The sequence below is a fragment of the Paraburkholderia sp. SIMBA_053 genome (assembly GCF_046534895.1).
Taxonomy (GTDB): domain Bacteria; phylum Pseudomonadota; class Gammaproteobacteria; order Burkholderiales; family Burkholderiaceae; genus Paraburkholderia; species Paraburkholderia caledonica.
On sequence record NZ_JAWRXU010000010.1, the window covers coordinates 114718 to 228050 of the forward strand.

The 113333-nt window shown below is 62.8% G+C and carries 99 protein-coding genes and 3 pseudogenes (1 of these 102 running past the window's edge); 55 read left to right on the plus strand and 47 right to left on the minus strand.

Annotation, left to right across the window (positions count from 1 at the left end):
- Both tssK and icmH read left to right on the plus strand, forming a co-directional pair.
- Positions 1-273, plus strand: the final stretch of a protein-coding gene (gene tssK, locus SB753_RS25465) for a type VI secretion system baseplate subunit TssK (RefSeq protein WP_020070376.1). 1074 nt of this gene lie to the left of the window's left edge; only the last 273 of its 1347 coding nucleotides appear in the window; the start codon falls outside the window, past its left edge; its stop codon occupies positions 271-273.
- Positions 270-1049 (plus strand): type IVB secretion system protein IcmH/DotU, encoded by a 780-nt coding sequence (gene icmH / locus SB753_RS25470; RefSeq protein ID WP_020070375.1) that lies wholly within the window; start codon positions 270-272, stop codon positions 1047-1049. Before tssK ends, icmH begins: the two co-directional genes overlap by 4 nt.
- Before the next feature lie 75 nt (positions 1050-1124).
- Here the strand turns inward: icmH and zwf are convergent, their stop codons facing one another.
- The 5 genes from zwf to SB753_RS25495 form a co-directional block, all read right to left on the minus strand.
- A complete protein-coding gene (gene zwf / locus SB753_RS25475; protein ID WP_020070374.1) occupies positions 1125-2606 on the minus strand; it encodes a glucose-6-phosphate dehydrogenase in 1482 nt (493 codons plus the stop codon).
- Between the two features lie 436 nt (positions 2607-3042).
- Positions 3043-3978 carry a bifunctional Delta(1)-pyrroline-2-carboxylate/Delta(1)-piperideine-2-carboxylate reductase gene (gene lhpI / locus SB753_RS25480; protein ID WP_410802464.1) on the minus strand — a complete coding sequence of 312 codons (936 nt, stop codon included), beginning with the start codon at positions 3976-3978 and terminating at the stop codon, positions 3043-3045.
- Between the two features lie 193 nt (positions 3979-4171).
- A complete protein-coding gene (locus SB753_RS25485) occupies positions 4172-4435 on the minus strand; it encodes a hypothetical protein (protein ID WP_087754470.1) in 264 nt (87 codons plus the stop codon).
- Positions 4436-4588: 153 nt separating this feature from the next.
- Complete coding sequence (locus SB753_RS25490; protein WP_410802466.1) at positions 4589-5221, minus strand: C39 family peptidase; 633 nt, start codon at positions 5219-5221, stop codon at positions 4589-4591.
- A gap of 48 nt (positions 5222-5269) precedes the next feature.
- Positions 5270-6610 (minus strand): NAD(P)/FAD-dependent oxidoreductase, encoded by a 1341-nt coding sequence (locus SB753_RS25495; protein WP_087754472.1) that lies wholly within the window; start codon positions 6608-6610, stop codon positions 5270-5272.
- Positions 6611-6870: 260 nt separating this feature from the next.
- On the opposite strand from SB753_RS25495, the gene SB753_RS25500 reads away from it, so the two are divergent.
- The 3 genes from SB753_RS25500 (at position 6871) to SB753_RS25510 (ending at position 9605) form a co-directional block, all read left to right on the plus strand.
- The gene (locus SB753_RS25500; RefSeq protein WP_087754473.1) at positions 6871-7125 is read left to right on the plus strand and encodes a helix-turn-helix domain-containing protein; all 255 of its coding nucleotides are present in this window, start codon (positions 6871-6873) and stop codon (positions 7123-7125) included.
- A 2-nt stretch (positions 7126-7127) separates the two neighbouring features.
- The gene (locus SB753_RS25505; RefSeq protein WP_410802468.1) at positions 7128-8468 is read left to right on the plus strand and encodes a type II toxin-antitoxin system HipA family toxin; all 1341 of its coding nucleotides are present in this window, start codon (positions 7128-7130) and stop codon (positions 8466-8468) included.
- Positions 8469-8750: 282 nt separating this feature from the next.
- On the plus strand, positions 8751-9605 hold the full coding sequence (locus SB753_RS25510; RefSeq protein ID WP_020070367.1) for a helix-turn-helix domain-containing protein: 855 nt from the start codon (positions 8751-8753) through the stop codon (positions 9603-9605).
- 27 nt (positions 9606-9632) lie between these two features.
- On the opposite strand, the gene SB753_RS25515 is transcribed toward SB753_RS25510, so the two are convergent.
- Positions 9633-11483: a hybrid sensor histidine kinase/response regulator gene (locus tag SB753_RS25515; RefSeq protein WP_087754475.1), complete on the minus strand. Its 1851-nt coding sequence runs from the start codon at positions 11481-11483 to the stop codon at positions 9633-9635.
- Positions 11453-11995 (minus strand): molybdopterin-dependent oxidoreductase, encoded by a 543-nt coding sequence (locus tag SB753_RS25520; RefSeq protein WP_087754476.1) that lies wholly within the window; start codon positions 11993-11995, stop codon positions 11453-11455. The genes SB753_RS25515 and SB753_RS25520 overlap by 31 nt, the downstream gene beginning before the upstream one ends.
- Positions 11996-12214: 219 nt before the next feature.
- Here SB753_RS25520 and SB753_RS25525 point away from each other — a divergent pair, with 219 nt between their 5' ends.
- Positions 12215-13168 carry a phosphoribosyltransferase gene (locus SB753_RS25525; RefSeq protein WP_087754477.1) on the plus strand — a complete coding sequence of 318 codons (954 nt, stop codon included), beginning with the start codon at positions 12215-12217 and terminating at the stop codon, positions 13166-13168.
- Positions 13169-13181: 13 nt separating this feature from the next.
- Here SB753_RS25525 and SB753_RS25530 read toward each other — a convergent pair whose 3' ends face one another.
- Entirely contained in the window at positions 13182-14876 is a 1695-nt protein-coding gene (locus SB753_RS25530) for an ATP-binding domain-containing protein (RefSeq protein ID WP_087754478.1), read from the minus strand.
- 191 nt (positions 14877-15067) lie between these two features.
- Here SB753_RS25530 and SB753_RS25535 point away from each other — a divergent pair, with 191 nt between their 5' ends.
- Positions 15068-15694: a glutathione S-transferase family protein gene (locus SB753_RS25535; protein WP_087754479.1), complete on the plus strand. Its 627-nt coding sequence runs from the start codon at positions 15068-15070 to the stop codon at positions 15692-15694.
- 129 nt (positions 15695-15823) lie between these two features.
- Positions 15824-16432, plus strand: coding sequence for a Fur family transcriptional regulator (locus SB753_RS25540; protein ID WP_087754537.1), 609 nt, complete (start codon positions 15824-15826; stop codon positions 16430-16432).
- Positions 16433-16506: 74 nt separating this feature from the next.
- Here SB753_RS25540 and SB753_RS25545 read toward each other — a convergent pair whose 3' ends face one another.
- Both SB753_RS25545 and SB753_RS25550 read right to left on the minus strand, forming a co-directional pair.
- A complete protein-coding gene (locus SB753_RS25545; protein WP_020070360.1) occupies positions 16507-17028 on the minus strand; it encodes a response regulator in 522 nt (173 codons plus the stop codon).
- A 315-nt stretch (positions 17029-17343) separates the two neighbouring features.
- Positions 17344-18147, minus strand: coding sequence for a TetR/AcrR family transcriptional regulator (locus SB753_RS25550; protein WP_410802471.1), 804 nt, complete (start codon positions 18145-18147; stop codon positions 17344-17346).
- A 74-nt stretch (positions 18148-18221) separates the two neighbouring features.
- On the opposite strand from SB753_RS25550, the gene SB753_RS25555 reads away from it, so the two are divergent.
- The 3 genes from SB753_RS25555 (at position 18222) to SB753_RS25565 (ending at position 22337) form a co-directional block, all read left to right on the plus strand.
- Positions 18222-19805, plus strand: a complete 1584-nt coding sequence (locus SB753_RS25555) for an MDR family MFS transporter (protein ID WP_410802473.1) — start codon at positions 18222-18224, stop codon at positions 19803-19805.
- A 350-nt stretch (positions 19806-20155) separates the two neighbouring features.
- Positions 20156-21205 (plus strand): hypothetical protein, encoded by a 1050-nt coding sequence (locus tag SB753_RS25560; protein ID WP_410802475.1) that lies wholly within the window; start codon positions 20156-20158, stop codon positions 21203-21205.
- Between the two features lie 58 nt (positions 21206-21263).
- Entirely contained in the window at positions 21264-22337 is a 1074-nt protein-coding gene (locus tag SB753_RS25565; protein WP_020070356.1) for a TAXI family TRAP transporter solute-binding subunit, read from the plus strand.
- A gap of 52 nt (positions 22338-22389) precedes the next feature.
- Here SB753_RS25565 and SB753_RS25570 read toward each other — a convergent pair whose 3' ends face one another.
- Positions 22390-23832, minus strand: coding sequence for a PLP-dependent aminotransferase family protein (locus SB753_RS25570; protein WP_179214279.1), 1443 nt, complete (start codon positions 23830-23832; stop codon positions 22390-22392).
- Between the two features lie 113 nt (positions 23833-23945).
- Here SB753_RS25570 and SB753_RS25575 point away from each other — a divergent pair, with 113 nt between their 5' ends.
- The 7 genes from SB753_RS25575 to SB753_RS25605 all read left to right on the plus strand — a co-directional run bounded on the left by SB753_RS25575 (position 23946) and on the right by SB753_RS25605 (position 31092).
- The gene (locus SB753_RS25575; RefSeq protein WP_410802477.1) at positions 23946-24833 is read left to right on the plus strand and encodes a DMT family transporter; all 888 of its coding nucleotides are present in this window, start codon (positions 23946-23948) and stop codon (positions 24831-24833) included.
- Positions 24834-24960: 127 nt separating this feature from the next.
- The gene (locus SB753_RS25580) at positions 24961-25569 is read left to right on the plus strand and encodes a GNAT family N-acetyltransferase (RefSeq protein WP_410802479.1); all 609 of its coding nucleotides are present in this window, start codon (positions 24961-24963) and stop codon (positions 25567-25569) included.
- Positions 25570-25628: 59 nt separating this feature from the next.
- Positions 25629-26486: a MerR family transcriptional regulator gene (locus SB753_RS25585; RefSeq protein ID WP_410802481.1), complete on the plus strand. Its 858-nt coding sequence runs from the start codon at positions 25629-25631 to the stop codon at positions 26484-26486.
- A gap of 159 nt (positions 26487-26645) precedes the next feature.
- The gene (locus tag SB753_RS25590) at positions 26646-28241 is read left to right on the plus strand and encodes a flavin-containing monooxygenase (RefSeq protein WP_410802483.1); all 1596 of its coding nucleotides are present in this window, start codon (positions 26646-26648) and stop codon (positions 28239-28241) included.
- Between the two features lie 49 nt (positions 28242-28290).
- The gene (locus SB753_RS25595) at positions 28291-29199 is read left to right on the plus strand and encodes an SDR family NAD(P)-dependent oxidoreductase (protein WP_204523450.1); all 909 of its coding nucleotides are present in this window, start codon (positions 28291-28293) and stop codon (positions 29197-29199) included.
- 70 nt (positions 29200-29269) lie between these two features.
- Positions 29270-30151, plus strand: coding sequence for a metal-dependent hydrolase (locus SB753_RS25600; protein WP_410802485.1), 882 nt, complete (start codon positions 29270-29272; stop codon positions 30149-30151).
- Positions 30148-31092: an alpha/beta fold hydrolase gene (locus SB753_RS25605; RefSeq protein ID WP_410802487.1), complete on the plus strand. Its 945-nt coding sequence runs from the start codon at positions 30148-30150 to the stop codon at positions 31090-31092. Before SB753_RS25600 ends, SB753_RS25605 begins: the two co-directional genes overlap by 4 nt.
- On the opposite strand, the gene SB753_RS25610 is transcribed toward SB753_RS25605, so the two are convergent.
- A complete protein-coding gene (locus SB753_RS25610; RefSeq protein WP_027804992.1) occupies positions 31067-31621 on the minus strand; it encodes a putative glycolipid-binding domain-containing protein in 555 nt (184 codons plus the stop codon). The two genes, SB753_RS25605 and SB753_RS25610, sit on opposite strands and share 26 nt — an antisense overlap.
- Before the next feature lie 214 nt (positions 31622-31835).
- Here SB753_RS25610 and SB753_RS25615 point away from each other — a divergent pair, with 214 nt between their 5' ends.
- The 3 genes and pseudogenes from SB753_RS25615 to SB753_RS25625 all read left to right on the plus strand — a co-directional run.
- Positions 31836-32732 (plus strand): urea transporter, encoded by an 897-nt coding sequence (locus SB753_RS25615; protein ID WP_410802489.1) that lies wholly within the window; start codon positions 31836-31838, stop codon positions 32730-32732.
- Between the two features lie 54 nt (positions 32733-32786).
- Positions 32787-33563, plus strand: coding sequence for a class II aldolase/adducin family protein (locus SB753_RS25620; RefSeq protein ID WP_410802491.1), 777 nt, complete (start codon positions 32787-32789; stop codon positions 33561-33563).
- 115 nt (positions 33564-33678) lie between these two features.
- A pseudogene (locus SB753_RS25625) lies at positions 33679-33879 on the plus strand (4-oxalocrotonate tautomerase); the annotation flags it as partial.
- Positions 33880-33989: 110 nt separating this feature from the next.
- Here SB753_RS25625 and SB753_RS25630 read toward each other — a convergent pair.
- The 7 genes from SB753_RS25630 to garD all read right to left on the minus strand — a co-directional run bounded on the left by SB753_RS25630 (position 33990) and on the right by garD (position 42407).
- Positions 33990-35195: a porin gene (locus tag SB753_RS25630; protein ID WP_020070343.1), complete on the minus strand. Its 1206-nt coding sequence runs from the start codon at positions 35193-35195 to the stop codon at positions 33990-33992.
- 79 nt (positions 35196-35274) lie between these two features.
- On the minus strand, positions 35275-36627 hold the full coding sequence (locus SB753_RS25635) for a TRAP transporter large permease (protein ID WP_020070342.1): 1353 nt from the start codon (positions 36625-36627) through the stop codon (positions 35275-35277).
- A gap of 7 nt (positions 36628-36634) precedes the next feature.
- A complete protein-coding gene (locus tag SB753_RS25640; protein ID WP_020070341.1) occupies positions 36635-37105 on the minus strand; it encodes a TRAP transporter small permease in 471 nt (156 codons plus the stop codon).
- A gap of 153 nt (positions 37106-37258) precedes the next feature.
- On the minus strand, positions 37259-38251 hold the full coding sequence (locus SB753_RS25645) for a TRAP transporter substrate-binding protein (protein ID WP_131317591.1): 993 nt from the start codon (positions 38249-38251) through the stop codon (positions 37259-37261).
- A gap of 648 nt (positions 38252-38899) precedes the next feature.
- Positions 38900-39853: an SMP-30/gluconolactonase/LRE family protein gene (locus SB753_RS25650; protein WP_410802493.1), complete on the minus strand. Its 954-nt coding sequence runs from the start codon at positions 39851-39853 to the stop codon at positions 38900-38902.
- Complete coding sequence (locus SB753_RS25655) at positions 39850-40692, minus strand: NAD-dependent epimerase/dehydratase family protein (RefSeq protein ID WP_410802494.1); 843 nt, start codon at positions 40690-40692, stop codon at positions 39850-39852. The genes SB753_RS25650 and SB753_RS25655 overlap by 4 nt, the downstream gene beginning before the upstream one ends.
- A gap of 125 nt (positions 40693-40817) precedes the next feature.
- Positions 40818-42407 carry a galactarate dehydratase gene (garD, locus tag SB753_RS25660; RefSeq protein WP_087754490.1) on the minus strand — a complete coding sequence of 530 codons (1590 nt, stop codon included), beginning with the start codon at positions 42405-42407 and terminating at the stop codon, positions 40818-40820.
- Positions 42408-42640: 233 nt separating this feature from the next.
- On the opposite strand from garD, the gene kdgD reads away from it, so the two are divergent.
- The 3 genes from kdgD to SB753_RS25675 all read left to right on the plus strand — a co-directional run bounded on the left by kdgD (position 42641) and on the right by SB753_RS25675 (position 45998).
- The gene (kdgD, locus tag SB753_RS25665) at positions 42641-43558 is read left to right on the plus strand and encodes a 5-dehydro-4-deoxyglucarate dehydratase (RefSeq protein ID WP_410802496.1); all 918 of its coding nucleotides are present in this window, start codon (positions 42641-42643) and stop codon (positions 43556-43558) included.
- Positions 43559-43741: 183 nt separating this feature from the next.
- Positions 43742-45091: an MFS transporter gene (locus SB753_RS25670; protein WP_131317600.1), complete on the plus strand. Its 1350-nt coding sequence runs from the start codon at positions 43742-43744 to the stop codon at positions 45089-45091.
- A 163-nt stretch (positions 45092-45254) separates the two neighbouring features.
- On the plus strand, positions 45255-45998 hold the full coding sequence (locus SB753_RS25675; protein ID WP_020070333.1) for a FadR/GntR family transcriptional regulator: 744 nt from the start codon (positions 45255-45257) through the stop codon (positions 45996-45998).
- Between the two features lie 128 nt (positions 45999-46126).
- Here SB753_RS25675 and SB753_RS25680 read toward each other — a convergent pair whose 3' ends face one another.
- Complete coding sequence (locus SB753_RS25680; protein WP_410802498.1) at positions 46127-47734, minus strand: aldehyde dehydrogenase (NADP(+)); 1608 nt, start codon at positions 47732-47734, stop codon at positions 46127-46129.
- Positions 47735-47956: 222 nt separating this feature from the next.
- Between SB753_RS25680 and garL the strand changes: the two genes are divergently transcribed.
- From garL to SB753_RS25695, 3 genes are all read left to right on the plus strand, one after another.
- Complete coding sequence (gene garL / locus SB753_RS25685; RefSeq protein WP_204523440.1) at positions 47957-48763, plus strand: 2-dehydro-3-deoxyglucarate aldolase; 807 nt, start codon at positions 47957-47959, stop codon at positions 48761-48763.
- A gap of 46 nt (positions 48764-48809) precedes the next feature.
- Entirely contained in the window at positions 48810-49721 is a 912-nt protein-coding gene (locus tag SB753_RS25690; protein ID WP_410802552.1) for a 2-hydroxy-3-oxopropionate reductase, read from the plus strand.
- Positions 49722-50027: 306 nt separating this feature from the next.
- Positions 50028-51941 carry a glycoside hydrolase family 28 protein gene (locus SB753_RS25695; RefSeq protein ID WP_410802554.1) on the plus strand — a complete coding sequence of 638 codons (1914 nt, stop codon included), beginning with the start codon at positions 50028-50030 and terminating at the stop codon, positions 51939-51941.
- A gap of 85 nt (positions 51942-52026) precedes the next feature.
- On the opposite strand, the gene ilvD is transcribed toward SB753_RS25695, so the two are convergent.
- From ilvD to SB753_RS25710, 3 genes are all read right to left on the minus strand, one after another.
- Positions 52027-53886 carry a dihydroxy-acid dehydratase gene (gene ilvD, locus SB753_RS25700; protein WP_410802500.1) on the minus strand — a complete coding sequence of 620 codons (1860 nt, stop codon included), beginning with the start codon at positions 53884-53886 and terminating at the stop codon, positions 52027-52029.
- A 342-nt stretch (positions 53887-54228) separates the two neighbouring features.
- Positions 54229-55527: an MFS transporter gene (locus SB753_RS25705; RefSeq protein ID WP_410802502.1), complete on the minus strand. Its 1299-nt coding sequence runs from the start codon at positions 55525-55527 to the stop codon at positions 54229-54231.
- Between the two features lie 26 nt (positions 55528-55553).
- Positions 55554-56396 carry an NAD-dependent epimerase/dehydratase family protein gene (locus SB753_RS25710; protein WP_392395204.1) on the minus strand — a complete coding sequence of 281 codons (843 nt, stop codon included), beginning with the start codon at positions 56394-56396 and terminating at the stop codon, positions 55554-55556.
- Between the two features lie 588 nt (positions 56397-56984).
- Here SB753_RS25710 and SB753_RS25715 point away from each other — a divergent pair.
- The 4 genes from SB753_RS25715 (at position 56985) to SB753_RS25730 (ending at position 60657) form a co-directional block, all read left to right on the plus strand.
- The gene (locus SB753_RS25715) at positions 56985-58397 is read left to right on the plus strand and encodes a cytochrome ubiquinol oxidase subunit I (protein WP_087754500.1); all 1413 of its coding nucleotides are present in this window, start codon (positions 56985-56987) and stop codon (positions 58395-58397) included.
- Positions 58398-58421: 24 nt separating this feature from the next.
- Positions 58422-59426 (plus strand): cytochrome d ubiquinol oxidase subunit II, encoded by a 1005-nt coding sequence (gene cydB, locus SB753_RS25720; RefSeq protein ID WP_020070324.1) that lies wholly within the window; start codon positions 58422-58424, stop codon positions 59424-59426.
- Positions 59401-59553, plus strand: coding sequence for a hypothetical protein (locus tag SB753_RS25725; RefSeq protein WP_020070323.1), 153 nt, complete (start codon positions 59401-59403; stop codon positions 59551-59553). Before cydB ends, SB753_RS25725 begins: the two co-directional genes overlap by 26 nt.
- Before the next feature lie 342 nt (positions 59554-59895).
- Positions 59896-60657, plus strand: coding sequence for a response regulator transcription factor (locus SB753_RS25730; protein ID WP_020070322.1), 762 nt, complete (start codon positions 59896-59898; stop codon positions 60655-60657).
- Positions 60658-60819: 162 nt separating this feature from the next.
- Here SB753_RS25730 and SB753_RS25735 read toward each other — a convergent pair whose 3' ends face one another.
- Positions 60820-62757: a hybrid sensor histidine kinase/response regulator gene (locus SB753_RS25735; protein WP_410802505.1), complete on the minus strand. Its 1938-nt coding sequence runs from the start codon at positions 62755-62757 to the stop codon at positions 60820-60822.
- A 340-nt stretch (positions 62758-63097) separates the two neighbouring features.
- Here SB753_RS25735 and SB753_RS25740 point away from each other — a divergent pair, with 340 nt between their 5' ends.
- Both SB753_RS25740 and SB753_RS25745 read left to right on the plus strand, forming a co-directional pair.
- Positions 63098-63889 carry a hypothetical protein gene (locus SB753_RS25740; RefSeq protein WP_087754502.1) on the plus strand — a complete coding sequence of 264 codons (792 nt, stop codon included), beginning with the start codon at positions 63098-63100 and terminating at the stop codon, positions 63887-63889.
- Between the two features lie 193 nt (positions 63890-64082).
- Positions 64083-67493 carry an alpha/beta fold hydrolase gene (locus SB753_RS25745; RefSeq protein ID WP_410802507.1) on the plus strand — a complete coding sequence of 1137 codons (3411 nt, stop codon included), beginning with the start codon at positions 64083-64085 and terminating at the stop codon, positions 67491-67493.
- A gap of 9 nt (positions 67494-67502) precedes the next feature.
- Here SB753_RS25745 and SB753_RS25750 read toward each other — a convergent pair whose 3' ends face one another.
- Both SB753_RS25750 and SB753_RS25755 read right to left on the minus strand, forming a co-directional pair.
- On the minus strand, positions 67503-68936 hold the full coding sequence (locus tag SB753_RS25750; protein WP_410802509.1) for an FAD-binding oxidoreductase: 1434 nt from the start codon (positions 68934-68936) through the stop codon (positions 67503-67505).
- Positions 68937-68964: 28 nt separating this feature from the next.
- On the minus strand, positions 68965-69939 hold the full coding sequence (locus tag SB753_RS25755) for an isopenicillin N synthase family dioxygenase (RefSeq protein ID WP_408166143.1): 975 nt from the start codon (positions 69937-69939) through the stop codon (positions 68965-68967).
- Between the two features lie 226 nt (positions 69940-70165).
- On the opposite strand from SB753_RS25755, the gene SB753_RS25760 reads away from it, so the two are divergent.
- The 5 genes from SB753_RS25760 to hutC (SB753_RS25780) all read left to right on the plus strand — a co-directional run bounded on the left by SB753_RS25760 (position 70166) and on the right by hutC (SB753_RS25780) (position 74180).
- On the plus strand, positions 70166-70993 hold the full coding sequence (locus SB753_RS25760) for a transporter substrate-binding domain-containing protein (RefSeq protein WP_410802511.1): 828 nt from the start codon (positions 70166-70168) through the stop codon (positions 70991-70993).
- A gap of 90 nt (positions 70994-71083) precedes the next feature.
- A complete protein-coding gene (locus SB753_RS25765; protein WP_020070315.1) occupies positions 71084-71734 on the plus strand; it encodes an amino acid ABC transporter permease in 651 nt (216 codons plus the stop codon).
- A 19-nt stretch (positions 71735-71753) separates the two neighbouring features.
- The gene (locus SB753_RS25770) at positions 71754-72416 is read left to right on the plus strand and encodes an amino acid ABC transporter permease (RefSeq protein ID WP_410802513.1); all 663 of its coding nucleotides are present in this window, start codon (positions 71754-71756) and stop codon (positions 72414-72416) included.
- A gap of 18 nt (positions 72417-72434) precedes the next feature.
- Positions 72435-73298 (plus strand): amino acid ABC transporter ATP-binding protein, encoded by an 864-nt coding sequence (locus tag SB753_RS25775; RefSeq protein ID WP_020070313.1) that lies wholly within the window; start codon positions 72435-72437, stop codon positions 73296-73298.
- Between the two features lie 51 nt (positions 73299-73349).
- Positions 73350-74180: a histidine utilization repressor gene (hutC, locus tag SB753_RS25780; protein ID WP_410802515.1), complete on the plus strand. Its 831-nt coding sequence runs from the start codon at positions 73350-73352 to the stop codon at positions 74178-74180.
- A gap of 57 nt (positions 74181-74237) precedes the next feature.
- On the opposite strand, the gene hutC (SB753_RS25785) is transcribed toward hutC (SB753_RS25780), so the two are convergent.
- The 8 genes and pseudogenes from hutC (SB753_RS25785) to SB753_RS25820 all read right to left on the minus strand — a co-directional run.
- A complete protein-coding gene (gene hutC / locus SB753_RS25785; RefSeq protein ID WP_256972221.1) occupies positions 74238-74948 on the minus strand; it encodes a histidine utilization repressor in 711 nt (236 codons plus the stop codon).
- A gap of 279 nt (positions 74949-75227) precedes the next feature.
- Positions 75228-76904: a histidine ammonia-lyase gene (gene hutH, locus SB753_RS25790; RefSeq protein WP_087754510.1), complete on the minus strand. Its 1677-nt coding sequence runs from the start codon at positions 76902-76904 to the stop codon at positions 75228-75230.
- A gap of 38 nt (positions 76905-76942) precedes the next feature.
- Positions 76943-77734 carry an ABC transporter ATP-binding protein gene (locus tag SB753_RS25795; protein ID WP_020070309.1) on the minus strand — a complete coding sequence of 264 codons (792 nt, stop codon included), beginning with the start codon at positions 77732-77734 and terminating at the stop codon, positions 76943-76945.
- Between the two features lie 35 nt (positions 77735-77769).
- Positions 77770-78527: pseudogene (locus SB753_RS25800) on the minus strand (ABC transporter permease).
- Positions 78528-78540: 13 nt separating this feature from the next.
- A complete protein-coding gene (locus SB753_RS25805; RefSeq protein ID WP_027780247.1) occupies positions 78541-79263 on the minus strand; it encodes an ABC transporter permease in 723 nt (240 codons plus the stop codon).
- An 88-nt stretch (positions 79264-79351) separates the two neighbouring features.
- Positions 79352-80212: a transporter substrate-binding domain-containing protein gene (locus SB753_RS25810; protein WP_020070306.1), complete on the minus strand. Its 861-nt coding sequence runs from the start codon at positions 80210-80212 to the stop codon at positions 79352-79354.
- A gap of 331 nt (positions 80213-80543) precedes the next feature.
- Positions 80544-81380 carry an arylamine N-acetyltransferase family protein gene (locus SB753_RS25815; RefSeq protein WP_410802518.1) on the minus strand — a complete coding sequence of 279 codons (837 nt, stop codon included), beginning with the start codon at positions 81378-81380 and terminating at the stop codon, positions 80544-80546.
- A 28-nt stretch (positions 81381-81408) separates the two neighbouring features.
- A pseudogene (locus SB753_RS25820) lies at positions 81409-81948 on the minus strand (hypothetical protein); the annotation flags it as partial.
- A 60-nt stretch (positions 81949-82008) separates the two neighbouring features.
- On the opposite strand from SB753_RS25820, the gene SB753_RS25825 reads away from it, so the two are divergent.
- Together SB753_RS25825 and SB753_RS25830 are read left to right on the plus strand one after the other, a co-directional pair.
- Positions 82009-82173, plus strand: a complete 165-nt coding sequence (locus SB753_RS25825) for a hypothetical protein (protein ID WP_410802556.1) — start codon at positions 82009-82011, stop codon at positions 82171-82173.
- Positions 82174-82349: 176 nt separating this feature from the next.
- Entirely contained in the window at positions 82350-83918 is a 1569-nt protein-coding gene (locus tag SB753_RS25830) for a carbohydrate porin (RefSeq protein WP_410802520.1), read from the plus strand.
- 45 nt (positions 83919-83963) lie between these two features.
- Here SB753_RS25830 and SB753_RS25835 read toward each other — a convergent pair whose 3' ends face one another.
- Positions 83964-84851, minus strand: coding sequence for a LysR substrate-binding domain-containing protein (locus SB753_RS25835; protein ID WP_087754514.1), 888 nt, complete (start codon positions 84849-84851; stop codon positions 83964-83966).
- Positions 84852-84953: 102 nt separating this feature from the next.
- Here SB753_RS25835 and SB753_RS25840 point away from each other — a divergent pair, with 102 nt between their 5' ends.
- The gene (locus SB753_RS25840) at positions 84954-85886 is read left to right on the plus strand and encodes a DMT family transporter (RefSeq protein ID WP_410802522.1); all 933 of its coding nucleotides are present in this window, start codon (positions 84954-84956) and stop codon (positions 85884-85886) included.
- A 72-nt stretch (positions 85887-85958) separates the two neighbouring features.
- On the opposite strand, the gene SB753_RS25845 is transcribed toward SB753_RS25840, so the two are convergent.
- Positions 85959-87257, minus strand: coding sequence for an MFS transporter (locus SB753_RS25845; RefSeq protein WP_027780254.1), 1299 nt, complete (start codon positions 87255-87257; stop codon positions 85959-85961).
- Positions 87258-87426: 169 nt separating this feature from the next.
- Here SB753_RS25845 and SB753_RS25850 point away from each other — a divergent pair, with 169 nt between their 5' ends.
- Genes SB753_RS25850 through mdcH form a run of 8 tightly spaced genes read left to right on the plus strand, consistent with a single transcriptional unit; the run spans position 87427 to position 94487 of the window.
- Positions 87427-88200 (plus strand): GntR family transcriptional regulator, encoded by a 774-nt coding sequence (locus SB753_RS25850; protein WP_410802524.1) that lies wholly within the window; start codon positions 87427-87429, stop codon positions 88198-88200.
- 8 nt (positions 88201-88208) lie between these two features.
- Positions 88209-89870 (plus strand): malonate decarboxylase subunit alpha, encoded by a 1662-nt coding sequence (gene mdcA / locus SB753_RS25855; RefSeq protein ID WP_410802526.1) that lies wholly within the window; start codon positions 88209-88211, stop codon positions 89868-89870.
- On the plus strand, positions 89870-90832 hold the full coding sequence (locus SB753_RS25860; protein ID WP_410802528.1) for a triphosphoribosyl-dephospho-CoA synthase: 963 nt from the start codon (positions 89870-89872) through the stop codon (positions 90830-90832). The genes mdcA and SB753_RS25860 overlap by 1 nt, the downstream gene beginning before the upstream one ends.
- A gap of 5 nt (positions 90833-90837) precedes the next feature.
- On the plus strand, positions 90838-91152 hold the full coding sequence (locus tag SB753_RS25865; RefSeq protein WP_027780258.1) for a malonate decarboxylase subunit delta: 315 nt from the start codon (positions 90838-90840) through the stop codon (positions 91150-91152).
- The gene (locus tag SB753_RS25870) at positions 91149-92036 is read left to right on the plus strand and encodes a biotin-independent malonate decarboxylase subunit beta (protein ID WP_087754519.1); all 888 of its coding nucleotides are present in this window, start codon (positions 91149-91151) and stop codon (positions 92034-92036) included. The genes SB753_RS25865 and SB753_RS25870 overlap by 4 nt, the downstream gene beginning before the upstream one ends.
- Positions 92033-92848, plus strand: coding sequence for a biotin-independent malonate decarboxylase subunit gamma (gene mdcE / locus SB753_RS25875; protein ID WP_410802530.1), 816 nt, complete (start codon positions 92033-92035; stop codon positions 92846-92848). Before SB753_RS25870 ends, mdcE begins: the two co-directional genes overlap by 4 nt.
- Positions 92848-93555, plus strand: coding sequence for a malonate decarboxylase holo-ACP synthase (locus tag SB753_RS25880; RefSeq protein ID WP_410802532.1), 708 nt, complete (start codon positions 92848-92850; stop codon positions 93553-93555). Before mdcE ends, SB753_RS25880 begins: the two co-directional genes overlap by 1 nt.
- Positions 93555-94487: a malonate decarboxylase subunit epsilon gene (gene mdcH / locus SB753_RS25885; protein WP_410802534.1), complete on the plus strand. Its 933-nt coding sequence runs from the start codon at positions 93555-93557 to the stop codon at positions 94485-94487. Before SB753_RS25880 ends, mdcH begins: the two co-directional genes overlap by 1 nt.
- A 33-nt stretch (positions 94488-94520) precedes the next feature.
- Here the strand turns inward: mdcH and SB753_RS25890 are convergent, their stop codons facing one another.
- Positions 94521-95462, minus strand: coding sequence for a LysR family transcriptional regulator (locus SB753_RS25890; RefSeq protein ID WP_204523414.1), 942 nt, complete (start codon positions 95460-95462; stop codon positions 94521-94523).
- Positions 95463-95640: 178 nt separating this feature from the next.
- On the opposite strand from SB753_RS25890, the gene SB753_RS25895 reads away from it, so the two are divergent.
- Positions 95641-96420, plus strand: a complete 780-nt coding sequence (locus SB753_RS25895; protein WP_392395185.1) for a putative hydro-lyase — start codon at positions 95641-95643, stop codon at positions 96418-96420.
- A gap of 66 nt (positions 96421-96486) precedes the next feature.
- Positions 96487-97788 carry an MFS transporter gene (locus tag SB753_RS25900; protein ID WP_020070289.1) on the plus strand — a complete coding sequence of 434 codons (1302 nt, stop codon included), beginning with the start codon at positions 96487-96489 and terminating at the stop codon, positions 97786-97788.
- Between the two features lie 95 nt (positions 97789-97883).
- Here the strand turns inward: SB753_RS25900 and yjfF are convergent, their stop codons facing one another.
- From yjfF to SB753_RS25925, 5 genes are all read right to left on the minus strand, one after another.
- The gene (gene yjfF / locus SB753_RS25905; protein ID WP_020070288.1) at positions 97884-98981 is read right to left on the minus strand and encodes a galactofuranose ABC transporter, permease protein YjfF; all 1098 of its coding nucleotides are present in this window, start codon (positions 98979-98981) and stop codon (positions 97884-97886) included.
- A complete protein-coding gene (locus SB753_RS25910) occupies positions 98978-100021 on the minus strand; it encodes an ABC transporter permease (RefSeq protein WP_410802537.1) in 1044 nt (347 codons plus the stop codon). Before SB753_RS25910 ends, yjfF begins: the two co-directional genes overlap by 4 nt.
- Positions 100018-101637, minus strand: a complete 1620-nt coding sequence (locus SB753_RS25915) for a sugar ABC transporter ATP-binding protein (RefSeq protein WP_020070286.1) — start codon at positions 101635-101637, stop codon at positions 100018-100020. The genes SB753_RS25910 and SB753_RS25915 overlap by 4 nt, the downstream gene beginning before the upstream one ends.
- A gap of 243 nt (positions 101638-101880) precedes the next feature.
- Positions 101881-102867, minus strand: coding sequence for an ABC transporter substrate-binding protein (locus SB753_RS25920; RefSeq protein WP_020070285.1), 987 nt, complete (start codon positions 102865-102867; stop codon positions 101881-101883).
- Positions 102868-103177: 310 nt separating this feature from the next.
- On the minus strand, positions 103178-103792 hold the full coding sequence (locus SB753_RS25925) for an alpha-ketoglutarate-dependent dioxygenase AlkB family protein (protein WP_410802539.1): 615 nt from the start codon (positions 103790-103792) through the stop codon (positions 103178-103180).
- Positions 103793-103963: 171 nt separating this feature from the next.
- Here SB753_RS25925 and SB753_RS25930 point away from each other — a divergent pair, with 171 nt between their 5' ends.
- The gene (locus SB753_RS25930) at positions 103964-104548 is read left to right on the plus strand and encodes a malonic semialdehyde reductase (RefSeq protein WP_392395281.1); all 585 of its coding nucleotides are present in this window, start codon (positions 103964-103966) and stop codon (positions 104546-104548) included.
- A gap of 11 nt (positions 104549-104559) precedes the next feature.
- Here the strand turns inward: SB753_RS25930 and SB753_RS25935 are convergent, their stop codons facing one another.
- The gene (locus tag SB753_RS25935; protein WP_027804984.1) at positions 104560-104898 is read right to left on the minus strand and encodes a hypothetical protein; all 339 of its coding nucleotides are present in this window, start codon (positions 104896-104898) and stop codon (positions 104560-104562) included.
- Positions 104899-105298: 400 nt separating this feature from the next.
- Between SB753_RS25935 and SB753_RS25940 the strand changes: the two genes are divergently transcribed.
- Positions 105299-106462, plus strand: a complete 1164-nt coding sequence (locus SB753_RS25940) for a metallophosphoesterase (protein WP_408166176.1) — start codon at positions 105299-105301, stop codon at positions 106460-106462.
- Positions 106463-106537: 75 nt separating this feature from the next.
- Here SB753_RS25940 and SB753_RS25945 read toward each other — a convergent pair whose 3' ends face one another.
- Complete coding sequence (locus SB753_RS25945; protein ID WP_408201543.1) at positions 106538-107074, minus strand: hypothetical protein; 537 nt, start codon at positions 107072-107074, stop codon at positions 106538-106540.
- 370 nt (positions 107075-107444) lie between these two features.
- Between SB753_RS25945 and SB753_RS25950 the strand changes: the two genes are divergently transcribed.
- The gene (locus SB753_RS25950) at positions 107445-107699 is read left to right on the plus strand and encodes a GlsB/YeaQ/YmgE family stress response membrane protein (protein ID WP_020070279.1); all 255 of its coding nucleotides are present in this window, start codon (positions 107445-107447) and stop codon (positions 107697-107699) included.
- A gap of 64 nt (positions 107700-107763) precedes the next feature.
- On the opposite strand, the gene SB753_RS25955 is transcribed toward SB753_RS25950, so the two are convergent.
- The 3 genes from SB753_RS25955 to SB753_RS25965 all read right to left on the minus strand — a co-directional run bounded on the left by SB753_RS25955 (position 107764) and on the right by SB753_RS25965 (position 111948).
- Positions 107764-109278, minus strand: a complete 1515-nt coding sequence (locus tag SB753_RS25955; protein WP_131317651.1) for an acetyl-CoA hydrolase/transferase family protein — start codon at positions 109276-109278, stop codon at positions 107764-107766.
- 152 nt (positions 109279-109430) lie between these two features.
- Complete coding sequence (locus SB753_RS25960) at positions 109431-109643, minus strand: hypothetical protein (protein ID WP_410802541.1); 213 nt, start codon at positions 109641-109643, stop codon at positions 109431-109433.
- A 139-nt stretch (positions 109644-109782) separates the two neighbouring features.
- A complete protein-coding gene (locus tag SB753_RS25965; RefSeq protein WP_410802543.1) occupies positions 109783-111948 on the minus strand; it encodes an FUSC family protein in 2166 nt (721 codons plus the stop codon).
- A 196-nt stretch (positions 111949-112144) separates the two neighbouring features.
- Between SB753_RS25965 and SB753_RS25970 the strand changes: the two genes are divergently transcribed.
- Positions 112145-113140 carry a LysR family transcriptional regulator gene (locus SB753_RS25970; RefSeq protein ID WP_410802545.1) on the plus strand — a complete coding sequence of 332 codons (996 nt, stop codon included), beginning with the start codon at positions 112145-112147 and terminating at the stop codon, positions 113138-113140.
- The last annotated feature ends 193 nt before the right edge of the window (positions 113141-113333 follow it).

Consider the following 113333-nt stretch of genomic DNA (forward strand, 5'->3'; position numbering starts at 1 on the left):
ACCGCCGAACTGGTCGAAGCGGTACCGGCACGCTTCAAGGTCGGCGCGCCAGACGACGTCGACAAGCTCGTGCTCTCGGCCATGCCGGGCGTGCGGCTCGTCTATACGCCACAGGTGCCCCCTGCCATTCCGGTGCGGCCGGGCGCGTGCTATTTTTCCTTCGAGCCGCGCGGCGCACTGTATGAGCGCATGTTGCAGGCGCAATCCGCAATGATCTATGCGCCGTCGGGCATCAACGATCTTCAACTTGAACTGATCGCGGTTACATCATGAGCTACGCGCCTTCACTCTTCGGCGGCAGCACGCCTGCCGCGACGCCCGCCCCGGCGACCGAGCCGAGCTATCAGGTCCGTTCGCTACTCGACCTGCTGTACGACGGCTTCTTCATGCTGTTCCTGTTGAAGAACGGCCGCGAGCCTGGCGAAGCACACGAATTCAGCCAGCGCATTCAGCAGTTTCTCGGCGACTTCGAGCGCGGCGCGAAAAAGCTCAATGCCTCCGCCGAAGACGTCTACGCGTCGAAGTTTGCGTTCTGTGCGGCGATAGACGAGTCGGTGTTGTCGTCCACGTTCAAGATTCGCACGGAATGGGAGCGGCGGCCGCTTCAACTGGTGCTGTTCGGCGAGCAGCTCGCGGGCGAAAAATTCTTCCAGTATCTCGAGGAATGCCGCGCGCAAGGCGCGGCTCGTTTGCAATCGCTCGAAGTGTTCCACATGTGCCTGCTGCTCGGCTTTCAAGGCAAGTACTTGCTGGAAGGGCCGGAGAAGCTTGCGTATCTGACCGCGCGTATCGGTGACGAAATCGCGCACATGAAGGGTAAGCGTGCGCCGTTCGCACCGCATTGGCCGTTGCCCGATCAGGTCGCGCACCGTCTGAAGCGCGAAGTGCCGTTGTGGTCGATCGGCGCGGTGTTCGCGCTGGTCGGACTGCTCGCCTATCTCGGCCTGAACACGTATTTGCGCGATCAGACGTTGCGCACATTGGCGCCCTATTCGCAGGTGGTCAAGCTGGGGCCGCAATCGGCCACGCTGACGATTTCGTTGCCCTGAAGTCAGTTCGCTATTAGTAAAACGGCCCGCATTGGTTCAGCGGGCCGTTTTTCATCTTGCGACAGAAAAGACCGCTTACTGCGACTCCTCCGCCCACACCGCATTCTCGCGCGCCATCAGTGCCGTCGACGCAGCCGGCCCGAACGTACCCGCAGTGTAGTTACGCGGCCGCTCGCCCGACTTGGCCCAGCCTTCGAGAATCGGCTCGGCCCACGCCCACGCAGCTTCCAGTTCGTCGCGGCGCATGAAGTGCGTGAGGCGTCCGCGAATCACGTCGATCAGCAGACGCTCGTAGGCTTCCGCGCGACGCTCGGTGAATGCCTGCTGCAAGTCGAGGTTCAAATTTACCGGCAGCATGTGCATGCCGCTGCCCGGTTCCTTCGCGAGCATTTGCAGCTGGATCGACTCTTCGGGCTGCAACTGGATCACGAGACGGTTGCCGTAGTTGCGTCCGCCGCTCGGAATGATCGAGAACGGCAGTTCGGAGAATTCAATGACGATCTCCGATACCTTTTTCTGCATGCGTTTGCCGGTACGCAGGAAGAACGGCACGTTGGCCCAGCGCCAGTTGTTGATATGCGCGCGCAAAGCGACGAACGTCTCCGCGCGGCTTCCGGCCGGCACGTTGTCTTCCTGCAGATAGCCCTTGACCGCCTCGCCGTCTACCGCACCCGCCGTGTACTGGCCGCGCACGGTATCGCGGGCGATGTCCTCGGGCGTCATGGGCCGCAACGAGCGCAGCACCTTCAGCTTTTCGTCGCGGACCGCGTCCGGGTCGAGCGACACGGGCGGCTCCATTGCGACGATGCACAACAGTTGCAGCAGGTGGTTCTGCACCATGTCGCGCAGCGCGCCGGTTTTGTCGTAGAAACCCGCGCGGCTGCCCACGCCGACTGTTTCGGCCACCGTAATTTGCACGCGTTTGATATACGGCGCCTGCCACAGCGGGCCGAAAATCGGATTGCCGAAGCGCAGCACCATCAGGTTCTGCACGGTTTCTTTGCCGAGGTAGTGGTCGATCCGGTAGATCTGCGCTTCGCTGAAATGCTTGCCGACCGCCGTGTTGATTTCCTGCGCGGACGCCAGATCATGGCCGAGCGGCTTTTCGAGCACGACGCGTGAGTTGCCGTCTACGAGGCCCGCGCCCGAGAGGTTCTCGCAAATGTTCATGAACAGATCGGGCGACGTCGCGAGATAGAACACGCGGCGTACGCCTTCGCGCGACGCTTCCTTCAGCCGTTGATAGTCTTCGGGCGAGTCCACGTCCATGCGCACGTATTCGAATAGCGCGAGAAATTTGTCCCATGCGGCGGCATCGAATGCCTTCTTTTCGATGAAGGGCTTGGCCTTCTGCTCCATGAACTCGTTGATGTACTCATCGCGCGACCACGGCTTGCGCCCGATCGTCAGGATGCGCGTTTCCGGCGGCAGGTTGCAGTGCAGATGCGCCATGTAAAGCGCGGGGAGCAGCTTGCGAAACGACAGGTCGCCAGTGCCGCCGAAGATGATCATGTCGAGCGGAAGGTCGGGAGTCGCAGAAGCGTGTTGGGTCGTCATAGCGCGGTCGCAGCGTCGTGAGAAAGAAAGCGTTGCCAGGAGCCAACGGGCCGTTTGGGTCGTTCGAACCGTTCGAACCGTTCGAGCCGTTCGAACCGTTCGAGCCGTTCGAGCCGTTCGAGCCGAGGCCTGGGGCAAAGGCAGAAAAAGTGGACAGGCGGCCTCGCGGCGCGCTGACCGGCACAATTTTCTGGCAGACGCCTATGGTGCAACGTTTTGGGATTGTTTGCACGGCAACATGCGCCGCACATTGGCGCAATATGCCAACGGGGCCCGGCAAGCCACTGTTTTGATGGGATTTCTTATTGAGCGGGATGCGACTAGCGTTGCCGGGCCTAAGTAGGTTGCCTCGGCAGCTGGTCCACCTGGGCTACCAGGCAACTGCCGGTCGCGTCCTCTGCGCAGGATGCGCGGCGCCCTCCTCGCCGTGCCTGGCTCAGCCGCCGCCCAAAGCCTCGCGCGCGACCCGGCACGCCGCCAGATCCCACGCGGCACAGCCGACGCTTTTGAAAACGATCGGCGTTCGAGCCGGCAGCGGCATTGAGTTATCCAGCACGGCCGCGATGCCCCGAACGTCGCTCCAATCCACGCCTGCCTGGATGAAATCGCCGGCTTCGTGTTTTGCTCCGGCTTCGTCGTCGACAAAAAGTGCGCTGTCCGCGATCGTCCGGGCGCCGATTTCGACCATCTCGGGCGTAAAGGCGCCGACGCCGATCACGAGGCGACTCACGCGCGGCGCTTCCTGATAAACGGGTTGCCGGCTCGTGGTCAGAGCAATGACCGTGTCGACCGACTCGGGCAGCGCTGCGTCCGGATCCGCAAGCGGCAGGACTTCGAATGCCTTGCTGCGATGCGCGGCGCAAAACGCTTCGGCGCGCGCCGGCGCGCTGCCCTTCACCCACACGCGCGCGTCAGGGTACAGCTCGCCTATCGCTTCCAGATGATTCAGCGCCTGCGTGCCGGTGCCGATCAGCACGAATTCGCGGGGCGCGGCCGCGGCAAATGTCCGGACACCAAGCATCGACATCGCCGCGGTACGGCGGCCCGTGACCGTGGGGCCGTCGAGAATAAACAGCGTCTCGCCAGTGTCGGCGTCGAATGCCATCACCTGGCCGTGGATCGTGGGCAAGCCGCGCGACCCGTTCCCGGGACACACGTTGACGAGCTTGTGGATTGCGAGATCCGGCGAGGTTGCCGGCATCGACAGCAAAATGCCGCCTTGATTCAGCGGCACGACAAGCCGCTCGGGACTCGCTATGCGCTGCTGCGCGTACTCGATGCTCGCGCTCTTCAATGCGTCGACGAGTGCGGCATACGGTGTGAGCCGCGCTGTCGCGGCGGCGTCGAAAATCTGCGTGGTCGGACGGGTCATGAGCGGATGTCTGGTCGCAGTGGAGACAGGCGATTCTACGACGCCGCGCCGCCTTCAGAGCGCGCAATGAGTTCTCTCACGAAGACTATGGCGATGACGGCGGTCACGATGGTAGCCGTGACCGCGCTGCAACTCCGCCCGCGGCCTTCCCTTCGCGCGTGTCCCGCTCGCTCACAGCGGACTCACCGCCGACTCACTGAGCAGCGCCCGAATTCCCGCTGCTGTCGCCGGACTTTTTGCCGCCTTTGAACATCGCGCGGCACGGCGGGCTCAGTTCGTCGATGTGCTGCTTCATGCAGGCCGTAATTTTCGCTTTGTTAGGAATGTCCGCGGCGCAAAAGTGCATCGCGTCGCCGCGACAAGCCTTGGCCTGTTCGTCCTGTGTCGCGGCATTTGCGGCGGTAACGGCGCTGATGGCGAAAAGGCTGGCGGCGAGCAAGGCGTGGATTCTGGTCATATTGGGTCCTGTATCGCAATGTCGATACAACGCGTGACAGCAGAAAACGGGCCCGATCAACTGCGGGCTGTGCGGTTGCGCCGGTTGTGCTCGCTGCGCGTGCCGTTTTGCCTTGCCGCGCTCGCTGTACAGCCTTTGCCTCAAGCCTTCGCCTTAGCCCTCGCTCACACTAAGCACCATCCCGCGGCCGGCGTAAAAGCGCGTCATTGTCGCGAACGGCAGATAAACGTCGGCCTGTTGCGGCCCGATCCCCGAAGGATTGTGGAACCATACGCCGTTCGCGTCGCGTCCGTGCAGCAGAATCAGATGCCCGCCCCGGCGCTCGTTGGGCCGTTCCGGATAGCGGATCTCAGGGCTAACGGAGACAACGGCGAGCGTCCGCGAATTCAGACGCGAGGCGATTTCTTCGAGCGTCGCCTCTGACAGTACGTCGACGCGCACCCCGAACGCCTGCTGCACCCACGCCGCGAACGGGTGATAAATAAGACCGTCGACGCCGCCGTCGTCCCGGAGTCGATACACGCCGCGCGCGAGCGCTTCGTCGAGCAGCGCGGCGCGCGGCGGATGTTCGATACGCCAGTAGTCGAGTGCGGATTCGAGGCACGTCAGACCGCACAGGCGTTTGGCCCAGAAGCGGTAGCGCTCCGGGTCCGAGAAGCCGCTCTTCTGCCAGCCAGGGTCGTCGCAAGGATCGCCGTTCTGCTCGACGATATGGCGGACCCATTCGGGGCTGCCCCATTGCGTGTGATACGGCACGGCGGCGTGGCGCAGAGTCGGTTCGTTCATGCTGACGCGATCAATGAAAAGTGTGGGACGCGAAGACGGCAGACCCGCTTACAACATGCTGCGGGGCCGCTGCATGGTGCCGTCGAAAAAACGCTGCAGGCGAAACGCCGACAGATCCAGCGACGCCTGCCCGCCGTCGTTTATCTCCGCAAGCAGCTTGCCGACGATAGGTCCCATCGCGAAACCATGGCCGCAAAAGCCGGTGGCAATCGTAAGACCGCTGACCTGCGGCGGGGCGTCGATCACCGGAATCCCGTCGGGCAGGACGTCGATCAGACCCGCCCACGACTCGACCACCTGCGCGTCCTTCAACGCGGGAAACAGCGCGCGCAGTTTGGCAAGCGCGCGAGGCGCGTGGCTCACGTTAGGCTGCGGATGCGGGTCGCGCGGATGCAGCACGCGCTCGCTCTGCGGCACGCTGCCTGGCAGCCGGTCGCGCAAGTCCCGCAAGCAGGCGCCGTTCAGATGAAAGCTGAACTTCTCGCGCTGACTCCACAGTTCGGGCAGAAACCATTTCAGCGCGCGGAAATGGCCGAGCGTCATGTCGACGTCGACCTGCATGTCGTCGGCGAGATTGATCGCGCCGTTCGCGCGTTGCCGCACGCCCAGACCATGTCCCCAGAACGTGGACGCGGTGACGGGCGGCAACGGATTCGTGCGCATGCAAGTGCCGCGCACCGCCTGCTGCGGCAATTCCAGGCCCAGTGTTTTCAGAAGACGCCAGCTGCTCGCGCCGGCCGCGCAAATGAAACGCGACGTGCGGATGGTTCCGCGCTCTGTGACGACGCCGGCGATCGCGCCGCCCGCGCGCTCCACGCCGAGCACGCCGCAGCCTTCGAAAAATAGCGCGCCCGCTTCCCGCGCCCGCGCCGCGAATGCGGCAGCGGCGCGGCGCGGCTCGGCCTGACCGTCGCTCGGCGTATAGAGGCCGCCGAGCACCGGGCCTTGCATGCCGGTCACCACCGAATCGATCTGCTTCCGATCGAGCGTACGCGTGTCGAGCCCGTGTTCCCGCGCGACGTCCATCCATTGCTGGAAGGAGGTCCAGTCCTCCTCGCTACTCGCCACATAAAGGCAGCCGCCCTGACGCCATTCGAGGTCGAAGTTCAACTCGCGCTCGAGCGTTTCCCACAACGGTATGCTCGCCATCATCAGCGGGACTTCGGCGGATTCGCGACCCTGCTGGCGCACGAAACCCCAGGCTCGGGACGACTGCTGGCCGGCGATGCGCGACTTGTCGAGTACGACTACGGACAACCCGCGCCGCGCAAGGTAGTAGGCCGCTGCGCAACCCATGATGCCGGCACCGGCAATGACTACGTCGGCGTGCTTGGGAAACGGTTGGTCGGCGACGCTGAAGCCGGCGTGCAGCGGATAAGTCGTGGTCATCGGGCAAGTGGTTTTAAGTGCGAGCGTAATCTTCGCAGGCGAACCGGTTGTCCGCAATGGCGACGGCGCCCGGAGCCCTGCGGGACCCGCTCGTCAATCGCGTGATCCGCGCAGTTCAGTGAGGATGCGGTTTATCTGCGAGACGAATAATTTGCAAATATCCGTCTCACAGATATTTTGCGTTTATTCGCCACACGAATATTTGCCAGATATTCGCATGGCGAATAAAATGCATTTATTCGTTCGACGGATATTTTGCCATGCTCCATCTCATCGCCACACCAGACCAGATTGCCCAAATGCTGGCTGCAAGCCGCCGGCAAGCGGGTCTCACGCAGGCCGAAGCCGCCGCACGAGTGGGCGTGAGTCAAAGCCGCATTTCGGCGTGGGAGACCGACGCGGCCGCGCTGACCGTCGCCCAGCTGCTATCGCTGTGCGGTGCTTATGGGCTGCAGCTACAGCTGCGCGACAAAAACCAGCCGGCCTCCGCGCCGACGCTTTCCACCGAATGGTAAGCATGGCCCGCCCTACTCACTCACGCGCGCTTTCCGTCTGGGCGAACGGCGAACGCGTGGGCGTGTGGCGCCTTCCGACCCGCGGTCCGATGGAATTTTCTTACGACGCCACCTGGATCGACTCGCCCGCCGGCCGGCCGCTGTCGCTCTCGCTGCCTTTCATGCCCGGCAACATCGCGCACAAAGGGCCGCGGGTGCTCAACTACTTCGACAACCTGCTGCCGGACAGCGACATCATCAGAAAGCGTATCGCTCAGCGCTACCGGACCGAAACGCTGGACGCGTTCGATCTGCTGCAAGCTATCGGCCGCGACTGCGTGGGCGCCGTCCAGTTGCTGCCCGAAGACGATGCGCCGGTGGGCGTAGACCGCATCGAGGGCACGCCGCTGACCGACGCCGAGATCGAGACCATGCTGACGCGCACCGTCAGCGCACCCGCGCTCGGCGCGACAGACGAAATCGACGATTTCCGCATTTCGCTTGCCGGCGCACAGGAGAAAACTGCGCTGCTGTGGCACGACGAACAATGGAAACGGCCGCACGGCGCCACGCCCACCACCCATATCTTCAAGCTGCCGCTCGGACTCGTCGGCAACAAGCTGGCGGATCTAAGCACGTCGGTCGAAAACGAATGGTTGTGCCTGCGCATACTGCGCGCTTACGGCTTGCCCGTAGCGAACACGGAAATCGTGACGTTCGGCAAACAACGTGTGCTGAGCGTCGAGCGTTTCGACCGGCAACTGCATTCGAGCGGACAATGGCTGCTGCGCCTGCCTCAGGAGGACTTTTGCCAGGTCTACGGCGTGCCTTCGCACCTCAAGTACGAGAACGAAGGCGGTCCGGGCGTGCTGGATCTGGCGCGCGTGCTGCAGCAGTCGGTCACGGCCGCGCAAGACATCGAGACGCTGCTCGCGAGCCAGATTCTCTTCTGGATGCTCGCCGCGCCGGACGGCCACGCGAAAAACTTCAGTATTCGCCTGCTGGCGGGCGGCCAATACCGGCTGACGCCGCTCTACGACGTCATGTCCATCTGGCCGGTGGAGGGCAACGGACCTAACCAATGGTCGTGCTTCAAGGCTCGCCTCGCAATGGGCATGTGGTCGCGCAGCAAGCACGACGCTTTTCGCGACGTGCAGCGGCGCCACTTCAACACGATGGCACTCAAGTGCTCGTATGGCGCGAGCGCGGAACCGCTGATCGAGCGCCTGATCGGGCAGACGCCGAACGTGATAGAACAGGTTTCTGCGGAATTGCCCGAACGATTCCCGGGCAAGGTCGCCGAGCGGATCTTCAAAGGCCTGCGGAATTCCGCTACGAAACTTGCGAAGATGCCGGCGGCATGACGTCGCCCCCGGGCGCTTGGTGGATACGGTCCGGTTTCGCCGGTAAAATGCATTTTATGCGCTATGCATAGCGGGTGCGCGCGTATGACCGTTAAATCTGTCGCATTTCGGGCTTTCCCTGACAGAAACAGCGGCGCCTTTACAAAAACCCTGACCGCGGTGTTTTTACGGTACATTTGCTGTCCCCTGCGTACTGCTTTGCCTTGTGTCCATGATGCACGGCCGCGCTACGCCTGCCGTATCGCCCCCACAGCCCTTTAAGACGGCGGATTTTCACGCAGTATGACCAACGAAACACACTCACCAGACTCCATCGCAGTCGCCGAGCGCGTGCGCGAGTTGATGAGCCGGCATGGAATCGGCAAGCGACAGCAAACCACAGAACTTTGCCGCATCCTCGATCTGAGTTTTTCGCAGGGGCACCGCAAGCTGCGCGGCAATAGCCCGTGGACCCTGTCGCAAATCAAGAAGGTCGCCGAGGTGTACGGCGAGCCCGCCGCGCAACTGTTCGGCGCCCAATCGCTCGACCCGGGCATGGTCGGCGCGATCGCGCAGGAGGCCGTGTTCTGCATCGGCGCAATCGAGTTGCCCTGCACCGCCTGGGTCGGCGCCGCGCTCGAACCGGGCAGCCGGCCGGAATTCGTCGCGTACTCCAAGCTCGGCCAGTGGCGCGTTGCGCGTCACGACGGCACGCTCTACCAGAGCGCGTATGAAGTCCACAAGATCGAGATTTATCCGCGCCGTGCGGAAACGGACAAGCCGACCATCGCCGTTGTCGACGACGATCAGGCGAGCGCCGACAATCTGCGAGATTATCTGGAGCGCAGCGGTTTCACCGCAGTGGCGATCTACGGCCTTTCGGCTTTTGCCGAACAGTTGCAAACGCAGGTGTTCGACGGCATCGTGATCGACTGGCTGTTCGGCTCGCAGACATCGGCGGCCGCGATTCGCGCGGTGCGTGCGTCGGAAAATCCCGATGCGCCGATTTTCGTGCTGACGGGCGAATTGCTGACCGGCAAGGCGAGCGAGTCGGAGATCAGCCAGGTGATCCGCAACTACGACGTCGCCTGCTACGAAAAGCCGGCGCGCATGGCGATTCTGGTGGCCGATCTGTCGAAGCGGCTGAACCGGCCTTGAGCGGGTCGTGAAACGCGCAGCGCTGTCCTAGACGGTATGCCGGGAAGCCAGCGCGCGCTGCAATGCGTTGCGCAGATCACCGTAATGTATCGGCTTTAACAACGCCTCGAAGAACGGCAGCGCGCCGTTCTCTGTCTCACCGCCGTGCTTCGCGCCGGCCTCCGGCGCATAAGCGCTGACCACGATCACCGGCACTTCCGACGACGGCCCGCCGCGCGCGGCCAGATCCGCGAGAAACGCGTAGCCGTCGCGTTCGGGCATGTGCAGATCGAGCAGCACGACATCGCAACGATGCGCATCGAGCCACGCGAGAGCATCGTCCGCATTGGCGACCGCGTGCACGTCGAACTCCATATGCGCGACCATTTCACCGAGCGACTCCCGCATCAGCCGGTTATCGTCGACGATCAGCACGCTGGGCCGCGCGCCGCCAGGCTCGGCCCGCGCGGTGACGCCGGGCGCCTGAGCAGACGCGACCGGCGTAACAGGAATGGTCACGGTGAACGTGGTGCCCACGCCCACCATGCTCGACACTTCAACGCTGCCGCCGAACAGCCTCACGAGACCCTGAACGATTGCGAGTCCCATGCCCGCGCCTTCAAAGCGGCGCGTGCGCGAACTGTCCAGCTGCGTGAACTCTTCGAAGATCAGTGGAATCTGTGCCTGCGGCACGCCCGGCCCAGTGTCGCTCACTATGAAGCTCAGCAGCGCCGGCCGCTGCATCAGCTTCACGCGCACCGTGCCGGTTTCCGTATAACGGATGGCGTTGGTAACGAGGTTATTGACGATCTGGCGAATCCGGTGCGGGTCCGAATCGACGAGCCCGCTCACGCCGCTCGCCTCGCTCTCGAGCGTGAGGCCGCGCGCGGCGGCGGACATGGCATGCTCGTCGACAATCGACGCCAGCAGCTCGCGCGGCTCGAAATGCTCGTGACGCAGTTCGAGCTTGCCCGCGCCGAGGCGCGCGTAATCGGTCAGGTCCTTCATCTGCGCTTCGAGATGCCGCGCTGCGGTCTCGAGCCGCTGAATCACCTTGCGGTCGGCTTCCGAGTGATAGTTGAAACCAAGCAACTCGATCGACGACACAATCGCGTGCAACGGCGTGCGCAGCTCGTGACTGATCATGCCGAGAAACGCGTCTTTCGCGAGGCTCGCCTCGCGCGCCGCACGGCTCGCCTGATGCTCGGCTTCGAGCGCCGCGTGCTGCTGATGCATGAGGCGCGTGCGGCGCCGGCCGTTCACCACGAGCAGCAGCGTCGCCGCGGCGGACAGCAGCAGCAGGATCATGCCGCCCGCAAAAAGCAGCCGGCGCTTGTCGATGTAATCGCGGTTCATCGCTTCGCGGTCGGCGACATCGGCGAAACGGCGGCTCAGCGCGAGATCGTTCACTTCGTTCCAGTGCTGGCGCAATTGGGCGACGATCCGGTTGACTCCGCTGCGATCGTTGGGCAGTGACGCGACTTGAGGCGCCAGGTCGGTCAGCATGCGATCGAGCGCATGGATTTCGTCGAGTTGCCGTTGCACCAGTGCGACTTGCGTCGTGAGCCTCAGCGTGGAGCCTTCCATGACGTGCAGTTTCGATTGCAGCAACTGGTAGCGCAACGTGAGCCGCTGATAGTCGTCATCGACGCCCGCCTGGTAGAGCAACAGCTGGTTCTCGAAGCGTGCGTAGGCGATTTGCAGTTGCGCCGCGTCCCAATAGAAGCCGTCGTACGAGCCTGTGAGGGACTCGGTCGTGCCCGGATTGAGCAGGTTCGCGTAGAGCAGATAGCCGATCGCGCCGGCCGGCGCGGCGAGCGCGGTGAGCCAGATCAGCACATATAAAACCCGGCGCCACGGACGGCGCGTTACTTGACTATGAGTGCCTTGATCTGCCATACGAATTTGGAATCGCCCGAGGCGCCCGCGAGTTCATCGGGGAACGCGTCGCGCGGATAGATGAGGAACAGGGGCCCGAAGTCGCTGATCTTCAGGCGCCGGCCGTTCATGCTGTACGCCACAACCACGCCGTAGCGGTCGCAATCCGACACTGGGACCGTGTAGGTGTAGTCGTCGAGCGTGCGGATTTCAACCTGCGTGCCGTACGCACCAACCGTCTTCAGAATATCCGCGAGCAGCGGTCCTGTGAAGGTGGAGCGCGGCGTCCACGTCGTGGCGGTGGTGATCGAGTGGGCCGGCAGCGCAAGCAGCTGCGCCTCGGCGAAGCGATACGAACGGTGCGCCGCGTCGTTCGTCTTGCCGATTTTGCCGGACACGTCGAGCGAGAGCGCCGCCGCGTCGGTCTGTGCCTGCACGCTCCAGGCGGTCAGCGCGAATATCAACCCCATCGCCCACCGCGCGCGTGCGTGCGCGCCAAACCTGCGTTGCAGTCTTGCAGTTACTTTGGTCATCTGCTCTTTTATTCCGTGGTCTGTTGTTTTTCTTGCGGCGCATCGCCCGCGTTTGCCGTCACACGCGCCACCCCGACGCGCGATCGCTGAACGGCATGCATAATATCGTCAAAATTCTTTGCAGGAAAAAACGAAGGCCCACCGCCGCGCTATCTGCCAACGCGCGTCGCGCTTCAGGCGGCGGTTTTCCCACACGCGTTGCGCGACCTCACGAGCGTTATGAACAAGCCGGTTTTGCCCCTCACCTATGAGCAACTCGACCACTGGATCGAATCGCTGCAACCCGCGTTGCTCGCCGAAGGTTTTGCGATGGCAATCGGCATTCTGCGAGGCGGCGCTCCACTCGCACTGATGGTTTCGCATTCGGCCGGCGCGCCGGTTGCGTTTCTGCGCTATGACCGCGCGTCGCGCACTGTGGCATGGGACTCGACGCTGTCCATCCCGCCGGCCGGCTCGAAGGTCCTGCTGTGCGAAGACATTGCGGGCCGCGGCTTTACGCTGGTGGATTGCGTTGCGTTCCTCAAACAGCATGGCCTCGATGTGAAGACGCTGACGGGCGCCGTCGACGACCTGAGCCGCACGCAGCCGGACTATGCAATCGACGCCCGCGGCTACTTCGCGCTATTCCCGTGGGAACGCCAGGCCTACACCGAGCGCTATCGCGACGACTGGGCACGCGTCGAAGCGGGCGATGCGCCGGCAATGGCAGACGATCACCACTACGCGACTTATGCGATCGACCTCGACGGCATTCTGCTGCCCGACGTGCCGCTTGCGCGTTACGACGAAGATCTCGCGGCGGCACTGCTCGAACGCGATGCACTGCTGCCGTTCGAAGTGCTTCCGGGCATCGACCTCAAACGCGTTCGCACGATCATTACGGGCCGGCCTGAAATGGACCGCGCGCGCACGCAGGCGTGGCTGGAGCGGCACGGCTTCGGCCATATGCAACTGGTGATGCGCACGCCCGGCACGCACGACGAGAGCCCGGCCGGTGCGGCCGCTCACAAAGCGGCTGCGGCGCTCGCGGGCGGCGTCACGCATTTCGTGGAAAGCGATCCGGTGCAGGCTTTGCTGATTGCGCAGCAGGCGCCGCTATTGCGCGTGATCTGGTGGGACGCCCACACCCACACCGGTATGCTGGTCGGCGCGCGCGCGTGGGCGTCGGAGTGAGGGTGAGCGCGCGTCAGACTTCGCGCGCTTCCTTGTTCTCCTTTCTCTCCTTGCCGTCGCGCAAATGCAGATACTGGGCTGCGCGCTGCGAAGCGACGATGATGAGCTTCATTGTTGCCCGCGTGGCGCCGACAAACAGTTTGCGTGCGATACGTTCGTCGAATGCATTGAAGTCGACTTCAGTGAGAATCACGCAGGGCGCCGCCTGCCCCTTGAAACGATAGATCGATTCGAACAGAACGTCGCCGTCGCGATATTCTGGATTGCCAAACAAATCGTATTTCCCGGTAAAACTGCGCAGCCGATGCGGGCCGAGATGATCCTGCGCGGTCATCGCCGAGCCTTCGCGTCCGCGAAACGACAGCACCGCGATGTCCTGTTTGCGAAAGCCAAGCGACAGCGCCTGGGTGATCGCGCGCTTGGTCGCTTCGATGCTGCCTTCGGCGGCGTTCGCTTCGTCGTAGACCGACAGCGAAATGTCGGAGCCGTCGAATGGACTACCCGACGCAAGCGCCGCCGCAACAGGCACCGCTGCGCCGACCACGTCGCGCACGTAGTCAAGAATGTCGCGCGGGCTGCGATAGTTGGTGGTCTCTTTCAGCGTGGTCCAGCCTGGCAGCGACACCGGTTCACGCATATAGAGATTCTGCAGCGGATCTTCGAGCCACCACCACGCGCCGCCCGGGCTTAGCAGGCGTTCGAGTGCGGCGACCCACGGCTCCTGAAAATCCTGGCCTTCGTCGACGATCAGCACGTCGAATTGCCAGCGCGCGTCGATCGGCGTTTCCGCAAACATCGCTTCGAGTTGATCGAACACCTGGCCTGACTCGAAATCGGGCTCGCGGCCCGCATCACGCGCAATCCAGTCGCACAGTTGATGATAGTTCGCGACCTTCGCCTCGGGCGGCGCCACGCGCGAGATATGGTCGGCCAACGGCCGGTTGAAGCACACATATAGCGGACGCTGGCCGCGCGCGACGGCGTCTTTCATTACCTGCACCGCCAGTTGCGTCTTGCCGGAGCCGGCCGTGCCGATCACGCGCAGGCGAAACGGCGAGAATTCGAGTCGCCGCGCCCACGTCGCAAGACCGCCCGCGAGCCGCGTGACGAGCGTGCCCGCCTGGCCGACGAGAGCACTTGCGTCCGGGGTGAGCGCGAGTTCATCGGCGAGAAAGTGGTGGATTTTCGACGCGCACGGCAGGCGCGGCTCGTCGGCCGGCAGCGCTTCGCGAATCACTGCGGCGAGCCGGTCGCGGCGCGTCGCATCGACGATCCGGGCGGGATTCACGCCTGCAATCGCGGCGTCCTTCACGATATGGTCGGGGCAATATAGCAATTCTTCGATGAAATAGGTGCCCGCGCCGAACGCGGCGGTAAAGCGCCGGTGCAACCCTTCGATGGTATGCGCGAGCGCGATCGCCACGTTGCGCTCGGTCTGCAGATAAACCTTGACGAGCCCCTTCGGTGTTTCGCGCAGAAAGCCCGTTTTCTGTTCGACGATCATTACGCGCCCGGCCGGACTGACGATCACAAAATCGGCCTCGCCGAAGACGGAAAAGTTCTGGTTGAGCCGCGTCCAGTGCACGCCGTGATAGACCGTGTAATCGTCGGGGAGCGCCTGCTCCAGCAATGCGAGCGTTTCCCGCTCGCGCGACGCCGCGCCGGTGGCGGCGAGGCTCTTCCAGTCGTCGGGGACAATGCGGGCCATGCGGTGCCTCGTCGTATTTCGGTGCGCTCATTGTACGCAACGCATCGAGCAGCCGGCGCTCCGGCGTTCCGTTGAGAGATGGCCGCATCGCCGCGCACGCATCCAAACGTATGCGCATCGTGTATCGTTACTGGTTGAACGCCGAGCGCGATGCACGGCTTGCCAACTGTCGACAAAAAAGGATTAACCGGATGATTACGATCTGGGGACGCACGAATTCAGTCAACGTGCAAAAAGTCTTGTGGTGCTGCGATGAACTGGTGCTGCCGTACGAGCGCATCGACGCGGGCATGCAATTCGGCCGCAACAACGAACCGGCCTACCTTTCAATGAACCCGACCGGCAAGATTCCCACGCTGGTCGACGACGACTTCGAACTGTGGGAATCGAATTCGATACTGCGTTACCTGGCGCTGCAGTACGGCGCGGGCAGTCCGCTGTATCCCGCCGAACCGCGGCTACGTGCAAGCATCGACCGCTGGCTGGACTGGTCGCTGTCCACGCTGCAACCGGCCGAGCGGCCGGTGTTCTGGGCGCTGGTGCGCACGCCGCCCGAACAGCGCGACGCGGCCAGACTCGCCGAAGACATCCGCAATGTCACCGCGCTGTGGCAAATGCTCGACACGCATCTGCAGGGACGCTTCTTCCTTGAAAGCGACAAGTTTACGCTGGCCGATATCGTGATCGGCGCGTACGCGAAACGCTGGTTCGGTCTGGACGGCGTGGAGCGTCCGCCGTTGCCCAACCTGGAGCGCTGGTATTCGCGCATTGCGACCCGCCCGGGCTTCAAGAAATACGTCGACTTCCCGCTCACGTGAACCAGGGCGGCCAGCGGTGCGCAATCCGTGGAGCCGGGTCGCCGTCGCCTGCTGTGAGCGTGTCCGGCGCGGCGACTGACGCCGACGCGGCAACAGGCGCTGGCCATGGTTGACCTTTATAATCGACGCATGAAGAACGCCAAGTCCGCCGCTACCGCCGCAAACCCAGCCAGTCCCGCGCGCACGGAGAAAGCCGCAGCTTCCGCGGATGCCGTTGCGCAAGCGCCGGGGCACACGCACGGCGACTCGCCCGAAGCCGCGCTGGCTCTCGCGGAAGAATATTGCCGTGAACGCGGCGAGAAGCTCACGCCGATTCGCCGCAAAGTGCTCGAATTGCTGCTGAACTCGGGACGCGCGACCAAGGCGTACTCGCTGCTCGACGACATGCGCCAGATTCATCCGGGATCTGCGCCGCCCACGGTTTATCGTGCGCTCGACTTTCTGCTGTCGGCGGGTCTCGTGCATCGGATCGAATCGATTAATGCATTTACGGTGTGCCACGATCTGACGCAATGCCAGCACGGCATTCTGGTGGTTTGTCAGCAGTGCGGCAACGTCACCGAACTGCATCAGCCGAAGCTGCGTCAGGCGCTCGTCGCGCAAATCGAAGATGCGGGTTACCGGATCGCAAGCGACGAAATCGAATTGAAGGGATTGTGCTCCGCATGTCAGGCGGCGGAGGCGGCCGCAGCGGCTGCGCCAAAGACGGGATCGACGGCGCCCGTTGCGGCTAAATAGCGGCAATGTGTTGCGCTTGCGGCGCAAAGCCTTTCACACTTCGCGCCGCGTTGTGACCTGCTCAGCGGACCTGCTCAGCGGGCCCCGCGTGCACCGATGGCGTCGTGCAGCAGAGTCACCAGTTCTTCCGGTAACGCCGGTTTGGTCATGAAGTGCTGGAAGCCTTCGCCGATACTTCGCAAACGGTAGGCGTCGTCGGTATGTCCCGTCAGCGCCACCGCTACCGAAGGCGCGTGATCGCCGCGAATCTCGTGATCACGCAGCCGCTGGATCAGATAGAAGCCGTCCATGGCGGGCAATTCGAGGTCGCATACCACCGCATCCGGCAGCAGCCGGACGGCCGCTTCGACGCCCTCTTCCGCATCCGCCACGGCAACGACGTTTGCCCCTTCCGCTTCCAGCAACAAGGTCAGCGATTCCCGGCTGTCCGGGTCGTCTTCTACGAGCACGATCGTGGCCTGATCGAGTCTCAATGCACCGTTCATTTTATGTTGTTGCTCTAAAAATCCGGTCAGGCCGTCAGGCTTGGCCAATGTGTCGCCCTGCTGGGAGGGTTGCTTGCCGCCGATTTGCGCGGCCGCGAAATTACTGTTCATGGTTCCGACTCGAATTCATGTGCCGAGTTGCAAAAAAGGCCCACGATTGTAGACATGGCCCCTGCAACGCGCGCACAGTAACGCGCCAAAATTGCACGCCAATGAAAAAACGGCTCCCGGCGTCCGGGGCCGACACCCGATTCGCCGCGACGGCATTGGCGATTGATTGCTTTATTGCCGCCGCGGCGTCTTTTCGTCATTCCTGCCGATTTCTTCTGCGACGCCCGCAGCCCCGTTGCCCGGCGTTCGCATTTACCCCACTGGTAGCACGTTATGTGCCGCGCATCGCAAGGCATGCAGCAAGTAGTTGCATGGTTAACCAATTTTCTTCGGACTAATGCCCTGCACGAGAAGCGCCACCGCGTGGCGGGCGATCTCGTCGCCGCCAATCAGGCGACGTTTGGGATCGCGGCGCCACAGCTTCGACGTCGCCAGCGGCAATAGCGTCAGCCCGAGCAGCGTGACGAACATCAGCGATGGCTCGAGCGCCGGATTCAATCGCCCTTCCTTCTGCCATCGCTCAATAGTGGCAAGCGACGTCTTCTGATTTGCGTCGCCGGAACGCTCCTGCATGCGCTGACGCAGCAGGCCGCTGTCGCTGATGACTTCGCGCACCCACAGCGACGGAAACCACGGCCGCTCGACCGCAGCCTGCACCATGCGTTGTGCGAGCTGCGTGATCGCCGCGACGGGATCGTCGGCATGCTCCTGGAACGGCACGCCGAGACTCGCGCGCAACGGGCCGAAGCGCTCTTCGATGAGCACGTCGAGCAGCTGCTCACGCGTCTTGAAGTAGTAATGCATCATGGCCGGCGTAAAGCCCGCCTCGCGGGCAATCTCGCCGAGCGTCGTATCGACGATGCCTTGCCGCGCGAAAAGCTCGAGCGCCGCGTCGAGCAGACGAGTGCGCTGCTCCGCTCCGCGCGAAGCGCCCGGCGGTCTGCCAGGCCGTCTTGAAGATGCGCCCTCTGACGCGGTTTTTGCCGGGGCGCCTGTCGCGGGATCTGCGCCAACCGCCGCCGTTTGCGCCGCACGCTTGCGCGGTTTCGCCGCAGAGCCGCTGCCACCGGAAGCCTTCGCGCCGCTCGTCTTCTTACCAACTGATGGAGTTCTTGCCATTGCACTCGTTTGACGGGCGATAGAATGTCGCATATATTAATCTTCGAGTTAATTAATTTCAAGGCGCTAATGCCATGCAACAGCCCACAAAACAAGCCGTGCTCGCCCGGCCGCAGCGATTGCTGAACGACGGCCCGCAGGCCGCTGTGACGCGACAGGAGCCGGCTTCGGACCATTCGGTTGAACGAGCAGCCGACCACCCGCCGATTCGCCTTCTGTTCCCCGCGCTGTTGCTGGTCATGCTGCTCGCCGCGCTTGATCAGACGATAGTGTCGACTGCCCTCCCGACGATCGTCGGCGAACTGGGTGGACTCAATAACCTGTCGTGGGTCGTCACAGCCTATCTGCTCAGCTCGACGATCGTCGTGCCGCTGTACGGCAAGTTCGGCGATCAGTTCGGCCGCAAGATCGTGCTCCAGACGGCGATCGTGCTCTTTCTCGTCGGTTCCGCGCTGTGCGGCATAGCGCAAGACATGACCCAGTTGATCGTGCTGCGGGCATTGCAAGGGCTCGGCGGCGGCGGTCTGCTCGTCGTGACAATGGCCGCAATCGCCGACGTCATTCCACCCGCGCAGCGTGGCCGCTATCAAGGCGTGTTCGGCGGCGTATTCGGTCTCGCGACGGTAGTCGGTCCGCTGCTCGGCGGCTTTCTTGTCGAGCACCTTACGTGGCGCTGGATTTTCTATATCAACCTGCCGCTCGGCATCGTCTCGCTGGCTGTGATCGGCGCGGTCTTCAAGCCGCGTCTCCATCACGTCAAGCACACCATCGACTATATGGGCGCTGCGTTTCTTGCAGGCGCACTCACTTGCATCATTCTGTTCACGAGCCAGGGCGGCACGATCTTGCCGTGGTCGTCGCCGCAATTGTGGATCACGCTCGGCATGGGGCTCGTCGCGATCTGGGGTTTCATCCACGAAGAACGCAGCGCAGCTGAACCGATCATGCCGCTCGAACTTTTCAGGCAGCGCACGTTTTTACTGAGCAGTCTGATCGGCTTCATCGTGGGCGTGTCGATGTTCGGCTCCGTCACGTTTTTGCCTCTCTATCTGCAAGTGGTCAAAGGCTCCACGCCGACGGAAGCCGGCATGCAGATGCTGCCGATGATGGGCGGCCTCTTCGTCATGTCGATGGTCACAGGTCGTCTGATCAGCAAAATTGGCCGTTATCGCATGTTCCCTATTGCGGGCACCTTGCTGGTCGCGATCGCCATGATGCTGCTCGCGCGCCTGCAGATCGACACGCCGATTCATGTGATGTATCTCGACATGGGCGTGCTCGGCTGCGGTCTCGGCATGGTGATGCAAGTGCTCATTCTCGCCGTGCAGAACACCGTCGAATTCAAGCATATGGGTGTGGCCACATCGGGCGCCACGTTGTTTCGCTCTATTGGCGGATCGATCGGCGTGGCTGCGTTCGGTGCCGTGTTCTCCAACGGCCTTGCCGCAAGGCTCGAAAAGCTTATCCCGCCGGACACGGAATTGCCGCACGCACTCGGACCCGCCGCGATCCGCCATTTGCCTGAAGCATTGCGCGCCGACTATTTACAGGCATTTGCCGGTGCGTTGCATACCGTGTATCTCTCCGCGGCGTGTGTCGTATTGCTCGCATTCGTGCTCGCGTGGCTGCTGAAGGACCATCCGTTGCGTAAGCATTGAACCATCGCACTTCGTCGGGCGCGTCATGGAAATATTGATTGCATGCGCTCGAAATTCGTCTGCGAAATGCGCGCCCTACCATAAAAAGAATCGCGCGCGTTCGTCCTCATGATGTGCACGATCATTCGTCCTACCTGGTAATGTGCGGTAGCGCACACAACATAGGGTCGATCGTCCATTGACGTCCGCTTCGAAACGCCACATATTGAAAACGACGGCGCGCAGGCCTCGCTTGCCCGCTCGGACTCTCTGGCGCATGTAGATCGTGGTTTCCGCGGACACTCATACCGCTTCAAGCGCGATCGGAAGCATGCCGTAACGGCATTGTTTTCCTCAGTTGGAGCCATAGCATGTCCACTCAGACCTTAGCCGGCGATCGCTTTCCGACGCCATGCAAACAATGTGGCGGAGCCCTCTACCGGCGAGTGGATCATTGCCCGTATTGCGGCTCGGTTCATCCGCTCGATGCCGACGCACGCGCACCTGTGCGCAGCGCGCTGCACGAGAGTCGAGCCAGCACGCTGAGCATGTCGATGTTGAACGACGGTTTCGGCGCGCCGGCGCTCAACGAGCCCGACTTCCCCGGCGGCGCATTGCATGCCGGCCTCAACCTCGCTCCGGCAGGCGCGCTTCAGGCGTCGTCATCGTCGCTGCTTTCGCCCGAGACGCCGCTGTTGCCCGTTGCCGATCCTGCCGAACTGCCGCATCGCGCGGGTCTGCATATGCGCCACGCGGTACTCGCGACCGCGACCATTGTCGCCGCGGGCCTGGCGTATGTCGGCTACGCGCTATTCAACGACAGCCGCGACCTGCATTCCGGCAACGGCGAGCAATCCGCAGAAACCGCCCGCGACGCCAGAACGACGACGGGGACCATCGCGCGATACTCGCCCGATCAGGCAGCCGACTCGCGCCTCGCGGCGATGCCCGGCAAATCTGCCGGCACAGAAGGCGTGCGAAACACCGTACAGGCAATACCGGCCACTGTACCGATCGCGGTGGTTTCAACGAAAACGGCCACACCGCAATTCCACGACGGCGCGCAAGCACTGCGGGCGGCCCGCACCGCATTGCGCGCCAACGATCTGAGCGCGGCGCAAGCGGCCCTGGTCGCAGCGCAATCGCTGCAACCCGAGAGCAGCGACGCGCAAAGTCTCGCCGCCGAAATGAAGCCGTTGACCGCGCGCCGCGACGCCGCGTTGCTGGCGGCGCAGATGTGCGCCGATCATCAAACATGGCCGTGCGCACGAGAGCATGCGAACGAGGCGCTGGCGCTGGACACCGGCAGCGACACGGCAAAGACGATCCTCGAGCGTGTGATTCGCGAAACCGGCTGGGCACCGCTCAGTACCCAGACAACGAGCAATGCCAGGCTGCCGCGGCAGCCGGCCGTCCAATAGTTCGGATACCGAATCTAATGGCTGGAAAATTGCCAACCCGACCCGATAGGTGCAGACCATGCTAAAGAGATTTCTGACGGGATGGCTGGGAGCGATGCTGCTGATCACGTCGTCGCTGCTGAGTGCCGAACCCGCGCACTACAAGATCGTCACGGGCCCCGAACGCGGCACCTACATTCAGATCGGTCAGGACCTGTCGAAATGGGTTGCGCAGCCGGCGGGCATCGACCTCGCCGTGGTCGCGTCGAAAGGGTCTGCCGAGAACGTACAGCGCATGCGCTTCGAGCCGGGCGTGAAACTCGCGCTGGTGCAGTCCGACGTGTATCAGGCGTACATCGACATGGCCAACTCGGGCAATCCCGACGCCGGTACCGCGATCCGCCCGCTGCGCCTCATCATGCCGCTCTACGACGAAGAGATCAACGTCGTGGTGCGCGCGGATTCGCCGCTCAAAAGTCTAGGCGACATCAGGGACAAGACCATCAGCGTCGGCCTGCTCGGCAGCGGGACCGCGCAATCGGCGACTACCCTGTATCGCCTTATGTTCGGTCAGCCTATTCCCGAACAGAACATCCAGCACCTGAGCAACGAAGATGCACTGGCCGCATTGATCGTCAAGAAAGTAGACGTTGCGATCATCGTGGTCGGTCAGCCGGCAAAACTGTTCAACGATATGAACCCGGAGCTGCTGCAGCAGATCCGTCTGCTGAAAGCCGAGCCCACGGCACCCGAAACCGTCCGTGCGAAGCAGACCTATTTTCCCGCCACGATCCGCGCGAGCAGCTATCCGAACTGGCTGAAAGAAGACGTGCCCACGCTGACGGTCAAGGCCTTCCTCGTCACCTATGACTACGGTCTGCGCGATACCGTCGGCAATCTGAATCATTTTGCCGACTCGCTATGCGCGAACTTCGACAATCTGCAGGAGCATGGGCATCCGAAATGGAAGCAGGTCAAGCTGGAATTGCCCAGCCTCGTGCGCGGTTGGAAATATTACCCGCCTGTAGAGAAGCATTTACGCGCCTGCCTTGCGAACCGCAGCGCAGGCATCAACGCGGCCGCGGCTCAGGTCTCCGAAAAACCGCGTAGCAATTGTACGAATCAGGAGCGCCTGCTTCTGCTGTGCAAGTAGTAATACATGCGAATGCGGAGCGCCAGTGCATCTGTGAGCGCTCCTGCCGCGATTACGCCCGCTTGCGCTCGCCGGATGCGGCAGCGCTCTCCATCGCGCGCTGCAAGGCCTCATACACTTTCGGCCGGTTGCATTGCGAGACGTTAAAGCGCAGGTAACCGGTCGCCGATTGCGAGACGCTGAATACATTGCCCGGCGCGAACACGACATCTGCGCCTAGCGCATGGCGCGCGATGTCGGCGGCGTCGAGCGAATCGGGCAAACGCGCCCACACGAACATGCCTGCACGCGGCTGCGTCCATACGTCGAGGCCCGCGTAGTTGAGGCGGCGCATGGTTTCGCCCATCGCGTCCGCGAGCTTCGCGCGCATCGACTCGAGATGACGCCGGTAAGTACCGTCCACCAGCAACCGATGCACGACGCTCGCCGTGAGTTGCCCATTGCCGAACGACGTGGCCAGTTTCAGGTCGATCAGCGGCTCGATCCATTCGGCGCGCGCGGCGATGTAGCCGCAACGCGCCGCCGCGGAAAGCGTCTTCGAAAAGCTGCCGATCGACACCACGCGCGTGAGCCCGTCGAAGGCGGCAAGCCGCGGCGCGGGTTCGTCTTCGAAGTCCGCGAAGATATCGTCCTCGACGACGATCAGTCCGTGTTCGCCGGCGAGCTTGAGCAGCCGATGCGCGACCGCCGGCGCGAGCGTCGCGCCGGTCGGGTTATGAATCGCTGAGTTAGTCACATAGAGCCGCGGACGATGCTCGACCAGCGCCCGCTCGAAGGCCGCGAGGTCCGGACCCGACGGCGTATAAGGCACGCCGACGATGCGCGCGCGATGCGCCCGCAACAGCGCCTGGAAGTTGAAATAGCACGGGTCGTCGATCAGAACCGTGTCCCCCGGTTCGAGCAGAAAACGGCACACCAGATCGAGCGCGTGCGTGCCGCCGTCGGTGAGAACGATCTGTTCGGGCGGCGCTTCCACGCCGTGCTGCGCGAGCCGCCAGGCAAGCTGCTGACGCAGCGCGGGCAGGCCATACGGGTTCGCATAGTCGGCGAGCGGCGACTGCGGATCGCGCGCTATGGCCCGCAACGCGCGACGCACGCCGTCCTCGGGCAGCCAGGAGGCCGGCATCCAGCCGCAACCCGGCTTGAGCACCTTGGAGCCGGGTTGTAACGACTGGCGAGTGAGCCATAGCGGATCGACCTCGCGATCGAGGCGCGGCCCGAGATCGGCGAGCGCGAGCGGCGGCGCATGGCCCGACACGAAAAATCCCGAGCCGCGCCGGGCCACGATCGCGCCTTCGGCAACGAGCCGGTCATACGCCTCCACCACCGTCGACTTCGACACACCGAGCGCCTCGGTCATGACGCGGATCGACGGCACGCGCGCGCCGGGCATCAGCGAGCGACTCGCAATGCGTTCGCGCAGATTGTCCATGACGATGCCTACGCGCGTTCCTTGCGGTTTCTCAAGTGCTCGCATCTGCCCACCTTGCTCCATCTGTACTGCTCCTTCGTCGGTACAGTTTGCACGAATTGTACTGATCCGTAGCTTAACCTTTTCGCGATGAAAGCGGATGCTATACGCTTCATTCCAATACGCATGGACCTTAGATGGACAAGACAACGAATGGCTGGCTGAGCGGGCTCATAGGCGTGCTGATTTTCAGCGGCTCGCTGCCGGCCACGCGCATCGCCGTGCAAGGGCTTGATCCGGTGTTCCTGACGGTGGCGCGCGCGACCATCGCGGGCACGCTCGGTCTGTTGCTGCTGCTCGTGTTCCGCGAGGCGCGTCCCGCGCGGCGCGATATGGTTCCGCTCGTAATCGTCGCGCTCGGCGTGGTGGTCGGTTTTCCGCTTCTGACCGCACTTGCGCTGCGCCACGTGAGTTCCGCGCACGCGATCGTGTTCGTCGGACTGCTGCCGCTTGCAACCGCGATCTTCGGCGTGCTGCGCGGCGGCGAACGTCCGCAAGCGGCCTTCTGGTTTTTCTCGGCGCTCGGCAGCGGCGCGGTGGTCGCGTTCGCGATGCGCCACGGTCTCGATGCGTCTCCGGTGGGCGACGCGTTGATGCTCGCCGCGATCGTCGTGTGCGGGCTGGGCTATGCGGAAGGCGCGCGGCTATCGCGGCATCTCGGCGGCTGGCAGGTTATTTCGTGGGCGCTGGTGCTGTCGCTTCCGCTGATGTTGCCGCTCGCATGGTGGACCCGCCCGGCTTCTTTCGAGGGCGTCAGCCACGCAGTGCTTTGGGGGCTCGCATATGTGTCGCTATTCAGCATGCTGATCGGCTTTGTATTCTGGTATCGCGGCCTCGCACTTGGCGGCATCGCAGGAGTCGGACAGTTGCAACTGCTGCAGCCGTTTTTCGGACTGGTGCTTGCAGGTCTGTTGCTGCACGAACAGGTGCCGCCTTCGATGATCGCGGTCACCGTGGCAGTGGTAGCGTGCGTGGCCGGCGCCCGGCACTTCTCCAAAGCGACGCCGGCGCGCCGCACGGCCTGACCTGGCGCCGAGTCCTCACGCAACGATTTTTGTCCGGCTTCAAATTTGCGCGCGCGGCGGGCATAGTCAAACGTATCCTCAGAAGAAGAGAAACGACAGGCCGGAACCGGCCGCACCAGGACCACGTATGACCACAGCCCGCCCCGCATCCGGCGCCCCGGACGCAACCGCTGCAAGCGCCGCAACCGCTGAGTCGACCGGCAGCGACCCGCTTATCCGCGACGCAATCGAAGCCGACCTGCCCGCCATTCAGGCCATTTACGCGCACCATGTGTTGACCGGCGTCGCGTCGTTCGAGGAAGTGCCGCCATCCGTGGACGATCTGCGCATGCGGCTCGCGTCGGTGCGCAGCCATGGACTGCCGTACATGGTCGCCGAGATTGGCGGAGAGGTCGCGGGCTACTGCTACGCGACGCCGTACCGCCCTCGCGCGGCGTACAGAAACACCATCGAAGATTCGATTTATGTGAGCGACGCCTATCGCGGACGAGGCCTCGGCCGCGTGCTGCTACAGGCGCTGATCGACCGATGCGAAACCGGGCCATGGCGCCAGATGGTCGCCGTGATCGCGGACGGCGGCAGTGGCGGATCACTGTCGCTGCATAAGCAGTTGGGTTTCGAGTTGGCCGGCACGTTGAGGGCAGTCGGTTTCAAACATAGCAGATGGCTCGACACCACGCTGATGCAGCGGACTTTGGGTGCGGGCGCTTCGACGCCGCCTGACTACGAAACCTGAAGCTGCAACCCGAGCGTCGTGCTGGTCCGCCTCCATACAGCGGGGGTAAAATTCGGGGCATGCCTAACACGCCGCCCGCCACGCCGCCCTCCACCTCGCCGCCGTCCTCGTCCGGCGCCTCGGACACGTCCGCAGGCGCCGCGCCGCGCAACGAGTACACCGTCGACGAACTCGCGCGCGTCAGCGACACAACGGTGCGAAACGTGCGGGCGTATCAGGACCGCGGTCTTCTCGCGCCACCGGAAAAGCGCGGCAGAGTGGGCGTGTATAACGACGCTCACGTGTCGCGTCTGAAGCTGATCAATCATCTGCTCTCTCGCGGCTACACGCTCGCGAACATCCAGGATCTGATCAAGGCCGTGGACGAAGGCCACGATCTTCGCTCCATTCTGGGCCTCGAAACCGCGATCGGCGGCCGCTGGTCGCGCGAACATCCAAAGAAGTATTCGTTGGTCGAACTGCTGCAAATGTTCGGCGACAAAGCGTCGCCGAGCGCGCTCGCGAAAGCGGTCGATCTCGGCCTGCTGGAACGCGAGGGCCTGTCGTTCGTGTCGGGCAGCCCCACTGCACTCGCTGCTGGCGCCACGCTCGCGAAAGAAGGTATTCCGCTGGGGGATTTGCTCGACGCCGTCGGCGTCGCACGGCCGCATTTCAGCGCGATCGCCCACGCACTGGTCGATCTGGTGGTTCGCCAACTGGACCGCTACGATCCGGACGCGCTGCCGCCGCCCGCCGACGTGCCGGCCCTCGTGGATGCGATCTGGCGCGTGCGGCCGCTCGCTATGGTGCTCGTCGAGAGCGAGATGAATCGAGCGCTTGAAGAGGCCTCTGGCGACTACCTCGGCGATCGCGTCGCGGCCATCATGGAAAAGAAACTGGCTCGCTCCGCCGGTCAACCGAAGCGGCCAAAGAAATAATCCGATGCGCCGGTCGGCGCTTCGTCAGCAATGGCCTGAGTCCCCGCCTTTCCAACCTAGAGTTTCGCGTCTAGACGTGCTCTTGCGTCGTCCGTCCTTCCGCCCTATCGTTACATCACTCAATGTAACAGTTATCAGCGTAATAGGGAGGCGATCCGGATGAACGCACGCATGCCACACGACGCCGCGGTCCACGGCGCGTTCGCGCCTGTCGAGACGGACATCGCCATTATCGGGACCGGCTTTGCGGGGCTGGGCATGGCGATTCGCTTGCGGCAATCCGGCTTCACCAACTTTATCGTTGCAGAAAAGGCCGAGTCGGTCGGCGGCACATGGCGCGACAACCATTACCCGGGCTGCGCATGCGACGTGCAATCGCATGTCTATTCATTTTCGTTCGCACCGAACCCGCGCTGGACCCGCATGTTCGCGCGTCAGCCGGAAATCCGCGCATATCTCGAGGAATGCACGCGACGCTTCGGCGTGGAGCGTTATCTGCGCTTTGGCCATGAACTCGTGAGCGCGGTCTACGACGACACGCACCACCGCTGGCAACTGCGTTTCGCCAACGGGCAACAGTGGTCCGCGCGCGTACTGATCCCTGCGATGGGCGGCCTGTCGCGCGCGGCGATACCCGACATTCCCGGCATTGAACGATTCAAGGGAAAGGCATTTCACTCGCAGCACTGGGATCACGCCTATCCGCTCGAAGGCAAGCGCGTCGCCGTGATCGGCACCGGCGCCAGCGCGATCCAGTTCGTGCCGCAAATCGCATCTCGCGTCGCGCATCTCGATGTGTTCCAGCGTACACCGCCGTGGATCATGCCGAAGGCCGACCGCGCGGTGCGACCGTTCGAGCAGTGGCTTTTCAGGCACGTGCCCTTCACGCAAAAGATCATGCGTTCGGCGCTCTACTGCATGCTCGAATCGCGCGCGCTCGGCTTCGCGATCCATCCCTCGCTAATGAAGACCGCGCAGAAAGTCGCCGAGCGGCATTTGCGTCGCCAGGTGCCCGACCCGAAATTGCGCGCGACGCTCACGCCGAATTACACAATGGGCTGCAAGCGCATTCTGATCTCGAACGACTACTTACCCGCTTTATCGCGGGCAAACGTAACGGTGACGACGAGCGCTATCGAGCGCATCGACGAAGACGCGGTCATCACGAGCGACGGCGTGCGTCATCCGGTCGACTGTCTGATCTTCGGCACCGGGTTCCAGGTCGCCGATCCGTTCGCGCGAGGTGTGGTGCGGGGACGCGACGGCGTGGACATCGTCGATACGTGGCGTGACGGCGCGCATGCCTATCTCGGCACGGCATTGCCTGGTTATCCCAACTTTTTCATGATCGTGGGTCCGAACACGGGACTCGGCCATAACTCGATGGTGTTCATGATCGAGTCGCAAGTCGAGTACATTTTGCGCGCACTGAAAACCATGCGCAGTGAGCGAGCCGAGGCGATCGAAGTTCGCCCGCAGGTGGAGCGTGCGTACAACGAAAAGATCCAGCACAAACTTGGCCGCGCAATCTGGTCGACGGGCGGCTGCAAGAGCTGGTATCTCGATCCGAGAACCGGCAGGAACACCACGCTGTGGCCGGGGTTTGCGTACAAATTCCGCCAGGCCACCAGCATCTTCAATATGGACGATTACTTCGCTTTCACGTCAGCGCCCGGGACAACGATCGCGCACACTGCCTCGCCGCACGACGTGCACGGTAGCGCGCAGGCTGCCGCGTCGGCTGACGTCACCTGAAACACACATAACGACAACGCACATTCAGAGAGGACGGGAGATAAAACCAATGAAGCATTTCAACGATAAGGTCGCTGCGATCACAGGCGCGGGTTCCGGCATGGGCCGCTCGCTCGCGATCCGGCTCGCGAGAGAAGGCTGCCACCTGGCCCTTGCCGATCGCAACGCGACGAGCCTCGAGGAGACCGCTCGACTTGCGCAAGCCGCCGCGCCACATATCGTCGGCGCGCCGCTGCTGATCACCACCGCTGTGTTCGATGTCTCCGACCGAGCCGCAATGTTCGCGTGGGCTGCGGAAACCGTCGAGCAGCATCGGCGCGTGAACCTCGTGTTCAACAACGCGGGCGTCGCTCTGTCCAGTACGATCGAAGGTATGGAATACGCGGATCTGGAGTGGATCGTCGGCATCAACTTCTGGGGCGTCGTGCATGGCACCAAGGCGTTTCTGCCACACTTGAAGGCGTCGGGCGAAGGCCATATCGTCAACACGTCGAGTGTATTCGGCCTTTTCGCTCAGCCTGGCATGAGCGGCTACAACGCGACGAAGTTCGCGGTCCGCGGCTTCACCGAGGCACTGCGCCAGGAACTCGATCTGATGAAATGCGGCGTGTCGGCTACCTGCGTGCATCCGGGCGGCATCCGTACAGGCATCGCGCAGTCGAGCCGCATTGCGCCGAACATGGTCGGCTTCATGCTGGAGAACGAGCAGCAAGGCAAGGACGATTTCGAAAAGTTCTTCATCACCACCGCCGACGAAGCTGCCCGTACGATTCTCGACGGCGTGCGCAGGAACAAGCGGCGCGTGCTGATCGGCCGCGATGCACGTGCCGCCGACTGGCTCGCGCGCACGTTGCCCGCCGCTTACCAGGCGCTTGTCGTGCTGCAAACGCGGCGCATGAAGCGCAGTGCGGAGAAACGCGCCCGGCGCGCGGCGCAACTTGCCGGCAGGCGCGCTTGATGGTGCGCGCCCGATGGTACGCAACTGACAGCACCATCCAGACGCTCATAGAATCACGAGGAGAAAGGCCATGATGCCCGTTCGCCGCGACTTACGCTTCAACCTCCCGCAGGACCGTGCATGCGACTGGCACGCGCAAGGCTCGCATGTGACACACTTCTTCAACGCGCTTTCGCTGCTCTTTCCCGCCGGCGAGCGCTTCTTCATGGACAGCGTGCGCAACTATCGCGATCAGATTGACGACCCGGTGCTGAAAAAGCAGGTACTCGGTTTCATCGGTCAGGAAGCGATGCATACGCGCGAGCACGTCGAATACAACGATCTGCTGGAGCAAGCCGGTTTGCCTGCAAATAAGCTCGACAAACGGCTGTGGGCGATTCTCAACTTCGGCCGCAAGGTGCTGCCGCATTCGTATCAATTGGCCGTCACCGTGTGCCTCGAACATTACACGGCGATGCTCGCGGGCTTGCTGCTCGAGGACGCGTCACGCATCGAAGGTTCGGTCGACGGTTACGCGCAAATGTGGACGTGGCACGCGCTCGAAGAAACCGAGCACAAAGCCGTTTCGTACGACGTGTGGAATACGGTACTCAAGCCTGGACTCGGGCGTTATCTGTTACGTACAGGCGTTATGCTCGCCACCACCATCACCTTCTGGCTGATCGTGTTCGACTTTCATGTCCGTCTGCTGATTGCAGACCGCAAACGCGGCGGTCATCTGCGCGGCATGTGGCGCGTCGTGAAATATCTGTACGGCCCGCGTCATGGCGTCTTTCCCCGTATAGCCGCTGAATGGCTGAGCTTTTTCAGGCCCGGCTTTCATCCGTGGGATCACGACAATCGCGCGCAACTCGCGCGGATCGACGGCCTGGTAGCGGCGGTCGACGCCTCCAACGCGGCCGCCCCGATTTCGCGTAGAGCGGCACGGCGCGGCGCGCAGGCGGCCGCGTGATACCCGACACGTTGCCGGTGGATGCCGGCGACGTGCGGCTTGCGGCCTACGTGAGCGGCCCGCGTGACGCGCCGCCGATCGTGCTGGTGCACGGCTATCCGGACTCGGCCGCCGTATGGGAAAGGGTGCGCGCTCAACTCGACTCACGCTACCGCGTCATAAGCTACGACGTGCGCGGCGCCGGCGCATCGGAAGCGCCAGCCGCACGCGACGGATACCGTATTGAACGACTCGCCGCCGATCTCTGCGCAGTCGTGAACGCCACCTGTGGCCAGCAGCCCTTCCATCTGGTCGGCCACGACTGGGGTTCGATTCAAAGCTGGGAAGCCGTAACCGACCCGCAGTTCAAAGGACGCATCAGGTCATTTACCTCTATCTCAGGCCCGTGCCTCGATTACGCTTCGGTCGCATTGCGCAGCACGCGTGACCCTCAAGAAAAACCTAGGATGGCGAAGCAATCGCCGCGCTTCAGCATTCGTCAATTGCTCAGATCCTGGTACATCTTCTTTTTTCATTTGCCATGGCTGCCTGAACTGGTCTGGCGCCTGGGCGGAGTGCGCATGTGGCCGCTGTGGCTACGAATCACGGAACGCATTGACGCGTCGCGTGACCCAACGCAGATGCGTAACGCGATCAACGGACTGAACCTTTATCGCGCGAATTTCATCGACAAGCTCCTGCATCCGCGCGCACGCCACGTGCACGTGCACGTGCCCGTTCAGTTCATCGTGCCGTTGCATGACCGCTATGTCGGGCCCGAATTGTCGGTGGGCCAGGAAGCCTGGCTGGGACCCTATGACCGCGTCGAACTCGACGCAGGTCATTGGGTGGTGCTGCGCGAGTCGCAACTAGTTGCGGCACACATAGAACGCTTCGTGGCGCGACATCTGGCAGAGCCGGGTGGCCCAGTCGCGCTCAACGCTCGCGCGGCAGGCGAGTGAATAGCGTCGGATAGTCAATGACAAGGCCGTCGTCGTCGACTTTCATATTCGCTGTGAAGTCGCGGAATATGCCTTCATAGCGGTACTCGCGATTCAATTCGATGCACGAATACGCCTGCTCGACACGCGTGACCTGCAAGTCCGGTGTGGAAATGTACGCGACCTGTATAGGTCGACGCTCACCTTGCGTGAGTTGCAGCCGGCGAATCGGCAACGTATTCGTGAACGGCGTGGCGGCAATGTCGATATCAATGCATCCTTCAATCGCGCTCAACAGAAGGCCGTGCCCATCGCGCCAGTTGCCCTCGCCGTCGCCGTGCAGTTCCAGTTCTCCGCCGCCCACGATCTTCAGCCATGCGTAACGCGTGCGCCATTGCGCATCGCAGCGCACTTTGTAGTGCAACCCGTAAGCCTTGCCGTAGCGCTGCCCGACCACGACGCTTTCCACTTCGAAGCCGTCGTCGCGTGCGTCGAACGACAGGTGTTCGATTCCCTCGGCCTCTTGCGATGCCCACCGTACTTCCCGCATCAGATCGCCTCCTATGATGAAACGCGCAGCAAGCGCGTCGCGCTTCATATCGTAGCGCGAACGCGAGGCGCTCGCCGATGTGCGTGCCTACCGCCACATCGTGCGGATGCTTTGCAAATAGCCACTATCAATGCGCGGGCATGCACACAGCCGCGCGAGTGCCCTATCCTCGCGTTTCGCAACTGTTCGCCGCCGGCGCGCGATTCGATTTCAGATGCGCGCCGCCGAACGCTCATCGACCGATACCATGCATGCCGCCGCGACCGAAGCGCATTCCGCCGCCTTGCGCACCCTGCTGCGCAGCTTTGGGCAGATCGTGCTCCAGGCAAACGCATTCACAGGGGCATGCCTCGTTGCCGGCTGGATGCTTTGCGACCCGCGCCTTGCCTGTGCTGCCTTGATCGGTGCAGTCGCGGCCAACGTGAGCGCGATGCTGGCCGCTCACTCCCACGACGACCTGCGCGCTGGCCTGTACGGCTTTAACGGCGCATTGGCGGGACTCGCCGCGTTCAGCTTCATCGCCGACAATGCGACGGCGGCCGCCGTCGCCATTCTCGCAGCCACGGGAACGGCATGGCTTCACGAACCGTGGTCACGATGGCTGCGCGCGCGCCAATTGAGCTACTTCTCCAGCCCGTGCCTGATCGTCACGTGGCTCTGGATGCCGATCGCAGCAAGCGGCCCCGAGCCGGCGCGTCTCGCAGCAACGCCTACGCTCGACCCGGCGCAGTTCGGCGGCGGCGTGCTCGCCGGTCTCGCGCAAACCGGCTTCGCCTCGGGCGCAATGGCCGGTGCATTCGTGTTGCTCGGGATCGCGGCGGCATCGGCACGGCATGCGCTGTACGCGTTGATGGGCGCGGCGCTCGCAAGCAGCCTGCATGTTCTGCTGGGCGCGGGGGCGAGCTCGTTCGACGCAGGCCTGCTAGGATTCAACGGCGCCCTTACCGCACTCGCGCTGACCGATTGCGGTGTCTTGTGGATGCTCGGCGGCGTGGCGATCTCAGTGGTTTTGCAAGCGGCGGCGACTCACGTCGGCTTCGCCGCGCTAAGCGCGTCTTTCGTCGCCGCAACGTGGAGCGTGCAATGGCTGAGGCAGCGTGCTGTTCGCTGAGACTCCGCCTGTCAGGCAAGATCGGGGAATACCAGACAACCTCAGGAGAGATGTATGTCTTTCATCCACACACCCGCAGGCCGCATTGAGCAATCCGGGCCGACTTCGCAAGCGGAGCAGCAAACTCGCGTCGACCTGGCCGCCGCGTATCGCCTCGTCGCGCTCAACGGTTGGGACGACCTGATCTACACGCACATCTCCGCGAGCGTTCCGGACGAGCCGGGCCACTTTCTGATCAATCCATTCGGTCTTGCATTCGACGAGGTGCGCGCGTCGAATCTCGTGAAAATTGACATCGACGGCAATATTGTCGGTGCCAGCGAACATGTGGTGAACGTGACCGGCTTCGCCATTCACGCCGCCGTGCATGCGGCGCGCGCAGACGCGTTCTGCGTCATGCATTTGCACAGTACGGCAGGCGTGGCCGTGTCGGCACAGCCTGCGGGTTTGCTGCCCGCGTCACAACACGCGCTGCGCTTTTATCGTCAGCTCGCTTATCACGACTATGACGGCCTCGCCTTTGCGCCGGCGGAGAGCCGGCGCCTCGTGGAGCATCTGGCGGACAAGCCGGCCATGCTGCTGCGCAATCACGGCCCGCTGACCGTGGGCCGCACCGTCGCCGAAGCGTATGTGCTGATGGCCACGTTGCTCAAGGCGTGCGAGATCCAGTTGCAGGCGCAAGCATGCGGCGCCCCGCTTGTCGTGCCTGACGACGCGGTCGCCACGCGCACAGCCGAGCAACTCTATGACGGCGGCGCAGTGGAAGGAACACTTGAATGGCCTGTGTTGCTGCGCAAGCTGGACCGCCTAGACCCGACTTATCGCGACTGACGGGCAACTGACGGGCGACTGCCGGACGATTAGTACCTGAATTACCCTGACCATACCGCGCAATGACTACCGCAATTGCTTATGCGGCGCGTGATATCAATTAGATTCTCAACGGAGCCGAACCATGCCCACGTTTCGTATCGAACTGTTCGAAGGCCGCTCGGTGGAACAGAAACGCCAATTCGTCGAAGCAATCACGAAAGCGACTTGCGAATCGCTCGGCGTAGAGCCGAATTCGGTCGACATCATTCTCACCGACGTGAAGCGCGAAAATTGGGCAACAGGAGGACGCTTGTGGTCCGACAGCGGAAGCTGAATTGAAACGCTGCGCGCGTGGTGCGCGCAGCGGTTTTATTGCTCAGCGACGCATGAATTAAATGCGCCGCTGTGGCGGCGTAACAACACGCCGCCGCTACCCTGGAGCCATTAGAAGCGGTGAATGATGCCCACGCCGCCTGCAACCTGGCTGCGCGACGAAGACGGCGCGCTGTTCTGACCGTCGCCGATATTGGCCGTCGCGTTGATGATGCTCACGCCGTTGTTGCCGATCGTCTGGCCGTTCGCACGCTGATACGCTTCCACCGCATACAGACCCGTACGCTTGGAGAGGCTGTAGTACTGCGACAGGTTGAACTGGTTATAGCTAGCTGCGCTCGAGATGCCATTCGATTGCGTCGCACGCGTGTAGCTGTAGCCGGCTGCCAGATCCAGTGCACCGATCGGCTTGAAGTGCACCACTGCGCCACCCGTGTTAAACGTCGCCTGATGACGGAAACCTGAGTTCACACCCGGAATGTATTGCACGTTCGAATACGAGAACGACACGTCCCATTGCGAGTTGAACGTGTAGCCGCCGGTGACTGCAACGCGCTGCTGAGCCTGCGCCGTGCGGTAACCGTTGGTGATGCCGGAAAGACCCGGGCCGGTCGTCGCGCCGTTGTTCGACGTAGTCGAGTCCGGGCCCCACAGACCGCCGCCAGGCGTCGAGTTGTTGATGCGCTGGAAGCCTGCTGCGATACCGAACGGACCGTTCAGGTACTGCACCGCGGCGCTCCACGTCGAGCCGGCGTTGAAGCTGCCCGGCACGCCGCCCAACGAGTACGAACCGCTTACCGTCAGACCATACATGTTCGGCGACGTGTACACGAGGGAGTTATTCGCGCGATAGATCGTATCCAGCGAATCGAGATCGCCCGGGTGCGCGCCGTAAGCGCCCGTCAGCCACGTAGTCGGGCTATACGGCGACAGCAGCGTGTAGTACGACGTGTACTGACGGCCGGCCGTCAGCGTACCGTACGTGGGATTCGTCACACCGATCCATGCCTGGCGGCTGAAGCCGAGGCCGTTCACGCTCTGTGCACCGGTTGCGCTGTTAAAGCCCTGCTCCAACTGGAAAATGGCCTTCGTGCCGCCGCCAAGATCCTCGCTACCCTTCAGGCCGAAGCGGCTACCCGCCCAGATGCCGTTGTTCATCTTGACAACCGAGCGGCCGCCCGAAGTCGAGCCGAGCGTCGTCGAGCTGCTTTGGTAGCCGATCCCCGTGTCGACGATACCGTACAACGTCACGCTGCTCTGAGCGTGTGCGCCAAGGGCGAACAGGCCAAGGGCGGAGGTTGCTAGTGCCTTTTTCATTTATGCTCCTCTTTAAAAAATTGTTCTTGACTACCGGTCATTGTCTGAACCGCGCAACCGGTGAATCGGGGATTTCAGGTCAGAAAACCGGGTGTCCGTTTATCACGCTCGGCAACCACGTGGAGAACATCGGCACGTAGGTCACAATATTGATGGCGCTGAAGATAGCGAGGTAATACGGCCAAGCCACCTTGGTAGTTTCCCCAATCGACACATTGCCGATCGCGCAACCAATGAACTGCACCGAGCCGATCGGCGGGTGAACGAGGCCCAATGCGCAGTTCAACAGGATCATGATGCCGAACTGCACGGGACCGACACCGCTATGCATCGCCATCGGCAGGAACAGCGGCGTAGTGATCAGAATGTGCGCCGCCATGTCCACGAATGTGCCGAGGAATACCTGAATGATGTTGATATAGAGCAGCATCAACCAGGGAATGCTCGTCGCGCCGTCCAGCATGTGCTCGATCGCATCGGGGATCTCCAGATATGCCATCTGGTAGCGCAGCATGTTCGATACGCCGATCAGCAGCAGAACGACGCCTGTGGTCTTCGCGGCCTTGGACAATGCGAAGGAGAGCTTCTTCAGCGTCATCGAGCGATACACGACGACCGTCAGCACCAGCGAATAAGCCACTGCAATAGCAGCGGCTTCCGTCGCTGTTGCAATGCCCTTCGCCACGCAGACCAGAATGATCGCGATCACCATCAGGCCGGGCAATGCGCCGAGGAAGGTCCGCGCGACCGCCATCCAGCCCGGGAAACGCTGCAGTGCGGTCGAGCCATCGGGACGGCGCGGGTAGCCGTAGCGTACGGCTTGCCAGTACGCGGCGATCAGCACGAAGCCCATCACCCACAACACGGGCAGCAGCCCCGAGAACAGCAGATCGCCGATCGACACGCCGCTCATCGGCACACCGTTCAGCGTGCCGGTAATGCCCTGTGCCGCAAATGCGTAGATGATCATGTTCGTCGACGTCGGCATCAGCGCGCCCGCGAGCGACGAATGCGTCGTGACGTTGACTGCATAAGCGGCGCTGTAACCCTCGCGCTTCATCAGCGGAATCACGACGCCGCCCATTGCCGACGTGTCTGCCGTGGGCGAACCCGAGACGCCGCCGAACAGCGTACATGCGACGACGTTCGCCATGCCGAGGCCGCCGCGGAAATGGCCGACCGTTGCCTGCGCGAAACGCAGAATGCGGTCGGCGATGCCCCCGTGCAACATCAGTTCGCCCGAGAAGATGAAGAACGGCACTGCAAGGAACGAAAACGCGTTCATCCCCGAGATCATCGACTGCATCGCGGTGGCGGCCGGCAGCCCTTCATACAGATACGTGAGCACACACGACAGCCCCAGCGCGAACGAAACAGGAACGCCGAGCACCAGAAAGACGATAAAGCTAATAGAGAGGAGTGCAAGTTCCATGATTGTTCTATTTGTGTTTCTTTGCGAAAAGCGTCAGAAGGTTCTCGAATGAGAACAACGCGATGCAGACGCTCGCAATGACCGGGATCACGTAGCGGAGCGCTTCGGGCAAACCGAGAATTGGAATCTTGTCGTGCAGCGTGGTCTCGGCCATTTGCAGCGAGCCGAAGAAGATCGCCACGGCGAGCGCGATGAGACACAGATGCTGGAACGTGTGCGCGGCGAGCTGACCTTTCTCCGGCAGACTCTTCACCAGCGAATCGAGCCCGATATGGCCGCCTTCGCGGACCTTCAGCGCTGCGCCGAACATCGCGATCACGATTACCAGCAACAGTGCGATGGGCTCGACGAAATCGGGAGCGTCGCTAAACACGTAGCGCATGACGACGCTGTAGATCACCAGCAGACTCAGCCCTGCGAGGCTGAGCGAGGCGATAACAGCGAGCGCGCGAAAGATAAAATCGTTTGGGCGTTTCATGAATCTCTTGACCCCATTCTTGCCTACGACGGACCGTTTTTACTCGTTAGTCGTGCTACTTTCCGTCACCCGTTGCGCAATCGCGCAGACAGCGGAAAGCCTCGCAGTACTTCTGCAAGGCTTTTCCGCTGTCGCGAAAGCGCGATGCGAGCGTTACTTGATTGCCTGGATCTCGTCCACGAGCTGCTTCATTTGCGGCGTCTTCTCGTACTTCGCCCAAACCGGCTGCATCACCTTGACGAAAGCCGCGCGGTCGATCTGCGACGACGCAACGATCTGCGCGCCGCCCTTCGTCACCGTCTTGCTTGCGTCGCTTTCACGCGCGGTCCACAGCTTCTGGTAGTAAGGCACCGAGTCGGCCGCGGCCTTCTTGATGATTTCCTGCTCCTGCGGCGACAACGTGTCCCACACCTTCTTCGAGAAGACGAGAACTTCCGGCGTCATGGAATGCTGGGTTTCCGAATAGACCGGCGCGACTTCGAAGTGCTTCGTCTCTTCGTAAGAAGGCAGGTTGTTTTCCGCTGCGTCGACGAGGCCGGTCTTCAGACCCGTATAGACTTCGGCAAACGGCATCGGCGTCGGCGTACCACCCATTGCCCTGATTTCGTCGACCATCAGATCGGACGGCTGCACGCGCACTTTCAAACCCTTCATGTCGGCCGGCGTGCGGATCGGCTTTTTCGTGTAGATGGAACGGGCACCGCTTTCATAGAAAGTCAGCGCGATCATGCCCTTTGCCTTGAAGGCGTCCAGGATCTTCTGGCCTTCCGGGCCGTACATCACCTTGCGGAAATGGTCGATGTCGCGGAACAGGAACGGCAGCGACGGAATCATCGATTCCGGCACGATTTCGTTGAATGCCGCACCGTTTGCACGCGCCATGTCGAGTGCGCCGATGCGCACCTGATCGATTGTGTCGTTCTCCGAACCAAGTGCGCTGTTGCCGAACACCTTCACGGAATCCTTGCCGCCGGTTGCCGTCTTGATCTGCTCACCCATGTACTTCACGGCCATATTGGTCGGGTAAGTGTCGCCGTGCACGTCCGACACGCGGAACACGCGCGCTTGCGCCGACATGGCGCCAAAGGCCAGCACCGATGCGGCGACAATCAACGAAACACGGGAAGAGGCGAACTTCTTGTTCATCATGACATTCCTTGAAAAATAGACACCCAATCGATGCGAAGGGCTGCTGACGGCTGGCCAAACGCGAACGGCCGGCTGCAAACGGACGGTCCCGGATGTGACATGGTTTGGCTGGGTCTCCCGGTGCGGCGCTCGCCGGTCTCCTAAGGTGGCAGATGCTTTGCCGTGCTGTTTGCGCAACGTCCCCGGCACAATGATCAGCACTCCTGTCGGACAACTCGACTTCTTGTACTTCTGCTGCGTCGGCGCACTTTCACGCGAGCGATTGCGCGCGCCAAAGCCGCCATTCATCGCGTTGCAATCTCGAAAAGCGCAGAAAGCTGTCTGTTTGCGCTTATACGTTGTACGACGACATATGAAGTCTATAAAACGCAGTTTGAGTTGTACAGACGGTATTTACCCGAGGAAACAACAGTTCGACAGGGATGACCTGAACCGGCCACGGGCGAGCCCCGGCGAGGCGGTGCGCCCGATTGCGCGAATAAGTGGAGAACGCACGCAGAACGACGGACATTATTCGGAATAACCGAAAAACGTCGCGTCCGCACGACAATGTCGTATGACGAGTGATGAATTTAATCGTTGCGAAGAGTGGGCGCCGACCGGGCTACCAGGCCAGCGCCCTACGCAAGAACAGTGCGCAGCGACTTAGAGATCGCCGGCGAATTCGGGCTCAGGCAAGCCGCTCACGCCGGGACGTACCGCGAAGAGATGGCCATCATGTTCGCTCGCGCCCGCGCCCGGACGAATCGACGTGACGAAAAGCGTGTCGAGATCGCGGCCGCCGAACGCGCACATGGCCGGCTTGATTGCAGGCACGGCAATCTGCCGGTCGAGTTTGCCTTGCGGCGTGAAGCGCAGCAATGCGCCCGCGTCGTTCGCGCAGATCCAGTAGCAGCCGTCGGCATCCACAGCGGCGCCATCGGGCCGGCCAACATAGTGGTTCAGATCCGCGAAGACGCGGCGGTTCTTCGGCTCACCCGTTTCGACTTCGTAGTCGAAAGCCCATATCTGCCTGCGCAGCGGATGCGAGTCTGACAGATACATGGTCTTGCCATCCGGCGACCAGCCCAGACCGTTTTGCGTAATGAGTCCGTCGACAACCGGCGCCGAGAGCACGCCCTGCGCGTCGAACCGGTAGAGCGCACCGGCTGGATTGGCCAAAGACATGTCCTGCACCATCGTGCCGGCCCAGAAGCGGCCTTGCCGGTCGCAGCGGCCGTCGTTGAAACGCATGTCGCCACAGGGGAAGACGGGCGCGGCGAGCTTGCGTCCTGTTACCTCGACGGGCTCGCTAGTGCGCACGGCTTGCGCCGTGGCATCGGTCGAACTTCCGCTCAAGGTCACCGCAAACAAGGCAGTCTCGCAGCCTGCGAGTACCGTGTCGCGACGGTCGAACGCGATGCACGCGACCTTCTCCGGCAACAGCCATTCAGAGCGCTCGCCCGTCTCCACCACGAGGCGCACGATTTTTTGCGCTGGAATGTCCACCCAGTAAAGCGCCTGTTCGGCAACACGCCAGACCGGACTTTCGCCGACGAGAGCCGGCGCCTGCCCCACCGCCTCGACTCGCTCGACGCGCGGATTGGTCGCCGCGCTCATCGCTTTGGCTCCATCGGTCCGGCCAGGACGAATGCGCCGCCCTGGAAGCGTTGCGTAGGATCGTCGAGATCGGCGGTCGGAGCCGCGACCGGGAAGAGATGTTCGAACTGGACCGAACTGTCTTGCGGACGAAAGCCGAGGAACGCCGCCTTCGTGTTATCGACCCACTTCGTGCGATTGTCCGAGACGCCGTACACGATCGCATGGCCGACGCGATTGGTGAACAGCGAACAGCGCACCAGCTCGATGAAGTCGCGATAGCTCAGATACGTGACGAGCATGCGCGGGTTCTTCGGTTGCTCGAACGACGAGCCGATCCGCAGACACACCGTCTCCAGGCCGAAGCGGTCGAAGTAATAGCGCGACAGCGATTCGCCGAAGCATTTGGTCACGCCGTACAGACTGTCGGGACGCAACGGCGCGTCGATATCCACTACTTCGGTCACTGGGTGAAAACCCACCGCGTGATTCGAGCTCGCGTACACGACGCGCTTCACACCCTGTTTCTGCGCAGCCGAATACAGGTTGTAGAGTCCGCGAATATTCGCTTCGAGCAGATCTTCGAAAGGCGCCTCGACGGAGATGCCGCCGAGATGGATCACCGCATCCACGCCTTCGAGCAGCGCGTGAACCGCGGCTTCGTCTGCGAGGTCGACGATCGCCGCTTCTTCGTGGTCAGCCACTTCGCCGAGCGGCGCGATGTCGGTTACGCGCACGACGTCGGCCCACGCCGCGAGTGCGCCGCGCAATTGCGTGCCGAGATTGCCGGCGGCACCGGTGAGCAGAAGGCGTCGGAAAGGTTTTTGTGCAGCCACGCGGTCAGAATTCGAGTCAGTCATGTCTTTTGTATTTATGAGTAGCCACTGTCAGTGAAGCAATAAAGGCGAATAGAGCCAGTCATGCAACGAGCCGTCAAGCCCAATGTAAAACGAGCCGCGAAATCGCGGCCCGCTAAATCCGGCGGTCAGGTCACCGGCGCCGGATTGAAGAGCGCCAGCGCATTGTGCAGCTTGAGCTTCTCCGCACAGGTCTTCTTGCGGCCGCTCGCAACGTCGAGCATGAAGCGGAACAGCTCCCAGCCCACCTCTTCGATCGTTGCCGAGCCTGTTGCAATCGTGCCCGCGTTGATGTCCATCAGGTCATGCCAGCGGCGCGCCAGATCCGAGCGCGTCGCGACCTTGATGACGGGGACTTCCGCGAGACTATACGGCGTGCCGCGGCCAGTCGTGAAGACGTGCAGATTGATGCCGGCCGCAAGCTGAAGCGTGCCGCAGATAAAGTCGCTCGCCGGCGTGGCCGCGTAGATCAGGCCTTTCTGCCGCACTTTCTCGCCCGGCGACAACACGCCGGAAATCGGCGAGTTACCCGATTTGATGATCGAGCCCATCGCCTTTTCGACGATGTTGGAGAGGCCGCCCTTCTTGTTGCCCGGCGTGGTGTTCGCGCTGCGGTCGGCGCCGCCGCGCTTCAGATAATCGTCGTACCACTGCATCTCGCGAATGATCGCCTGAGCGACGTCCGCGTTCGCCGCGCGCGCCGTCAGCTGATCGACGCCGTCGCGTACTTCGGTGACTTCGGAGAACATCACCGTGGCGCCGGCGCGCACCAGCAGGTCAGTCGCGAAGCCGACGGCCGGATTCGCAGTGAGACCGGAGAACGCGTCGCTGCCGCCGCACTGCACGCCCACGACCAGATCGGCCGCCGGGCAGGTTTCGCGACGCCGGTTGTTCAGGCGCTTCAGGTGACCTTCGGCCGTTCTCATGATCGACTCGACCATCGACTGAAAGCCGACGTGCGCTTCGTCCTGCAGCACGACAACGTCTCCGTTCTCGTCGGCGCCGAGATCGCCGATATCCGCGATTTCGCTCGGGTTCTGCGCCGCGGCGATGGGGATCGTGCCCGGCGGCATCAAACGCTCCGGCTGCAACTTCTCGCAACCGAGGCTCACCATCATCACCTCACCGCCGAAGTTCGGATTAAGCGCGATATTGCGGACCGTGCGGATCGGCACCATTGCGTCCGGCGCGTCGATCGCCACGCCGCAGCCATAGGTGTGGCCGAGACCCACCACGTCGTCGACATTCGGATATTTCGGCAGCAGTTCGGACTTGATGCGCACAACCGCGTGCTCGACGACGTCGGCGACGCACTGCACGGTCGTGGTGATCGCCAGGATGTTGCGCGAGCCCACCGAGCCGTCGGCGTTCCGGTAGCCCTCGAACGTGTAGCCCTCGAGCGGCGGCATTTCCGGCGCCTTGATGGTGGCGATCGGCAGGTCTTCGAGCCCCGGCGGGCTCGGCATGCGGATCACGTGTTCGTTGATCCAGCTTCCCTTGGGCAGCGCTTTGAGCGCATAGCCGATCACCACGTTATAGCGGATGACTTCGTCGCCTTCGGCCAGATCCGCAAGCGCGACCTTGTGACCTTGCGGGACGCGCTCGCGCAGCACGAGGCCGTCGGGAAAAACCGCGCCCTCGCCCAGGCCGCCGTCGTTGACGACGATCGCGACATTGTCATTGGGGTGAACGCGAATGTAGAGGGGTGAGAGTTCCATTGCATCGATCCTTATGGCGATTTACGCCTTCTGCGGCAGCAATTCATACGTCATCCTACAACATACATGTTTGTCCGCATGTTCCGTATTTACCCTATGACCAGCATTATGCCGCGAAAACTCCGTTGAGTTAGCCGAATTGTTGTTGTACGATGACGTATAAGAAATCTTCATTTCTATCGATCGACGGTTCAACCGATCTCAACCTTTAGCGACGCCCGGATACATACATCATGACTACACCGCAGGAACTCAAGCAGATCGTCTCGCAAGGCCTCCTCTCCTTCCCTGTCACCGACTTTGACGAAAAGGGCGATTTCCGCGCCGACACTTACGCCGAGCGCCTGGAATGGCTGGCTCCGTATGGCGCGTCGGCATTGTTCGTGGCGGGCGGCACGGGCGAGTTCTTCTCGCTCACGCATGACGACTACTCGAACGTGGTGCGTACCGCGACTGAAGTGTGCAAGGGCAAGGTACCCATTCTGGCCGGCGCAGGCGGCCCGACGCGCGTCGCGATTGCGTACGCGAAGGAAGCCGAGCGCCATGGCGCGAACGGCATCCTTCTGATGCCGCATTATTTGACGGAAGCCTGTCAGGAAGGTATCGCCGCGCACGCCGAAGAGGTCTGCAAGTCCGTGCCGAACATGGGCGTGATCATCTACAACCGCGCGAATTCCAAGCTCAACGCCGACATGCTCGAAGGCCTCGCGGAGCGCTGCCCGAACCTGATCGGTTTCAAGGACGGCGTGGGTGAGATCGAAAACATGGTAACGATCCGCCGCCGTCTGGGCGACCGTTTCTCGTACCTCGGCGGCCTGCCGACCGCGGAAGTCTACGCCGCGGCATACAAGGCGCTGGGCGTTCCGGTGTACTCGTCGGCAGTATTCAACTTCATTCCGAAGACGGCGATGGACTTCTACCGCGCTATCGCCGCGGACGACCACGCAACCGTCGGCAAGCTGATCGACGAGTTCTTCCTGCCGTACCTGAAGATCCGCAACCGCCGCGCCGGCTACGCGGTCAGCATCGTCAAGGCAGGTGCAAAGCTGGTTGGCCATAGCGCCGGCCCGGTGCGCGCACCGCTGACCGATCTGACCGAAGAAGAAATGGCGCAACTCGACACGCTCATCAAGACGCTCGGCCCGCAGTAATGCTGCGCGCCTGACCGGCGCGTGGATTTCGCGCCGGTCAGGAAACAAGCGCCGCACAAGCGGCAGCGCAACAGCGCCCGGGGACAACACCGTCGCCGGGCGTTTTTTGCAAATGCGTTTGGGAGCCGCCGCGCCGTCAAGGCCGGATGCCCGCTCCCTTGCATAAGAACTAAGGAGATGACCATGGACCTGAGCCGCACGGCAAGTTCCGCGAACGTTGCGAAGCGCACGAAAGTCCGCTACGCAATCCTGCTGCTTATCTTTGTAATCACCACGTTCAACTACGCGGACCGCGCGACGCTGTCGGTCACTGGCTCGGCAATGCGCGCCGAGTTCGGTTTCGACGCAATCCGGATGGGCTACATCTTCTCCGCGTTCAGTTGGGCGTACGTGCTTTCACAATTGCCGGCCGGCTGGCTGCTCGACCGCTTCGGCGCGCGGCGCGTGTATGCCGCGAGCATTTTCTTCTGGTCGCTCTTCACGCTGCTGCAAAGCTCGATCGGCCTGCTCGGCAGTGCGGCGGCCGCGGTCACCGGTCTCTTCCTGTTGCGTTTCGCGATGGGCGCGGCGGAATCGCCCGCCTTTCCCGCTAACGCCAAGGTGGTGGCAAGCTGGTTTCCCACCAAGGAACGCGGCACGGCATCGGCGATATTCAACTCGGCTCAGTACTTCGCGGCAGTCGTATTTACACCGTTGATGGCCTGGCTCACGCACGCGTTCGGCTGGCACATGGTCTACGTGGTGATGGGCGTCGCCGGCTTACTGCTCGCCCTCACCTGGCTCAAGGTGATGAAGCATCCCGCCGACCACCCGGGCGTCTCCGCTGCGGAACTCGAGTACATCGAACAGGGCGGCGGCGTGGTGAGCGGCCAACATAACGCGCGTCGTGAAAACGTCGAGAAGGCGGGCGGCTGGTCCCTCGTGCGTCAATTGCTGAGCAACCGGATGCTCGTCGGCGTCTATCTTGCGCAGTACTGCATCAACGTGCTGACGTACTTCTTCCTGACGTGGTTTCCGATCTACCTCGTGCAGGCGCGCGGCATGACGATCCTGCAAGCGGGCCTCGTAGCGTCGCTGCCCGCGATCTGCGGATTCTCGGGCGGCGTGCTCGGCGGCATCCTGTCCGATTCGCTGATCCGGCGCGGCCATTCGCTGACCGTCGCGCGCAAGGTGCCGATTGTCGGCGGCATGCTGCTGTCGGTGTCGATCATCGGCTGCAACTACGTTTCCACCGACTGGGTGGTCGTCGCGCTGATGTCGCTCGCGTTCTTCGGCAAGGGCATCGGCGCGCTCGGCTGGGCGGTGGTCGCCGATACATCGCCGAAGGAAGCGCTCGGTCTGTCCGGCGCGATCTTCAACATGTTCGGTAACGTGGCCGGCATCGTCACGCCGATTGTGATCGGCTATCTCGTGGCGAAGAGTGGCTCGTTCAATGGCGCGCTGGTTTTTGTCGGCGCAAATGCGCTGCTCACGGTGTTCAGCTACCTCGTGATCGTGAAGGACATCAAGCGCGTGGAATTGCGCCCGCGCTAAGCGCCGCGCCGGGTCGCCGCCCGGCAGCGCCGTACCGCGCGCCGCCGCTTACCCGCCGCGGCACGGCGCTAAATGATCCGGCCTTTCTATAATCAGTCGTCAGACGACGGTATAATGGATCGCACGAAGTCTCTGCAACTACCTGATTCAAGGGGCGTTTTCGATGGCTACACCACTGGCATCCGCGGCACCGCCACGACGCGCTCGTAATCTCGCCGAGCTCGTCGTCAATTACGTCACCGAGCAGATCGCGTCAAACGCCCTAAAGCCCGGCGACAAGCTGCCGACAGAATCGCAACTCATGGTCACGCTGAGCGTGAGCCGCACGGTTATCCGCGAAGCGATTTCGCGCCTGCAGGCGGGCAAGATCATTGAGACGCGTCACGGCATCGGCAGCTTCGTGCTCGAACCGCAGCGCGAAAAGCTCGGCATCGACATGGTGCCGGCCACCACGCTGCGCGACGTGCTGTCGATTCTCGAACTGCGCATCAGCCTCGAAACGGAATGTGCGGGCCTCGCCGCTCAACGCGCGAAGCCGGAAGACGTCGCCCGCATGCGCGCCGCCCTTGACGCGATCGAGGCGACGCGCCACAACGGACGCGACAGTGTCGATGCCGATTTGCAGTTCCATATCTCGGTGGCGCGCGCTACCGGCAACCGCTATTTCGTGGACATCCTCACGCAAATGGGCAGCGCGCTGATTCCGCGCAACCGGCTCGACTCGGCGGGCATTGCGCGCGCGGAGCCGGACGCGTACCTGTCGCTCGTCAACCTGGAGCACGAGAGCATCCTCGAGGCGATCAGCCGTCACGACGCCGAAGGTGCGCGCGCGGCCATGCGCATGCATCTGTCCAACAGCCGCGAACGGCTTCGCCGCGCGAACGAAATTTCAGAAAGCCATAGTTGACGGGTCGCTGAGCACCTCGCCGTTTCTCACGGCGAATGCACGGCAAGTACACGGCAAATCGCAAAAAAATGGCCGGGGAGTCGCCTCCCCGGCCATTTTTCGTTTCAGCCGCAGTTCGATCGCAACGATCAGCTGCGCGTGATCTCGCCATCGCGGCGGCGCCACAGGTCGAGCGGATTGTCGTCTGCCAGCGCCTGCGGCAGCAGGTCGGCCGGGAAATCCTGATAGCAGACCGGACGCAGGAAACGCTCGATCGCGGTCGTGCCGACCGAAGTCGCGCGGCTATCGGACGTAGCCGGGAACGGGCCGCCGTGAACCATCGCGTGACACACTTCGACACCGGTCGGATAGCCGTTGACCAGAAGCCGGCCCGCCTTGCGCTCGAGAATCGGCACGAGCTTTCTGGCTGCGGGTACGTCGGCGCTGTCCATCTGGATCGTCGCGGTCAACTGGCCTGCAAAGTGCTCGGCAACCTGCAGCAGTTCGTTTTCGTCCTTGCAGCGCACGATCGTCGATGCCGGTCCGAACACCTCGTCTTCCAGCGCCGGCGTGGCGAGGAACGTTTTGGCGTCCGTCACGAACAATGCCGCGCGCGCCTGGTTCGGCCCCGTCGCGTCGACGCCGCGCGCCACCGTCTCCACGCCCGGAATACCGGCCAGTTTGCTTTCGCCTTGCGTGTACGCCGAATGGATGCCCGATGTAAGCATGGTCTGCGCGGGCTTGCCGCCCAGCGCCTCGGACGCCACGGCGACGAAGTTCTTCAGCGCGTCGCTGTCGACAGCGATTGCAAGGCCCGGGTTGGTACAGAACTGGCCGGCGCCGAGCACCAGCGAATCCACGAAACCGCGAGCGATGTTCTCGGTGCGCTGCGTGAGCGCGTTCGGCAGCAGGAAAACCGGGTTGATGCTGCTCATTTCCGCAAAGACCGGAATCGGCTCGGGACGCGCCGCCGCGACGCGCATCAGCGCCAGGCCGCCCGCGCGCGAACCGGTGAAGCCGACCGCCTTGATCGCCGGATGCGCGACCAGCGCCTCACCGACCGAATTGCCTGCACCGACGATCAGCGAGAACACGCCTTCGGGCAAATCCATTTCCCGTGCGACGCGTTGAATCACGCGGCCCACCATTTCCGACGTGCCGAGGTGGGCACGATGTGCCTTCACCACCACCGGGCAACCGGCCGCGAGCGCCGCAGCCGTATCGCCGCCCGCCACCGAGAACGCGAGCGGGAAGTTGCTTGCGCCGAACACGGCGACCGGGCCGATCGCAATTTTCTGCATGCGCAGGTCGGAACGCGGCAGCGGCTTGCGCTCAGGCAGCGGCGAGTCGAGCGTCGCGTCGAGCCACTGGCCCGAGCGAACGAATTGCGCAAACAGCTTCAACTGCCCGGTCGTGCGGCCGCGCTCGCCTTCGAGGCGCGCTTTCGGCAAGCCCGACTCCTGCTGCGCACGCTCGACGAGCGCATCGCCAAGCGCAGTGATGCCGTCGGCGATGCGCTCGAGGAATTCCGCGCGCACTGCGAGCGGCAGTTGGCGGTACGGATCGAACGCTTTCTGCGCCAGTTCGCACGCAAGGCCGACGTCGCGAGCCGTGCCGCTGCCGAAAACCGGCTCGGCGATGTCCGAACCGGTGGCGGGATTGAATGCGTGCAGCGCCTCTTCGGCGCCGCGCACCGATTGACGGCCGATCAGCATTTCGCCGGTGATCCGACCGATGACTTCGCTGGAACTGGACATGTCTCTTCCTCTGGATTGAATGCTAAAGATATAAGTCATCCTACAACACAGCAGCGTTCCTGTGCAACCGGAACCGCCCTGCCTCGGCATGGATTCGGGTTAACGTGCCCGTTACAACGCCTTCCTCGGGTGCTAATCTGAAATAGATATACGACGACCTATAACATGCGGTCAGCCATCGTCGGAACTAGCCCGATCCATTGCCGTTCGAGGAAAACGTTCATGCCAGCCGCGCCCTGCCAGCCTTATCAGTCCCTTCCCAATAGTTTCCGCCAGGCGGTACGCGGAGGCGAAACCCTGATTGGCTGCTGGGCCTCGCTCGCCAGCCCGATCGTCACGGAGTTGCTCGGCGTGATCGGATTCGACTGGATGCTGCTCGACGCCGAGCATGCACCCAACGACGTCCTCACGCTGATTCCGCAACTGATGGCGCTGAAGGACAGCCGCAGCGCGCCGGTGGTGCGCCCGCCCGGCAACGACAGCGTCGTTATCAAGCGGCTGCTCGACAGCGGTTTTTCCAACTTCCTCGTGCCGTTCGTCGATAGCGCCGACGACGCAGCGCGCGCGGTCGCTGCCACCCGCTATCCGCCACAGGGCATTCGCGGCGTTTCGGTAGGTCACCGCGGCAACCGCTATGCGACGGTACCCGACTATTTTGACATTGCCAACGACAACGTCTGCGTGATCGTGCAAATCGAGAGCCGCCAAGCGGTAGAGGCCATCGACGAGATTCTGGCCGTGGACGGAGTCGACGGCGTTTTCGTCGGGCCGTCGGACCTCGCCGCGGGATACGGGCACCTGGGCAACGCCGGACATCCCGACGTGCAGCAGGCGATCGCGCATGTGTTCGAGCGCGCGCAGGCCGCCGGCAAGCCGAGCGGCATTCTTGCACCGGTGCAAGCCGACGCGGAGCGTTATCGTGACATGGGCTGCCGCATCATCGCCGTCTGCGCCGACCTCGGGCTCTTGAGGAACGCGGCGCAGACGGTCCACCAACACTTCATACAGAAACCGGCGGGCCAAAGCTGAACCGGGCGCTAAGCGCACCGTACCCGGCACAGGCGTGGCCGCCTTGATATCTCCGGAGCATTCCATGCAAAAAGCAGGCTTTATCGGACTCGGCATCATGGGCAAGCCCATGGCTGCCAATCTTCTCAAGAACGGCGTCACGCTCGCTGCCTTCACGCGCAGCGGCGTGCCCGACGATCTCACCCAAGCCGGCGCGCAGGCTTGCGACAGCCCCGCCGCCGTCGCCGCACAGGCGGACGTGATCTTCATCATGGTGCCGGACACGCCGGACGTCGAGCGCGTGCTGTTCGGCGAAAACGGGCTGGCGAGCGGCTTGCGCGCCGGGCAGACAGTGGTCGACATGAGTTCGATTTCGCCGATGGCCACCCGCGACTTCGCCGCTCGCGTACGTGAAACCGGCGCGGACTATCTCGACGCTCCGGTGTCGGGTGGCGAAGTCGGCGCGAAGGCGGGTTCGCTCACCATCATGGTGGGCGGCGAGCAGAACACCTTCGACAGCGTGAAGCCGTTGTTCGACATGATGGGCAAAAACGTCACGCTAATCGGCGCGGTCGGCGCCGGACAGGTATGCAAAGTCGCCAATCAGGTGATCGTGGCGGCCACTATCGAGGCAGTCGGCGAGGCGCTGCTCCTCGCGTCGAAAGCCGGCGTGGACCCGGCTCGCGTGCGAGAAGCCCTGATGGGCGGCTTCGCGTCGTCGCGCATTCTCGAAGTGCACGGCGAGCGTATGACCAAACGCACGTTCGACCCCGGCTTCCGCATCGAACTGCATCAGAAAGATTTGAATCTCGCGCTTCAGACCGCGCAGACACTCGGTGTCTCGTTGCCGAATACGGCTACCTGTCAGGCACTTTTCAACGCATGCGTCGCGCACGGCGGCAAGGCGTGGGACCACTCCGCGATGGTGCGCGCGCTCGAAGTGCTCGCCAATCACGAGATCGGCCAGCAAACAATCTGACCCGCCACGCGCATCCGGTCGCGCCGCTTTCTCCGTTCAATCCGACGAACGGGCAAAGCGGCGCGTATTGCGTTTCAACTCATCGCAAGCAGACAAAATCCCTTCGTTTCTTTCATTTATTAAGGATGACTGATGGAATTAAAGCGGTCGAGATGAACCGCGTACTTTCGAGCATCGACGACTATTTACAACGCCCTCAAGGGCATGGAGACATTCGTGGCAACTCAATATAAAAGCGGCAGCAAAGGGGCGACATCGGCAAACTCCGGTCGCGCCGACCCTGCTTCGCCGGGGCGCCGGGCTTTCATGGTGTTCGCCGGGACCTCGGCGGGCGCAACGCTCGTCGGCGGCCTGTCCGCATGCGGCGGCTCGGGCAGTTCGGGCTTGACACCGGAAGATCCGATCTGGGGCAGTGCCGGCGCGGCGACGCAAATCATCGCGTCGCTCGCCGGCGTCACGCAGTCCATGTTCCCGTCGCGCGACTTCGTCGTCACACAATACGGCGCACAGCCTTGCGCCGTTGTCGCCGCGACCAATCCGTACACGGGTTCTTCTTCCCCCGCGAGCCCCGGCTCGAACCAGACTCACGCGCCGTCGTCATTCGACTCGCGGCCCGCGTTTCTCGCTGCGATTCAGGCCTGCAACGCGGCTGGCGGCGGACGCGTCGTGGTGCCCTCCGGTACCTGGTATTGCGCCGGGCCGATCGTGCTGCTCAGCAACGTCAACTTTCACCTGAGCGCGAATTGCACGATCTATTTCAGCCCAAATCCGGCGGACTATGCGAAGGACGGCCCGGTAGACTGCGGTGCGAACGGCAAACTCTTTTACAGCCGCTGGCAGGCCAATGATTGCCTGAACTACGGCTCACCGGTGTACGCCCGCAATCAGACCAACATCGCGTTGACCGGCGAAGATGCAACCTCGGTTCTGAACGGCCAGGCCATGACGCCCTTCTCCGGTTCGGGCAACACTGCCACATGCTGGTGGACATTCAAGGGTTCGAATGGCGCCTACGGTTGCGTAAGCTCGTCGACGCCTTCCCAGGTATATCGGAATCCGAACAATGTGGATCTCCGGACCGCCGCACCAGGCATTTCCGACGCGCTCTACGCACAGCTGACGAGCCCGACGACGCCATGGCAACAGGATCAGAACTACTTGCCCGCTCTCTCGGAAGCCGGCGTTCCGATTGCGAAGCGCATCTTCGGCATCGGCCACTATCTGCACCCGTGCATGGTCGAGTTTATCGGCTGCACGAACGTGTTGATGGAGAACTATTGCACCAATAACACGCCGTTCTGGCAGCATCATCCGACCGCTTGCAAGAACGTGGTGATTCGCGGCGTCACGACCAACAGTATCGGCCCGAATAACGACGGCTTCGATCCGGACGCGTGCAATAACGTACTCTGCGACAACGTCACGTTCAATACGGGCGACGACTGCATCGCGATCAAGTCGGGCAAGGATCTCGACACGCAATACGGTCCCGCGCAGAACCATGTCATCCAGAACTGCACGATGAATAGCGGTCACGGCGGCATTACGCTCGGCAGCGAAATGGGCGGCGGCGTTCAGAACATTTACGCACGCAATCTGCAAATGTTGAACCAGAACTGGGCGACCAATCCGCTGAACATCGCGATCCGCATCAAGACGAACATGAATCGCGGCGGCTTCGTGAAAAACTTCTATGTCGACAAGGTGACGCTGCCCAACGGCGTCGCATTGAAAGGCGGCGGCTACGGCAGCGCGCTGCTCGCGGGCAGCCCGATCAACGGCACGGTGCCGCTCGGCGTGGTCACCGCGAGCGCGGCGAATCCGTCAGCGGCCCAAGGCGGTCTCATCACATTCGACTGCGATTACCAGCCCGCCAACGACGCGATTCGGACTCGGCCTGCCGTCGTGCAGAACGTGAACATATCGAATGTGCAGGCGAGCAACGTGACCTCCGGCGGCGTCACCGGTTCGTGCTTCCAGGCGATCGTCGCACAAGGTCCGGTTGCGTTCGACTACAACGGACCCACGCCCGCGCCGACGATCCCGCCGATCACAGGCGTCACCATCTCGAACTGCAACCTGGGCACGGCGGTTTGCGCGGGGCCGGCCACGTCGACCACGCCCGGGCCGATCTATGCGTACAACGTCAACGGCATCACGTTGAAGAACGTCGTCATCGGCTCGACGACGTACAACACGAATGTGACTGACCTGCGTTAGAGGGCAAACGCGGCGGGCTTAAAAAAAACCGCTCTGATGAGCGGTTTTTTTGCGAAACGAAAACCGGCCGCGGCCGCTATCGCAATCAGTCTTCCAGCAACGACAGGTCGCGCACTGCGCCTTTGTCGGCCGACATGACCAGCTTCGCGTAGGCCTTCAGCGCCGCCGATACCTTGCGCGGACGCGGCTTGGCGGGCTTCCAGCCCTTCGCGTTCTGCTCGTCGCGGCGGCTTGCCAGTTCGGCGTCCGACAACAGCACGTTGATCGTACGGTTCGGAATATCGATGCGGATCTTGTCGCCATCGCGCACGAGGCCAATCGCGCCGCCTGCTGCCGCTTCCGGCGAGCAATGGCCGATCGACAGGCCCGAAGTGCCGCCGGAGAAGCGGCCGTCTGTCAGCAGCGCGCACGCTTTGCCCAAACCCTGCGACTTGATATAGCTCGTCGGATAAAGCATTTCCTGCATGCCCGGGCCGCCCTTCGGACCTTCGTAGCGCACGATCATCACGTCGCCCGCCTTGACCTTGCCCGCGAGAATATTTTCCACCGCTTCGTCCTGCGATTCGGTGACGTGAGCCGTGCCCTCGAACACCAGAATACTTTCGTCGACGCCGGCGGTCTTCACCACGCAGCCGTCGAGCGCGATGTTGCCCGTCAGCACCGCAAGGCCGCCTTCCTTCGAGAACGCGTGCTCGTAAGAGCGGATGCAACCTTCGGCGCGGTCGAGATCGAGACTGGGCCAGCGCGTGTTCTGGCTGAATGCCACCTGCGTCGGAACGCCGGCCGGGCCCGCCATGTAGAAGGTCCTGACGGCCTCGTCCTCGGTGCGCACAATATCCCACTGATCCAGCGCGTCTTTCAGCGTGGGCGCGTGCACCGTGGGCACGTCCGTGTGCAGCTTGTCGGCGCGGTCCAGCTCGCCGAGAATCGCCATGATGCCGCCTGCGCGGTGCACGTCCTCGATGTGGTACTTGTTCGTATTGGGCGCCACCTTGCACAGCTGCGGCACGATGCGCGACAGACGGTCGATGTCCGTCATCGTGAAGTCGATCTCGGCTTCGCGCGCGATTGCCAGCAGGTGCAAGATCGTGTTGGTGGAACCGCCCATCGCGATATCGAGCGTCATGGAGTTTTCGAACGCCTTGAAGCCGACCGCACGGGGCAGCACGCTCGCCTCTTCCTGCTCGTAGTACTGGCGGGCCAGTTCCACGATGCGGCGGCCGGCGCGCTTGAAGAGCTGCTCGCGGTCCGCGTGTGTCGCGACCACGGTGCCGTTGCCGGGCAACGACAAGCCGAGCGCCTCGGTCAGGCAGTTCATCGAGTTAGCCGTGAACATACCTGAGCACGAGCCGCAGGTCGGGCAGGCGGAGCGTTCGACTTCGGCCACATCGGCATCGGAATACGCTTTGTCGGCGGCAATCACCATCGCGTCCACGAGGTCGAGCTTCTTGAATTCGATCGTGCCGGTCTTCGGATTGGCGAGGCGCGTCTTGCCGGCTTCCATCGGGCCGCCCGACACGAAGATCACGGGAATGTTCAGGCGCATGGCGGCCATCAGCATGCCGGGCGTGATCTTGTCGCAGTTCGAGATGCACACCATCGCGTCGGCGCAGTGCGCATTGACCATGTATTCGACCGAATCCGCGATGATGTCGCGGCTCGGCAGCGAATACAGCATGCCGTCGTGGCCCATCGCAATGCCGTCATCGACGGCGATGGTGTTGAATTCCTTGGCTACGCCGCCTGCAGCCTCGATCTCGCGTGCGACGAGCTGGCCGAGGTCTTTCAGGTGCACGTGTCCGGGCACGAACTGGGTGAACGAATTGACCACCGCAATAATCGGCTTCGAGAAGTCTTCGTCTTTCATGCCGGTGGCGCGCCACAAGGAGCGCGCTCCAGCCATGTTGCGACCGGCGGTGGAGGTTTTGGAACGGTATGCGGGCATCGTGGTGGTTGAATGAATATCGCTTGAAAGAAGCGGGCCAAGGGAGTGGAGGCCCCTCGAGCGCCCGTGCGAACAACCTTTTGAGCCGCGCCCCGGGCAAAGCTGACGATTATCCCACAGGCCCCGGCTGCGTGCGGCTCCCGCGCGCGGCCTGACGGTCATCGCATTGAAAATCGCCGTGATGCGGGAAAGGCGGTTCATAAAGAAAAGCGGCGCACGAAGGCGCCGCTTTGCGTTGCTACTGAGGCTCGAACGTCGCGCCCGCTCGTGGCCGACTTGTCGCCGCTTATTTAACGCCGCGGACTTGTCGCCGCTTACTTACCGCCACTTACTTATCGCCACTTACTTCGCGGTGACCGCAGCGCCAGGCTGGGACCAACGCGGCTCTGCCGTCCTGTCCGCGCTTTTCGCGAGCAGACACACCACGGCGGCCGCGATAATGTCGGACACGGCCAGCACGACGAAGAGCGGACTGTAGCCGACCTGCGTGACGAGGACACCGAACAACGCGGTGAACGCCGCAGCGCCGAGATAACCGGCCATGCCGCCCATGCCCGTTGCGGTAGCCACTTCGTTCTTGCCGAACATGTCGGACGTGATCGCATACAGCGCGCCGGACAACGTTTGGTGCGCGAAGCCGCCGACGCACAGCAGCGCAACCGCCACGTACGGACTCGCGACAAGGCCCACGCACGCCGGTCCGATCATGCACAGCGCGCCGACCACGAACACCATTTTGCGCGACGTGAACAGCGAGACTTTCGCGTACTTATGAAACAGCGGGCTCAGATAGCCGCCGAGCACGCAGCCAATATCCGCTGCGAGAAACGGCATCCATGCATACAGCGCGATTTCCTTCAGATTCATGTGACGCTCGGTCATCATGTACAGCGGAATCCACGCGTTGAATGTCTGCCATGCCGGTTCCGACAGAATGCGCGGAATGCCGATCGCCCAGAAGTCGCGGCTGCGCAGCATGGCCGACCAGCTGCGCTTGGGAGCGCCCGCGTCGCTGTGCTTCGCTTCCTGGCCGCTGAGGATATAGTCGCGCTCCCCGTCGCCGAGCAGTTTCTGATTGCGCGGATGCTTGTACAGCACCATCCACACGACGCTCCAGATAATGCCCGCTACACCGACGATCACGAACGCCAGTTGCCACTGGCCGTGCAGCAGCGCCCACACCACGAGCGGCGGCGCCAGCAACGCACCGATCGACGAACCGATGTTGAACCAGCCGATCGCAACCGAGCGCTCCTTTGCCGGGAACCACTCGCTGGTGGCCTTCACGCCGGCCGGAATGCCAGCCGCTTCGGCAATGCCGAGCAGGCCGCGGAAAAACGCGAGGCTGCGCCATCCGGTCGACCACGCCGCCGCCGCGCAGGCGAGGGACCACGCCAGCGCGAACGCGGCGAAACCGATTTTGGTGCCGACCGTATCGAGCAGGAAACCCGCGACCGGCTGCATGAATGCATAGCAAAGCTGCCACGCGACGACCACGTGAGCGTATTGCTCGGTCGTGATGTGCAGATCTTTCATCAACGTCGGCGCGGCCACCGACAGCGTATTGCGCGCGAGATAGTTGATGATGAGCCCGGCCGCGACCAGACTGACCATCCACCAACGGATGCCCTTGATCTTCATTGCTGCGTCTCCTAATACCTGATCGTTCAGGACGGCCGCGCGGCCGAAGCGGCTGCATCGCCTGCGCCGCTGTCCGCGTCGTCGCGCGAATAGTCGATGCCGACAAATCCGCCGCCCTGGAAGCGCTGACCCAATGCGTCGAGCGGATTGGGTCGCGCGAGAACCTCGTCGGCGTAGTCTTCGGCGTTCTGTTTCGGCGTGTAGCCGAGACGCTCGGCGCCGCTGTTGTCCCACCAGCTGCGCGTATTGGCCGACACGCCCCACACCGTGATGAAGCCCAGATCTTCTGCTTCGATGCAGCGGTCGAGGAAATGCATCAGGTCCGCGTGACCGAACCAGGTGCTCAGATGGCGCGGCTCCGTCGGACGCTCGAGACAACTGCCGATCCGCACGCACACGCTTTCGATGCCGTGCTTGTCCCAGTACATGCGTGCGAGCGCTTCGCCCCACACCTTGCTCAGCCCATAGAAGCCATCCGGGCGCAGTTCGCAATCGAGGCTCAGGCGCTCCGTCACCGGGTACATGCCGATCGCGTGATTCGAACTCGCGAACACGATCCGCTTGACGCCGTGCCGGCGCGCGCCCTCGTAGACCTCAACGAGACCGCGCAGATTGTTTTCGATGATCTCGGGCAGCGGACGCTCCACGCTGGTCCCGGCAAAGTGGATCAACACGTCGACGCCGTCGAGCAGCCGATCGACGACGGCCGGATCGCGCAAGTCGCCGTGCATCACGTCCTCGCCTTCGACGAGAGGCGTCAGCGGCTTCGAGCCCGCCGCCGAACGCAACGGCGTGCCGCGCGCAATGAATGCGGCGCGCACGACCGAGCCAAGCTGGCCTCCGGCGCCACTCAGGGCAATCTTCTTCATAGGGGTTCCTTTACTGCACCGGCTCGCGAGCGGCGGGAATAACTTCACACCTCGGCTGGGGTGAGATCGGTTGCTGCCCGATCTAGTTGTACGATGACGTACTATCTCTGATGCGGAAGCGGAATTCAATTAGGCATTTACCCTGATAAAAACACGCCTTTCAAAGCTTCCTCTCAGATGAATTGAGCTGTAAACCTTTAATCTTCATGCGATGTCGTATAACTTCTCATGGATCTCGCATTGGCTTCTGGACAACGACATACTGAACTAAGCCGAGGCATCCGCAGCGCCTGGTCCGCAGGAGCACCGCGTGCGGACAGCTTTGCTGCGACGCGGTCGATTGCCGCAGTTTCGCGTCACCTCGCTTAATCACCGCAAAACTGACAATAAGAAAAAGCTGATATGCGTCAATAGCTTGCAGCACAAGAACCGCACCGCCCCACAAAACAACGCGGTTTTTTGACGCACGTCGCGGCGCAGCATAAATCGCGCTCTTCCCCTAATCTTCGGCCATCTGCGAAACGCAGTGCGCACCGACACCGGTCGACGCGCGTAGTCCGCCCACGCGGCATCACGCACTTCACGATCATGAACTCCGCAATATCGGCATTCGACCTCGCCCGCATCCAGTTTGCGTTCACCGTCTCTTTCCATATCGTCTTTCCGGCGCTGAGCATTGGCCTCGCGAGCTTTATCGCCGTGCTCGAATGGCGCTGGCTGAAAACCGGCAAGGCGTACTACAAGGACCTGTGCCTCTTCTGGTCGAAGATTTTCGCCGTCGCCTTCGGCATGGGCGTGGTGTCCGGCGTCGTGATGAGCTATCAGTTCGGCACCAACTGGTCGGGCTTTTCGAGTTTCGCCGGCCCTGTCACCGGACCTCTGCTGATGTACGAGGTCATGACCGCGTTTTTCCTCGAAGCCGGCTTCCTCGGCATCATGTTGTTCGGCTGGCAGCGCGTGAGTCCGCGAGCACACTTCGGCGCGACGCTGATGGTCGCCATCGGCACGCTGATCTCCACGTTCTGGATTCTCGCGTCCAATAGCTGGATGCAGACGCCGCAAGGATTCGAAGTCGTGAACGGCCGCGTGGTGCCGCTCGACTGGTTCAAGATCATCTTCAATCCGTCGTTCCCGTACCGGCTCGCGCATATGGCACTCGCGGCGTTTATCGTCGCCGGGCTCGTCGTGGCGGCGGTGGGCGCGTGGCATCTGCTGCGCGGACGGCGCGATCCGGCCGTCAAGAAGATGTTCTCGATGGCGCTCTGGCTGCTGCTGGTTCTCACGCCGATCCAGGCGTTCGTCGGCGATCAGCATGGCTTGAACACGCGCGAATATCAGCCGGCCAAGATCGCTGCAATCGAAGGCCTCTGGGACACCGAAAAAGGCGGCACGGCGCTGAACCTGTTCGGCATCCCCGATATGCAGGCGGAGACCACGCGCTATGCAGTGTCGATCCCGCATCTGGGCAGCCTGATTCTCACGCATAGCTGGGACGGCGAAATACGCGGCCTGAAGGAATTCCCGCCGCAAGACCGGCCGAACTCGACAGTGGTGTTCTGGAGCTTCCGGATCATGGCCGGGCTGGGCGTGCTGATGATCGTCATGTCGGTCGCCGCGTGGGTGTTGCGCCGTCGCGGGCGTCTGTTCGAGTCGAAGTGGTTCCAGCGCGTCGCCGTGGCGATGGGTCCGAGCGGTTTCATCACGCTGCTGGCCGGCTGGGTCACGACTGAAGCCGGCCGTCAGCCATGGGTCGTCTATGGCGTGATGCGCACGTCGCAAGCCGTGTCGCCGCTCACCGCGCAACAGGTCGGCATTTCGCTGATGGCGTTCGTGGTCGTCTACTTCCTCGTATTCGGCACGGGCATCTACTACATGCTCAAGCTGATGCGTTCGGGCCCGGCGCTTCCTGGACACACGCCGCACGGCGTGCCCGGGCAAACGCCAAACCAGACCGCGCGCCGCCCTTTCTCCGCCGCCGATCAGATGATCGACGCCGCCTAACCCTGATCGCCTGCGAGTAACAAAATGGACGTAACCGTAGTGTGGGCCGCAATCATCGCGCTAGGCCTTTTCATGTATGTCGTGCTGGACGGCTTCGATCTGGGCATCGGCATTGTCTTTCCGTTCTTCCCCGAGGAAAGCGAACGCGACCTGATGATGAACACCGTCGCACCGGTCTGGGACGGCAACGAGACCTGGCTCGTGCTTGGCGGGGCCGCGCTTTTCGCCGTGTTCCCAATGGTGTATTCCACCGTATTGTCAGCGCTGTATTTGCCGCTCATCTTCATGCTCGTGTGCCTGATCTTTCGCGGCGTGTCCTTCGAGATTCGCGCGAAGGCGAATCGCACGAAGCATATGTGGGACCTCGCGTTCATCGGCGGGTCGGCGGGCGCGACGTTTTTTCAGGGCGTCGTGCTCGGGGCATTTCTGCAAGGCATTCCGGTGATCGACGGCGCTTATGCCGGCGACGCCTTCGGCTGGCTCACCCCGTTCAGCCTGCTGACGGGCCTCGGGCTCATCGTCACGTATGCATTGCTGGGCTGCTGCTGGCTCATCGCGAAAACGGAGGGCGACCTGCAGCGCCGCCTGCATCGCGTGGTGTGGCCGCTGACGGTGGTGCTGCTCGGTTTCATCGCGATGGTGAGCCTGTGGACGCCGCTGCAAGACCCGAACATCGCGCAGCGCTGGTTCCACGACGGTCTCTTCTATCGGCTACTGCCTGTTCCCTTCATGGTCGCGGCCTGCGCGGTCCTGATGCGACGCGCGGTGCGGGAGCGGCATCACAACACGCCGTTCGTCCTCGCGTTACTGCTCGTGCTGCTCGGTTATGCCGGACTGCTGGTGAGCTTGTGGCCGTATGCGATACCGTCGAGCGTGACGCTGTGGGACGCGGCCGCGCCGCGCTCCAGCCAGACCTTCACGCTGGTCGGCGCAGCGGTGATTCTGCCGATCATCATCGCGTACACGACGATGGGTTACTGGGTATTTCGAGGCAAGGTGCGTCATGGCGACCAACATCACTATCACTAACTCCGCGCGCAAGCTGCCGGGCTGGCTCTGGTTCATTGCGCTGTGGTGCCTCGGCGTGGGCTCGGCCATGTCGCTCGGCTTCGCCTTCAAGCTTCTGATGAATGCGACGCTGTTTGCCGTGAAATAACGGCTCACTGTGCGAGCGCCCGTACGGCTTATCCGGCTCGCATAAGCTTTCGTATCGGACTGCCGCGGCTTCAAAAACGACGCGCACGGCTCGTCTACGTAGCAAGCCGGAACTAATGCGCGAGTGAGACCTGCCTGGATCAGGCATAGATAAAAACGTGGCGCCGGCGATGCCACCAGCAGAGAATGACCGGGGCGGCGAGCCGCAAGGCCCGCCGCCCCACACCGATCGGCTTATGATCACGGGGTAGCCGGCAATGATGCGATTCACGACAACAGAAGTAAAACAAGACCCAGCAACAGCGGTAGTCCACAACGCGCAAGCCCGACTCGTGGAGACATCATGAAGTTTCTTGTGGCGGACGACCATGAATTGATCCGGCAAGGCGTCAAGGGCATGCTCCGCGGACTCGACGCCGACGCCCAGTTCGACGAAGCCGATACCTGGGAAACACTCGCCGCCGCGGCGCGGCCCGACGCCGATCACGATCTCGCAATCGTCGATCTGCATATGCCGGGCATGAGCGGCGCGTCGTCGCTCGAAATACTGCTGAAGGCGAATCCGGCTCTCCCGGTAGTCGTACTGTCCGCCGAAGAGTCGCCGGACGAGATGCGTGCGGTGCTGGCCGCCGGCGCGCTCGGTTTCGTGCCCAAGCGGCAGCCCGCAAGCGTCATGTTGAAGGCGATCGAGCTGGTGCTGTCGGGCGGCGCATATGTGCCGATGGAAGCGCTCAGCCTGCTCGGCTCACGCGACGCCCAATCCGCGGACTCATGCGCGGAGCGCGCCGGTGCTGGATCGTCGCAGCAGACAGCGCCGGGCGGCGCCGGCCAGAGCACGGCGACGCTGACCGAACCGATTGCACAGTTGCAGGCGTTGCAGCCACATCAGCAGCATCTGCTCGAAAATCTGTCGCCGCGTCAGCAGGAAATCATGCGGCTCGTGCATCGCGGCTGGACCAACAAGATGATCGCACGCGAACTCGGCGTGGCCGAGGGCACCGTCAAGGTGCATCTATCGGTGATTTTCCGGGCACTCGGCGTGCACAACCGGTCGATGGCAATCGCGGTGATTAACGGCTGGCTCGAAGCGGGGAAAACGCTGTAGCGGTGGTGGTCGGCAGCGCGACGTGCTTGCGTTTTTGGACTCTGGCGGGAACGTCGTGACGCAGATCCGCTTTTGCTCGTGCTTGCCCGTGCTTGCCTGCGCCCATTCTTGACCCTGGTGCCGCGCTGCTGCGAAAACCCGCAACCTCCTTACTATCACCGCCTACCCTTCCTGTTGCGATGCGCTCTGCGGACGATGCCGCACTTCGACACCCGCCCTGCCTTGCGGCATGATCGCCTGAGCGCCGCCAGTCTCTTCGCTCAGCACGGTCCCTTCACCGCCTGCATCGACGCTGTAGCCCGCAGGCGATTCGGAAGCGGCACCCTGATGCCCCTTGTCCAGTTCCGCCTGTTGCCACAGCATCTCCAGCGTGCGGCGCAAACGCGCCGCCGTCACCGGCTTGTGCAAGACCGGAATGCCTTGCAACGCAAGCGCAGCCAGTTCGGCCGACGCCATGTCGCCCGTAATCAGCAGCGTCACCACACCTTCGTGGCCGGCGTGCGCAAGCATGCTGCGCACTGCCGTGAGCGCCTGCGCGCCGGTCCTGTGATTGGCCAGCTGGTAATCGCATAGCACCGCGTCAGGCACGAAACCGTCCGCCAGCGCGGCCAGCGCAGCGGCTTCGTCGCGTGCGCCGCGCACCGTGCAGCCCCAGCGCCCGAGCAGCGCGGAAAGGCCTTCGAGAATCGACGGTTCGTCGTCGATGCACAGCACCTGCCGCCCTTGCGCCGACGGTCCGCCCGCCCCCGCTTCGTTCAGGCTCGCAACGATTGCGCTGGCGTCGCCCTCCTGCACCGGGAAGCGGAACACCGAACCGCGGCCCGGCGCCGAGCGCAACTGCAACTCGCCGCCCAGCATGCCGACCAGTCGCTTGACCGTCGGCAGCCCGAGGCCATGACCCTGACGCGCATCGCGCTGCGGGTTCGCGACCTGATAGAACTCCTCGAAGATGCGTTCGTGCTCTTCAGCAGGAATGCCGATGCCCGAATCGCGCACCTCGATATAGCCGCCCGTGGTTCGCCCCGCGCGCCGGACACCGAGCCAGATCGCGCCTTCCTCGGTATAGCGCACGGCGTTCGACAGCAGATTGCTCAGCACGCGTTCGAGCAGCACCGGATCGTCCTGGACCACCATCGACGTTGGTGCAATTCGCAGTGCGAGCCCTTTCGCCGCCGCCTGCGGTCGATACTGGCTGCCGACGCGCTCGAACAACTCGGAGAGCCGGAAATGCAGACGGATCACCTGCGTGACGCCGCTCTCAAGCCGCGCGAGATCGAGCACCTGGTTGAACAGCTGATTGAGCGCTTCGACGTTATAGACAATGTGCTCGGCGGTCTTCGCATGCTGCGCGGGCGTCGCCGCCGGATCGTTGAGCGACGCCGCGAGCAGGCCGATCGCGTGCAGCGGCTGACGCAGATCGTGGCTCGCTGCAGCAAAAAATCGCGTTTTCGCGAGACTGGCCTCTTCGGCGACATGCTTTTGCAGCGCAAGCGATTCCGCGAGGTACTGCTGATCGACGCGCGCCTGCACTACCTGCTGGAAGAGCTTCCGGTAGCTGAGCGCATACACGTTGATCGCGCAGAAGAAGAACGCGAGCACGATGGCAAGAATCGTGCGGTCGAACGTATGCGTGCCGAAGTGCAGCAGGATCGACGGGAACAGCAGGAACGGAATGGCGGTGGCGAAATTGAGCATGTCGAAACCGTTCGACATGAACACGCCCGCTGCCAGCGTGACGAGCATCACCGTGTGCAAGAGCGGCAAATCGCTCTGCGGACTCTGGAACGCGAACCAGATGGCGATTCCAGGCGCGCTGTAAAGCAGCACGCCGCGCACCGCATGCAGATTGATCCAGCCGCGCGGCGAAACGAGATGCGGATAACGCCGGTTGCAGATCCACAGCGCGAGGCCCGCACAATTGGCCGCCGCATAGAACCCGAAGCAGGCGATGAAAAGCGGCGGCGAGGGGATGGCCGGCCAGTAAATGGCAACCAGCACCGCGATCGAAAACCAGTGCGAGAAGAACGCGATCGGATCTTGCGCGTACAGCACGCGCACCAGGTCTTCGTCGATTGCACGCTGGATCGGGTCAGCCCGCATCGCGCGGTCTCCTTGTGGGCACGGCAAATTCGGTGATGTGGCGCGAAAGCCCGGCGCTCGCATGAAGCGCGGCCCGGCGTGTTGCGCAAGAGCTTGCACGGTCTACGGCAATGCAGCGGCGAGGCGCAACCGCTTTCTCATCAGACGAATGAGGGGCGCCCTGTCGGATGGTTTACCCGGCAGTTTACCCATCAGCTACGACTTAATCCATATATGCGAAGCCGTCGGCGGCGACCATACTGCTTTCACAACATAGCGCGGCCCAAACAGTTCCATCGTCGATTCTTCGCCTGCAGTCGAGGCTCACCGCGCTTCTCGCCTTACCCTAATGGAGGCTTTCATGGGCGCAGTTCCGAGCCACGAGTTCGTCCGCAATCTCGACGATGCGATCCTGCCCGATCTATGGCGCCGCCGTACCCAGCTGTCCGCCGACGAGATGGTGTCGATGGTCGAACTGGTCAAGCGGGCCTTGCGCACGTATCACCCGCTGGAATTGCAGGCGCTCGGCGAAGACAAGGAAGAACTGGTTGCGCAGTTCATTTATTCCAAGGTGTTGCGCCTCGCGCCCGGCCACACGGAAACGCATGCCTGCGCGGACAGCGCGCCGTCCAACGGCTACGCATTGTGCGCGTACTTTCGCCGCTATCTGATCGACTGCCTGCGCAGCGCCGGCCATCAACGCAACGTGTCGATGGAAACCGACGGCATGGCGCAGGAAATCGATCTGCATGCCCAGGCATTGGAAGACCCCGTGCAAAGCGTGCTGCTGCAATATGGTCTCAACGAGCAAAGGGTGCGGCTCGCAGCTCGCGCATTTATCGAAAGCCTCGACGAGCCCGAGCGCATCGTGCTGGCCGGCAGCCTTGGCTGGTGCTCGGAAGGCAAAGGCGGATTGTCTGCGGTTGCGGCCCAGCATCGTGTGCCCTCGTATCACTATCGCGCCGTCAAACTCGGCGTCACCATGAAAAAGACGGCCACCGCCGACGATTTTTCCAACACGAAGATCGGCCGCTGGCTCACCGACGTGCTGGGCATCGAAATAGACGTCGACAATCGCGGCGCCATTCTGCTTGCGCTCAACCTGCTTGCGGCAGAATCGAACGATAGCGAAATGAATGAAGTAGCCGCGTAACAGCGCAAATGCATCAGCGCCACGCAGAAGGCAAAAACCGGGGGCGGCATCAACACCGCGTAGCGCATCGCTTCGATGCGCCTTTTTTTGTCATCCCGCACCGCCTACGATAAAAAAACCGCGAGAGCGCGCCGTCTTCGTTGCGCAGCCCGGATCCGTTTCCCAGCATCGATTCCTGACGAGGTGGTCCAGTATGAACCGCTTATCGAGCGCCGTGACGGCGATGAAATCGCACTACGAAGTCGTCGTGATCGGTTCGGGTTACGGCGGCGCCATTGCCGCAAGCCGCATGGCGCGCGCGGGTCGCAGCGTGTGCGTGCTCGAGCGCGGGCGCGAATTCACGGCCGGTGAATTCCCGCGGACGCCGTTTCAGGGCGCCGAGCAGGTGCAATACAACACGGCGCTCGCGCAAATCGGCTCGCCGCTCGCGCTGCTCGAAGTGCATGTGAACGACGACGTCAACGCCGTGGTCGGCTGCGGCCTCGGCGGTACTTCGCTGATCAACGCCAATGTCGCGTTGAAGGCCGATCCGCGCCTGTGGGACGACCCGCGCTGGCCCGCCGCGTTGCGCGCCGATCAGGCCGGACGCGACAAAGGTTATCAGCGTGCGTGGGACATGCTCGAACCGTCGCCCGTCCCGGCGCGCTTCCGCAAATTGCCGAAACTGGTTGCGCTCGAAAAATCCGCCGAGGCGCTCGGCATGGCAGACCGCTTCAGCACGCCGCCCGTGACCGTTACCTTCGAGGACCGCACCAACGCGGCCGGCGTCCCGCAGAAAGCGTGCATCGGTTGCGGCGACTGCAATTCTGGCTGCAACTACGACGCCAAGAATTCCACGCACATGAACTATCTGCCCGATGCCGTCGCGCACGGCGCGCAGATTTTCACGGGAGCCGCGGTGCATTCGGTCGTGCGCAATGCAGACACGCAAAAGTGGCAAGTCGCCTACCAGCTCGTGCGCCTCGGCCGCGAGAGCTACGATGCGCCGGACCTGTTCGTCGCCGCCGACATCGTGATCGTGTCGGCGGGAACAATCGGCTCGAGCGCGTTGCTCCTGCGTTCGCGCAACGAGGGCTTGACCGTATCCGCCATGCTCGGCCAGCGCTTCACCGGCAACGGCGACGTGCTCGCCTTCGCGTACAACACCGACGACGTGATCAACGGCGTCGGCTGGGGCGCGCATGTCGATCGCGACATACCTCCGGTCGGCCCGACTATCACTGGCCTGATCGATCATCGCAATACCGCGGACGTCAAAGACGGCTTCGTGATCGAGGAAGGTTCGCTCGCCGGGCCGATCGGCGCGGCGCTCGTCGGCATGCTAGGCGCCGCTGCGCCGCTCTCGGGTGTGGACGTTTCGGGGCCGCGTACGATAGAACAGCAGCTTGCTTACGACGCACGGGTCGTCGAAGGGTTGCTGCACGGACCCTATCGCGGCGCGCTCAATCACACGCAAAGCTACCTCGTGATGGCGCACGACGACGAAAGCGGCCAGATCAGCGTGAATGAAAAGGGACGGCCGCGCATCGCATGGGAAAAGGCGGGCAAGCAGCCCATTTTCGCAACCGTCGAGGACACGCTAAAGAAAGCGACGGTTCCGCTCGGCGGCAAATACCTGCGCGATCCCATTTCGAACGACATTTTCGGCAATCGGACCGTGACCGTGCATCCGCTTGGCGGCTGCCCGATGGGCGAGGACGCGGAACATGGCGTGGTCGATCATCTGGGCCGCGTTTTTAGCGGCAAGACCGGCACCGACGTACACGAGGGCCTCTACGTGATGGACGGCGCGGTCATGCCTCTGTCGCTCGGTGTGAATCCGCTGTGGACGATCTCCGCGCTCGCCGAGCGCAATTGCGCGCTGCTGGCGGCATCGCGCGGCTGGACGATCGACTACGATTCGAAAGGCACCGCCGGCACGCCACCCGCTCAGAAGATCGGACTGCGTTTCACCGAAACCATGGTCGGCCACTACACGCCGACTGGCGCGAACGAGGCCGCCGCAAGCCCCATGGCGTTCACGCTCACCGTCGAATCCGACGACCTCGCCGATATGCTTGGCAATCCCGATCATATGGCGAGAACCGCCGGCACGCTGACCTGCCCGGCTCTGTCCGCACAGCCAATGACGATCACCGAGGGCACCTTCAATCTCTTCGTGGCCGACCCGGACGACGTTGACGAGCGCAACATGAACTATCGAATGACGCTCAATTCGGCAGAAGGCAAGACCTGGTATCTGAGCGGGCAAAAGATCATTACACGCACGTCGCCGCTCGAGTTGTGGGAGCAGACGAACACGCTGTATGCACAGGTTCGCGATGCGCCGTCGATCGACGCGCCGCCTGTCGGCAGCGCGAAGCTGGTCATCACGCCAGAAAACTTCCTGAAACAGCAACGCACGCTCGAAGTCACCAATGCGCCCGATCTGATAACGCGTCTCGAACGGACGTTGAAGTTCGGCAAGTTCTTCGCTGGTGTGCTGTTCAGCGAATATGGCGGTGTTGCTGCGCCTTTGCAGTACTACGACCCGAACGGGGCACCGCGCCTGAAGCGTGCCCTTCGTGCGCCGGCGCCACAGGTATTCTTTTTCGACACGCCGGACGGCACGCACCTGCGGCTCACGCGCTACGTCGATCCCGCGCGCAAGAACGCGCGCCCTGTGTTGCTGATTCACGGCTCGGGCGTGTCGAGCCGCATCTTCTCGACGGATCTGGTCGGCACCAACCTCGTCGAATATATGTGCGCCGCGGGCTACGACGTCTGGCTCGTGGATCTTCGTGTGAGCATCGAAATGCCGAGCGTGCTCGTGCCGACGAACGTCGATAAGGTCGCGCTCGAAGATATTCCCGCTGCTGTTGCAAAGATTCGCGATGTGACGGGCGCAGCGGATATTCAGGCGTTAGGCCACTGCATGGGCGGCCTCGCGTTGAGCATGTCGCTCATGGCGGGACTCGAAGGCGTGCGCTCTGCGGTGATATCGCAGGTAGCCGCGCATCCGGTGCCCGGCCGGCTCGGCAGGATCAAGGCCGGGCTGCATATTCCCGACATCATGCAGCACCTGGGCGTGACCGACCTCACCGCCTACACAAAGGACGAAAGGTGGCCGCACAATCTGTTCGACGAAGCACTGCGGCTCTATCCGGTCGATCACGACGAGGGCTGCGGCAACCCGATCTGTCATCGCGCGACTTTCATGTACGGCCTGCTCTACGAACACGCGCAGGTGAGCGAGACGCTTCATTCGAATCTGCAGGAACTGCTCGGCGTACATGACGTCGGCGTGTTCAAGCATCTCGCCGCCATGGTGCGTGCGGGCAACGTCGTCAACGCCGACGGTGACGACGTTTATCTGAAAGGCGCGCGCGGCATGAAAGGGCTGGAAGGCATGCGGATTCCGATCGGCTTCATTCACGGCGACAGCAACGAAACGTATGTGCCGCAAAGCACCGCGCTCACCTACGAAATGCTCATCGATGCGTTTCCCGAGCAGCCTTATGAGCGGTATCTGATCCCGGGTTACGGACACATCGACTGCATCTTCGGCAAGAACGCGGCAGTCGATGTTTATCCGACTATTGCGCGCTATCTGAACGCGCACTAACGCCGCATTTCAGAACAGCTTGCCTGGATTGAGAATGCCGTGAGGGTCGAGCGCATGCTTGATTGCTGCCATGGCTGCGAGTTCGGCAGGCGAGCGCGAGATGGGCAGAAACTCGCGCTTGAGCAAACCGATTCCATGTTCAGCCGACACGGACCCATGCAGCGGCCCGAGCATTTCATAAACGAACGCGTACACGGCGTGATGATCGACGCCCGGGATCGAATGGCCGTCGACGGTGACATGCAAATTCGAATCGCCGATATGCCCGAAGAAATAGGATTCGTTGCCGGGCCACCGTTCGTTCAGGGCCGAGCGGCAACGTTCTACGAATTCGCCGATCACGCTGATCGGCAGGCTCACGTCGAAATTGATCGCATCGAGCCGCACCGGAAATTCGGCGGTGCATTCGCGAATTGCCCATAGCGCACGCGCGTCTGCCACGGATTGCGCTATCACCGCATCGCGGATCGCGCCTTGCTCGAGCGCGTCGGTGAGCGCGGCGGAAAAGCGCTCGCCGTTGTCGCTTGCATCGAAGCTCGCGTGTTCGATCAGCGCGTAGAGCGGATGCGATCCGTTGAACGGCGAACGGGCGCCCGTCAGCTTGACGCCGAATTCGTAGAAGTCCGGCCACATGATTTCGAATGCGCCGATGTCGTTGCCGAAACGCGTCGACAGACGCCGAAGCAGATTGACGGCCGCCTCATAGCCGTCGAGTGCGACGAGCGCCGTGTGACGCGCGGCGCGCTGCGGATGAAGCCGCAGCACCGCGCGCGTGATGATGCCGAGCGTGCCTTCGGAGCCGATGAACCAGTGCTTGAGGTCATAGCCGGTGTTGTTCTTGACCATTTTTCCAAGCGAGGTCAGCACGTCGCCATTGGCGAGCACGACTTCGAGACCCAGCACCTGGTCGCGCGCGGTCCCCGACTGGATCACGCGATTGCCGCCTGCATTCGTCGCGAGATTGCCGCCGATCTGGCATGAGCCGCGCGCGCCGAGATCGAGCGCGAGTTCAAAGCCCGCTTGCGCCGCCGCCTCCTGTGCGGTTTGCAAGGTGGTGCCGGCGCGTACGGTCAGCGTGGCCGAAGCCGCGTCGATTTCCTCGATGCCGGTCAAGCGTTCCAGCGACAACGCGATGTCGTTGGCGCGCGCAATCGCTCCGCCGGCGAGGCCCGTCATACCGCCCTGCGGCACCACTGGCTGACAGGCGGCATGGCAAATGGCGAGCGCACGTGCGACTTCCTCGGTGCTGCGCGGCAGCAGCAATGCGGCAGGCCGGGTCGGAGCGTGACGCGTCCAGTCGGTCAGCGCGCGCTCGCCGATCTCGTCGCCCACGCGCACCGCCTCGTCGCCGAGCGCGGCACGCAGCGCGTCGAGCGTTGCGCCAAGCGGAGCAGTGAGCGCAGTCGTGCTGATCGGCGGGTTCGCGTTGCTGTTGTCGGTCATGCAAGTGTTCCTTCGGTTACCTGTTTGCTTAAGTCGTTTGAGCAGCGTGCTTCTTGCGATAGCCCATTGAATCGTTGATGCGCCCGAGGATATAGTCGCCCGCGGCCACCGGCTGATACTTCGGATGGTCCGCGCTCGCACCCAGATCGCGCGGATCGACGATTGCGCCGTAGGTCGGATCGTAGAACGTCGCGATCGAATAACGCTCACGCCCGGACGCATTGATCACGCGATGAAGCGTCGAGCGAAACCGGTCGTCGGTCCAGCGCGCAAGCAGATCGCCGACGTTGACGACGAAGCTGCCCTCCACAGGCGGCGCATCGATCCACGTATCGTTAGCGATTTCGCGCACCTGCAAGCCACCCACCTGGTCCTGCCACAACAGTGTGATGCAGCCGTAATCGGTATGCGGCGCGACACCGAATTGATCCTCGTCCGACTGAGGCGGCTGCGGCGGATAGTAGACCATCTGCGTGCGCTGCATCCGCTTCGTATAACGCGGCGCGAAAAAATGTTCGTCGACGCCAAGGCTGACCGCCACCGCGCGCAGCAGATCGGCGCCGCAGGCGCCCACCGCCTCGTAGTAGCCGTACAACGCGGGACGCAGCTCGGGCATGAACTCCGGCCAGTTGTTCGGTCCGCGTAGCGCCTGTCCCGCGAGCACATCCGGGTCGTCTTCGGGTAGTTCGAGTCCGATGCTGAAGAATTCTTTGTAATCGGGCCGTTTTGCCTGGTACATGGTCGCGTCGCCAAGCGCATTGAAACCGCGATGCCGATGGTTGACCGCCGCGCGCCGTTTGATGTCGGGTGGAAAAGCGAAGAATGTGCGCGCCGCCTGTGCCGCCGCGTCGATTGTCGCTTGCGGCACGCCGTGATTGACGATGTAGAAGAACCCGATGGTCGTGCACGCTTCGCTAATTTCGCGCGCCACGCGCTGCAACGCATGCGGGTCGCCCGCGCGCACGCCGGCAAAGTCAATGAGTGGAATACGGGTCACAGGCATCGCGTTGCTCCGTAAGAGGACCGGCCGGACCGGCGGGTCGCCAGGTCATTGCAGTGGTATATACCGCCAAAAGCGTGCTCGCAAGTGAACGCGCGGCTCTTCCTATAAGGGCTATTCTCTACTGGCGGGTTTATTTATTTCGCGCGAATACTGCGGTATATACTGCCTCGCATGACTTGCGCCGAGCCGCTTTGTGCGGTCCTCGCTTTGCCAACCGGAGAATCTCATGAGCATCCTTTCAGGCTGGAAGTGTCGTTTGGTCGTGCTGGCATTGTGCGCCGCAAGTGTTGCCGCTCATGCGGAAGACCAGCTCGCCAAGGTGAAGAAGGCCGGTGAACTCGTCGTTGGCACCGAGATGCAGTTCGCACCTTTCGACTTCCTCGAAAACGGTCAACAGGCCGGTTTCAACAAGGATCTGTTCGCCGAGGTTGGCAAGGAACTCGGCGTGAAGGTGCGCTTTATCGACTTGCCGTGGCCGAGCGTGCTGCCCGGCCTCGAAGCGGGCAAGTTCGATATGGTAGGCGGCCCGCTCACGGTCACCAAGGCGCGCATGGAACGCTACACATACACGCTGCCGGTTGCGGACGCCACCGACGCGCTGCTCAAGCGCGCGAACGACACCGCACTCAAGCAATCGTCGGACATCGCGGGCAAGACCGTGGGCGCCGGCAAGGGTTCGGCTCAACTCGATCAGCTGAAGGCATATGTCGCCACGTTGCCGAAGCCGCCTGAAATCCGCGAATACGTCGACAACAATCAGGCCTATGCCGACCTCGCCGCCGGCCGCATTGCCGCGGTGGCGAATTCAATGACCAACATCGCCTACGTCGCCAAACAGCGTCCTGAAACCTTTGCTGTGGTGCAGCCGCCGTTCGGCGCGAAAGTGTACTTTGCTTACTGCCTGCGCAAAGACGCCGACAGCAAGCCGCTCGCCGACGCGTTCAATGCGGCGCTCGTGAAAATGCACAACGACGGACGGCTCGCGACTTTGCAGAAAAAGTGGTTCGGCGTTGCAATGGACGCCCCCACGACCATGCCCACGCCGAACTTTTGAGTTCGTTCCCGAAGCACATTACACGCATATTCAGCGCACGCTAGTGCCTGTTTAATGCGTATCTAACGCACATTGGCGAGGTCGACGCCCATGTTCAGCACGACCGTCTTCGTTCAGGGCATGCCGCTCCTGCTGCACGCGGCGCTTGCCACCATCGGCGTTTCGCTGACGGGCCTTTTCATCGGCTTTTTCGTCGCGGTCGGCGTGTGCGCAGCGCGCCTGTCGCCGAATCGCGCCGCGCGCAGATTCGGCGGTGCGTATGTGTTCTTCTTTCGCGGCGTGCCGATGCTCGTGCAATTGCTGCTGGTGTATTACCTGCTGCCGTTCGCAGGCATCAACGTATCGCCGCTCGTCGCCGCGATCAGCGCGGTGTCGCTGTGCTCGGCCTCCTACATTGCCGAAATTCTGCGCGGCGGTTTTCTCAGCATTCCGCCGGGCCATATAGAAGCCGCACGCATGCTCGGCCTCTCGCCGTTCGACACGCTCCGGCGCATTCTCGTGCCCCAGGCGTTTCGCCTGACGCTACCGTCGCTCGTCAATGAAATGGTGCTGCTGATCAAGGCTTCGTCGCTGATTTCGGTTGTCGGCGTGGCGGAGTTGACCCGCACCGCGCAGAACATCGCCGCGAGTACTTACAGACCGCTCGAGGCGTATCTTGCCGCCGGACTTATTTACTTCGTGATTTGCGGTGCGCTCGCGCTGATCGCGCATGCCGCCGAGTTCCGTCTGAAGCACGCCTGATCGGCCCGGAGCCTTTGCTATGCAACCGTTCGATCCCACCGTCATCACGCACAATCTTCAGCCGATCGCAGCGGGCCTCGCCACCACGCTCGGCACCTGGGCCGCGGGAGTCGTGAACGGCATGGTGATCGGCTTTCTGATTGCGGTGCTGCAGCTCTTTTGCGGACGCTGGGTACGCGGCCTGTTGCGCTTTTATATCGAGCTCTTTCGCGGCACGCCATTTCTCGTGCAACTGTTTCTGCTCTACTACGGCGGCCCGTCGTTCGGCCTCACGCTCGAACCGATGACAGCCGGCGTGCTCGGTCTCGGCCTCTATGGCAGTGCGTATTTCGCCGAAGCGTTTCGCTCCGGGTTTCAATCTGTGCCGCCCGGCCATCTCGAAGCGGCGTCGTGTCTCGGCCTGACGCGCACACAGGCCGTGTGGCGCATCCAGATGCCGCAAATGCTGGTGTTGATCGTGCCCGCGCTCACCAACCTCATCATCGTGTTGAGTAAGGAGACCGCTGTGCTGTCCATCGTCACGGTCCCCGAGTTGACGTTCGTACTGACCGGCATCGGCTCGGCAAGCTTCGCTTTCGTGGAAACGCTGCTCATGCTGTGCGTGTGCTATCTCGCGCTCGTCGAACTGACGTCGCGCGCGGGCATGTGGGCCGAAACCCGCATCGCGCGTTTCATGGCATAAAAGGAATCGGATCACTTCATGAACGCTATTGCCGACATGCCCTCCTCCGCGTCCGCCGTTCACGCCCGACATGGATCGCCGCTGATCCAGGTGCGCGATCTTCGCAAACGCTTCGGCGAAGTCGAAGTGCTGCGCGGCGTCGATCTGGAGATTGCCCGCTCCGAGGTGGTATGCATCATCGGTCCTTCCGGATCGGGCAAAAGCACACTGTTGCGCTGCCTCGCTGCGCTCGAAACGTACGATCACGGCGACGTGCGCATCGAAGGCGAACTGCTCGGCTACAGCGAGCGCAACGGCAAGCGCGTGCGTGCGACGCAAGGCGAAATCAATCGCGTGCGGCGTAACGTCGGCATGGTATTCCAGCAATTCAATCTATGGCCGCACATGACCGCGCTCGGCAACGTCATGGAAGCGCTGCTGCGCGTGCGGCATCTGCCGCACGCCGACGCGCGCCGCCGCGCGAACGCGATGCTGGAAACAGTGGGCCTCTCGAATAAGGGCGACGCGTACCCGGCGAAACTTTCGGGCGGCCAGCAGCAGCGCGTGGCAATTGCGCGAGCGCTCGCCATGGAGCCGCACATCATGCTGTTCGACGAACCCACTTCGGCGCTCGATCCCGAACTCGTCGGCGAGGTGCTGCAAGTGATGAAGCAACTCGCGCGCGACGGCATGACGATGGCCGTCGTCACTCACGAAATGGGCTTTGCCGCGCAGGTCGCGGACAAAGTCATGTTCATCGACCAGGGGCGCATTGCTGTTCAGGGCCAACCGCGCGAAGTTTTCCATGACGCCGGACAGCCGCGCTTGCGGCAGTTCCTGCAGAACTACTTCGACCGCAACGCATTCTGGGCGCGCGGCCCAGACGACGCAGAGCCGCTATGAACGCGCGCCCTGCCCCGACCGCATTGCGCGGACAGTAACCAGGGGCTGCCGATGTCCTCCATGCTTCGCGGCAAGAGCCACAAAGCCCACGGCAAGCAGTCAGCCGCCGTGGCTCAAAGCACGCGCGACGCGGCTGCGGCTACGAGCGCTGCAGGTGAGGCGCCGGCTGCACGCTACGAGCAGGTCAAGCAGCATATTCTTGGCATCATCGAATCGGGCGCGCGTCAGGCCGGCGAGCGTCTGCCCTCCGAACTGGACCTGGTTGCGACGCTCGGGGTTTCGCGCATGACCGTCAATCGCGCGCTGCGCGAGCTGGCGCACGAAGGGCTGGTTACGCGCGTGTCGGGCGTCGGCACATTCGTCGCGCAAGCAAGACCGCAATCCACGCTCCTGATGATCGCGCATATCGGCGATGAGATTCGCTCACGCGGACACGAATACAGCTACCGTACCGTGCTTTTGCAGCGCGAGACTGCGTCTGTCGTCGTATCGAATGCGTTAGGGCTCGCGCCGGCCGCTTCGGTTTTTCATGTTGTTTGCGTGCACCGTGAGAACGGCTTGCCGGTGCAACTGGAGGATCGATACGTAAATCCGGCCATTGCGCCGGATTTTTTGCAGCAGGATTTTTCGGCGATCAGGCCGTCGGAGTATCTGTTCGAAACGGTGCCTGCGCACGACGTCGAACACATTGTCGACGCGGGCTTACCGACTCAGGCTGAAGCCGGGCTACTCGAAATTCGCGCGGAAGAACCCTGTCTCACGCTCGTGCGTCGTACCTGGACGAGCGGTGTTGCGGTGACGTTCGCGCGGTTCGTGCATCCCGGCTCGCGGTACCGGCTCGGCTGCCGCTTCTCGCCGGATATGTCGCAAAGGCAAGGCTGACCCGCCACGTTTCACGCTTCACGCGTCCATAACCTGGTTTCCCGCCGTGCTGACCCGTCACACATTGCCCGCCAGATGAAAGCGCGAGGCCGGATGCCACAACTGCACGGACGTCGCCACGTCTTCGCCGACCCACGTACGACGCCATAGTTGCAAGCACGGCTCGCCGATCTCCATTGACAGATGACGGCGCACATACGCGTCCGGCTTCTGCGCGTAGATGCGAAACTCTGCGCGTTGAATCGGTGCGAGGCGCACCATGTAGTGATTCGGCGTCTCGATGGTGAAGTCCTGCTGCAGATACTCGGGAAACACCTTCGGGTTCACGTAGCGATCCTCGTACTGGATCGGCTCGCCCTCTTCGCTGTGCACGATGCACGAGTGGAACGCCGGGCCGCTCGACAGGCCGAGCGCTTCGAGCGCCTGCGGGTCGTCGCTCGGTTCGAGCGTCAACACGCGGGCCGAATGACGATGACCGCGCGCGGTAATTTCGTCGGCGATATTGCGGATTTCCAACACCGTCGATTCGTAGCGCTGCGGCGCGACGAATGTACCGGACCCCTGCACACGGGTCAGCACGCGCTCAGTGGTCAGTTCGCGCAACGCGCGCGACACCGTCATACGAGCGACACCAAACTCCTTCACCAGTTCAGTTTCGGACGGGATCAACCCGCCCGGCTTCCAGTCGCCTTCGCTGATACGCCGGATCACATAGCGCTTGATCTGTTCATAGGCGGGCATTGCTTTCGCGGGCGTCTCCTTGCACATGGCGCGGTCCGCGTTGCCGCCATTTGCCGCGCTTATTTGCGGGGCCGCTTGTGCACCCGCATGTGCACCCGCTTGTGCACCCTCTTGCGCACCGGCCTGTGCAACTGTCTCCGCGCTTTGTTGTGCGCGCTTTTGCTCATTTGTAGTTGTGTTCACTCCGACCTCGTGGGTGGGTTGCGGATCGCATCCGTTGTACCGCTTTTACGCCCGCAGTAAGTCCCTTGGGGACACCTCGGTCGGTTCGCCGGCGGGTAAGTCCGCTCACCGGATATATCTTTGTCAGGCCACGTGAGCGACAACCGGCGCGCCGCCTGCAATGGCGACATGGCCCGCTACGTTCATCACGCCCGCGCTATCGCTCACACTATTTGCGGCGGCGGGCAAGTTACTCGCCGCTGCGAGCTTCCCGATAGACGCGTCCGCAACGACACTGAAATTGCGCTGCCTCAGCTTGTCAGGACCAGGCAACGGCGGCGGCGCCTCGCCAGCGATCATCCGGAACGCCACGCTCATGTCGTCAGCGAGCGGACGGTCGTCGCGATACGTCGGCACGATCTGCCGCACGCGCTGCCACAACGCCTGCGTATGCGGGGCCGGTGGGGCGTCGGTGGCCTGCAGGTCGTAGGCCTGCGCCGCGGCCAATAGCTCTATCGCGACGATGCGCCCCGCGTTGTCGATGATTTCCAGCGCCTTCAAAGCGGCAGGCGTGGCGTGGCACAAGTGATCTTCCTGCAAACCCGACGTGATGCCGCCGTCGAGACTCGCTGGCAGCGCGAGCCGCCGGTTCTGCGCAACCAGCGAGGCCGCCGTGTACTGCGCGATCATGAAGCCCGAGCAGGTGCCACCAGGCTCGGCCAGAAACGCGGGCAAGCCGCTCACCAGCGGATTCACGAGACGATCGAGCCGCCGTTCGGCCATTGCGGCAACCTGCGCGATGGCGGTGGCGAGGCTGTCCATCGCGAGCGCAATGGATGCGCCCACCGCATGCGCCTGCGAATAAACGCGCGGATCTTCCGGCGTGCCCGCGACAATCGGGTTGTCGGTGATCGACGCCAGTTCGCGATCGACCACGTCGGCGGTCGCGGCAAGCACGTCGCGCGCCGCGCCGTGCACGTGTGGAATGGTGCGCATGCTGAGCGGATCTTGCGTGCGCTGGCCGACCACGGCCGCGAGAATGCCGCTGTCGGCAAGCGCGGTGCGCATGCGCTCGCCTACCAGGTTCAGCCCCGGCGAAATGCGCAGCGCGAGCGAGTCTTCGTCGAATGCTGCCAGTTGGCCGCGCAGATTCTCGAAGCTCATTGCGGCGACGACATCGGTCCAATCGAGCAGACGCACCGCGCGTGCAAGCGCCAATGCGGCAAGCCCGGTCACGCAAGGCGTACCGTTGATCAGGCTGAGGCCTTCCTTCGCTTCCAGCACGAGCGGCTTGCGGCCGAGCATGTGCAACGCGTCGCGGCCCTTCATACGCTCGCCGCGATATCGCACATGACCTTCGCCGATGCACACCAGCGCGATATGCGCCATATGGCTCAGATAACCGACCGAGCCGAACGCCGGCACTTCAGGCAAGCAGTCTGCATTGAGCAAGGCCACGAGTTGATCGGCGACCTCGATACGGATCCCCGAGTGCCCATGCGCGAAATTGTTGACGGCGGCGGCCATGATCGCGCGCGTCTCGGCGACACCGAGCGGCGTGCCGACACCGACTGCGTGACTCATCAGAATGTTGCGCGACAGCGTGCGCTGTTCGGTGGGCGACACGATCACGTCGCACAACGCACCGACGCCCGTGTTGACGCCGTACGCACGAATGCCGCGCTCGACGATCTGTTGCACCAGTACATTTGCCGCCGCAATGCGCGCGCGGGCGTCGGCGGAAAGTTCGAGCGGCTCCCCGGCGGCGACCGCCGCCACCTGGGCCCAGTCGAGAGGACGATCGGAACGGATCACGGCCATGATGTTGCTCTGCTCGGTAGAGTGCTTGGCGATACGGATTAGTTGGTCGTGCGGTCCTGATGACTCGACACGAACTGACGGAAGCGTTCCGACTTGCACTCGACGAATACTTCGTCAGGCGTGCCGTCAGCCTCCACTTGCCCCTGATGCAGGAACATCACGCGGTTCGATACGTGCCGCGCAAAACCCATTTCGTGCGTGACGACCAGCATCGTGCGCCCTTCTTCGGCAAGCGAGCGCATCACGCGCAGTACTTCGCCAACGAGTTCGGGATCGAGCGCCGACGTGGGTTCGTCGAACAGCATCACTTTGGGATGCATGGCAAGCGCGCGCGCAATCGCCACACGCTGCTGCTGGCCGCCCGACAGATGCGCGGGATAATGGCCGCGCTTTTCCGCGAGACCGACTTTCGCGAGCAGCGCCTCGGCTTCTTCCACCGACTCGGCGCGGCTGCGCTTTTGCACGCGCATCGGCCCTTCGATCAGGTTTTCGAGCACCGTCATATGCGACCAGAGATTGAAGTTCTGGAACACCATGCCGAGTTGCGAGCGCACGCGATCCACCTGACGGCGGTCGCTCGGTTGCAGCTTGCCGTCGCCGCGGCGCTTCATTTTCAGTTCTTCTCCGGCGAGCGCGACGGAACCGTCGTCGGGTGTCTCCAGCAGATTCAGGCAGCGCAAGAAGGTGCTTTTGCCCGAGCCGCTCGCGCCGAGAATCGAGATCACGTCGCCTTGATGAGCGTCGAGCGAAATGCCTTTGAGCACGTGGTGGTCGCCGAACGATTTGTGAATGTTCTTGACCGACAGTGCAACGGGTGCCGTAGCGTTCATGGAATTCTCCAGGTTCATCCGGAATGGCCGGGCGCTCAGGGCGCGGCGCGGCGTGCTTCGGTAGTGGCGGACACCGGGCGGCTCGGCGCGGTCTGCCTGGGCGCCGCACGCAGATGCCGCGACAGGCGCGTTTCAAGCATGCCGAGTGCGCGCACGATAATGAAGTTCAGGAACAGATAGATCAGCGCGGCGCAGATAAATACTTCCGTCGTGCGATACGTTTGCTGAATGATCTGCTGCGCGACGCCGGTCACTTCCCACACGGTCACGAGACTCGCAAGCGCGGTGGATTTGACGAGCAGCACGGCTTCTGTCGAATAAGCGGGCAGACACTGGCGCAGTGCAATCGGCCCGATCACGCGGCGCAGCAGCCCGAAGCCCGACAGACCGATCGAGTAACCCGCCTCGATCTGGCCGACCGGCACGGCCATCAGGCCGCCGCGAATGATCTCGGCCGTATAACCGGCGGTACAGAGCGCGAGCGATAAAACAGCGCACATATACGGCTCGCGCAGCACCGGCCACATGAAGCTCTCGCGAATCACGCCGAACTGACCCATGCCGTAGTACACGAGGAACATCTGGATCAGCAGCGGCGAGCCGCGGAACACGAGGATATAAGCGCGCGCGAACCGGTTCGGCAGCCAGTGCGGCGACACGCGCATCGTGACGATCACGAGCGACAGCAGCCCCCCCCGAGAACGAGCGAACAGAAGAACAGGCCGAGTGTGGTCGGCACGGCGGCGAGCAGTTGCTTCACCGTGTCGAGCAGAAAATCGAAGTCGAAGTTCATGATGCCGTCGCCGTCAGTTGCGCGCGAAGTTGCGCTTGAAGGACCGGCCCACGCGTGCCTCGGCGTGGTTGAATACCCGGTTCGAGATGCTGGTCATCAGCAGATACAGCGCGCCGCCGACCACGAAGAACGTGAAGTATTGATGCGTGGAGCCCGCCGCCACCTGACTCGTGCGCAGCAGTTCGGCGAGACCCGTGACCGAGATCAGCGCGGAATCTTTCAGGCTCAGTTGCCATACGTTGCCGATGCCGGGCAAGGCGAAACGCAGCACTTGCGGAATCAGGATGCGGCGCGCCATGGTGAGCGTGGGCATGCCGATGGAGCGCGCCGCTTCGAGCTCGCCGCGCGATACCGCGAGCACCGCCGAGCGATACACCTCCGCCTGATACGCGCCGGAAATCATGCCGACAGCGAGCGCGCCGATTACGAACGGCGGCACACCGACGAAGCCCTCGGCGCCGAACCACTGGCCCACGGTCGTCACGAGCGTCGAGCCGCCGAAGTAGAACAGGTAGATGACGAGCAGTTCGGGCACGCCGCGAAATACCGTGGTGTAGATGTCGCCGATCACGCGCAGTGTGCGCAGACGCGACAGCTTGGCCGCAGCGACCAGGGCGCCGAATACGGCCCCGACCGCGAGCGCTGCGAGCGTGAGCGCGACAGTCATCAACGCCGCGAGCAGCAGCACGCCGCCCCAACCTTCCGGCCCGAAGCCGAGCATCTGTATCAGAGCCATTGCCTACCTCCCGTCTTGACGGACGATGAAACAGCTGCACGCGCAAGCTCGCGCCCACGCATGCAGCATTCGTGCAACGCCTCGTGAATCAGGGCGTGACGTCGGTCTTGAACCATTTCGCGGACAGCTTTTTGACGGTGCCGTCGGCGAGCGCCGCGCTGATCGCGGTGTCGAATTTCGCTTTCAGGTCGGCGTCCTGCTTGCGGAACGCGAGGCCTTCACCCGGACCCCAGATCGGACCGCCGATCTTCGGGCCGGCCATCACGATCGATGCGGTTTCCTTCTTGTCGATGTTCGCGGCGTAGTACGTCACGTCGTCGAACGACGCGTCGATACGACCGTTCGCCAGATCGAGGTCGCGCTCGGGCGACGTCTTGTAGACGCGGATCGTGGCAATGTCCTTGAAGCCGTCGTTGATGAACTTGGTATAGACGGTGCCCGACTGGATGCCGATGGTCTTACCCTTCAACTGCTTGCGCAGCGCGTCGACGGTCGGCTGATCGGACTTCGGATCGCCCGTGAGCTTGACGACGCCCGCGTCCGCTGCGGCCTTGGGCAGCACCTTGGCGTCGGCCACCGCGAACGTGGCGGGCGTGGCCGCATACGGCTTCGAGAACGCGATGATCTTTTCGCGCTCCGGCGTGATCGAGATCGCATCCATCAACACGTCGAACTTGCCGGCTTGCAGACCCGGGATCATGCCGTCCCAGTCTTGCGCTACCAGGTTGCATTGCAGCTTGATGCGCTCGCAGAGGTTGGCAACCAGTTCAGGTTCGAAACCGCCGAGCTTGCCGCCGGGCAAGGTCAGGTTCCAAGGTGCATAGCCGCCCTCGAGCGCGATCGTCACCGTCTTCCATTCCTTTGCCTGCGCCGGTGCGCCCAAAATCGCCGCGGCGCCGAGCACGGCGCCGATCAATGCTTTTGCTGCCGTGGTGCGTTTCACTTTCACGTCGAAACTCCTTTGATTGAGGAAACCGTCGAACCGGAATGCGGACCAGCGTTCTGAGCGCCGCTGAATTTGTATAGACAAGTCTGCATGAGTCAAAAAGCCGTCGCAAGCAGATTCTTGGAAAAATTGCCCGATCATCGGGTAAGCCCCTATAAGGCGCGGTGGATCGGGGCTTTCGGAGGGTGTCGACGACGAAGGCGCACCCTTGCCGCGCCGCAACGGATGCGTCGGCATGGTGCACTTTGTCTAGACAGGTTCGGCGAATGCAACGCGAAGGTGCGCTGCGGGGATACGTCGGCCCGGCGAAAGGACCGACGGTGCGGGCGAGGAATTACTCGGAATCGGCCCGCGTGCGCACGCGGTCAAATATTTCCGCCAGGTCGATGTCGCCGGTCTTCAGACCGAAGCGATCGTGCAGACAGGCCGCGAGTTCGTCAGCGCTTGCGAGGCGCTGCTCGCGGACGATACTGCCGTCCGCCGAGCGCTCGTTCAGTTGATCGTTCAACAGCGCGAGGCGCGTGTCGTCCAACACGCGGCACACGATGAGATTGTTCGCGAAGATCGCTTCCGGCGACGTCGACGTGTACCAGTTCGACGTTTCGTAATCGATCCACTCGACCGGGTGCAAATCGAAGCGATAGACGCGCGACCACGTTTGATCGCGCGCCTGCACTTCGAGATACAGCGCGTCGTGGGAAGCGTCGGCGAGACGGAAGATACCCAGGTCCGTGCGTTGCGCAAGACCCGGCGTCAATCGCACCGGCGATGTCAGCGTAACGCTGCCGAAACCCACGTCCGCGATCCATGCTTCGTTATCCACATCGATTCGCAGCACCATGTGCGTACGAGGTGGAACCGCGTCGGGCTCCCGGCCCCACAGCACTCGCCCAATCAACGGCGTGACCTGAAAGCCCAATTCGATCAGTACGTTCGCGAGCAGCGCGTTCTGCTCGAAGCAGTAGCCGCCCCGGCGATCGTCGACGAGTTTTCTTTCGACGGATTCCAGATCCAGCTTCACTGCGCGACGCGTGAGCGGATTCAGGTTTTCGAACGGAATGGCTCGCGGATGCAACCGGTGAATTGCCTTCAGCACTTCGAGCGTCGGCGCACGCGGGCCCGTATAACCAATGCGCTCGAAGTAGTTGTCGAGATTGAGTGTGTGTGACATAGGCGTCGTCCGTCTGGTTCTAGTTGCGCTACTGTCCGCCTCCGAGCGCCGGCTTCGCGATCGACGGCACGCTGATACCGTTGCTCGTTGCGAACTGTACCGCGGAACTGAGCGTCGACATGAGCGACTGCAACTGCCCCGGTGCCGATTGCGCGATATACGACGCGCTTTGCGCGGTCTGCGGATTCATGCCGGCCTGCAACAACGAAGCAGGATTCATCTGTCCGATGCTGCCGAGGCCCGACTGCAAACTCGAATACTGACTGACGCCTTTACCGAGCGACGCCAGGCCGTCGGTGAACGCCTGCTTGTTCACCGGCGTTTGCGTTGCGTTGCCCGTTCCACCCACGCGGCTGGCAAATGCCTGCGTCAACGTTTGCGACAGCGACTGCTGCGTGCTGCCCACTTGCGTCAACTGGCTGACCGACGGCGTACCGCCGCTCAGCAAGCCCGCGGCCTGCTGTGCCTGCCCGGCCGCGCTCGACAGACCCATTGCGGACGCAAGCGACGACTGCCCGCTCAGCACCTGCTGATTCGCACCCACGTACGTTTGCAACAACTGCGAACGCGTATCGGTGCGGCTTGTCGAACCGCACGAGTTTCCGCAGTCTCTTACAAGGAGTTACATATGAAGCGTGTCCTTCTGATTTCGTTGCTGGCGAGCGCCGGTCTTTTCGCAAGCGGCGTTTCGAACGCACAGTTGAATCTGAAGCAGTTCGGCATTGGTGGCGGGGACACATCCGCGGATGCTGGCGCGGCATCGTCTGGCGGCATATCGATTTTCGACGCGTGAGTCCCCGGCATGTTGACGCGAGTCGTTTGCCTCGCGTTGACGCACCGGTACATGCCTCGGTACGATCACGCCCATTGTCCGGTTCGCGCGAACCGATGCCGGCCTGCGTCCGGTTAAATAGCTGTTTAACGCCGCGGCGCACGAAAGCAGTCGATAACAACATTAAAGGCATTTTGATGAAGCTCGCCCGATCCATCCGCCCCGTTGCATCCTTGCCTGTCCGCTTCGAGTTTCTGTCATCTGGCAGCAAGGCGGCCGGGCGCAGCCGCACGCGTTCGATTCGCCGCATCGCGTGGTGCACGGCGTTCGCTTGGGCTTGCACTTCGGGTGCGGCAATGGCGCAAGGCGATGCCAACGCAGCCGCAAATGCCGATGCCGCGCATGATGCAAGCGAAGCAAACGGAGCAAACGGAGCAGCAGGCGCGGATACGGGCAAAGCAGCGGCCAGCGAGAGCGGCTTCTGGAGCCGCGACCAGATGTTCGGCGACATGGGCGGCTTGCGCCCGTGGCTCGGCAAATATGGCGTGAGCTTCGCTCTCACTGAAACCAGCGAACTGCTTGGCAACCTGCGCGGCGGCCTCGCGCGCGGCGCCGCGTACGACGGCGTGACTACCGCGACTGTCCAACTGGATACCGACAAGGCGTTCGGGTTGCCGGGCGGCCAGTTCAACGTGAGCGCATTGCAGATTCACGGCGGCAACTTCAGCGGTGACAAACTCGGCACGCTGAATACGGCAAGCGGCATTGAAGCCGAAAACAGCACGCGCCTGTGGGAGCTGTGGTATCAGCAGTCGTTCCTGAACAAACGGATCGACGTGAAGGTCGGTCAGCAAAGTATCGACCAGGAGTTCATCTCCAGCACGTACTCCGCGCTTTTCATCAACACGATGTTCGGCTGGCCCGCGCTGCCCACTTACGACATGCCGTCGGGCGGACCGGCGTATCCGCTGTCGGCGCTCGGCGTGCGCGTGCGCGGACAGATCACGCCTTCATTGACGGCGCTCGCCGGTGTGTTCGACGGCGATCCGCTCGGCAACAATCCGAACAACCGCAGCGGGACTAATTTCAACCTGCATAACGGCACGCTGTTCATCGGCGAGTTGCAGTATGCGATCAATCAGCCGGCGGACAGCGACACGCCGCCTGCGGCGAGCACTGCCGGAGGCGGACTGCCGGGTACCTACAAGATCGGTGTCTGGTACAACAACGGCCACTTCGCGGACCCACGCTACGACAGCAACGGTGTGTCGCTCGCAAGTCCCGCGTCAACGGGCGTCGCGGCGAACCATCGCGGCGACTACAGCTTCTATGCGGTGGCCGATCAGATGATCTGGCGGCCCAACCCGGGCGAAGCGCGCAGCCTCGGCGTGTTTGCTCGCGTGATGGGCGCGCCGGGTGACCGCAATCTGGTGAGCGTCGCGGCTAACCTTGGCGTCGTGCTCAAAGCGCCGTTCGCCGGCCGCGACAATGACAGCGCGGGTCTGGCGCTCACGTACATCAAGATCGGCAATCACGCACACGGAATCGATCAGGATAACCTGGCATTCAGCGGCGGCCCGTACGGTGTTCGAACGAGTGAAACCGCGCTCGAAGCGACCTACCAGTACCAGATCGCCCCGTGGTGGATGCTTCAGGCCGACGCGCAATACACCTTCAATGCAGGCGCCGGTCAGAATCCGAACGATCCGACGAAGCCGCTGCGCAACACGTTCGTCGTCGGCCTGCGCACCAACATCACTTTCTGATACGCATCGCGCTGCGACCGGACGCGTGAAGTCGGCCGCACCCGTTCACTGTGCGGCCGCCGACCCGCGCGGCTGGTTGCGTAACGACAGATCCTGAACCATCTGTGCTGCCAGATAATCGCAGGTCGGCCTGTCTGACTTCGCGCTGCGCGCGACCACGATTTCCAGCGGCTCTATCTTCGGCAAGCCCTGTGCTTCGCCGAGAATAGCGAGGCGCGGCGGCACGCTGCAACGCGTGAGCGCCACCACCGATAAACCGGCGTCCACCGTTGCGACGAGACCCATCAGGCTCGCGCTGCTGAACGCCGCGCGATAGCGAATCCGCGCGCCGTCGAGCGCGGCCAGCGTGTGCTGGCGCGCCACACAGCCGGGCTCGTACAGACCGACGGGCAACGGCGACGCCGCCAGTACCGGCGTATCGACGCTAGCCCCTACCCACACCATCGGCTCACTGCGAACGAATTCGCCGCGCAATTTGCGGTCGCGCGTGACAAAGGCGAGATCGATCTTGTTGTCGGCCAGCATCGGCGCAAGCGAAGTGCTCTGCGCGCAGACGATTTCGATCTCCACGTGCGGGTAGAGATTCGAAAATCGCCGCAAGACCGGCGACAACAGCGACGACACGTAATCGTCCGGCGCGCCGAGCACCACGCGTCCGGTAACTTCGGGCCGAACGATCGCCGACCACGCCTCCTCGTGCAATGCCAGCACGCGCCTCGCATATTCGAGCAGCGTATTGCCGGGCCGCGTGAGCGACAGGTTGCGCGTGTTGCGCGCGAACAGCGTGGTGCCGAGCATGGCTTCGAGCCGCTTGATCTGCATGCTGACCGCGGCCTGCGAGCGGTGAACGGTTGCCGACGCTTTCGTGAAACTGCCCGTATCCACGACCGCGACGAAAGTGCGCAGCAGATCGGCGTCGAATTCGGGGTGCATGATTTATCAATCCCGCTTATGGAATTTCTCAATTTAATTCGTTTGTGATTGCCGCGCAACCGGCGCAATACTTGGCTGCATCACTTCACGGAGACGATCGGCATGACCCTCACCCAACGTCAACAGGGCGCCATCACGTTGGCCGGCGGAGGGCTGCTGATGGGCACGCTCGGCGTCTTTGTCGAGGAAGCGCGGCTCGGCGCGCTGACACTGGTGTTCTTTCGTTGCCTGTTCGGATTCCTCTCGCTGGCCGCGTACTGCGCGTGGAAGGGCTTCTTCACGCGCGCACATTTCACACGGCGTACGGTCGTACTCGCGCTGATCTCCGGCGTGCTGATGGTCACGCAATGGGTCGGGTTTTTCGATGCAATCCATCGCACCAGCATCGCGGTCGCGACCGTGGTGTTCCACGTGCAGCCGTTCTGGGTCGTGCTGATCGGCGCGGCGCTTTTCAACGAACGGCTCGGCGCGGATCGGCTTGGCTGGATCGCGACCGCGTTCGTCGGGCTCGTGCTCGCGTCGGGTGTAGCGGCCACGGAAAATCTGCAAGGCCATACGAGCTATCTGATCGGCATCGGCGAAGCATTGGCCGGCTCGGTGCTGTATGCGAGCGTTACGTTGATCGCCAAGGGACTCGGCGACTTGCGCCCGCACCTGCTGACACTCGCACAATGCGCGGTGGGTGTGGTGTTCCTGCCGATCATCGCGCCGCTTATTGCCCCTTTTGACGCCGGGCATATCGGGGCAATGCAGTGGTTCTGGATCGTCGGCATGGGGGTGCTGCACACGGGACTTTCATATGTGCTGATCTACGGCGCGTTGCCCAAGCTCAACACGCCGATCATCGCGGTGCTGCTGTTCGTCTATCCGCTCACCGCGATTGCCGTCGATGCGATCGTGTACGGCCGCGCGCTTTCGCTGCCGCAACTCGCGGGTATGGCGCTCATCGTGATCGCGAGTCTCGGCGTGAATCTCGGCTGGCCGCTTGTATCGTTGCTGCTCCCGCACCGGCGCGCGCGGGGTCATGCAGAGTGAGTCGCAGGTTCAGGCTTGGCGATAAATAAGTGCCGGCAAACGGCCGGCACCGCGCTGCGAAGCCCGTCAGATTTACTGCGGCAGCACTTCACCCTTCGTCTCCGGCGCGAACGGAATGACAAACAGACCGGCGACGAACACGAGCGCCGTCAGAGCCACCGGCACGCCGAGCGTGTGCATGTGAAGAACCGCCGCGCCAAGCAGAAAGTTCACGCCCGCGCCCACAAACCGTCCGAACGACGTACAGAACGCAAACGCCGTCGCACGCACGCGCGTTTCGAACTGCTCGGGCAGCCACAAGCTGAAGAGCGCAAAGTTGCCGCCGAAGAAACCCAGCACGAACAGCCAGGCGATGAACGGCGCGAGCCCGTTCGGCAAATAGAAGGCCCAGCCGAAACTGCCGGTGATCGCCACCGCCATTCCCGCGAAGTAAAACGCCAGCGTCTTGCGGCGGCCGAAGCGTTCGGCGAGCGGCGGCAGTGCTAGGCATCCGAGAATCGTACCGATGGACAGCAAGCCCGTTGCGAGCGACGCCATTCTGATTGCATCGTTCTTCGCCATGCCCGCCTTGGACGCAAGCTGGATGACCGCCGACGGCTCATACACGGCCCCCGCCCACAAACCGATAATGGCAATGGTCAACAGAATGCACGCGACCCATGTGCGCCGCCGGTAGGCCGGTCCCAGGATCTCGCGCAGCGGTTTCGCGCGTTCGGCGTGCGCCTCGGCCTTCTGCCATTTCTCGGATTCCTTCACGCGCAACAAAATCAGAATCGCGACGACGACCGGCACGGCTCCCGTCAGAAACATCGCACGCCAGCCGAAGTGCACGCCAATTGTGTAATTCAGCGCCGCGGCCAGGAAGAAGCCCGCGTAATACCCCGTTTGCAGATAGCCCGCGCCCATCTTGCGACGATCCTCCGGCCACGCTTCCGCCACGTATGTGCCGGCGAGCGCCCATTCCCCGCCTATACCGACGCCCGCGATGAAGCGATAGATGCCCAACTCCCACACGTTGTGAGAAGTCGCGGCAAGCCCCGTAAAAATCGCGAATGTGAAGATCGTGCCGGCCAGCACCTTGGTTCGTCCAAAGCGATCGGCGAGCGGTCCCCATATGAAGGACATGCCCCAGCCGACCAGGAACAGCGCAAACAGAATAGAACCGGCCAGTCCGATGTTGGCGGGCGTCGCCGCGTAGCCGGAGCGCGGCAATAGCTCGGTCAGCGCCGGCGTGAGCACGAGCGCGTAGATGAACGAGTCCATGCCGTCGAGCGTCCAGCCGGCCCAAGCGCCCCAAAAACCCGCAATCTGCGAGCGATTCAACGGCGTGCGGCGCCGTGCGGCCGACGTGCGGTCGGTGAGTGAACTCATCGTGCTCCTCCTGCCTGCTGTTACCTGCATATGAAAGGGAAACGACCGGACACGAGCTGTCGTGAAGCCATGGTTACCGTGCAAGCCCGCAGCACCCTGCGGGGCCCGGAGAGAAATTCCGGGTTTGCCCGCGTTTAATTCGCGTCGTTTTGTATATAATATTTGAACTATGAACGACGCAACAGATGGTTTTCCCCTGGACGCCCCCGTGCGCGCCCCGCTTCTTCCGGCAGCCGCGCCACGGGAAAGCACGTCCCGCGTAATCGCGGAGGCGCTGCGCGAGGCAATTATCGACGGCACGCTGGCGCCCGGTGCGCCGCTGCGCCAGGACGCGCTCGCCCGGCACTTTTCGGTTAGCGCGATCCCGGTGCGGGAGGCCTTGCGCCTGCTCGAGACCGAAGGCTGGGCGAAGGTCGCGGTGCACAAGGGTGCCACTGTCGCGCCCTTGTCCGCAGATGAAGCGCGTGAGATCTACGAGATCCGCTCCGCGTTGGAGAGCCTTGCCATCGGGCTGGCAATACCCAGACACACGGCGGCCACGCTGCGCGAATGCGCGGCGCTGTGCCGCGCGGCGGAGCGCGAGCCGGACCCGTCGCTATACGTAGCGCGCAATGCCGAATTCCACATGAGCCTGTATGCGCCGGCCGCGCGTCCTCAGCTCGAAGACCTGATCCGCGTGCTGCATCGGCGTGGCGAACGGTATCTGCGCCTGAAATTCGGTTTGCCTTCTTACAAGGGCGAATCCGACAATGAACACAGCGAATTGCTCGACGCCGTGCAACGGCGCGACGTGCCGGGCGCGCAAGCGCTCGTCGTTGCGCACCTGCTCGGCACGGGCGATCTGCTTCACCGTTTCCTGACCGAACGCGCGCAGGCGGAAGCCGCGCTCGCGAACCGGCCCAAGCCGCGCGGCAGACCCCCGCGCATCACCACCGGGAGCTGATTGAGCCGATGAACCCATCCGCCGAAGCGTCATCCGCCGCACGTTCATGGACCAAGCGCCGCGACGAAAAGAACCGCCGCCTCGCCGTTATCGCGCCATGGCTCGAAGACGGCGTCCTGCCGCCCAACCGCATCGTCGATGCACTAGAAACGCTGATCCAGCCAGGCGACCGGGTCGCGCTCGAGGGCGACAACCAGAAGCAGGCGGATTTTCTGTCGCGCTCGCTGGCAAAGGTCGATCCGCAGAAGCTGCACGACGTGCATCTGCTCATATCGAGCATCAGCCGCCCCGAGCATCTGGCGCTGTTCGAACGCGGCATCGCGCATAAAGTGGATTTCTCGTTTGCCGGGCCGCAGAGCTTGCGCGTCGCGCAACTGCTCGAAGACGGGCAACTGGAAATCGGCGCGATCTACACGTACGTCGAACTTTACGCGCGCATGTTCGTGGACCTGACGCCGCACGTCGCACTGCTTTGCGCAGAAAAAGCGGACCGTCACGGCAATCTCTACACAGGCCCGAACACCGAAGACACACCGACCATCGCGGAGGCCGCCGCGTTTCGTCACGGCATCGTGATCGTGCAGGTCAACGAGATCGTCGATGAACTGCCGCGCGTCGATATTCCAGGCTCGTGGGTCGACGTGGTCGTGCAGGCGGACCGGCCGTTCGCGGTGGAGCCGCTTTTTACGCGCGATCCGCGCCATATCGGCGACCTGCAGGTGCTGACCGCGATGATGGTGATACGCGGCATCTACGAACCGTACGGCGTGAGTTCCCTGAACCACGGCATCGGCTTCGACACCGCGGCGATCGAGTTGCTGCTTCCCACGTACGGCGAGTCGCTCGGCCTGAAAGGCAAGATCTGCCGCAACTGGACGCTCAATCCGCATCCCACGATGATCCCCGCGATCGAATCGGGCTGGGTCGAGAGCATCCATTGCTTCGGCAGCGAAGTCGGCATGGAGGCGTATATCGAGGCGCGTCCGGACGTGTTCTTCACCGGTAACGACGGCACGCTGCGCTCGAACCGCGTGCTGTGCCAACTGGCCGGGCAATACGGCGTCGATCTCTTTATCGGCTCGACGTTGCAGATCGACGCGGACGCCAATTCATCCACGGTGACGCGCGGACGTCTCGCCGGCTTCGGCGGAGCGCCGAACATGGGCCACGATCCGCGCGGCCGCCGTCATTCGAGCGAAGCGTGGCTCAAGCTCCTGAAGGATCAGGGGCCCGTGTCGCGCGGTCAGAAGCTCGTCGTGCAACTCGCGGAGACATACAAGAAAGGCGGCGAACCGACCTTCGTCGACGAACTGGATGCCGTCGCCGTGGGCGCGAAAAACGGCATGCCGATCGCGCCGGTCATGATCTATGGCGACGACGTGAGCCATGTCGTCACGGAGGAAGGAATCGCGCATTTGCACAAGGCCGAAGGCATCGACGAACGGCGCGCCGCGATCGCCGCCGTGGCCGGCGTAACGCCGATCGGCTTGCGTGCGAAGCCCGAGAAAACCGCCGAACTTCGCCGGCGCGGCATCGTCGCGTATCCGGAAGATCTCGGCATTCGTCGCGGTGAAGCGAAGCGCTCGCTGCTGGCCGCACGCAGCATCGACGATCTGGTCACGTGGTCGGGCGGTTTGTATGCGCCGCCGGCTCGCTTCAGGAGCTGGTGATGAGAGCCGCTGCTGTCTTGTTCGAGCGCGATGAGCGGTCGTCCGCACAAGCCGCGCAGGCCGTGCAAGTCGGGCCCGCGCAGTTGCCGGCCGCTCGCGTTAGCAAGTCTTTCCAGAACCTGCTCACCGACGCGGAACTAGCCCATTACGCCGTGACCGCGCTAATCGACGAGGCCGAGCTCACGCCGAAGCCCGCGCTCGTCGATCGGCGCGGCAGCGGCGCGCATCGCGACTTGGACCTTGCGATCATGCGCCGCTCGGCGCAAGCGCTCGAACCGACGTTTGACGCGCTAGCGCGTACGGCGCGCCGCCGCGGCGAACCGTCGGCGCTGTTGCGCACTGAACTCGCGCAGATCGGCCGCGCGGGCGAGCAGGACATGCTGCGCGCGACAGGCGGCAGCAACGCGCATCGCGGCGCAATCTGGATTGTCGGGCTGCTGGTCGCGGGCGCGTCTTTGCAGCAGACCGCAGGCCGCCTCGACGCATCGAACATCTGCCAACGCGCGGCGCAGATCGCCTGTTTCCCCGACCGCTTTGCCGCTGCCACCGACAGTCACGGCGAGCGCGTGCGGCAGCGCTATCAGGTCGGCGGCGCACGCCGCGAAGCGCAAGAAGGCTTTCCGCATGTGATCGGCACGGGCTTGCCCGCGTTGATCGCGGCGCGCGAGCGCGGCATCGCCGAAGACGCCGCGCGCGTCGACGCCCTGCTCTCGATCATGGCTTCGCTCGACGACACCTGCCTGCTGCATCGCGCCGGTCTCGACGGCTTGCATGCCGGACAGCGCGGCGCGCAGCGCGTGCTGCAAGCCGGTGGCAGCTGGACACGCGAAGGCCAGATCGCGCTCGCCGCACTCGAACAGCAACTGCTGTCGCTCAACGCATCGCCCGGCGGCGCAGCCGACCTGCTCGCCGCCACCCTCTTTCTCGACATGCTGGCGCATCACGACGCCAGCGGGAGCTGAGCCACATGGAACATCTGACCTTCGACTATCCGGCGCAACGCGCCGTCACGACCCGCGCGCATGTCGGCGTGGTCGGCTCGGGCGATCTGGAAGTGCTGCTCGCCCCCGCCGATAACGCCAACGCGCTGACCGCGCATGTCGTCGTGCGCACGAGCGTGGACGGCTACAGTCACATCTGGAAGAGCGTGCTCGACCGCTTCTTCACTCGTTACGACGGCGCCGCGCAAATCGAAATCAACGACTTCGGTGCGACGCCGGGTGTCGTGGCGTTGCGACTCGCCGAAGCCGTCGAGGCCGCCGAACAGGGAGACGACGCATGAGCACGCTTGCCAGCACGCATACCGCGCCGCTGCTGCGCGACAGCTTCATTGAACTGCCCGCTCGCGAGCGCGCCCGCTCGTTGCTCGATCCGGGCACCTTCCGCGAATTGCTCGGCCCGTTCGACAGGATCGAGTCGCCCTGGCTGCCGCTGCAAGGCGTAGTTTGCCAGGCGGACGACGGCTGCGTGATCGCGCGCGGCACGATCGACGGCGAGCCCGCTGTGATCGCCGCGATCGAATCGGCGTTCCAGGGCGGCAGCATCGGCGAAGTGTCGGGCAGCAAGATCGCCGCCGCGCTCGAACTGGCGCTGCGCGATTGCGAGCGCGGCAAGATAGTGCGGCCGGTCGTGCTGTTCGAAACCGGCGGCGTGCGCCTTCAGGAAGCCAACCTGGGCCTCGCTGTGATCGCCGAGATGCAGGCGGCGATCGTTGCGCTGCGTCGTCATGTGCCGGTGGTCGGCGTGATCGCGGGCATGGTCGGCTGTTTCGGCGGCATGTCGCTCGCGGCAGCGTTGTGTTCGTACCTCGTCGTGACGAAACAGGGCCGCCTCGGTATGAACGGGCCCGAGGTGATCGAACAGGAAGCCGGCATCGAAGAGCTGGATGCAAGCGACCGGCGCCGCGTGTGGCAACTGATCGGCGGAGAACAGCGCGCGGCGACGGCGCTCGCCGATAGCCTCGTCGACGACGACGCCGAGGCCGTGCGCGCCGCCGTGCGTTCCGCGTTCGCGCTCGGCGTGCCGGCAGCACACCGAAGCGAACAGGTCGACGTGTTCTTGCAACGGCTTGCGCGGATCGACCCGGCCAGCGTGACGCCGGAAAGCATGCGCGAGGTTTATTCGACGAAGCAAAACGCCAATCAGCCGCGCAAGGAGCAAGCATGAGCGACACCCAACTGAGCCGCGGCGCGCGCTGGTTCCACGCGCTCGCCGGCGATTCCCGCAGCGCGGCGCCGGTGTGGAGCGGCGATGCGCCGCTCGGCGACGAGACCGCGCGTTTCATCGCCGTCGTGCCCGATCCCGCCAACCGCTTTCCGCGCGCGACCGACAACGTGGTCGGTCTCGAACAAGGCTGGCAACTTGCACGAGCGGTCCGCGAAACAATCGCGGCGGATGCGGCGAGCAGCACGCGCCGCCCTATCGTCGCGATCGTCGATGTGAAAAGCCAGGCGTATGGCTATCGCGAGGAAATGCTCGGCATTCACCTCGCGTGCGCCGCCGCAGTCGACGCATATGCATCGGCTCGCGATGCGGGACATCCGGTTATCGCGCTGATCGTCGGACCGGCGATGTCGGGCGCGTTCCTCGCACATGGCTACCAGGCCAATCGCATCGTCGCGCTCGATGCACCGGGCACGATGGTCCATGCGATGGGCAAGGAAGCCGCCGCACGCGTCACCCGACGCACGGTCGAAGCACTCGACGCACTCGGCGAAACCATCGTGCCGATGTCGTACTCGATGGCCTCGTTTGCGAAGCTCGGACTGCTCGATCAGCTGATAGAAGGCATCGACGCGGATGCACCTGACGCCGCGCAAATCAGGCGCGTACAGCAGGTGTTGTGCGAACAGATCAGCAGCGCACGCACGGGCAGCCGCAATCTGTCGCGGCGGCTGGAATCGGCGGCTGCGCAGAAGAACCGCGCGGCGTCTATCGAAGTGCGGCGGCGGCTCGCTGAACAATGGGATGCCGTGTGATGCGTGTCTGTGCCGCGCCGCCCTTCGCCGCGCAGTCCGCTGCGCCATGCGCCGGGTCGTCTGATACACGTTGGCGGCCGCACGACCTGCTGCACTTACGGCGTCTCGCTGCGTTCGAAGGCGAACCGGCATGGGTCCGCGACGCTTTCGAGCGCGCGCCGTATGCCGTCGTGCGGCGTGCGCTCACCGCGCTGGGCGTCGTTGCAGTCGGCGTGCGCGGCGCACAGCGCTCGCAGCGGTACGGCACGTGGGTGGCATCGGCGGAGATCGTCGAAGCAACCGCGCCCGAAGCGCTCGTGCGGAACGAGCCGCTCGCGGGGCGCGCCGCATTGCCCGCCTTTGTCGCGCTCGCCGCGTTGCAGCGGGACCCGGCCAGCGCATTGAATCGACTCGTATGGGGCCCCACCGGCAGCGCGGGTTTCGAACTGGCAACGCGGAGAAACACGGTGTCGGAATCGAGCGACCTGGATCTTTTGATTCGGACACCCGAACGACTCTCTCGCGATTGCGCCGCAGACTTGCTGGACCGGTTCGACGCGCTCTCGCGGCAAACCGGCATTCGCATCGACGCGCAGCTGGAAACGCCCGCAGGCGGTGTCGCATTAGCCGAGTGGGCCGCGGGCAAAGCACGCGTAATGGCGCGCCACGCAAGCGGTCCGCAACTGCTTGCCGATCCGTGGGCCGTCGTTCAGCGGACTGACGTCTGATGCTCGCGCTGATCTTCCCGGGCCAGGGTGCGCAGACCGACGGCTTCCTGCATCGCCTGCCGCCACATCCCGCTGTGCATTCGACGCTCGACGAGGCTTCTAACGTACTCGGCATCGACGTTCTTTCGCTCGACACACCCGACGCATTGCGCTCGACCGTTGCCGTGCAGTGCGGCCTGACCGTCGCAGGAGTGGCCCTCGCCCGCGCGCTGGCCGATGAAGGGCTGACGCCCGAAATGAGCGCCGGGTTGTCGGTGGGCGCGTACCCGGCGGCGGTGACCTGCGGCGCGCTCGCCTTTCACGACGCATTGACGATGGTTCGCCGTCGCGCCGAATTGATGGAGGCCGCGTACCCATCGGGCTACGGTCTCGCGGCAGTGTCGGGGCTGACGGAGCACCAGCTCGCAACGCTCGCCACGCAGCATGCCGACGCGGGCGAGCCGCCCGTCTACATCGGCAATGTGAACGCGCCGCGGCAGATCGTCATGGCGGGTGCGAACGCCGCGTTGGACAGCTTCCTCGCCCGCGCGTTGTCCGCGGGGGCACGCAAGGCGACGCGCCTTGCGGTCAGCGTGCCTTCACATTGCGAATTGCTCGCGAACGCAAGCAACGAACTGTCGGCCTACGCGCGCACCCTTCACTTCAGCGCGCCGCAAAGCATCTACATCGGCAATCGCGGCGGGCGCCCCTTATACACGGCTGACGCGATTCGCGACGACCTTGCGACCAACATGCGCTACACCGTGCGATGGTTCGACGCGCTCACTGTCATGCAGGAAATGGGCATGCGCGTCGCGATAGAGGCGCCGCCCGGCCAGGTGTTGACCGACATCACCCGCGAACACTATCCCGACGTCGCCGCGCTCGCGGCCAGCACGCTTCCGCTCGAACGACTGACGGCGACAGCACAGCGGCGCCTCGAAACCAGATAGGCACGCCGCGCCTCACCGGCGCTTTTCGGCGCTTCACGGGCGCTTCTCGATCAACTGCCGCCCCATCGCTTTTGCATACCCATCGCAGGCATTGCGCGCAACGCGTGCCGCTGCAAGCACGCCGACGTCGGCGTCGTCGCGGTAGTACATCGCCACGTTGATGGGCGGCGGCAGCGGACGCACCTGCAACTGCCCCAACTCTCCGCTCGTCAGATACGGCTCGACAAAAAGCGCGGGCACAGCCGCGATGCCGAAGCCGTCGCGCAATAGTTTGACGATGACCGCCACCGACGGCATGCACGTCACCTGCGTATCGGCGAGCGGTACGCCCGCGCGCGTAGCCAGCGTGTGCACGATGGCCTCCACCGCGATTTGCGGCGCCGTGCCGCGACCGAACGTGAGTACCGGTTTGCGGAGCAGCGCCCCGACATGCTTCGCACGGCTCGCGGGAATCAGGTCGCTGCGCGCGATCCAGCGCACCGGATAACTGGCCAGCAGCGACGACACGATCGATGTCTCGCGCTCGCCCGCTTCTTCCACCTGGATCACGAGATCGAGTTCGCCCGCGCGCAGGCGAGGTCCGAGCACGGCGCTCGAATCAACAGTCAGGTCCACGACTATGCGGTGGTACTCCAGGTTGAGCATGCGAATGTAGTCGGGCAACCAGCTATGCACCACCGTCTCGATCACGCCGAGGCGCAACCTTGTCGCCAACTGCGTCTCGTCCTGTGCGGCCAGTTGCAGCGAACGCGTGGCGTGCACCACCGAGCGCGCGTGCGCAAGCAGCCGCTCGCCATTTGCAGTGAGCTTGAATTCGGGCGCATCGCGTTCGATCAATTCGACGCCGAGCTCCGACTCCAGCGTCTTGATACGCAGTGAAATCGCGGCGGGCGTTGCGTGCATCGCCGCCGCCGTCGCACGAAAACTGCCGAGCCTGGCGAGCGTCAGGAATGTTTCGACGAAGCGGGTATTCATTGCATCGGGTCTCGCAATCGAGCGGATGAACAGGCGGCATGATCGCCGTAAAGCGGCACTTCCGCCGTTAAGTTTAATTTAACGGAACGGAAGAAAAACTCGCTGGATGGATATTTTTGACGTTACTACTCTGGAACGCATCAGAAGGTCAGTCCGTTAAATCCGAAGCGAGCCGTTCATGTCCTACACGCCATCCGAATTTCGTCAGCAGATACGCAGCGGCCGTCTGTCGGGCCCGACCGCAGGCTTTTGCGGTGACTACGCGCAAGCCAATCTCGCCATTCTCCCGCAGCAATACGCCGCCGATTTTCTGCGTTTCTGCACGCTCAATCCAAAGGCGTGTCCATTGCTGGGGATCGGCGAAACGGGCCAGTGGCGCGTGCCGTCGCTCGGCACCGACCTCGATATTCGTAACGACGTACCTGCGTTTTATGTGTATCGCCACGGCGAGCGCGCCGAAGAAGTGCACAGCCTCAACGAACTCTGGCGCGACGACCTGGTGGTGTTCGCAATCGGCTGCTCATTTTCATTCGAAGAAATGCTGCGCCGCGAAGGCATTGGCCTGCGCCATATCGAACAGCAGGTCAATGTACCGATGTATCGTACCCGCGAACGCAATGTGCCGGCAGGCGTGTTCGGCGGCAACCGCGTCGTCTCGATGCGCCCACTGAAAGCCGCCGACGCAATCCGCGCGATTCAGATCACGAGCCGCTTTCCCGCCGTGCATGGCGCGCCCGTGCATATCGGCGACCCGTCGCTGATCGGTATTCGCGATCTGAGCCGGCCCGATTTCGGCGATGCAGTCGAAGTGCGCAGCGACGAACTGCCGGTGTTCTGGGCATGCGGCGTCACGCCACAAGCCGCCATAGAGAGCGCGCGCCTGCCGTTCGCGATCGCGCACAAGCCGGGACACATGCTCGTCACCGACATTCCCAACGCCTCGCTCGCCGTCATCTAGCGCGGCGCAATTTCATCCGCAAGCCGCGCGCAAGACGCGGCCCATCACGACGACCGGAGTTCAAGCATGGAAACCAAAGCGCAGTTGACCGCGGACGCCGAGCGCTACGACGACTCCGTCGCGGCGAAAGGCCCATTTGCGTGGTATCGGCAGATCTCCGCTGCCGAGAAGCGCGCGTTCTGGAGTTGCAAGATCGGCTACGTGCTCGATGCAATGGATACTCAATTCCTGAGCTTCGTGATTCCGACACTGATCGCGACATGGGGCATCACGCGCGGCGATGCGGGACTGATCGGCACGGTCACGCTGCTGAGTTCGGCGGTCGGCGGCTGGGCGGCGGGCGTGCTGTCCGATCGCATCGGCCGCGTGAAGACCTTGCAGATCACGATTCTGTGGTTCGCGATTTTTACGCTGGCCTGCGCGCTTGCGCAGAACTTCTCGCAACTGCTGTGGGCGCGCGGATTGATGGGGCTGGGTTTCGGCGGCGAATGGACCGCGGGCGCCGTGCTGATCGGCGAAGTGATCCGCGCGCGCGACCGCGGCAAGGCGGTGGGACTCGTGCAGGCTGGATGGGCGATCGGCTGGGGCGTGTCGACATTGCTCTTCATGGCCGTGTTTTCGCTCGTCCCCGCCGATTACGCGTGGCGTGTGCTGTTCGCAATCGGCATTGCGCCGGCGCCGTTCGTGATCTGGATCCGCCGCTTCGTCGAAGAGCCGGAGGTGCATCGGCGGCAAAAAGAAGCTCAGGATGCGGCTCAGGCGCGTCCTTCGATGCTCGACATTTTCCGCGGCGATATTGTCTGGACGACGCTGCGCGCATCCATTCTCGCGACCGGCGTGCAAGGCGGCTACTACGCGGTGACCACGTGGCTGCCGACGTATCTGAAAACCGAGCGGCACTTGAGCGTGATCGGCACCGGCAGCTATCTCGGAGTCGTGATCGTCGGATCGTATTGCGGCTATCTGACGGGCGCCTATGTCAGCGACCGTATTGGCCGCAAGCGCGCGTTCATCGCGTTCGCTGTCGCCTCATGCGCGATTGCGTCGATTTATACGCAGCTTCCGCTGGATAATCTGTCGATGCTCGTGCTCGGTTTCCCGCTCGGATTTTGCGCATCGGGCATTTTCTCAGGCATGGGCGCGTTTTTGACCGAGTTGTTTCCGACGCGGATTCGCGGTTCGGGTCAGGGGTTCTGCTACAACTTTGGTCGAGCTATCGGCGCGACGTTTCCATTCCTGATCGGCTACGTGTCGCAGACGATGACGCTTGGACACGCGATCGGCGCATTCGCGGCGGCAGCTTACGGGATCGTGATTCTCGCCGCGCTTACGCTGCCGGAAACGCGTGGGCAGGCGCTGAGGGAGTGAGCGACGCGGCGGGCGTGGCGCGTTTCGATGGGCGGCTGAGGTTGCTGTTCGACGCCAGCGGCTCTCTCACGCCGCCGGCCACCGCTGATGCCTGCTCACGCCTGCTCGGGCGCGCGTCCTATAACGTGCGAATCCGATGCGCCTGAAGGCTCGGTCTGCCCGCGCTCGCGTCCCGACGTGACGACCGCGCCGGTGCCGCCAGGTCGCCGCACCGACTTTGCATGCCGTTCGATCAGCCGTTGCAGCAAACAGAAAGCGCAAAGCAGCGCGCCGATCACGATGCGGGTCCACCAGGAACTGAGTGTGCCGTCGAACGTAATCAACGTTTGAATCGTGCCGAGAATGCCGACGCCGAACAGCGAACCGACCACATAGCCGACACCGCCTGTCAGCAGCGTTCCGCCGATCACGGTTGCCGCGATGGCGTCGAGTTCCATCCCTTGCCCTTGCAGGCCGTAGCCGGACAACACGTAAAACGTGAACACGGCGCCGCCGAGCGCCGAGCAGAAGCCGCTCAGCGCATACACGCCGATGCGCGTATGCGCGACCGGCAGCCCCATCAGCAAAGCGGAGCGCGCATTGCCGCCTACCGCGTACACGTTGCGTCCAAAACGCGTGAAGTGAGCGACATAGATCGCCCCGAGCAGCGCGACGAATGCGATCAGCACGTTCGCCGTCACAGAGCCGATGCCGATGTCGAGCCGGAATGCCGAGATGGCGTGGAAGGTCGGGTCCGTAATCGTGATGGACTGCGTGGTTATCAGGAAACACAAGCCGCGCGCGAAGAACATGCCGGCGAGCGTCACGATAAAAGCCTGCAGTCGAAAGAAATGAATCAGCGCGCCCTGCACGGCGCCAAATACGGTGCCCATCACCAGAACGATCGGCACGATCACCCACACCGATAAGTGATAGCGTTCCGACAATACCGCTTCGACGATGGTGGTGAGCGCAACCACGGAACCCACCGACAGGTCGATGCCGCCGGACACGATCACGAACGTCATGCCGATCGCAACGATCAGCAAAAAGGCGTTGTCGACAAGCAGATCAAGCAACACCTGCCACGAGAAGAAACCGGTGTACATCACGGAGCCGAAGCCGAACAGCGCGCAGAACAGCAGGATCGTGACCGCAATGGGCAATGTGCGCGGATCGACAATATGCGCCCACGCAGAGAAGAATCGTCTCATCGTGCCACCCCGCGTTGCTTGATCATCTGCAAGCCAACCGACATTGCAAGTGCGCGCGCGGCCGGCGACTGGATTACGCTAACCGTGAGCACTACCGCTGCCTTCACGACCAACGTAGCTTCGGGCGGCACACCGATCGAATACGTCGTGTAGGTCAGCGTCTGGATGATCAGTGCGCCGAGCACCGTGCCGGCGAAACTGAAGCGGCCGCCGAGCAGCGACGTGCCGCCGAGCGTGACGGCGAGAATAGCGTCGAGTTCCAGCAGAAGGCCGGCGTTGTTGCCGTCGGCGCTGCGCACGTTCGAGCTGATCAGGATGCCCGCCATCGCCGCGGTCAGGCCGGAGAAGCCGTACACCGCGAAAACGAGTGCTTTCGAGCGCAAGCCGACGAGGCGAGTCGCAACAGGATTCACACCGATCGCGCGGATAAAGAGCCCGAGCGCCGTTCCCTCGACGAGCGCCGCTGTCGCCAGCACGGCGATCGTCGCGATCCATACCGAGCACGGCACACCGAGCCAGTAGCCGCCGCCGACGAACAGATAGCCGGGCGCGCCGATCGGAATGATCTGCCCCGCCGTCAACAACTGTGCGATGCCACGGCCCGCGACCATCAGAATCAACGTCGCAATGATCGGCTGCATGCCGACAAAGGACACGAGCAAGCCGTTCCACATACCGCTCAACACACCGACGATCAACGCCGCAAGCAACGCCTGCGCGATCAGGCCGCCGGTCGGCACGGGTTGCGTCGCGAGTATCGTCGCCGCGGCAGCGCCGGCGATTGCGACGACCGCGCCCACCGAAATGTCGATGCCGCGCGTCGCGATAACGAGCGTCATGCCGGTCGCGACCAGCACGAGCGGCGCGGCGCGGTTCAACACGTCGATCGGCGCGCCGAACAGATGGCCGTCGAGCATGCGCAGCGACAGGAAATGCGGATTGACCCAGAGGTTCAACGCGCACAACAGCGCCAGCGTCACGCACGGCCAGATCAACGGACGCTCGACGCCGTCACGCGCGAGCCAGTTCGATAGCTTCATTCGCCGCTCCCCGCGATGAGTCGGTAGATATTGTCTTCATTCGACGCCTTACCCTCGACTTCAGCGATCTTGCGGCGGTCGCGCAAGACGGCCACGCGATGACTGACGCGCAGCACTTCGCTGATCTCGGACGAAATGAACAGAATGCTCAGACCGTTTGCGCACAACGCAAGCAGACGGTCCATGATGTCGAACTTCGCGGCGACATCGATGCCGCGCGTGGGTTCGTCGAGAATCAGGAGTTTCGGATCGGTGGCGAGCCAGCGCGCAAGCAGCGCTTTCTGCTGGTTGCCGCCCGACAGAAGCCCGATAGGCTGCTCAGCGTCCGAGGCCTTGATGCCGAGCCGTTCGATCCACAAGTCGGCCAGTTCGCGCGCACGCTGACGGCTGATTTTGCGCCACCATCCACGTCTTGCCTGCAATGCCAGCAGGATGTTCTCGCGAATCGACAGGTCCGCGACGATGCCCTCTTTCTTGCGGTCTTCCGCGCAATACGCAATGCCGTGGCGCACCGCATCGTGCGGCGAGCGCAGCCGTACGGGTTTGCCGTCCACAAGCATCGTGCCGCTATCGGCGCGATCCGCGCCGAACAACAGCCGCGCCGTCTCGGTGCGGCCTGAACCGAGCAGTCCGGCGAGTCCGAGTATCTGACCGCGCTCGACATTCAGGTCGATCGGCTGCAAGGTGCCGCGCTTGCCCACGCCGCGCAATTCGATAAACGCCGACGCTGCCCGCTCGCCTCGTTCCGTTCCGCCCGGAGCGGACGCTTCATGCGCGGCTTCGCGAAGGCGCTCGCTCATGCGCTCGTGACCGACCATCTTCGCGACCAGTTGATCGGCCGATAGATTCCGCGCGAGGTATTCGCCCTCGCGCTCGCCGTTGCGCATGACCGTAATGCGATCGGAAATGGCATACGTCTGCTCGATAAAGTGCGTGACGAACAGAATCGCAATTCCAGATTGCTTAAGATGCCGAAGTATTTTGAAGAGCTGTGCGACTTCGCTGTCGTCGAGACTCGACGTGGGTTCGTCGAGTATGAGCACGCGTGCATCGACGGAAAGCGCTCTGGCAATCGCCACCATCTGCTGCACTGCGATGGGATAGGCGTCCAGCGAGCGCGTCACGTCTAGCGAGATATCGAGGCGTGCGAGCGCAGCTTGCGCGCGGCGTTTGATGTCCGGCCAATCGATCGCGCCAAACCGCCGCGGCTGCCGGCCGGCGAAAATGTTTTCAGCGACCGACAGGTTCGGGCACAGATTGACTTCCTGATACAGCGTGCGTACGCCGGCTGCCTCGGCTTCCTGCGGCGAAGCGAAGGCCACGACTTCGCCCGCGAGTCTGATTGTCCCGGTGTCGGGTGCGATCACGCCCGTGAGCACATTGATCAGAGTGGACTTGCCGGCTCCGTTCTGCCCCATCAGCGTGTGAACCTCACCGGGGAATAATCGGAAATCGACGCGTTGGAGCGCCTTGACGCCAGGGAACGTCTTGCTGACACCGGTGGTGGCAAGAATCGGCTCGCAGGGGTCCACGTCGCCGTCGACTGCAACGGTAGCTGCAACGGAGGGGGTCGTTCTCGTGGCCGGCGGATTCGGTTCGGAAGCGGGATGCGTCATAGACCTCGCTCGAGCGGCGGTGCGTTGGTGTCGTGGTGCCTTGGCGCGTCGTGCCTGTGTTGCCGTCGTTGCGGCAAGCCCCAGCATCGGGTGAAAAGAGACCGTCCGCTGCCCAAGCAATCGGACGGTCAGGCACCGCTGGAGAAATTTTTGAAGCTCGATTACGGCTTCCTCTGCTACTGCCAGCGCTGGATTAACCGTTATGGCATACAGGCAAATAGCGAGGAAGACTAATTACTTTTCCTAGTACTTTCGCGTTGGCAACGTCTGCGCCGCAACGCTCATCGGGAAGACGGTTTCTTCGGTCAGGATGCGCTTCGGCAAAGGCTTGCCGGCCACCACATCCTTTACCGCCGACATGAGTTGCGGTCCGAGCAACGGGCTGCATTCCACGTCGACATTCATCTTGCCCGCGGCCATTGCCTGGAAGCCGCCTTTGGTTGCATCGAACGAAACGACGATGACGTCCTTGCCCGGATGCATGCCCGCCTCTTCCATTGCCTGGATGGCACCGAGCGCCATATCGTCGTTATGCGCATAAACTACATTTATTTTATTTCCATAAGTTTTAATAAACGCTTCCATGACCTGCTTGCCGCCGGCCAACGTGAAGTCGCCGCTTTGCGACGCGATAACCTTGAACTTGGGATCGCTCTTGATCACTTCGATGAGGCCAGCGTGCCGGTCGTTCGCCGGTGCGGAGCCTACGGTTCCCTGCAATTCAGCGATGTTGACCGGACCTTGCGCATCTTTATAGTGATCGGCGAGCCATTTCCCGCCGCGCCGGCCCTCTTCAAGGAAGTCAGAGCCGATCATCGTCACGTACAGCGAGGTGTCTTTGACGTCGACGTTGCGGTCAGTGAGAATCACAGGAATCTTCGCGGCCTTAGCCTCGCGCAGCACCGGTTCCCAGCCCGATTCGACGACCGGCGAGAAAGCGATGACGTCGACTTTCTGCGCAATATACGAACGGATCGCCTTGATCTGGTTTTCCTGCTTCTGCTGCGCGTCCGAGAACTTGAGTTTGATTTTGGCGTCAGCCGCAGCGGACTTCACCGACTCCGTGTTGGCGGTCCGCCATGCGCTTTCGGCGCCGACCTGGGCGAAACCCAGCGTGATCTGTTTGTCCTGCGCATAGGCGCCGGGCGTTGCCAGCGTCAGCGTACCGAAACCCGCGCACAGCGCGAGCGCGCCCAACGCACGACATGCGGCGCGTCGTGTATTCGCCATGACTGTCTCCTGATCGTTGTTGTGTAAGCGACCCCGTCGAATCCGCGCGGCCCTAAGTCCTGCGCGATGCGTGGATCGTGATGTAGCGTAGTGTGCCGGGCCTTAACAGTCCAATCATATGATTCGCGTCGGCAATATCAATTTTGATATAGGACGCGGGCTTACGCGGAGATAGCGGGCGCAAAGCTGCGGGGCGCCAATCCGTTCATGGATCGGAGTGGCGGCAAAGCGGCCAGTGGTTTTTATGTGCTTACCTGCTGAGTGACACGCGCTTTGCTGCGTCCAGGAAGTCGAATCTGCGATGAGGCGTTTATGCGCGCGATGACCGGCCCGCTTCCTCGCGGGGTGTGACCCATCGGAAGGTAAGGTTGATGCGCTCGCCAGCTACGCGCGGCTCTTTCGGCACCCGATGCCGCCATTCGGCCTGCGTCTCGCCCTTCATGACCAGCAGGCTGCCGCTTTTCAGCGAAAACGACTGAACGGTGCCGGTCTTGTTATGCCGCAGGTCGAATGTGCGCGCCGTGCCCAGGCTGACCGATGCGATCACCGGCTGCGGCCCGAGCTCGCGCTCGCGGTCCGCATGCCATCCCATACTGTCGGTGCCGCTGCGATAGCGATTGAGCAGAACGCTATTGAACCGCGCATTGCTGGCCGCTTCGGCAGCGGCCTTGAGTTCCGCGACTGTGGGCGTCCACGGTTGCGGCAGATTGCGTATGCCGGAATAGACATACACCGCGTCGGGATCCCCCTGCCACGCGGTTAGCCGCGGCAGCGCGACGCGGCCGCCGGGCGTACCCATCGTATCTTGCCGCCATTCGACTTCGGCTAGAAGTTGCGCAAGGCACTGCTCGGCTCTATCGGGCGCGAGCCAGTCGGGATACCAGGCGACGTCAGGCGTCGGAAGGTCATCGAATAGGTCCGTCATATGGTTGCTTGAAACGAGTGCGAAGCGTGCGCAATGGAACGTTGACTATTATGGTGGCAAAGACGACCCGCCTGCGTTAGCGGCTTGCGGTTTCATTGGACTCGGCGGGTGCGTCTTTTGGGGCTTCTCATTGCGCTGCGATCGCGGCGCCACCTTCACTGGACCATTACGATGAATTTATCCGATCAGGCGTTCGACCAGTTGTTTCGGGAAGCCCGGACGTACAGTGCCTGGCAGCCGAAACCCGTTGATGACGCATTGCTCGAGCAACTCGTAGAGTTGACGCTGCTCGGCCCGACATCGGCCAATTGCAGTCCAGGACGGTTCGTCTTTGTCAAAAGTCCGGCCGCCAAGGAGAAGTTGCGGCCAGCGTTGTCCCCCGGTAACGTGGACAAGACGATGGCGGCGCCCGTGACGGTCATTGTCGGGATGGACATGGCATTTTATGAGCATCTGCCGAAGCTTTTCCCGCATGCCGATGCGCGTAGCTGGTTTGCCGGTAACGACAAGGCAATTGCCGACACGGCGTTTCGCAACTCGACGCTACAAGGTGGATACCTGATCCTTGCCGCTCGCGCGCTTGGTCTCGACGCCGGCCCAATGTCGGGCTTCGACGCAACCCAAGTCGACGAGACGTTCTTCGCCGGCACGACGATCCGGTCGAACTTCCTGGTCAATCTCGGTTACGGTGATGCGTCGAAACTGTTTCCGCGCAGCCCCCGCTTGAGCTTTGCCGAGGCCGCGCGGATAGTCTGACGCACGCCGTTTCAGGTGAAGATTGCGATGTAAAACACGACGACGCCTATCACCGCGCCGACGAAGCAGAAATTTTCTACGGTTTCGTCGCCATTGGAGCGCAGCCAGGCGCCGACAACCCCGAACAGCCCCGCAATACCGAGCGCGACGCACAGCATTACGACACCGAATAGCGCGCTCTTGCCGACCTCGGAGAAGTCGATGTTGCGCACGCCGAGGTACAAACCCAACGCCATCAACGACAGGCCGACGAGAGGCAGCATCACATGACTGCCCTCGTATCCCACGTGATGAGTACGGCGCGCAGGCCCCCCGTGGTGAAAACGATGGCCTGATCGGAGCAGCTTCATGATCGCCTCCTGCCTCGCCTTTGTGGCGATAACGCCGACTGAATTCGACCGCTGTCGTGTCGATAGACGTTGCAGCGATTCTTTCCGCCAGCCGGCTTACTTTCAGAATAGTCCACGCCTACGCTTAATTCAAAGCCCATTTAATTAGGGTTATCAGCGTGCTGAGCCATGCTCATGGTGGATGGCTTTAGGCAAATGCCTTGTCGACACATGGCCCGCCTGCCGCTATCGCTGCGCTGCAGCGAAACACTCGACTGCGCGCGGACACTCGTGCATTTCACGCGCCGGCACGCCGTTGCGCATGCCGGTAGAATGAGCCAGCCCGTCGGTTACATCGCCGCAGCGACTGGCCACCGCCGGCGCTTCATCCTTCCGGCCCCTACCCGCCCTCACGTTCTCTATGCGCCGCTCATCGTTCCTTGTACGCCTGATCCTGATTGGCATCCTGCTGCACATTTACGTCGGCTTCCGTTTGATACCGGACATGCCGGTCGGCACGACCGTCCGCACGCTGGCAGGCTTGTGGCTGGTGCTGTCGGTCCTGCTCATTCCGCTCGGCATGCTTGCGCGCACGATCAAACAGCAACCGCTCGGCGACCGGCTCGCGTGGGTCGGCTTGCTGGCAATGGGCTTCTTCTCTTCTCTGCTGGTTCTCACATTTGCGCGCGACCTGGTGCTGGCCTCACTGATGACCGTGGACGCGATCTGGCCGGGCACAATCGCCCTCGCTCGTTGGCGGACCGGCACCGCCGCAGCCGTGCCGTTGCTTGCAATACTGTCCACGCTGGTCGGCCTATTCAATGCCCGCCGCCGCGCCCGCGTCGTGACGATCGACGTGCCGATCGAAGATCTGCCAGCCGCCCTCGATGGCTTCACGATTGTTCAGATCAGCGACATCCACGTGGGCCCGACCATCAAGCGCCGCTATGTAGACGCGATCGTCGACGCGGTGAATCATCTGAAGCCTGACCTCATTGCCGTGACAGGCGACGTGGTGGATGGCACGGTCCCACAGCTGACTCATCACACACAGCCGCTCTCGCGCCTGAGTGCACGTCACGGCGCGTTCCTGGTTACTGGCAATCACGAGTATTACGCGGGAGCCAACGCGTGGATCGACGAATTCCGGCGCCTCGGACTCAACGTGCTACTCAACGAACACGTGATCGTCGAGCATGACGGCGCGCGCGCCGTCATTGCCGGCGTAACCGATTATTCGGCTGGCCATCATGATCCACTGCACCGCAGTGACCCGATGGCAGCGATCGCGGGTGCACCGGGCGACGTGCTGATCAAAGTGCTGCTCGCGCACCAGCCACGCTCCGCCGAAGCAGCCGCTGCAGCCGGCTTCACGCTGCAACTGTCGGGTCACACGCACGGCGGCCAGTTCTTCCCATGGAACTTCTTCGTGCGGATTCAGCAACCGTTCACCGCTGGCCTCGCACGCCTGAACGGATTGTGGGTATACACGAGCCGCGGCACCGGTTACTGGGGACCGCCGAAGCGCCTTGGCGCACCTTCGGAGATCACCCGTGTGCGCCTTGTGCCCGGCGTGCCGGACTAGGCGTCGCTCGAAGCGGCGTTCGAAAGCACATGCTCTGTTCGCTCGACGCAACACGCCGGCACATGAAAACGCTCATTACTGCGCGGGGGCGACCGCGACATTGATTTGCGGCGCGAACGCCACCGACACTTGCATGCCCGGCGTTACGTTCGCCAGCTTTGCCGGATCGCGGCCCTGAAGATGGAAGACTGAGCCGTTTGCGTCTTTCAACGCCATCACGCCGGAAGCATGGTCGATTGCCTGCACTTGAGCGCTTACGTTCTGTTCGGGGTTAGTCTGCCCGAGTGACGCAGCGGGAGCAGCGATTGCGCCTTCCCCGTTCGCACCGTGCGTAACCCGGATTACAGCGGTACGCATCATACGGATATGTACCTTGCCGCCTTGACTGATTCGCGCCAGGTCTCGGCTATCCGTAATGTCGAACGACGCCTCACCGCCCTGCACGTCTCGCACAGTTACGGAATGCTTTGCACGGTCGACAGATGTCACGACACCTTCCGCCTGCAGGGTACTGCTTCCTTCAAACGGAGCAGGCAAACCTGCGGCGAAGGACGCGAACGGGGCGGCGGCAATCAACGCGCCCGCAATGATGCCAAGAGCTTTAGTTTTCATACATTCCTCGACGACATGAACGGCAGAGAACGGCGGAGAACCGATGCGGTTCAGCGAACTGGCTATTTTTCCAGGCAGGCTTTCCAGGCATGCGTAACGATCTTGCGATGCCCAGACAAATACAAAACGTGCGGATAGTGTGTTTATCGTGATGACCGCCGTCAATATTTGGACTCCGTATTACTTTGTCGATTGGTCTGCGCTGATCGTCGAAATTTCCTGGTCGCTTTGGCCCGCGTGCGTTGTCTACATCTGGCTTACAACAGTTTCAGACAATGTTAATTCTGCATCCTGAATATGGACTGCCCCACCGGCTTCGACTAAGCTTTGTCACCGCGTTTTTTCTACATTCAACCATGGAGTCTCGATTATGGAACACGGCATCATTGCCTGGCTTGTCATCGGCGCGATCGCTGGCTGGCTGGCCGGCGTGCTCGTCAAAGGCGGCGGCTTCGGCCTTATCGTCGACATCATCGTCGGCATTGTGGGCGCGTTCATTGGCGGTTGGCTCGCCGGCGTGCTGCACATTTCGCTGGGTGGCGGCTGGATCGGCTCGATCATTACTGCTGTGATCGGCGCGGTCATCCTGCTGTTTATCATCCGCCTCGTTCGGCGCGGCGGCTAACGTAGCGCTTGTTGCACAAAGCTGGCGTCGGGGGCAACGTACCTGACGCCAGCTTTGTCCTGGCTTAAGCAGCTGCCTGCGCCGCCGGCAACATCGACCCAGTGTCGCGTAGCCGCGCATGCCAGGCGAAAGCCTCTTCGAGTCGATGCGGTGTCTGGCCTCCGGCTCGCAACGCATCCCGGTAGTAGTCGCGAAGCAGCTCACGATATTGCGGATGCACGCAGTTCTGAATAATGAGCGTGGCGCGTTCGCGCGGGGCGAGACCGCGCAGATCAGCCAAGCCCTGTTCGGTCACGACCACGTCCACGTCATGCTCGTTGTGGTCGCAGTGGGGAACCATCGGCACGACGCTGGAAACGCGACCGCCCTTCGCCGTCGACTTGGTCGCGAAGATCGCACACGACGCATTGCGTGCAAAGTCGCCCGATCCGCCGATGCCGTTCATCATATGCGTGCCGCCCACATGCGTTGAATTCACGTTGCCGTAGATGTCGAATTCGAGTGCAGTGTTCAATGCGATCAGTCCGAGCCGGCGAATCACTTCGGGATGGTTACTCACTTCTTGCGGGCGCAACACGAGGCGGCTGCGGTAACGTTCGAGCTCGCCGAACACCTGCGCCTGACGCGCGGCAGATAACGTGATCGACGCACCCGAGGCGAACGTAACTTTCCCTGCATCCAACAGGTCGAAGGTGGAATCCTGCAGCACCTCGGAGTAAATTTCGAACGCGTCGAAAGGCGCATCCACGAAGCCGGCCAAAACAGCGTTCGCGATCGTGCCTATGCCCGCCTGCAGCGGTGGCAAACGTCGCGGCATACGTCCGTGCGCAACTTCATGCTGGAAGAATTCGATCAGGTGACCCGCTATCAGATTCGTCTCCGTGTCTGCGGGCAGCACTGTAGAAGGGCTATCTGGCTTGTCGGTTATAACGATCGCCGCGATTTTTTCGGCTGGAATTTCGATCGCCGGCGTGCCGATTCGATCGCGCGCATGAACGAGCGGGAGCGGGTCGCGATTCGGCCGGCGGCCTGGAATCCAGATGTCGTGCAGCCCCTCCAATGCGAGCGGCTGCGCCAGGTTGATTTCAACAATGACCTTATCGGCGAGTATCGCGAAACTTGCCGAGTTTCCCACCGATGTGGTCGGCACTATGCCGCCGCTTTCCGTGATAGCCACGGCCTCGATGATCGCGACATCGAGTTTGCCGAGCTGGTTGGCGCGCAGCATTTCGACCGTCTCCGAGAGATGCTGGTCGACGAACATCACCTCGCCGCGGTTGATTGCGTCGCGCAGCGTCTTGTCGACCTGAAACGGCAACCGGCGCGCCAGCACATGAGCCTCGGTGAGCATGCGGTCCACGTCATGGCCGAGCGACGCACCCGTCATCAAGGTGATGCGCAGCGGTTTGTCTGCGTGGCGAGCGCGCTCGGCCAATGCAAGCGGAACAGCTTTGGCGTCTCCCGCGCGCGTGAAGCCGCTCGCGCCCACGCGCATGCCGTCCTTAATTGCGAGTGCTGCGTCGGCGGCGGATGTAATCTTATTGCGCAGCGAATCGCAGCGAATCCGGTCTTCGTACATGAAACGGGTCCCTCCATGGTCAGCGATCGCTCTACCGGTGCGCGCGTCTGCGGTGCGCTTTGGTCGGCGGTCGACTTGTCGCGGTGGCCGCGGCGTCATCATCCATGCGTCGCGACACGCTCTCGAACGCGGCGTAATGCCGCTCGATGCTACTAGCTGCCGAAGTAAATGTTGCAGAAGCTCACAGGGCCGACGCACTCGTCGGCGTTGTTCGCAGGCGCGACAGCCGGCTTCGCCGGGACAACGCTATCGTTGCTTTGGGCAATCGCCTGCGGCGCCTGCTGTTGCGGGGCGACCTGCGGCGTTTGTGCATGAGCGACAGCGGCAAACAGAGAGCACACGGCCAGGACAGTCTTCAATTTCATTTCGTTCTCCAGGACTAACGGTTACTGCGTGACAACGATGAAACTATATGGCCGCTGTATGTGCGAATAAACGGGGCTGCCCAGAAGTGACCTTTCCATCCGGCGGAAAGATCGCGCGTGACGCAGACGCCTATTTTCGTCAGCGCGATGCGAAAGGCGCATCTTTGTCCAGCAAAGCTGTGCGGATGAAATGAAGGCAACTGAGAATGCGCTGCACGTCGTGACGTTCGCCGGGATCTGTGCGAACCGCAGCCGACAAGTCCTGAGCGATCCAGATAGCCGAGCGAACCGCTACGAAGGCGCCGTCCAAAGTTCGCGCGTCGGGCCGCTCGAACAGCTGCGCGAGACGATCGAGCACGGCTTCGACAGCCGGACGCCAACGCGGATCGAGCGGTTGCAGATAATGGGCACGGCTCGCTTCGTTGCGCAGATCGATTACGGCGTGGCCCACTTCGAGCGTCGCCAGCATCCAGCGCAACGCGTGACGGCGGCGCCGCGACCGCCGCGTCAGCAGTAGACGCAATTGCGAAGCGAGGTCGTGGGTACTCGACTGAAAACGTTGGTTGAGTTCCGGCCGCTGGTCTTTGCATGCGAGCACAGCTTGCGCCCGCAGATCGCCTATGATTCGTTCGATGAGCCACCGCATATCGGCGGGAAAGACCGTGGCGAGGACAATGGCGGCCAGAAACATCGATGCTGTGAGCGCAACGCCGTTGTTGATGAGCAGGTCAGGTTCGAAGACCACGACGTTATCCGGCGCAGCGAGTAGACAGAAGAACACCGAAAAGCCGACGCCGAGCCCCGCTGTCCGCTTCCGCGTCGCCAGATACGCACCTGTGGCCAACACGGGCGCAAGCATTACGCAGAGAAGTGGAAAGCCGTCGATGTTCGGGTACACATAGCAGGTGAATGCGTAACCAACCAGGGTCGCCAATGCGGAACCGAGCCCCATCTGCACAGCCATGTTTGTAGGGTCCGGCGCGGTCGACGTCAGCGCGCAAGCGAGCGCTGCGCCAATCACAACAAGGCCGCCGCTCGGCCAGCCCGTCCCAATCCAGAAGCAGGCGGCGATGCCCATCACCGTAGCTGAGCGGATGAACGTGAAGGCAACCACATAACCGTTCGTTATGCTGACGTAGTGGTTTGCGCTGCGTTCTTGTGGACGATCTTCGCGCCGGGCAAGCGCGCTGTAAGTGTCCGAGTATTTCGCGCATTCATCGACAAAGCGGTATAGCAGTTCTGCTGCTGTGTCGAAATCCGCCAGCAATTCTGCCGACGCCTCGTGCAACTGCCCTCTTATCTGCCGGACATGCCGCGGAAGCGCCGTCTGAAATTGGCGTAGTCGGGCGCTGACATGCGATACATCGACAGATGCGTCCCGCCGCAATGTGAGCAGTGCCGCCAGTTCACGAAGGCACGGGTCGATCGTGGCCATTGTTGCGGACGCGTTGCCGGCGTGAGAGCGCTTGAGCAACTGATGCAGCGCATGCAGACGCGCGCAGGCATCCATGAACTCGCTGTTCAGACGGCCGAGGCGATGACTGCGCAAACGCATCGCCGGGTCTTCAAAGGCGGCGAAGATGCGCGTTGCTTCAAAGCCAACGATTTCGTCGACGAGAGCCGCGAAACGCCGCTCGAACGCGCTGCGACTGACTTGGCGCGAAAGCACGTCGGCCGCGAACGCAGTAAAATTACAGTACCGGAGTTCCAATGCGCGCAGTAGCGCAAGGCTCGAGCGCTGAGGCACGATCAACGCACTTACCGCGCTTGAGCACACGATCCCAACCGTCACTTCGGCTGCGCGCGTGAGCGCCGCGAGGAAAAGATCGTGCGGAGCCGCGACGGTCGGAATGCCGATCAGCGCCGCCGTGTAACCCGCGAGAACAAAGCCGTACCATCTGAAATGCCGATACCGGACTGCCGCTGCGATACACGCGCTGATCCAGATGGTCATGCCGAGCATGTGCAACTCAGCCTGCTGGACGAACAACGCGCCGAGCGTCAGCGCTGCCATCGCGCCCACCGCCGTTCCGACAATCCGATAGAAGCTCTTCGCGAGCACCATCCCGCTGAACGGTTGCATGAGCACGAACACGGTGCTCATGGCAATACGCGGTTGTGGCAAATCCAGCACCATCGCTATGCCTAGTGCCAGCAATCCTGCGGTGACCGTCTTCAGTAGGTGCAGCCAGACGAGTCCGTCCGTACTCACCCAGTCGCGAAAGCCTGGGCTCAAATCGCGCAATAACGCGTGCCACTTTTCAATGGAATCTGAGGTTGGACTGATCGCATGTTTGCGTTTCATTGGAAGGCAATGCGCCTGGGCTTATCGCGGAAGAAAGCGCCGGTTCATGTGGACACCGGCCAGCAAGGCGCCGATTGTAGAAGCATGCGATGTCCGTATTAACGGGCCGGCCGCGGAACGTCCCTTCCAGAACAAACAACAATGAGCTGATCAGTCGAGCGGACAATACGTCTTCAGCTATGAAATAGAAGGTTTGATGGATACGTTACAAAACATGCGGGTGTTCTCGCGCGTAGTGGAAGCCGGCAGTTTTACCGCTGCCGCGCAGTCCTTCAATTCGACGACTGGCGCGATGTCGCGCGCAGTGTCCGAACTCGAGGCCCATCTGCGTACACGCTTGTTGAACCGTTCGACGCGCCGTCTTGCGCTGACTACCGCCGGCGAGCGCTATCTGAAGCGATGTCAGCAAATACTTGCCGACGTCGATACCGCCGAAGAAGAAGCCAGCGGCGCGCATGAGCGCCCGAGCGGCCCGCTTCGCATGCATAGCTTTGCGAGCATTGGACAACACTACGTGCTGCCGGCCATCGCACACTATCGCGCGCTTTATCCCGAAGTGACCGTTGAGTTGACACTGTCGCAGCGCATACCGGATCTTTTCGAAGGCAGCGCGGATGTGGCGGTGATTGGCGCTTCTGCGCTACCCGATTCCGACCTTGTCTCGTTCCCGCTTGGTACGACGTTCAGCATACTTTGCGCATCGCCCGCGTATCTCGCAGCGCGCGGTGCGCCCGAACAACCTGCCGATCTCGCGCATCACGAGTGCCTGATCTTGCATACGCCTGCGTTTGCGCCGCACGAGTGGGTTCTCGACGGCCCCAACGGCAGCGAGGTGATGGAAGTCGACGGTCCTGTGCAGGTGAATATTGCGGAGTCGTTAATCGTCGCGATCCAGGAAGGCATGGGAATTGGCATGGTGCCGCTTTACGCTGCCATCGCGGGATTGAGGGATGGCACGTTGGTGCGGGTATTGCCGGACTATACGCTGCAGAAGATGAACGTTTATGCGCTGTATCCGTCGCGGAAGTTCATCGACGCGAAGACGAGGACCTGGGTCGAGTTTTTGCGCACGCATTTGCCGAAGGTAATCGCGCGCGATGAGGCGTTGTTGGCCGACATGCGTCAAATGGATGCCGTTGCGGGCGCGCTGCCTGGAGTCGTTGCGGGATTGGCTGAAGGAATCACGAAGTAATAAGCTAGCGGCGGAAACGCCGCCGCGGCTCTGGACCGCGGCGGCGAAGCTATCTGGGGTCGGCAGGCAGTGAGGGCTGACGCGGCCTCGCCGTTTATCGGCGCGTTTTTTCGCCGCGTAAACGCAGAAACCCCACCTTTTGTGGGGTGGGGTTTCTGATGCTGCTGGGGAGCCTGACGATTACCTACTTTCA

What these genes read in the sequence shown, in the direction of transcription:
- mdcH (WP_410802534.1), top strand. Translation starts at nt 93,555, where the DNA reads ATGCTCGCGCTGATCTTCCCGGGCCAGGGTGCGCAGACCGACGGCTTC.
- SB753_RS25635 (WP_020070342.1), bottom strand. Translation starts at nt 36,627, where the DNA reads ATGGAACTTGCACTCCTCTCTATTAGCTTTATCGTCTTTCTGGTGCTC.
- SB753_RS25565 (WP_020070356.1), top strand. Translation starts at nt 21,264, where the DNA reads ATGCTAAAGAGATTTCTGACGGGATGGCTGGGAGCGATGCTGCTGATC.
- SB753_RS25845 (WP_027780254.1), bottom strand. Translation starts at nt 87,257, where the DNA reads ATGAGTTCACTCACCGACCGCACGTCGGCCGCACGGCGCCGCACGCCG.
- kdgD (WP_410802496.1), top strand. Translation starts at nt 42,641, where the DNA reads ATGACTACACCGCAGGAACTCAAGCAGATCGTCTCGCAAGGCCTCCTC.
- SB753_RS25590 (WP_410802483.1), top strand. Translation starts at nt 26,646, where the DNA reads ATGAACGCACGCATGCCACACGACGCCGCGGTCCACGGCGCGTTCGCG.
- SB753_RS25825 (WP_410802556.1), top strand. Translation starts at nt 82,009, where the DNA reads ATGAAGCGTGTCCTTCTGATTTCGTTGCTGGCGAGCGCCGGTCTTTTC.
- SB753_RS25850 (WP_410802524.1), top strand. Translation starts at nt 87,427, where the DNA reads ATGAACGACGCAACAGATGGTTTTCCCCTGGACGCCCCCGTGCGCGCC.
- SB753_RS25880 (WP_410802532.1), top strand. Translation starts at nt 92,848, where the DNA reads ATGCGTGTCTGTGCCGCGCCGCCCTTCGCCGCGCAGTCCGCTGCGCCA.
- hutC (WP_410802515.1), top strand. Translation starts at nt 73,350, where the DNA reads ATGTCCTCCATGCTTCGCGGCAAGAGCCACAAAGCCCACGGCAAGCAG.
- SB753_RS25580 (WP_410802479.1), top strand. Translation starts at nt 24,961, where the DNA reads ATGACCACAGCCCGCCCCGCATCCGGCGCCCCGGACGCAACCGCTGCA.
- SB753_RS25575 (WP_410802477.1), top strand. Translation starts at nt 23,946, where the DNA reads ATGGACAAGACAACGAATGGCTGGCTGAGCGGGCTCATAGGCGTGCTG.
- SB753_RS25865 (WP_027780258.1), top strand. Translation starts at nt 90,838, where the DNA reads ATGGAACATCTGACCTTCGACTATCCGGCGCAACGCGCCGTCACGACC.
- SB753_RS25970 (WP_410802545.1), top strand. Translation starts at nt 112,145, where the DNA reads ATGGATACGTTACAAAACATGCGGGTGTTCTCGCGCGTAGTGGAAGCC.
- SB753_RS25495 (WP_087754472.1), bottom strand. Translation starts at nt 6,610, where the DNA reads ATGACCACGACTTATCCGCTGCACGCCGGCTTCAGCGTCGCCGACCAA.
- SB753_RS25830 (WP_410802520.1), top strand. Translation starts at nt 82,350, where the DNA reads ATGAAGCTCGCCCGATCCATCCGCCCCGTTGCATCCTTGCCTGTCCGC.
- SB753_RS25525 (WP_087754477.1), top strand. Translation starts at nt 12,215, where the DNA reads ATGAACAAGCCGGTTTTGCCCCTCACCTATGAGCAACTCGACCACTGG.
- SB753_RS25795 (WP_020070309.1), bottom strand. Translation starts at nt 77,734, where the DNA reads ATGAACGCTACGGCACCCGTTGCACTGTCGGTCAAGAACATTCACAAA.
- SB753_RS25630 (WP_020070343.1), bottom strand. Translation starts at nt 35,195, where the DNA reads ATGAAAAAGGCACTAGCAACCTCCGCCCTTGGCCTGTTCGCCCTTGGC.
- SB753_RS25870 (WP_087754519.1), top strand. Translation starts at nt 91,149, where the DNA reads ATGAGCACGCTTGCCAGCACGCATACCGCGCCGCTGCTGCGCGACAGC.
- SB753_RS25515 (WP_087754475.1), bottom strand. Translation starts at nt 11,483, where the DNA reads ATGGCAGATCAAGGCACTCATAGTCAAGTAACGCGCCGTCCGTGGCGC.
- SB753_RS25640 (WP_020070341.1), bottom strand. Translation starts at nt 37,105, where the DNA reads ATGAAACGCCCAAACGATTTTATCTTTCGCGCGCTCGCTGTTATCGCC.
- SB753_RS25655 (WP_410802494.1), bottom strand. Translation starts at nt 40,692, where the DNA reads ATGACTGACTCGAATTCTGACCGCGTGGCTGCACAAAAACCTTTCCGA.
- SB753_RS25945 (WP_408201543.1), bottom strand. Translation starts at nt 107,074, where the DNA reads ATGAAAACTAAAGCTCTTGGCATCATTGCGGGCGCGTTGATTGCCGCC.
- SB753_RS25650 (WP_410802493.1), bottom strand. Translation starts at nt 39,853, where the DNA reads ATGAGCGCGGCGACCAATCCGCGCGTCGAGCGAGTCGAGGCGGTGGGG.
- SB753_RS25760 (WP_410802511.1), top strand. Translation starts at nt 70,166, where the DNA reads ATGAGCATCCTTTCAGGCTGGAAGTGTCGTTTGGTCGTGCTGGCATTG.
- SB753_RS25910 (WP_410802537.1), bottom strand. Translation starts at nt 100,021, where the DNA reads ATGAAGCTATCGAACTGGCTCGCGCGTGACGGCGTCGAGCGTCCGTTG.
- SB753_RS25815 (WP_410802518.1), bottom strand. Translation starts at nt 81,380, where the DNA reads ATGTCACACACACTCAATCTCGACAACTACTTCGAGCGCATTGGTTAT.
- SB753_RS25595 (WP_204523450.1), top strand. Translation starts at nt 28,291, where the DNA reads ATGAAGCATTTCAACGATAAGGTCGCTGCGATCACAGGCGCGGGTTCC.
- SB753_RS25510 (WP_020070367.1), top strand. Translation starts at nt 8,751, where the DNA reads ATGACCAACGAAACACACTCACCAGACTCCATCGCAGTCGCCGAGCGC.
- SB753_RS25965 (WP_410802543.1), bottom strand. Translation starts at nt 111,948, where the DNA reads ATGAAACGCAAACATGCGATCAGTCCAACCTCAGATTCCATTGAAAAG.
- SB753_RS25730 (WP_020070322.1), top strand. Translation starts at nt 59,896, where the DNA reads ATGAAGTTTCTTGTGGCGGACGACCATGAATTGATCCGGCAAGGCGTC.
- SB753_RS25505 (WP_410802468.1), top strand. Translation starts at nt 7,128, where the DNA reads ATGGCCCGCCCTACTCACTCACGCGCGCTTTCCGTCTGGGCGAACGGC.
- SB753_RS25725 (WP_020070323.1), top strand. Translation starts at nt 59,401, where the DNA reads ATGGCGACCAACATCACTATCACTAACTCCGCGCGCAAGCTGCCGGGC.
- SB753_RS25900 (WP_020070289.1), top strand. Translation starts at nt 96,487, where the DNA reads ATGGAAACCAAAGCGCAGTTGACCGCGGACGCCGAGCGCTACGACGAC.
- SB753_RS25710 (WP_392395204.1), bottom strand. Translation starts at nt 56,396, where the DNA reads ATGAAGAAGATTGCCCTGAGTGGCGCCGGAGGCCAGCTTGGCTCGGTC.
- SB753_RS25500 (WP_087754473.1), top strand. Translation starts at nt 6,871, where the DNA reads ATGCTCCATCTCATCGCCACACCAGACCAGATTGCCCAAATGCTGGCT.
- SB753_RS25915 (WP_020070286.1), bottom strand. Translation starts at nt 101,637, where the DNA reads ATGACGCATCCCGCTTCCGAACCGAATCCGCCGGCCACGAGAACGACC.
- SB753_RS25890 (WP_204523414.1), bottom strand. Translation starts at nt 95,462, where the DNA reads ATGAATACCCGCTTCGTCGAAACATTCCTGACGCTCGCCAGGCTCGGC.
- SB753_RS25535 (WP_087754479.1), top strand. Translation starts at nt 15,068, where the DNA reads ATGATTACGATCTGGGGACGCACGAATTCAGTCAACGTGCAAAAAGTC.
- SB753_RS25540 (WP_087754537.1), top strand. Translation starts at nt 15,824, where the DNA reads ATGAAGAACGCCAAGTCCGCCGCTACCGCCGCAAACCCAGCCAGTCCC.
- SB753_RS25530 (WP_087754478.1), bottom strand. Translation starts at nt 14,876, where the DNA reads ATGGCCCGCATTGTCCCCGACGACTGGAAGAGCCTCGCCGCCACCGGC.
- SB753_RS25615 (WP_410802489.1), top strand. Translation starts at nt 31,836, where the DNA reads ATGCGCGCCGCCGAACGCTCATCGACCGATACCATGCATGCCGCCGCG.
- SB753_RS25555 (WP_410802473.1), top strand. Translation starts at nt 18,222, where the DNA reads ATGCAACAGCCCACAAAACAAGCCGTGCTCGCCCGGCCGCAGCGATTG.
- SB753_RS25520 (WP_087754476.1), bottom strand. Translation starts at nt 11,995, where the DNA reads ATGACCAAAGTAACTGCAAGACTGCAACGCAGGTTTGGCGCGCACGCA.
- SB753_RS25485 (WP_087754470.1), bottom strand. Translation starts at nt 4,435, where the DNA reads ATGACCAGAATCCACGCCTTGCTCGCCGCCAGCCTTTTCGCCATCAGC.
- SB753_RS25695 (WP_410802554.1), top strand. Translation starts at nt 50,028, where the DNA reads ATGGTGTTCGCCGGGACCTCGGCGGGCGCAACGCTCGTCGGCGGCCTG.
- SB753_RS25570 (WP_179214279.1), bottom strand. Translation starts at nt 23,832, where the DNA reads ATGGAGCAAGGTGGGCAGATGCGAGCACTTGAGAAACCGCAAGGAACG.
- SB753_RS25950 (WP_020070279.1), top strand. Translation starts at nt 107,445, where the DNA reads ATGGAACACGGCATCATTGCCTGGCTTGTCATCGGCGCGATCGCTGGC.
- SB753_RS25745 (WP_410802507.1), top strand. Translation starts at nt 64,083, where the DNA reads ATGAACCGCTTATCGAGCGCCGTGACGGCGATGAAATCGCACTACGAA.
- SB753_RS25740 (WP_087754502.1), top strand. Translation starts at nt 63,098, where the DNA reads ATGGGCGCAGTTCCGAGCCACGAGTTCGTCCGCAATCTCGACGATGCG.
- garD (WP_087754490.1), bottom strand. Translation starts at nt 42,407, where the DNA reads ATGGAACTCTCACCCCTCTACATTCGCGTTCACCCCAATGACAATGTC.
- SB753_RS25840 (WP_410802522.1), top strand. Translation starts at nt 84,954, where the DNA reads ATGACCCTCACCCAACGTCAACAGGGCGCCATCACGTTGGCCGGCGGA.
- SB753_RS25930 (WP_392395281.1), top strand. Translation starts at nt 103,964, where the DNA reads ATGAATTTATCCGATCAGGCGTTCGACCAGTTGTTTCGGGAAGCCCGG.
- yjfF (WP_020070288.1), bottom strand. Translation starts at nt 98,981, where the DNA reads ATGAGACGATTCTTCTCTGCGTGGGCGCATATTGTCGATCCGCGCACA.
- SB753_RS25680 (WP_410802498.1), bottom strand. Translation starts at nt 47,734, where the DNA reads ATGTCCAGTTCCAGCGAAGTCATCGGTCGGATCACCGGCGAAATGCTG.
- lhpI (WP_410802464.1), bottom strand. Translation starts at nt 3,978, where the DNA reads ATGACCCGTCCGACCACGCAGATTTTCGACGCCGCCGCGACAGCGCGG.
- SB753_RS25955 (WP_131317651.1), bottom strand. Translation starts at nt 109,278, where the DNA reads ATGTACGAAGACCGGATTCGCTGCGATTCGCTGCGCAATAAGATTACA.
- SB753_RS25620 (WP_410802491.1), top strand. Translation starts at nt 32,787, where the DNA reads ATGTCTTTCATCCACACACCCGCAGGCCGCATTGAGCAATCCGGGCCG.
- SB753_RS25490 (WP_410802466.1), bottom strand. Translation starts at nt 5,221, where the DNA reads ATGAACGAACCGACTCTGCGCCACGCCGCCGTGCCGTATCACACGCAA.
- SB753_RS25765 (WP_020070315.1), top strand. Translation starts at nt 71,084, where the DNA reads ATGTTCAGCACGACCGTCTTCGTTCAGGGCATGCCGCTCCTGCTGCAC.
- SB753_RS25610 (WP_027804992.1), bottom strand. Translation starts at nt 31,621, where the DNA reads ATGCGGGAAGTACGGTGGGCATCGCAAGAGGCCGAGGGAATCGAACAC.
- SB753_RS25835 (WP_087754514.1), bottom strand. Translation starts at nt 84,851, where the DNA reads ATGCACCCCGAATTCGACGCCGATCTGCTGCGCACTTTCGTCGCGGTC.
- SB753_RS25645 (WP_131317591.1), bottom strand. Translation starts at nt 38,251, where the DNA reads ATGAACAAGAAGTTCGCCTCTTCCCGTGTTTCGTTGATTGTCGCCGCA.
- SB753_RS25960 (WP_410802541.1), bottom strand. Translation starts at nt 109,643, where the DNA reads ATGAAATTGAAGACTGTCCTGGCCGTGTGCTCTCTGTTTGCCGCTGTC.
- SB753_RS25545 (WP_020070360.1), bottom strand. Translation starts at nt 17,028, where the DNA reads ATGAACAGTAATTTCGCGGCCGCGCAAATCGGCGGCAAGCAACCCTCC.
- SB753_RS25895 (WP_392395185.1), top strand. Translation starts at nt 95,641, where the DNA reads ATGTCCTACACGCCATCCGAATTTCGTCAGCAGATACGCAGCGGCCGT.
- SB753_RS25770 (WP_410802513.1), top strand. Translation starts at nt 71,754, where the DNA reads ATGCAACCGTTCGATCCCACCGTCATCACGCACAATCTTCAGCCGATC.
- zwf (WP_020070374.1), bottom strand. Translation starts at nt 2,606, where the DNA reads ATGACGACCCAACACGCTTCTGCGACTCCCGACCTTCCGCTCGACATG.
- hutC (WP_256972221.1), bottom strand. Translation starts at nt 74,948, where the DNA reads ATGTGCAAGGAGACGCCCGCGAAAGCAATGCCCGCCTATGAACAGATC.
- SB753_RS25705 (WP_410802502.1), bottom strand. Translation starts at nt 55,527, where the DNA reads ATGAAGATCAAGGGCATCCGTTGGTGGATGGTCAGTCTGGTCGCGGCC.
- SB753_RS25715 (WP_087754500.1), top strand. Translation starts at nt 56,985, where the DNA reads ATGAACTCCGCAATATCGGCATTCGACCTCGCCCGCATCCAGTTTGCG.
- SB753_RS25600 (WP_410802485.1), top strand. Translation starts at nt 29,270, where the DNA reads ATGATGCCCGTTCGCCGCGACTTACGCTTCAACCTCCCGCAGGACCGT.
- mdcA (WP_410802526.1), top strand. Translation starts at nt 88,209, where the DNA reads ATGAACCCATCCGCCGAAGCGTCATCCGCCGCACGTTCATGGACCAAG.
- SB753_RS25935 (WP_027804984.1), bottom strand. Translation starts at nt 104,898, where the DNA reads ATGAAGCTGCTCCGATCAGGCCATCGTTTTCACCACGGGGGGCCTGCG.
- SB753_RS25755 (WP_408166143.1), bottom strand. Translation starts at nt 69,939, where the DNA reads ATGCCTGTGACCCGTATTCCACTCATTGACTTTGCCGGCGTGCGCGCG.
- SB753_RS25670 (WP_131317600.1), top strand. Translation starts at nt 43,742, where the DNA reads ATGGACCTGAGCCGCACGGCAAGTTCCGCGAACGTTGCGAAGCGCACG.
- mdcE (WP_410802530.1), top strand. Translation starts at nt 92,033, where the DNA reads ATGAGCGACACCCAACTGAGCCGCGGCGCGCGCTGGTTCCACGCGCTC.
- SB753_RS25675 (WP_020070333.1), top strand. Translation starts at nt 45,255, where the DNA reads ATGGCTACACCACTGGCATCCGCGGCACCGCCACGACGCGCTCGTAAT.
- SB753_RS25920 (WP_020070285.1), bottom strand. Translation starts at nt 102,867, where the DNA reads ATGGCGAATACACGACGCGCCGCATGTCGTGCGTTGGGCGCGCTCGCG.
- SB753_RS25775 (WP_020070313.1), top strand. Translation starts at nt 72,435, where the DNA reads ATGAACGCTATTGCCGACATGCCCTCCTCCGCGTCCGCCGTTCACGCC.
- SB753_RS25925 (WP_410802539.1), bottom strand. Translation starts at nt 103,792, where the DNA reads ATGACGGACCTATTCGATGACCTTCCGACGCCTGACGTCGCCTGGTAT.
- SB753_RS25860 (WP_410802528.1), top strand. Translation starts at nt 89,870, where the DNA reads ATGAGAGCCGCTGCTGTCTTGTTCGAGCGCGATGAGCGGTCGTCCGCA.
- garL (WP_204523440.1), top strand. Translation starts at nt 47,957, where the DNA reads ATGCCAGCCGCGCCCTGCCAGCCTTATCAGTCCCTTCCCAATAGTTTC.
- SB753_RS25550 (WP_410802471.1), bottom strand. Translation starts at nt 18,147, where the DNA reads ATGGCAAGAACTCCATCAGTTGGTAAGAAGACGAGCGGCGCGAAGGCT.
- SB753_RS25805 (WP_027780247.1), bottom strand. Translation starts at nt 79,263, where the DNA reads ATGGCTCTGATACAGATGCTCGGCTTCGGGCCGGAAGGTTGGGGCGGC.
- SB753_RS25940 (WP_408166176.1), top strand. Translation starts at nt 105,299, where the DNA reads ATGCGCCGCTCATCGTTCCTTGTACGCCTGATCCTGATTGGCATCCTG.
- SB753_RS25750 (WP_410802509.1), bottom strand. Translation starts at nt 68,936, where the DNA reads ATGACCGACAACAGCAACGCGAACCCGCCGATCAGCACGACTGCGCTC.
- SB753_RS25560 (WP_410802475.1), top strand. Translation starts at nt 20,156, where the DNA reads ATGTCCACTCAGACCTTAGCCGGCGATCGCTTTCCGACGCCATGCAAA.
- icmH (WP_020070375.1), top strand. Translation starts at nt 270, where the DNA reads ATGAGCTACGCGCCTTCACTCTTCGGCGGCAGCACGCCTGCCGCGACG.
- cydB (WP_020070324.1), top strand. Translation starts at nt 58,422, where the DNA reads ATGGACGTAACCGTAGTGTGGGCCGCAATCATCGCGCTAGGCCTTTTC.
- SB753_RS25735 (WP_410802505.1), bottom strand. Translation starts at nt 62,757, where the DNA reads ATGCGGGCTGACCCGATCCAGCGTGCAATCGACGAAGACCTGGTGCGC.
- hutH (WP_087754510.1), bottom strand. Translation starts at nt 76,904, where the DNA reads ATGGCCGTGATCCGTTCCGATCGTCCTCTCGACTGGGCCCAGGTGGCG.
- SB753_RS25585 (WP_410802481.1), top strand. Translation starts at nt 25,629, where the DNA reads ATGCCTAACACGCCGCCCGCCACGCCGCCCTCCACCTCGCCGCCGTCC.
- ilvD (WP_410802500.1), bottom strand. Translation starts at nt 53,886, where the DNA reads ATGCCCGCATACCGTTCCAAAACCTCCACCGCCGGTCGCAACATGGCT.